Consider the following 106327-nt stretch of genomic DNA (forward strand, 5'->3'; position numbering starts at 1 on the left):
AAAGAATTGGAGAATGTTTTCCCCAGAAAGCAGGATTGCCTTCCCAGATAAATTCTTTGTTTTGATTGTTTTTTAATGAAAACAATTCAGCTCCGGCATGCTTAATAGAAGCCTTTAAAATTGAATTTGATATTATTGTATTCAAAGTTTTACTGTGATAAAGTTAGTTTTAATGTTTTGTAAATATATTTTATATATTTTATTTTTTTAACTATTTGGCTCTAAAATTTTAATTACTAAAATTTTGCTAAAAATGAATATCTGATTCTTTTTTCTATTTAAATAGCTTTTTTTTTCCTTAATTTGCTACATAAACAGCTAAAAAATATGAAAAATCAATCCACAAGAGCCTTATTTTGTATGGCTTTTTTTGTAGGGATTTCTTCTGTTTGGGCTCAACCAAAGCCAACTACAACGACAGAGAACCCGATCAATAATTACAATTACCATGATGCTTTTGCACCTCATTTTTACACAAAGAATGGTACTCCAACCCGTTCTGCAAGTGGTCAGCCGGGAGTAGAATACTGGCAAAACAGGGCTGATTACCAAATAACAGCAAAATTAAACGGAACAACAAATGAAATTGTTGGTACAGACGAAATTACATATACAAACAACAGTCCTGATAAATTATCATTTTTATGGTTGAACCTGGATCAGAATTTATTTAAAGAAGATTCAAGAGGAAATGCAGTTGTGCCTTTGACAGGAAGCCGTAATGGAGCGCAGGGACAGGTTTTTGATGGAGGGAACAAAATAAAATCGGTAAAAGTTATCATTGGAAAGAAGAAAACTGAGATTGAAGCTAAATATATTGTTACAGATACCAGAATGCAGATTTTTCTTCCAGAGGAATTGGCAGCAAAAGGCGCTTCTGTAAAAGTTAAGATTGAATTTTCATTCATTGCACCATTTGAAGGTTCAGACAGAATGGGAGTTTTGGAAACTAAAAACGGAAAAATATTCACTGTAGCGCAATGGTATCCGCGTATGTGCGTCTATGATGATGTAAGAGGATGGAATACAGCTCCTTATTTAGGTGCCTCTGAATTCTATTTAGAATATGGTGACTTTGATGTTAAACTTACCGTTCCGGGAAATCATTATGTTGTGGCTTCAGGAGAATTAGTTAATGGTTCAGAAGTATTGTCTGCAGATCAGTTTAAAAAATACAAAGAAGCTACAGAAAGTGATAAAACAGTTACAATTCGTTCTGTAGAAGAAGTAAATTCAAGTGCCAATGCTAATGCAGGAACAGAGAAAACATGGCATTATAAAATCAAAAATTCACGCGATTTTTCTTGGGCATCCTCTGCGGCTTTTGTCTTAGACGGAGCAAAAATAAATTTACCAAGTGGTAAAAAATCATTGGCTTTGTCTGCTTATCCTGTAGAAAGTGCAGGTAATGCTGCTTATGGCCGTTCTACTGAATATGTAAAAGCATCGATCGAACATTACTCAAAACAATGGTTTGAATATCCTTATCCGGCAGCTACAAATGTTGCAGGAAATGAGGGAGGAATGGAATATCCGGGAATAGTTTTCTGTTCATGGAAATCAAAAGGAGAATCTTTGTGGGGAGTTACAGATCACGAATTTGGACACATCTGGTTTCCTATGATTGTAGGTTCAAACGAACGTTTATTTGCCTGGATGGATGAAGGTTTTAATACTTTTATCAATTCATTAAGTACGGCCGCTTTTAATAATGGCGAATACAAGGAAAAAGCAACAGATCTACACGAAATGGCGAATGCCTTTACAAGACCTGATTTAGAAACAATAATGAGTTCTCCTGATAATATGAAGGAAGCAAATATTGGTATGCTGGCTTATTTTAAACCAAGTGCAGGTTTAATTATATTGAGAGAGCAGGTTCTAGGAAAAGAACGTTTTGATCTTGCTTTTAGAACTTACATTGAGCGTTGGGCTTATAAACACCCTACACCGGATGATTTTTTTAGATCAATGGAAAATGTTGCAGGTGAGGATTTAAGCTGGTTTTGGAGAAGCTGGTACGTAAACAACTGGCGTTTTGATCAGGGAATAAACTCAATTAAATATGTAAAAAATGATCCTGCTAAAGGTGTAATTATTACAGTTGAAAATTTTGATAAAATGCCAATGCCAATCGTCTTAGATGTAAAAACAAAAAGTGGTAAAGTAACAAGAGTAAATTTACCGGTAGAAGTTTGGCAACGTAATAAAGACTGGTCTTTTAAACACAATTCTACTGAAGAAATAGAAAGTATTACCTTAGATCCTGATCATGTATTTCCGGATAATAACGAAAATAATAATGTTTGGAAAGCAGGAAGCGGTAAAGTAGAAAAAGATGTTATTTTAGATGCTTATCTTGGAACGTACTCTACAACAAAAGCAGCTCTTAAAATCGAAATTACGGAAAAGAACAGTGTGTTAAATGTAGATATAACAAACTTCCCAACGTTTTCTGTGCAGGCAGTAACTGGAGAAAAAGACACTTTTGAATCAAAAGGAGCAGGTTTGAAATTCAAATTTAACGAAGCTAAAACAAGTTTTGATATGATTATAGATGGAAGTGGACAAGTAATTCCGTTTACTAAGAATTAAAAATATAAAACATAAAAATTTAAAAACCCGATAGTTATGAGTAACTATCGGGTTTTTTGTGTTTTAAAAACAACATTTAATTAAAAAAATGTTAGAATTTTATTTTTTTGTTTTGTGAATTAAAAAATAGTGTACTTTTGCAACGATGAATAAAATAAGTTTACATATAACTTCTTTGTCACGGACAAGCTCACCCGCTACTTCTCCCGAAGTACGGATACTATCTCTATAGTATTCACAGAGTTTTTCGCCGCGTATTTATTTATATTCATTTTTCATTTTGAAATCATATCATTTGTCCTTTGGACAAACATATCCTAAAAGTATATATTATTTTTTGAATTTTCTTAATCAATTGTTTGATTTTGAGAATGTTACTTCTATTTTGTCTATTTTTATTGGATTGAATTTCAGATTTCAAACTAAACAATACGCTTTAATTTTTAACTCTAACTTCAACTATTGAAATGAAAATCTCTATTGTTGTAACTCAGGAAGAACACTTCAAATTCGCACAGGAAATTTGCGATACGATAGAATCATCTGCCTTATTGAGAGGTACGGGGATTGCTAAAAGAACTCCTGAATACATTCAGAAAAAAATGTCGAACGGTGATGCAATGATTGCTTTGGCAGATGGAAAATTTGCAGGTTTTTGTTATATCGAAAGTTGGGAGCACGGTAAGTTTGTGGCGCATTCCGGTCTAATCGTGCATCCGGATTATAGAAGTTTAGGACTTGCAAAAAAAATCAAATCAAAAGTTTTCGATTATTCTTTAAAAAGATTTCCGGATGCTAAAATATTTGGTATTACAACCGGTTTGGCTGTAATGAAGATAAATTCAGAACTAGGTTATAAACCAGTGCCTTTCTCTGAGCTTACAACCGATCCTAGCTTTTGGGCAGGTTGTAAAACGTGTACGAATTACGAAATTTTAAAAAGTAAAGACAACAAAATGTGCTTATGTACAGGAATGTTACACGATCCAAAAGAAAAACAAAAAGATCCGCCAAGACATCCATTTAACGAAGCGGTTTTAAAAAGACTGAAAAAAATTAAACAAGCATTGTTTTTAAATAAACTAATGTCATTTACTTTTTTGCCTTAAAGAATAACAATTTAAAAAGAAATCTCAAACTTGCTATATACGAAAGTATTAGCCTAAATTATAAAAAATGAAAAAAGTTGTATTAGCCTATAGCGGAGGATTAGACACCTCTTATTGTTTGAAATATTTAAAAAATGAAAAAGGGTATGAAGTTCATACCGTGCTTGTAGATACAGGAGGATTTGATGTTGAAGAATTATCTGCAATAGAAAAAAGAGCTTACGAATTAGGAAGTGCGCAACATGCCAACTTAACGATCGTAGATAAATATTATGATAAAGCTATAAAATATTTGATTTTTGGAAACGTATTAAAAAACAATACCTATCCATTATCAGTAAGTGCAGAACGTGTTTTTCAGGCTATCGAAGCAATTAAATATGCTAAAAAAGTAGGAGCAAGTGCCATTGCACACGGAAGTACAGGTGCAGGAAATGATCAAATTCGTTTTGATTTAATTTTTCAGACCATTGCTCCGGAAATTGAAATTATTACACCAATTAGAGATTTGAAATTATCAAGACAAGAAGAAGTAGATTACTTGTCAAAAAATGGTGTTCATTACTCTTGGGAAAAAGCCCAATACTCGATCAACAAAGGACTTTGGGGAACAAGCGTTGGAGGGAAAGAAACATTGACTTCAAGCCAGCCATTACCAAGTGATGCTTACCCATCGCAATTGCAAAAAGAAGGAGAAGAGAAAGTAAGACTTCATTTTGAAAAAGGAGAATTAGTTGGTCTTAACGGTCAATTTGATAAACCATCAAATAATATTGTTGCTCTGGAAAAATTAGCCAATGCTTTTGCAATTGGTAGAGATATTCACGTTGGTGATACCATTATCGGAATCAAAGGAAGAGTTGGTTTTGAAGCTGCTGCGCCTTTAATTATTATAAAAGCACATCATTTGTTAGAAAAACATACACTTGGTAAATGGCAACAATACTGGAAAGAACAACTAGGAAACTGGTACGGTATGTTGTTTCATGAAGGGCAGTTTTTAGATCCTGTAATGCGTAACATTGAAACATTTTTACAAGATACACAACAAACAGTAAATGGTGTTGTAACTGTTTCTCTTAAGCCATATCATTTTTCGCTTGATGGAATAGAATCTGATAATGATTTAATGAACACAGGTTTTGGACAATATGGAGAAATGAACAATGCCTGGACATCAGACGATGCAAAAGGATTTATTAAGATTTTAGGGAATGCTCAAAACATCTTTTCATCAGTAAACCATTTAGATCATGATTAATGTTGGAATAATTGGTGGTTCAGGCTACACAGCCGGAGAACTTATCAGAATTTTAATGAATCACCCCAATGTAAACATTGATTTTGTTTACAGTACGACAAATTCAGGGAAGCCACTTTCTGTAGCACATCATGATTTGATGGGAGATATAGAAATGAACTTTACAGATGTCGTAAATCCGAATGTAAATGTTGTGTTTCTATGTTTGGGACACGGTAAATCAATTTCTTTTCTAGAAGAGAATAAATTTGCAAGTCATACTAAAATCATTGATTTAGGAAACGATTTCAGATTGAATAAGGATGCTAATTTCGAAGGAAAACAATTTGTTTATGGTTTACCTGAATTGAATAAAGCCGACATTAAAAAAACAAATTTTATTGCTAATCCTGGTTGTTTTGCAACAGCTATTCAATTAGCATTGTTGCCTTTAGCAAAAGGAAATCTTTTAAATAATGATGTTCATATTAATGCTACAACGGGAAGTACCGGAGCAGGAGTTGGACTTGCAGAAACGTCTCATTTTAGCTGGAGAAACAATAATATGTCTCATTATAAAGCTTTCGAGCACCAGCATTTAGGTGAAATAGGAGAAAGTTTGGTACAGCTACAAGAAGATTTTGACAGTGAATTGCTTTTTATTCCAAACAGAGGTGATTTTCCAAGAGGAATTTTTGCGACTTTGTATACGACATCAGATGAAAGTCTTGAACAATTAGTTTCAAGATATGAGGATTTTTATAAAAATGAGCCATTTATAACCGTGACTACGACCAACATCAATATGAAGCAAGTCGTACAAACAAATAAATGCATAATTAGTTTATTGAAAAAAGGAAACCTTATTTTGATTACTTCTATCATAGATAACTTAACCAAAGGTGCTTCCGGACAAGCCATTCAAAACATGAATTTGATGTTTGGACTAGAAGAAACAACTGGTTTAAAATTGAAACCGAGCGGTTTTTAATATGATTTAATGATTTAAGAATTGAATAATTAAAAAATTAATTTCAAAATCTTTAAATTATTCAATCTTAAAATTTTTCAATAATTAAAACAAAAAAAATGAACTTATTCAACGTTTACCCATTATATAACATCACTCCAGTAAAAGCTTTCGATTGTACTATTATCGACGATAAAGGAGTAGAATACTTAGATTTATACAGCGGACATGGTGTGATTTCTATCGGACACACACAGCCGGATTATGTTGCAAAACTAAAAAATCAATTAGATCATTTAGGATTTTATTCGAATGCGATTCAAAATCCTTTGCAGGTTGAACTAGCACAAAAGTTAGGAAAGCTTTCAGGATTAGAAGAGTATGAATTGTTTTTATGCAGTTCCGGAGCTGAAGCAAACGAAAATGCTTTAAAATTAGCCTCTTTCCATAACGGAAAATCAAGAGTAGTAGCTTTTGATAACTCTTTCCACGGAAGAACTTCTGCAGCTGTTGCGGTGACAGATAATAAAAAAATTGTAGCACCAATCAATGCGCAGCAAGTAGTGACTTTCTTGCCTTTAAACCAAATCGAATTGGTTGAAGCTGAATTAGCAAAAGGAGATGTTACAGCTGTAATTATAGAAGGAATTCAGGGAGTAGGAGGTTTAGATCAAGGGACAACGGAATTTTTTCAGGCTTTAGAAAAAGCATGTAAAAAACACGATGTTGTTTTAATTTTAGACGAAGTACAATCAGGTTATGGAAGAAGCGGAAAGTTTTTCGCATTTCAGCATCACGGAATTAATGCAGATATTATTTCAGTAGCAAAAGGAATGGGGAATGGATTTCCGGTTGGAGGTATTTTAATTTCACCAAAATTTGAAGCAAGTTTCGGATTACTAGGAACTACTTTCGGCGGAAGCCATTTATCATGTGCAGCTGGAATTGCAGTTTTGGATGTTATGGAGAAATTGAAATTACAAGATAATGTAAATGAAGTTTCGGCTTATTTCTCGGAACAAATCAAACAAGTTGAAGGAATTAAACAAGTAAAAGGAAAAGGTTTAATGCTTGGAATTGAATTTGATTTTGATGTTGCAGCTTTAAGAAAGAAGCTAATTATCGAGAAACATATTTTTACAGGAAGCGCTAATAACAAAAATCTGCTTAGAATTTTACCACCGTTGACTGTAAAAAAAGCTGACATAGATACCTTTATCGTAGCGCTAAAAGAAAGTTTAGAAGAACTTAAAAACTAGTGATAATCTTACGAAAGACTTTAGGTGTTTTGTTAATCATTGGTGTATTATTTCCAATGTTGCTTTTTTTGAATCCATTTATGTGGGGAATGAGAAGACCTCCTTATTACATTCCTTCAGAAAGACTTGAAAAAGTTTTAAAAGCAATGGAAAAAGAATTAAATGAACAAGAATCAGTAGAAGTTTATACGGAGAATAACGAGGCAAATTTATGGTATTTGAGAGATTGTAATAATCAAACGTTAGATTCACTAAGTAATTTGGAAGTAACATTTACGACAATAAAGAATGATAGTTTTGTTAAAGAAAAGATTGAGAAGTATGCTCCATTAATTGAAGCTGAAATCGAATGCAAATGTTATGACTCTTTAATTTTTGTTTATGATTTGAGAAAAGAAGAAGTACCCTCTAATGCGGAGCAGGATTTAGCTAAAAAATATGGTTTTGAGAAGCAAGAAGAAGAGGATAAGAGAATTTCAATTGGATTGAAAATCAGAAAACGATGAAACAAGGTATCATAACTTCGTACTCTTTTCTAAGACTACAATCAATAGCATTTTTCTTTATAATTGTTTGGGCTTTATTGATTAAAAATTTTCAGATTTTATTTGTTGTCTGGAAGCATATCGAATTAGTAAATAAAATTTTATTTGTCATCTACTTTTTCACCGTTCTAATTTCAGTTGTAGTATTGATAAAGCAGATACGGAGCCTGTATTTTAATGATGATGATGATGATGATCAGAATACTTTAAAAAGAATTTGGGTTGTATTCAATATTATTCTTTATTACGGGGCTTTAACAGCTGATTTGTATCTGGTATCACAATCAAGATTGTAAAATTTTAAAAATGATGTTTAATAAAGACACCGATTATGCAGATTTGCTTCAGCGAAAAAGTAAAAGCCTTGTCTATAAAACACAATATAAAAACATAAAAAACATGAATTATATTTCAATTCAAGACATAAACTCATTATCAAAATGGGTAAAGAGTGCATTAAAAATTAAAAAAAATCCACTAAAAAATCAAGAACTAGGGAAGAATAAAACCTTAGGAATGCTATTTTTTAATCCGAGTTTAAGAACACGTTTGAGTACGCAGAAAGCGGCTATAAACTTAGGAATGAACGTTATGGTAATGAACTTTACTAACGAAGGCTGGACTTTAGAATTTGAAGACGGCGCCATTATGGATTCCGGAGCTTCAGAACATATAAAAGAAGCAGCAGAAGTAGTTTCTCAATATTGCGATATTATAGCCATTCGTGCTTTTGCAGGTTTAGCAGACAAAGAAAAAGATTACGCAGAAACAGTAATTTCAGGATTCTTAAAATACGCAACAGTCCCCATTGTAAACATGGAAAGTGCGGTGCGTCACCCAATGCAATCCCTAGCCGATGCTATTACCATGGAAGAATATAAAACAAAGCACAAACCAAAAGTAGTGCTTTCGTGGGCGCCGCATCCTAAAGCATTACCTCAGGCAGTAGCTAATTCATTTGTCGAAATGATGCAAATGCAAAAAGATATGGATTTTGTTATCACGCATCCCGAAGGGTACGAATTAAGCCCCGAAATAACAAAAGATTGTAAAATAGAATACGATCAGAATAAAGCATTTGAAAATGCAGATTTCGTTTACGTTAAAAACTGGAGTAATTTTAAGGATTACGGAAAAGTAACGAATACAGATCCAAACTGGACAGTAACAGCCGAAAAAATGGCATTAACGAATAACGGAAAATTTATGCACTGCTTGCCAGTGCGTCGTAATGTAATTGTAAGTGATGAAGTTCTTGATGGCGAGAATTCAATAGTAATTCAGCAAGCCAATAACAGAACCTATTCAGCACAATTAGTTTTACAGAAGATTTTGAAAAAGTTATAAATAAGGTCCAAAGATGCAAAGTTACAAAGGCACAAAGGTTTAAAAACCTTAAAAAAAACCTTTGTCCCTTTGCGCCTTTGTTCCTATGAACCTAAAAAAATGGTAACAGTAATAAAAATTGGCGGAAATATAATCGATAACCCAGCAGAATTAGAACAATTTTTAACCGATTTTTCTAAAATTGAGGGACCAAAAGTACTAGTTCACGGTGGTGGAAAATCAGCTACAAAAATGGCTCAAAATATTGGTTTAGAGCCCCAAATGATCGAAGGTCGTCGTATTACAGATGCTCCAATGCTCGATGTTGTAGTTATGATTTACGCAGGACAAATCAATAAAAATATTGTTGCACAATTACAGGCAAAAAATAACAATGCAATTGGTTTTTCAGGAGCCGATGGAAATTTGATTCAATCCGTAAAAAGAAACCATCCAACAATCGATTACGGTTTTGTAGGCGATGTAAAACAAGTTAATACTAATTTGCTGAAAACATTACTAGACAACCATATTGTCCCCGTATTCTGTGCCATTACCCATGATAAAGACGGACAATTATTAAATACAAATGCTGATACAATTGCCAGCGAGTTGTCGATTGCACTTTCTGAAATAGAAGAGGTTACACTAACATATTGTTTTGAAAAACAAGGTGTTTTACAAGATTCAGAAGACGATTCATCCGTAATTACAGCCATAAACGAAGAATTGTATTTAAAACTAAAAGAAGATAAAGTAATTCATTCCGGAATGATTCCAAAATTGGATAATTGCTTTAATAGTTTGTCAAGAGGTGTTCAAAAAATAAAAATTGGACATCATAAAATGCTGCAAAATCCAGATGTTTTGCACACAACAATTACATTATAGTAGAAAAAAGTTGCTAAGTTGGACAGAAACTAAGATTTTTGTGATCTTAGAACTCGAAACCTAGCACCTCAGTACCTAATCAAAATGAAAAATATAGAAACGCTTACCAAAGAGGCCATTGCATTATTGAAAAATCTAATTGAAACACCTTCATTTTCAAGTGAAGAAGATCAAACAGCACTTTTAATAGAAAATTGGTTCAACCAAAACGAAATTCCTTTTAAAAGAGAAAACAATAATGTGTGGGCTTTCAATAAATATTTCGACGAAAATAAACCAATACTTTTACTAAACTCACACCACGATACGGTAAAGCCAAACCAAGCCTATACAAATGATCCGTTTAAAGCCATTGAAAAAGACGGTAAATTATACGGTTTAGGTAGTAATGATGCCGGAGGATGCTTAGTTTCCTTATTAGCAACTTTTGTACATTTTTACGACAATCAAAATTTGCCATACAACATTGTTGTTGTAGCTTCTGCGGAAGAAGAAAGCAGCGGAAAAAATGGATTAAACAGCGTTTTACAGCATTTACCGGAACTGGATTGCGCTATCGTAGGCGAACCAACACTAATGCAATTGGCTGTGGCAGAAAAAGGTTTGTTAGTACTAGATGTAAAAGTAAAAGGAACCGCAAGTCACGCTGCGCATCAAAACGACGATAATTCTATTTATAAATCAATTCCGGTAATGGAATGGTTTAAAAACTATAAATTCGATAAAATTTCAGAAGTTTTAGGTCCCGTAAAAATGACCGTAACTCAGATCAGTGCAGGGAAACAGCACAATGTTGTACCATCAGAATGCGATTTAGTAATCGATATCCGCGTAAACGACTGTTATTCTAATACTGAAATTTTAGAAGTAGTGAAAGCAAATGTAAATGCCGAAGTAACACCAAGATCAATGCATTTAAATGCTTCTTCTATTCCGGTTGCGCACGGTTTAGTACAAGCAGGAATTGCTTTAGGAAGAACAACTTATGGTTCTCCAACACTTTCAGATCAATCCGTATTAAGTTGCCAGTCACTAAAATTAGGACCAGGCGAAACACTGCGGTCACATTCAGCAGATGAATTTATTTATGTAAACGAAATCGTAGAAGGAGTTGAGTTGTATATCAAAATACTAACAGATTTCTTTAAATTATAATATTTTTTAGGAGCTAATCCCGCTATCCGTTACAATCTTTTATTTTTTAAAGAAAAAAACAAAAGGATTTTCACTGCTATCGGGGCTAGAAACACCACCAGTATAAACAATGACATTTAGATATAAATTAGAAATAAGCTGAAAAGAAAAAAACTAAAGTGCAAGAAAGCAAGAGTCTGAGAGATCTGGAATCTAAAAAGTCAAGAATCTAAGAAATCTTAGATTTAAAAAGTCTAGTATCAAAGAAGTCTAGCATCCAAGAAGTCTAAGCAGTCTAGTATCTAAGCAGTCTAAAAATCTAACAATCTAAAAAGTCTAAAAATCTAAGTTATGAAACTTTGGGAAAAAGGAATACCAACAGATAAACAAATAGAACAATTTACAGTTGGCAATGATCGTGAACTAGATTTAGTTCTTGCAAAATACGATGCTTTAGGTTCTATCGCACACGCTAAAATGCTAGGACAAATTGGTTTATTAACTTCAGAAGAAACAACCTCTTTAGTAGACGCTTTAAACGAAATAATTGCCGATGTTGTAATCGGAAATTTCGAAATAGAAGATAGTTTTGAAGATGTGCATTCAAAAATAGAATATTTACTAACTGTAAAATTAGGCGATGCCGGAAAAAAAATCCACACCGCACGTTCCCGTAACGATCAGGTTTTAGTAGATGTTCATTTGTATTTAAAAGACGAATTAAAAGCTATAAAAGAACAGGTAAAAACGCTTTTTGACCTGTTGATGGAATCAGCAGACAAACATCAAAACGTATTATTACCAGGATATACCCATCTGCAAATCGCCATGCCATCATCATTCGGAATGTGGTTTTCTGCCTACGCAGAAAGTCTAATCGACGATGTTACGATGTTAAATGCAGCTTTGAAAATTGTAGATCAAAATCCGCTGGGTTCAGCAGCAGGATACGGAAGTTCATTTCCAATCAACAGAACCTTTACTACAGAAGAACTAGGTTTTGAAACTTTAAAGTTTAATGCCGTGGCAGCACAAATGAGCCGTGGAAAAGCAGAGAAAACCGTTGCATTTGCCATGAGCAGCGTCGCAGCAACATTATCGAAATTCGCAATGGATGTTTGCTTGTATATGAGCCAGAACTTTGATTTTATTAGTTTACCGGCACATCTTACAACAGGATCAAGCATAATGCCACACAAGAAAAATCCAGATGTATTCGAATTAATCAGAGGAAAGTGCAATAAGATTCAGGCGCTTCCGTATGAGATTACATTAATCACAAATAATTTACCAAGCGGTTACCACAGAGATTTACAGCTTTTAAAAGAAGGTTTATTTCCTGCAATTCAAAATCTTAAAGCCTGTTTGGACATCGCTATTTTCTCAGTAAAAGATATCACAGTAAAAGACAATATTTTAAAAGATAAAAAATACGATTATTTGTTTACGGTTGATACTTTAAATGAAATGGTAGTAGCTGGAATGCCTTTCAGAGACGCCTACAAAGCTGTTGCTGAAGAATTGGAAGCGGGAACATACAAATCTCCAAAAGAAACAAAACACACGCATGAAGGAAGTATTAACAATTTGTGTTTAGCTGATATTAAACAGAAAATGGAGAATGCTTTTTAAAGTGATTTATTATTTTTTATTATTATTTATTTTGTTAAAAACAAATTATCTTTTATAGTAAATTATATTAGATTTGCCGAAATTTAAATAAATATAAAATGATTAACATTACCAAAAAAATTACCTTATTATTATTTGTTTGTGGAGCAATATTTACAAGTTGTTCAAGTGATGATGATAAAAAAGAGGAGCAAGTAGTAATTGAAGAACCAGTAGTAGAAGATAAAACGACATTAAAAGTGTTTAGTAATGTGAATTTTTCACTAGATGCTGCAGAAGGTTTTGACTCTGGAAGATATTTTTCAACAGAAACTGGTAAATCATACAAAAAAAGCCAAATTGATAACGCTACGTTACCAAAAATTGACATTGCTTTTTCAGGTTCTAGTTCATCGGTAAATTATTTCATGAGCCCTAATGATAAAGAAGATGGGATTGTAAATGGTAAAACTACAGAATATATAAATTATGTTAAAGACCAATTTACAGTTTCTCAATTTGCTAAATTAGAAAAAGGAGAAGATTTAGATAAATTGACAATTGCTGATGACGAAAATTCATTTCCTGACAGTGCATTACCTTTAGTAGTATTGTTTAAAAATGCAGCAGGTAAAAAAGGAGTTATTTATGTAAAATCAGTACACAGAGTAGGATCAGATCCTAGAATTGTTGCAGATATTAAAATTCAAAAGTAATTAAGGAAGTTAACCTGAATTTTTGATAATAAGAGCGTTATGTATTCATGACGCTCTTTTTTTTGATAATTCCTACTTATTTAGAACGTTATTCATACTGAATACATATATTTGAAACAGATTAACATAAATTTAAATTATGGCAAACCTTGATGAACAAGCTACTCAGAATCTTTTCGATAAAAATCTTATTACTGAAAATCAATATCAGGAAATTAAAGCTTACAGAAGTTTAGGTATATTTTCATTAAATGCAGAACTAAAGCTTTTTCTTTATTTCTCTGCCTTACTGTTTACTTCCGGAATCGGAATTTTAATTTATGATAATATCGACAGTTTTGGTCACATTGTTTTGCTTTCTGTATTACTTATCTTAATTGGAGGCTGTTTTTATTATTGCTTTAAAAATTCAAAAGGTTTTCAGAAGACAGAAACTGTTTTTGAAAGCCCATTTTTAGAATATATAGTTTTAATAGCTAATATTTTAACCTGCATCTTCATAGGGTATTTACAGTTCCAATACGAAGCATTTGGAACACATTATGGTTTGGCAACCTTAATACCAACAATTGTTAGTTTTAGCTGTGCATATTACTTTGATAATAAAAGTGTTTTGACAATTGCAGTAACAGGTTTAGCAGCATATATAGGGCTTTCAGTAACACCTCAGGACATATTCAATAGCAGCAATGATTTTTATGATAATCAAACACTAACGTACTCTGCGATTGCATTGGGTGTTTTACTTATTGTCTGGACAATTTACAGTTCCCGAATTAATTTAAAAACACATTTTACACTAGTTTATCTAACATTTGCCTTGCATCTGATTAGCGTAGCCACCATTTCCAATCTATTTACTGACGATTTGATGTGGCTTTTATTTACAGTAGTTTTAGGTATTTCTTCGTTCTATTTTTACAAAGTAAGTCATGAACAGAAAGCAATTTCGCTCTATATATTTATGATTGTTTATGCGTACATTGGATTTAATCTCTTTTTATTTAGAATTTTAGATTTTATCAGACCAGATGATATTTGGATACTGCTGATATTACTTCTGCCCATCTATTTTATAGTTTCCATTGTAATGTTTATAAAACTGATTAAGAAATTCAATAAAGAAATCGCATAATGATACAAGATAAAAATTTACTGGATAATTTGGTATTAACAGAAGAAGCAGATTTATTGTTAGATGCCGGTTTTATAAACAAAGAGCAAAGAGCAATAATTAGAAAGGAACTACCATCATTTAAAATTCAAAGGAATATTTTAGTACGTTTAGCTTTCTTTTTACTTGGAGCCTTTTTGTACTTGTCTATTTGTGGTGTAATTACATTAATAGGTATTTCGGGTGAGAATACATTTTTTAAAATTTGCTGCTATCTTTTTGCAGGAGTTGGAGTTTTAGGTGCAGAATATTTAATCAGTCAAAAATATTACAGACATGGTCTTGACGATGCATTTATACTCGGAATACTGTTAAACATTGGTTGCGGAATTGTATTTACTACAGATGCTTATGATATCATGTTAATTCCTGCTGTTACTGTGGCAATTGTTTCTTTTTTAACGTATTACAGGTACTTGCATTTGTTGTCAATGTTAGTTTTTTGTATGGCTTGTGCTGCGGTCTTATTTTTTGGAATGATAGAGCTACAATATGGAGAGCAAGTTTTACCATTTGTCACAATGTTAGTTGCTGCAGGATTTTATTTCTTTACCAAAAAAAGAATTAGTAGTCTGACCAAAAAATACTTTTACAACGGGCTTCTTCTGGCAAACAGTTTTTGTCTCATTGTATTTTACCTTTCCTGCAATTATCTCGTTGTCAGAGAACTTTCAATAGAACTTTTAGGATACGAAATGCGAGATAAAGAAATTCCATTGTGGTATTTCTTCTATTTTATGACATTTACAGTGCCGGTTTTCTATTTGTATCAGGCGTTAAAGACAAAAGATCGCATTATGCTTTGGATTAGCTTTTTAGCCATAGCGTTTTCTATTTACACAGTACGCGTTTATCATTCTGTTTTACCAATCGAAGTGGCACTGACTTTGGGCGGATTGGTTCTTTTTGCAATTGCCTGGTTCTCCATTCAAAAGCTAAAAAATAAAGAAACAGGTTTGACTTTTAAACCCGACAGAATAAATAACTCCAATGCATTTTTAAATGCCGAAACTTTAATAGTTGCTTCGTCATTTGGTTTAAAACCAGAAGTAAAAACAGACTCTCCAATGGAATTTGGAGGAGGAGGATTTAGCGGTGGTGGATCAGAAGGGAGTTTTTAGGTTTGTTGTTTTTCTTGTAAAATGTAAGTTGCAAACTTTTGAAATTATCTTCAACAAAGTAGAGTACTACAAACTACGAACGAAAAACAACAAACAATAAACTAAATTTAAATTTTGCTTTTTAGCGCTTCAGCGTCAATGTCGCTGTGTGAAACATCGTATACAGCTTTACCTTCTTTGATTAAAATTAACTGAGGTGATTCGTGATACACATTAAATCGCGAAGCAATTTCGTTCGAAACATCACGATGTGCGATCAAATCTAAAAAGAACGCATCAACAGTTTCATCCAGACTATATTCTCTTTCGAATTGTTTCAAAGCCATTCGGCTAATACTGCATCTTGTGCTGTGTTTAAAAATTACCACAGGTTTAACAGCAGAAACAGCTGCAATATTATCTAACTGTTCTAAATTAGTAAGAGCAATCCAGTTTACGTTACTTTTTGTTGACTCAGAATTATCTGAATTTCCGAATATTGAATTTAAAAAACTCATGTTTTGACTGTTTTTATGACTTTTTGACGCTTTAAAAGAGCTAAATACCAATTTTAAACGTCATTTTGTCTGTATTTGTGATATGGAATGTAATTTGAATATTGCAACAAAGTTATATCATTTAAAGTTAAAAATTGAATGCAATCAATCCTAATTTTAATGGTATCGAGTAGAGAAACTTAAAAGCAAAACTTAATTATAAAAAGATGAACATAAATAAATTTACAACAAAATCGCAGGAAGCTATTCAACTTTCTCAACAATTGGCGCAGCGATATGGCCAGCAGCAAATAGAAAACGAACACATTTTTAAAGCCATTTTTGAAGTTGACGAAAATGTGGCGCCTTTTATTTTGAAAAAATTAAATGTAAACGTGCCTTTGTTTTTACAAATATTGGACTCAACAATTCAAAGCTTTCCAAAAGTTTCTGGAGGAGACATTGTACTTTCCCGAGATGCAAATAAAGCATTGAATGAAGCAGAGATCATTGCTCAGAAAATGAACGATGAATATGTTTCTATAGAACATTTAATTTTAGCAATTTTCGATTCAAAAAGTAAAGTAGCACAGATTTTAAAAGATCAGGGAGTTACCGGAAAAGCCTTAAAAGCAACTATCGAAGAACTTAGAAAAGGAGAACGTGTAACTTCGGCTTCAGCAGAAGAGAATTACAACTCATTAAATAAATATGCAAAGAATTTAAACGAACTGGCGCGAACTGGTAAGCTTGATCCTGTTATTGGTCGTGATGAAGAGATTCGTCGTGTCTTGCAGATTCTCACCCGTAGAACCAAGAATAATCCAATGTTAGTTGGAGAACCGGGAGTTGGTAAAACCGCAATAGCCGAAGGGTTAGCGCACCGAATTGTAGACGGTGATGTACCGGAAAATTTAAAAGATAAAATCGTTTTTTCTCTGGATATGGGAGCATTGATTGCAGGTGCGAAGTACAAAGGAGAATTTGAGGAACGTTTAAAATCAGTAGTAAAAGAAGTTACAGCTGCAGAAGGCGATATCGTATTGTTTATAGACGAGATTCATACATTGGTAGGAGCCGGGGGAGGAGAAGGTGCAATGGACGCAGCCAACATCTTGAAACCAGCACTTGCAAGAGGAGAATTGAGAGCTATTGGAGCAACAACGTTAGACGAATATCAAAAATATTTCGAAAAAGACAAAGCTTTAGAGCGCCGTTTTCAGAAAGTTTTAATTGACGAACCCGATACAGAAAGTGCTATTTCGATCTTACGTGGAATCAAAGAAAAGTATGAAACACATCATAAAGTTCAGATCAAAGATGAGGCAATCATTGCAGCGGTAGAACTTTCACAGCGTTACATTACAAACCGTTTTCTACCGGACAAAGCAATTGATTTAATGGATGAAGCTGCTTCTAAATTACGTATGGAGATCAATTCAAAACCAGAAGAATTAGATGTTTTAGATCGTAAAATCATGCAGTTAGAGATTGAGATCGAAGCTATTAAACGTGAAAAAGAAGAAAGTAAGCTTAAAATCCTCCGTATGGATTTGGCTAACCTGAAAGAAGAGCGTAACGAAATCTATACCAAATGGAAAACAGAAAAAGATGTTGTTGATGGTGTTCAGGCAGTTAAATTAGAAATTGAAGATTTTAAACATGAAGCAGAACGTGCAGAACGTGAAGGAGACTATGGAAAAGTAGCTGAGATTCGTTATGGAAAAATAAAAGAAGCACAAGAACGTCTGGAAGTTTTGCAAAAGCAATTGCAAGAATATCAATCAGGAAACTCATTAATAAAAGAAGAAGTTACCAGAGAAGATATCGCAGAAGTTGTAGCAAAATGGACCGGAATTCCGGTAATGAAAATGCTTCAGACTGAGCGCGAAAAGTTATTGCATCTGGAAGACGAGTTACACAAACGTGTTGTTGGTCAGGAAGAAGCCATTGAGGCCATTAGTGATGCAGTAAGAAGAAGCCGCGCAGGTTTACAGGATATGAAAAAACCTGTTGGAACATTCCTGTTTTTAGGAACAACCGGAGTAGGTAAAACGGAGCTGGCTAAAGCATTGGCGGAATATCTTTTTGATGATGAAAATGCCATGACGCGTATCGATATGAGTGAGTATCAGGAACGTCATAGTGTGAGTCGTTTAGTAGGAGCGCCTCCGGGATATGTTGGATATGATGAAGGAGGTCAGTTGACAGAAGCAGTTCGTAGAAAACCATATTCAGTGGTTTTATTAGACGAGATCGAAAAAGCACATCCTGATACCTTCAATATTTTATTGCAGGTTTTAGACGAAGGACGTTTGACAGATAATAAAGGACGTTTAGCAGATTTTAAAAACACCATTATCATCATGACTTCTAATATGGGAAGCCAAATTATACAGGAGAAATTCGATAATCTAAAAGGCGGAATCGAAGCTGCGACAGAAGCTGCAAAAGTAGAAGTTTTGGGCTTATTGAAACAAACTGTTCGTCCGGAGTTTATCAATCGTATCGATGAAATTGTATTGTTTACACCGTTAACAATTGAGAACATTTCCAGAATTGTAACGTTGCAGCTTAAGAGTGTAACCAAAATGCTGGCACTGCAAGGTATCGCAATGGATGCAACACCGGAAGCAATAAAATACCTGTCAGACAAAGGATATGATACCCAGTTTGGAGCAAGACCCGTAAAACGTGTTATTCAAAAAGAAGTATTAAATCAATTGTCTAAAGAGATTTTGGCGAATCAGATTAAAACAGACAGCATAATTTTGATAGACGCATTTGATGGTAAACTGGTTTTTAGAAATCAGACAGAAACAGTTAAGTAATTTTATTTTAGAATTTAAGTTAGAGAAAACACTGGTCGAGAGACTGGTGTTTTTTTTTACTGTAAATCCTGAAACTTTTTCAGAAATAAATATAAAAAATATTGTTTTTATAATTCCATCTTTACATTGCGAAATACTTCGCAATCAATAAATTATAATTAAAAATAAAACACAATATTATGAACAATATTTTTAGAGGATTGATAGCAGGTTATGGTGCGAAAAAATTAGGCGGAGGTTGCTTTGGAACTATCTTTGTTTTTATAATTATCTGGGTGCTGTTAGGGCAATGCAGCTAATATTAATTTTTATTTTAACATAAAAAGAATTGAATAAAAAGTATTAGATTCGCACAGAAATTAAGAAAACAAAGCTTAAAATAAAAAGGATAATGGCATCAGGTTTTTTCGTATTATTAGATGATATCGCAGCAGTTATGGATGATGTTGCAGTAATGAGTAAAGTTGCAGCAAAAAAAACAGCAGGTATTTTAGGAGATGATTTAGCAGTAAATGCCGAAAAAGCTTCAGGGTTTATCTCGTCAAGAGAATTGCCGGTTTTATGGGCAATTGCAAAAGGATCATTACTAAATAAAGTAATAATTTTGCCAATAGCATTTTTATTGAGTGCTTTTTTCCCGATAGCGATTATCGTTATTTTAGTTTTGGGAGGAATGTTTCTTGCGTATGAAGGAGCAGAAAAAATCTATGAATTCTTTTTTCACCGTGATCACGCGAAATCAGAACGTATTACTGAAGAAACTTTAACAGAAGAAGAAGTTTTAGCAGCCGAGAAAGAAAAAATAAAATCAGCCATTGTTACCGATTTTATTTTATCAGTAGAAATTATAATTATTGCTTTAGGAACCGTTGTAAATACACCAATCTTATCACAAATCATCGTAGTTTCAATAATTGCAATTATTGCAACGGTTGGGGTTTATGGTATCGTGGCGATTATCGTAAGAATGGATGAAGTAGGTTTCAAACTTATTAAAATGAGTAAAAAAGACAATAGTTTATTAAAAACTATCGGAAACATTTTAGTTCAGGCTTTGCCAAAAGTTATTAAAGCGCTAACCGTAATTGGTACCATTGCATTACTTTTAGTTGCGGGTGGAATATTCGTTCACAACAGCGAATATCTACACCATTTACTTCCGCAAGTACCTTCTATCATTAAAGAGTTTGTCATGGGACTTTTAGTAGGATTTATAGTTTTAGCAATTGTAAATGTATTTAAAAAGATAACTACCAAAGAAAAAATAGCGGAATAAGTATTTCGCTTTCCATTAAACATACACCAGTCGAAAGGCTGGTGTTTTTTTTTGGAGCAGAAAAAAACGTTTTTTACAAGAACAGCAGTCCTGCTATCCACTCTATCTTTTATGGTGAACCCCACCATAAAAGGATGCTGTTTCTATCAGGGCTAAGACAGTCATTTTAGTTTTTCCAATAAACAAAGGGCATTTTTGTATTATTCCAAATTTTATTACTTTTGCACTCTAAATTTATGTCATGTCAAAAAGAAAATATAAAATATCAGTTATTCAGCTAAATCTGAATGACGTAGCCGAAAATAACCTTAAAAAATGTATCAGCTGGGTAAGAGACGCTGCAAGTCAAGGAGCAGAAGTTATTTTGCTTCCGGAATTATACAGCAGTCATTATTTTTGCCAAAGCGAAGATGTAGATAATTTTGCATTAGCAGAACCACTTTACAGTACTTCATTTATTGCCTTCAGCGAATTAGCAAAAGAGCTTGGAGTAGTAATCATCGTTCCTTTCTTTGAAAAAAGAATGGCAGGAATTTACCACAACAGTGCTTACATCATCGATACAGACGGAACAGAAGCCGGATTGTACCGTAAAATGCATATTCCGGACGATCCTCACTTTTACGAAAAGTTTTATTTCACGCCAGGAGATTTAGGATTCCAGGCTATCGAAACTAAAAAAGGAACTATCGGAACATTAATCTGCTGGGATCAATGGTATCCGGAAGCAGCACGTATCACAGCTTTAAAAGGAGCAGAAGTATTGTTTTATCCAACAGCAATTGGATGGCATCCAAAAGAAAAAGAACAATACGGAGAAAACCAGCATGGTGCATGGATGAACGTGATGAAAGGTCATGCTGTAGCAAATGGAGTTTTTGTTGCCGCTGCAAACAGAATTGGTTTAGAACAATATATCGACGGAACAGACGGTATTCAATTCTGGGGAGCATCGTTTATTGCAGGTCCTCAAGGAGAAATTCTGGCGCAGGCATCACACGATAAAGAAGAAATTCTAATTGCAGAAGTCGATTTAGATTTACAGGAAAATGTACGTCAAAACTGGCCATTTTTCAGAGACAGAAGAATCGATGCTTTTGGCGATATTACAAAAAGAGCAATCGACAAATAATATTGATTTTTATATAAAACAAAACGGGGACAAAGTTTTACTTTGTCCCCGTTTTTATTGAAGTCTTAGGAAATTATTTCACTTGGAAAGTAACTCTTCTTACGATTTGACGTGCTTCTTTAGAACTTTTGTTAACAGAAGTATCTTCTCCGTTAGCAACAACATTCAATCTAGATGCATCGATTCCTGCATTTGTAGCTATTGTTTTTACAGCTTCAGCTCTTTTTCTTGATAATTCAGTGTTGTAATCAGTATTTCCGATTTCATCTGAATAACCTACTATATCAGCAGATTTAGAAGGATTGTCTCTTAAATACTTAACAATAAAGTTAACACCAGCTAATGAAGCATCTTTTGGTTTAGATGAGTTAAAATCAAAGTAAACATTTACATAACCATCATTAATCAATTGTTCTACATTACTGTTTTTAGGTTCCTGACCTTTTTGTACATAAGTTTTTTCTAAATAGCTTTCTAACTCGTCCGGTACACCGTTTTGGTTAGTGTCAATAGATTGTCCTTTGGTATTTACAGCAACTCCCGAAGCAGTGTTAGGCTCTAAATCGTAAAGATCAGCTACACCATCTTTATCAGTATCAATAAGTCCTGTTTCGATTGTAGTAACTCTGTCTTCTAATTTGTTTAATCTTTCGTTTTCTTCCGAGAACCAGTCAGCATGTTTTTCGTTTTTACCTAAGTAAAACGTTAAACCAACAGAAGCATTTAATAATACACCATCAAATGAACCTGTCGCCGGACGTCCCATTCCGTCAAAGTTATAAGTTTGCTTTCCGTTTACGATTCCAGTTAAATCTCCGGTTAAAGCAATACTATTGCTTAATCTGATTTGACCAGTCAAACCAAGGATTCCATGTCCCATGTAATCTTCACCATCAAAACCATTATCAGAAGTTAATTGAGAAACCCCAAATCCTCCATGTGCTAACAATCCAATTGTATTAGTCCATGTTTCGAAGTTTAAAGCTCTACCAAGATTCACAACTCCTTGTAAACTTGTTCTGATAGATTTGCTCTCGAAAGGAGAACTGTTATCGCTTTCCTGAAATTGATCGTATCCAACATCAAGTTTCACCCCAAATTTAGGATTAAACATATATCTTACTCCTAAATCTGCATGAAAAGGGCTTAACGTAGAAGTAGAATATCCTGGTGTCATAGCTCGGGTAGGTTTATTAATACCACCATTTAATTCGATAGACCATTTGTTGTATGCTGGTTTTTCAAGTGTTGATTGCGATGTAATTACATTTGTTGTTGCCATGTCTTGAGCACTGGCTGCAATAGTTAGAAGTAAAAGTGATACAGTTGCTAATTTCTTTTTCATGATATCTTATAAATTTAATTTGTTTTTTGAGCTGTTTTTTGCTCGTCACAAACATAGAGGATAGATTTAGTTAAGAAGTTCCATCGATTTTACCAGATTTTATATAATTCCCATATTTTAATTTATTTTTGTGAGAATTTGTTAAATAAAACCAAAAAAGTAAGGCTTTTGTAAGTGAAAATATTGCAAGTTGATTTTTTGGTGTGAAAAAATAAAGAAAACTTTGGTGCACTTTTAAAATCCTTTTTGAATGATTACCTTTGGTCTCTTTAAAATTAGAACCTTTTTTATGTCAACAAATAATAGAAGATTTCCAGCAGAATTTGAGAAACAGCAAGGAATTGTGTTGTGTTTTCCACATAATGGTAACGATTGGCCGGGAAAATATGAAGCGGTACAATGGGCTTTTGTAGAATTTATTAAAAAAGTAGCCACTTTTGAAACTGTTTTTTTAGTCGTTGCCGATGAAAAATTAAAAGAAAAAGTAGCAGACATGCTTGAAAGAGCTCGTGTAAATACTGAAAACATCACTTATATTATTCATAAAACCAATAGAAGCTGGATGCGTGATTCAGGGCCAATTATTGTGAAAAATGGTTCTAAAAGAGAAGCACTAAATTTTAATTTTAACGGATGGGCAAAATACAAAAACTATCAATTAGACAAATTTGTTCCGTCTAAGGTTGCAGATTGTATCGATGTGCCATTAACGCAAGTAACATATAAAGGAAAACCTGTAATTGTAGAAGGTGGTGCTATCGATGTAAATGGTAGAGGAACACTTTTAACTTCTGAGGAATGTTTAATGCACCCAACTATTCAGGTTCGAAATAAAAATTTTACCAAAGAAGATTACGAAGCAGTATTCAAAGAATACCTTGGTGTAACCAATGTAATTTGGTTAGGTGACGGAATTGCGGGCGACGATACCCACGGACACATCGACGATTTATGTCGATTTGTAAACGAGGATACAATTGTTACCATTGTTGAAACAGATAAAAATGATGTAAACTACCAACCACTACAAGATAACCTGAAACGTTTGCAAAACGCAAAGTTAGAAGATGGTAAATCACCAACAATTGTAGCCTTGCCAATGCCAAAACGTATCGATTTTGAAGATTTAAGATTACCGGCAAGTTATGCTAACTTTTTAATTCTGAACAATTGCGTTTTAGTTCCTACCTTTAATGATAGCAACGATCGTGTCGCTTTAAATATTTTGGCAGAATGTTTCCCAGACAGAGAAGTAATTGGAATTAGCTGTATTGATTTCATCTGGGGATTTGGAACATTGCACTGTTTAAGTCAGCAAATACCTGCTTAGCTTGTTTTTGTTTTCAAGACAAAAAAAAGACTAAGTTTTTCATATAATGATATAATCTCTCAATGCTGATATTTTCAGGATTGAGAGATTCATTTTTTATTGACATATACTTAACATGCATAGTACGGGGCGTTCCGAACATCCTTCTTATATTCGCGCAGTTAATAAAGCAGAAATGCAGATTCAATTTCTTATGAATAAAATATTTTTTACCCTCTCCTTGCTTTCTGCAGGAGTTCTTTTCTCACAGTCCCATCCACAACAAAAAACCGAACTTACATTTGCTACCTACAATGTAAGTATGGAATCTGAAAATTATTTCCCAAGAGGAACAAAAGGAAATTCTGAACAGGTATTGATCAATCAGCTTGAATCAGGAAATAATCCTCAAATCAAAAATATCGCCCAGATTATCCAGACCGTAAGGCCTGACGTTATTCTGTTAAACGAGTTTGACTATATTAAAAATCCTAAACAAGGTGTAAAGGCATTTGTTAAGAATTATTTGAAAGTAAGTCAAAACGGAGCAAAGACAATTGATTACCCGTACTATTATTACTCAACGGTGAATACCGGTCAGCCAAGTCCTTATGATTTGAACGGTGACGGAAAATCCGATAATTTCGGAAATGATGCCTGGGGTTTTGGTATGTATCCGGGTCAATATGCGATGGTAGTTTTGTCAAAATACCCTATTGATACTAAAGCAGTTCGTACTTTTCAAAATTTCAAATGGAAAGATATGCCGGGAGCATTGCTTATTAAAAAACAAGACGGATCAGATTGGTATAGTAAAGAAGCGTGGGAGCAATTTCCATTATCTTCGAAATCTCACTGGGATATTCCTGTTAAGATTGGCAAGAAAACGGTTCATATTTTAGCCAGTCATCCTACACCACCTTCTTTTGATGGTTCTGAAGATCGTAATGGAAAGAGAAATCATGATGAAATCAGGCTCTGGAAAGATTATATTTCAGACGATTCTGCTTCGTACATTTATGATGATAAAGGCGTAAAAGGCGGATTAGCTCCGAATTCTTCATTTGTTATAATGGGTGATCAGAACGCTTCGCCAGTTGAAGGAAGTGCTATTACAGAAGGAATAAAGTCATTACTGGACCATCCAAAAGTGAATAGCGAACCAACACCTGCGAGTAAAGGTGGTGCAGAATACACTCCCGAAAATCCTTTTGGAGTTAACCATACAGCCTTTTGGAGAATGCGCGCTGATTATGTATTGCCTTCTAAATTTGGTTTTAAGGTTATCAACAGCGGTGTGTTCTGGCCTGCAAAAGGTGAACCAATGTCAGAGTTGGTTGAAAAGCGTGAATCAAGCTCAGATCATCGTTTAGTTTGGGTGAAAGTGGTTTTAGAATAAAAAATCTCGCACAAGTACTTAAGAAACTTAATTGTATAAAAAAACCTTGGTGAAAGCCAAGGTTTTATATTTTTAGATCTCTTCAGATACTTTATCTTCTCTTCATTGTCTCACGAAAGGAGGAAGCAATTGACTTGCTACTTCTCCAAAACCAATACGAACGTCATTGCCTTCGCAGAAACCTCTAATGATTACCGTATCATTATCCTCAATAAATTTACGTTCGCTGCCATCATTTAATTTTAATGGATTTTTTCCTCCCCAAGTTAATTCTAACATAGAACCAAAACTATCAGGAGTTGGACCGGAAATAGTTCCTGAGCCCATCATGTCACCAGAATTTACACGACAACCGTTTGAGGTATGATGCGCTAATTGCTGGCTCATAGTCCAATATAAATATTTAAAGTTTGATCTGGAAACGATTGTTTCTTCCGCATCTTCCGGTTTTATAGAAACCTCTAAATGAATGTCAAACGCTTTCTTTCCTTTTGTTTGTAAGTAAGGAAGTGGGGATGGATCTTGTTTAGGGCCTTTAGTTCTAAAAGGCTCTAAAGCATCCATAGTAACAATCCAAGGAGAAATTGATGTAGCAAAGTTTTTCGCTAAGAATGGTCCAAGAGGCACATATTCCCATTTTTGAATATCGCGTGCACTCCAGTCATTCAATAATACCATTCCAAAAATATAATCTTCGGCTTCGTATGTTGGGATATTTTCACCCATTATATTGGCATCAGTAGTAATGAAAGCAGTTTCTAATTCGAAATCGACTAAACGAGACGGACCAAAAACAGGATATTTTTCACCTGCAGGCAAAGTTTGTCCCATTGGTCTGTGAACCGGAATTCCAGACGGAACGATTGTAGAACTTCTTCCGTGATACCCAACCGGAATGTGTAACCAGTTTGGTAATAAGGCGTTTTCAGGATCACGAAACATTTTACCAACGTTTGTAGCGTGCTCTTTACTAGAGTAAAAATCAGTGTAATCACCAATTAAAACCGGTAATTGCATTTCGACATCATCGATTTTGAAAATAACAATATCGCGGTCTTTTGTTGAATCTCTTAGTTGTGGATTGGTTGCATCAAAGATATCAGCGATGCGATTTCGCACTAAACGCCATGTTTTTTTTCCGTCAGAAATAAAATCATTAAGCGTGTCCTGCATGAACATATCATCTGTTAAATCTATTCCTTCGAAATAGTTTAATTGTTGTAAAGCGCCTAAATCTATAGCGTAATCGCCAATTCGGGTTCCCACTGTAACGACATTTTCTTTGGTAAGAAAAACCCCGAAAGGAATATTTTGAATGGGGAAGTCGCTATTTTGAGGCACTTCTAACCATGATTTTCTTTTAATATCGTTAGCGGTTATTGGCATGTGAATGTTAATTATTTGTTGAAAAATTGTATGTCAAATATATCATAATCTAACAGTTTGACAAACGTTTTTTTGTATTTTTGCAGGAAATTAACGAAAAACGAAAAAATGCAACGCGACGAACAAATTTTTGACCTTATACTAGAGGAACAAGACAGACAGATTCACGGATTAGAACTTATCGCTTCTGAGAATTTTGTAAGTGACGAAGTAATGGAAGCAGCTGGTTCTGTTTTAACAAACAAATATGCCGAAGGATATCCGGGCAAAAGATACTACGGCGGTTGTGAAGTAGTAGACGTTATTGAACAAATTGCAATTGACAGAGCTAAAGAATTATTTGGTGCTGAATATGCAAACGTACAGCCACACTCAGGATCTCAGGCAAATACAGCAGTTTACCATGCATGTTTAAATCCTGGTGATACGATCTTAGGTTTTGATTTATCACACGGTGGTCACTTAACGCACGGATCTCCTGTAAACTTTTCAGGTCGTTTATACCGTCCTGTTTTTTACGGTGTAGATGCTGAAACTGGTCGTTTAGACTATGATAAAATTCAGGAAATTGCAACTAAAGAGCAACCAAAATTAATCATCGCAGGAGCATCAGCTTATTCTCGTGATATGGATTTTGAGCGTTTTAGAGTAATTGCTGACAGTGTAGGAGCTATCTTATTTGCTGATATCTCTCACCCTGCAGGTCTTATTGCAAAAGGATTAATGAATGACCCAATTCCACATTGTCATATTGTTTCTACAACAACACATAAAACATTACGAGGACCACGTGGAGGTTTGATCTTAATGGGGAAAGATTTCGAAAACCCACAAGGATTAAAAACACCAAAAGGAGAAATTAGAATGATGTCTTCATTATTAGACTTAGCTGTTTTCCCTGGAAATCAAGGTGGACCGTTAATGCACATCATTGCTGCAAAAGCTGTTGCTTTTGGAGAAGCGCTTAAAGATGAATTCTTTACGTATGCTATGCAATTGCAAAAAAATGCAAACGCTATGGCAGATGCTTTTGTAAAAAGAGGATACAACATTATTTCTGGAGGAACAGACAATCACATGATGCTTATTGACTTAAGAAACAAAAACGTTTCAGGTAAAGAAGCAGAGAATGCATTAGTAAAAGCAGAAATTACAGTAAATAAAAACATGGTTCCGTTTGATGATAAATCACCATTTATCACATCAGGAATTCGTGTTGGAACAGCTGCAATCACGACTCGTGGTTTAGTTGAAGAAGATATGGAAACTATCGTAGCTTTAATCGATAAAGTTCTTGCAGATCACACTAACGAAGCTGTAATCGAGGAAGTAGCAAACGAAGTAAACGAAATGATGAGCGAAAGACCGATTTTCGTATACTAATAAATAGTCTTAAAGTCATAAAGTCGAAGGTCGAAAGTCCTGAAATAGTAAATGTAAATTTGCTGTTTTAGTTTTGATCTTCGGCTTTTTTGAATATTAAAATTTAATGTTTAGATTTTCAACTTTAAAACTTTTGATTTTCAACTTTATGACTTTATAGACTTTAAAAACTTTAAGACTTAAAAACATGGGCGTACTAAGATTACAATTACCAACAGATCCGAGATGGGTAAATATTGTAGAAAAAAACATTGAAGAAATCCTGACAGATCACGCTTGGTGTGAGCAAAAAGCAGCCACCAATGCGATAACAATAATCACAAATAATTCTGAACATCAGGATTTAGTAAAAGATTTATTGGCTTTAGCCAAAGAAGAAATCGATCATTTTGAGCAGGTTCACAATATAATCATCAAAAGAGGATTAAAATTAGGACGTGAGCGCAAAGACGATTATGTAAACGAATTGTATTTGTACATGAAGAAAAGTGGCGACGGAAGCCGTGTTTCAGGTCTTGTAGAAAGATTATTGTTTTCTGCTATGATCGAAGCCAGAAGCTGCGAACGTTTTAAAGTATTGTCTGAAAATATTCAGGATGAAGAACTTGCCGTTTTTTACAGAGATTTAATGGAAAGCGAAGCAGGGCATTACACAACGTTTATAACCTACGCCAGAAAATATGGTGTTGGAATCGATGTAGAAAAACGCTGGAGAGAATGGCTGGCTTTTGAAGAATCAATTATTACCAATTACGGAAAAGGAGAAACCATTCACGGATAATCTTCTTTAAACAAAAGAATTTAAGAATACAACATGGTTACAATTTTAGAAGCAACACAAAACGATATTACCTTCATTCAGGAAATAGCACACACGACGTGGCCCATTACGTATGGTGAAATTTTATCGAAAGAACAGTTAGATTATATGCTGGATCTAATTTATTCTGAAGAAGCATTATCAGCCCATTTTGATAAAAAAGAGCAACTGTTTTATTTGATTTATGAGAATGTTATCAAACTGGGATTTATATCAGTAGAGCATAATTATAAAGGCGATGCAATAACAAAAATTCATAAAATATACCTTTCTCCGGAAACACAAGGAAGAGGAATTGGTAAAAAAGCAATAGAGGGAATTGCTGAAATGGCTTTAAAAGAAAATGCTAAAACCTTGTCTCTTAATGTAAACCGATTTAATAAAGCATTAGATTTCTACAAAAAAATAGGTTTTGAAATTGCCGATGAAGTAAATATCGATATCGGAAATGGCTATTTGATGGAAGACTACGTAATGGAGAAAAAGTTATAAATCAAAAAAATCAGTGCAAACTGATTTTTTTTTTGACAACAATAACAAACAGTTCACAGTTCACAATTCACAACTCACTAACAATCACATCATGTTTAAATAGCAATCCCTTCACTTCCTTTAAAGCAAAAACCGCTTTTTTTAGTTTTGTTTTAGAAGGATCAATAGTGTAATTGTAACTGGTTTTATAATCAGCTTTGTTGGCGATAGCTTTGTCAAATTCAGAACGGTATAAATCGCAATTGTCAAAATGCACACTCGTTAGATCAGTCGCCATAAAATCTACAGCAATTAAGCTGCAATTGATAAAAGTTGTTCCCTTTAGCTTTAGCGTATAAAATTTAGAAAAATCTAAAATGCAATCGTAAAAATGAACTTCGAAAATAAGTTTATCACACATAGCAAAATTTACTTCTCTGATTTCACAACGATTAAAACTTACCGTTCTAAAAGCAACGTAATTGATTTTAGCTTCATTAAAAATGCAGTCATTAAAAACACAATCAATAAAAGTTACCGCTAAGAAAACACAGTCTGAGAAATTACAACCCGTAAAAGTACAGCATTCGAAATCCTTGAAATTCAGATCATCCTTGCCATAAGTTATGTTTTCGTATTGTTTGTCAGGGAAATATTCAGATTCTTTTTTCAAGACTAGTGTAATGATTTTTAAAGGTGAAAAGGTAATAATTAAAGAGCGTATTTTGCAACCGTTCGTCAAATAAAACAAAGACTTTGTTATTCTCCTGTTCATTAATTAAGTTTAAAATAATTTTAAAGCTTCAAAATTGTTTTCTTCACAATAAAATCATAATAATAAAGTATTGGTTATTTAAATTTAATCTCAATTGCTATTTTTGTTAATTATACTAGCACTACCATGAAACTACTTATAGTCGAAGATGAACCAAATCTTTTATCCATCTTACGGAAAGGATTTGCAGAAAATAATAATGAAGTAAGCGTAGCTATGGACGGTAAAACCGCCCTGGAGATGATTCATAATTATAGCTTTGACGTTGTAATTCTTGACGTTATGCTTCCGGATATAAACGGAATTGAAATCTGCAGAAGATTGCGTGCCAACAAAAATTTTGTACCTGTATTGCTTCTGACGGCATTGGGAACTTCAGAAAATATTGTTACCGGATTAAATGCCGGAGCCGATGATTATTTAGTAAAACCTTTTAAATTTGGTGAGCTCGATGCTAGAGTAAACGCACTGAACCGAAGAGCCAATCAGGACAATGAAAAAATTGATACTATAATAATTGGTGATTTAGAAATAAACGGCAAAGCGAAGACCGTAAAAAGAGACGGAGAAGGCATTATCTTAACGGCTAAAGAATTTAAATTACTCTATTACCTTGCTAAAAACACGGGTAACATTGTATCTCGTGATCAGATTCTGGATAATGTCTGGGATATTAATTTTGATATGAATACCAATGTAGTCGATGTTTACATTACTTACCTACGAAAAAAAATAGACAAACCTTACGCTACAAAACTTATTCATACGATGAAAGGTTTAGGTTATGTTATAAAGTCATAATATGGATATCAGAAAGAAAATAACTTTTACCTACGTAGCTCTGTCTACCTTTAGTACTTTGCTATTGTGTATTATTGTTTTCGTTTTGTTTAGAGAAAATAATCGTTATTATTTCCTTAAACGACTGGATGACAGAGCACAAATTGTAGCTTCTATTCATTTTCAAAACGATCCTGAAAAGATTAAATACTATCGTAATCTTAAAAAAAATGGACTGGAAGAACTAATTGAAGAAGAAGAATATGTTCTTCAGATTCACAGTGCCAATACTTTTGATTACAATACAAATCTAAATCTGCCTAATAAATTTTATACCAATGTTCTAAAAACCGGAAGAGATTATTTCGAGATTAACAACAAGTATTATTTAGGTCAGATTTTCGAAGAGCGGAATCAAAAATACATGGTGATTGTTGCTGCACGAGATAGAAAGGGTGCAACTACAACAGTTTATATTGTAAAAATTATGCTTTTTGGAGGTATCGCCTTTGTATTTTTAGCCTTTTTTCTAGGTCGTTTCCTGGCAAAGAGAGTTATTAATCCTGTAGCACGAATTACAAAAGAAGTAAACCGAATTAGTGCCTCAAACTTACACAACAGATTACCGGAAGTAAAAAATTCAGACGAGATATCAGATCTTACTGAAACTTTTAATGATATGTTAGACAGACTTGAAACCTCATTCGAGATTCAGGCTAATTTTATTAATAATGCTTCTCACGAACTAAAAACTCCCATTACAACCATTATTGCCGAAGCTGAAATTATGCTTATGAAAGAGCGTGCAGTGGAGGAGTATATTGGTTCATTGGAGAATATTTACAGTCAGGCATCAAGATTAGGAAATTTAACAGAAAGCTTGCTGAAATTAACCCAAACAGGTTATGATGGCGAAAAACAAGTGCTGGATATTGCTCGTATCGACGAACTCTTAATGGATGTAAAATCAAACTTAGACAAGATATATCCTGATAATAGAGTAAGCGTCAAACTAAATGTTATACCGCAAGATTGCAGCCTTTTGCTAATTCCATGCAACAGACCATTATTAGAACTCGCGATCAATAATATTATAACAAATGGTGTAAAATATTCTGATAACAACGAGGTCTTTGTTACCCTTTCTGCTAATAACGAAATGATTAAGATTGCGATCAACGATATCGGGATCGGTATTCCGCCGGAAGATATTCCGCATTTGTACGAACCCTTTTTTAGAGGTAAAATTGCTGCCAAATACAATGGTTACGGTTTAGGGCTTCCACTGGCTTCTAAAATTATCCGTATGCATGGTGGCGAGATACAAGTACAATCTGAGCAGGATAAAGGAACAATTGTAACGCTTATTTTTAGAAAAGACATTATCAAAAAAGGCGACATTAAAAAATCTAATGTTAGATCTTAGGAAATTCTAATTTTAGGTTAAGACCCTTCTTATATAGATAAAGTTATTTTGTAAGTATAAACTAAACTAATTATACTTATGAAAAACTTCCTTATACCTACCACACTAAAAGAAGATACCATCAGTGCTGTAAAATCAGCAATTAATCAGGCAAAAGATACCAGCTGCCAGATTGTTTTAATGATGGTTGCCGATGCTCCTGATACCTTTTCATCATCACAATTTTTACGTGAGATGAGAGTGGGATTAACACCAAGTCAAGAAGAAGTATTGGAGATTTGCAGAAGTATTGCAGAACGAAATGCAAACATCAAAATCAAGATTCACAACCAGTTCGGACTTTCGTCTCCCGTTTTTAAAGGTATTATTGATACGTTTGAAGTAAAATTAGTAATCCTGACTAATTCTTATAAACAAGAAACAAAACGTATTCATCAATACTTAGTAAAATTAGCAGGCAATCAAAAATGTCCAATTTTACATTTGGGTGCTGAAAAAAGCAAAGAAGACTTCTACAAAGCGCTTTACATCGAAAGTGAAAAAGCACCAATGCATGTTAAAGATGTGCAGCAATTTTTAAGTGCTAATTTCTCGTATGAGATTGTAAGCCAAACCACTAGTTTTAATGATAATTATGAGCAGTTTGCGCCTTATTTAACAGAAGCGATTTCAAAATACGACATCGATTTGTTAGTAGAAACACGCAAAGGCGAAAAAATTAAATTCAGTAAAACTAAAAAAGAAAATATAAGCGATAAACTGGGACTTCCTGTTTTATCACTTTACGAAACGGCATAAGATTAAAAATCACCGTTCAAAAATAATCAAGTTTAATTTAAACCGAAAAATATGTTATTAAAGAAAAGAATACCAATGAAGTACGTTCTCGGGAAAATTAAAGTAGAGTTAAGTCTTGTGGTAGCTTATACCGTAATATTTGAAATTCTTCATCACTATTTTATCAATGTACCGGTAGATATTCCAATTGCGATACCAACCATGATTGGTACCATTATATCCTTATTATTAGCTTTCAAATCCAATCAGGCGTATGACAGATGGTGGGAAGCAAGAATTGTCTGGGGAGCAATCGTAAACGATTCCCGAACACTGATTCGTCAAGTGCTTACATTTTATAAAGATCCCGATTTTTCTGTTGAAGCGAGCGAATTCAAAGAAAATTTTGCAAAAAGACAAATTGCGTGGTGTTATAGTTTAGGTCAGTCACTACGAAAACTGGACGCCTTAAAACCAATTGAAAATTTGGTTAGTGAAGAAGAATTACGTTTTGTCAAAAATCATCATAATATTCCGAATGCGCTTTTATTATTGCATGGAAAAGATCTTCGAAATGCTAAAAATGAGAAACGTCTGAATATGTATCAGCAAGTCGAAATCGATAATACAATTACGAGATTGTGTGATAATATGGGAAAATGTGAACGAATTAAAAACACAATTTTCCCGACAACCTACAGTATGTACACCAGAATAACATTGTGTTTGTTTATTTTGTTATTGCCATTTTCATTAATCAGTGTCTTGAGCTGGTTTGCAATTCCATTGATTACAGCAGTTGCAGGAGCCTTCTTTTTGATAGAAAGAATGGCAATTCACTTGCAGGATCCGTTTGAAAACAGACCAAGTGATACGCCTGTAACCAGTATTGCCATTACAATTGAAAAAAATATAATGGAAATGCTAAACGAGTATCAAAGCGAATTTGATATCATTAAAGAGTTTCATTTAAAAGAAGACTCTCATAAAGTAAATAACAAACACTATTATGTTTTATAATTAATCTTTAGTTCATTAGTTGTTTAACCAGACAATGCATTTTTTTGTGTTGTCTGGTTTTTTATTTAAGAGGCAAGGAGTTTGCCTAAAGTTTGTATTGATTGTCTCAATTCATTGGTCCAAGGTAAGCCAAAACTCAAGCGCATACAATTTGAAAATTGATCCTGAAGCGAGAATATACGCCCCGGTGCAATGCTAATTTGATGTTTCATAGCCAATTGATAAAAAGCAGCCGTGTCAATTTTTTGATCCAGTTCTACCCAAAGAAAAAAACCGCCCTGAGGCTGACTAACCTTAGTTCCTGCCGGAAAAGATTCTAAAACAGTATTGATGTAATTATTGCAATTATGATTTAAAATCTGTCGGATTTTTCTAAGATGATTCTCATAACGTCCGTTTTTCAGAAAATCGCCCACCACTTCATGTGTAATCGTAGGAGTAGAGAGCGTATGATAAATTTTACTTCGCAGTATTTCTTTCTTGAATTTCCCGGGTGAAACCCAGCCTACACGATATCCCGGTGCAAGCGTTTTAGAAACAGAACTACAACAAAGCACAATCCCGCTTTCGTCATAGGTTTTACAGTTTGTTGGTCGGCTGGAGCCAAAGTACAAATCACCATGAATATCGTCTTCAATTAGCGGAATATTATAGAATTCCATTAATTTCACAACCTCTTTTTTATGCTCCGCAGGCATCATGCTTCCTGAAGGATTGCTAAAATTACTCATCAACAGACAGAGTGCTACTTTTTTAGACGAAAGCGCTTTTTTAAGTGCTTCGAGTTCGATTCCCGTAGTCATGTTAGTGGGCAATTCCATAATATACAATCCCAGCGATTTCGCCAATTGCAAAACGCCAAAATAAGCAGGGCTTTCTGTAATAATAGTATCTCCGGGTTTGGTAAGCGTCATTAAACAATGCGAAATAGCACTTGTACATCCGGGCATCGTAATAATATCCTTTTCAGTTAAAGAACCTCCCCACGTAAAAGACCATTTTGCGATTTCACGGCGAAGGTTAGGATTACCTTGTACTTCTTCATAACTCGTGCCGCTATTTGGTAATTGACGCATTGCCTGAACCATTCCTTTATTTAGTTTGGCGATCGGTAAAAGTTCGTTAGACGGAAAACCCAAAGAAAGCATCGTAATATTTTTATCTGTCATATTACCATATACCTGATCAATCAAATCCTGTCGGTCTATATTTTCACCTCTTAAAACAGGACTGCTTGGTGTAGGTTCTGTAATAATTCTTGCCGATGTATTGCTTACATAATAACCGGATTGCGGTCTTGATTCAATCAAAAATCGGCTTTCTATTTCATAATACGCTTTGCTTACGGTACTCATGCTGTAACCCGTTTTAGCGGCTACTTCTCTGATCGACGGAAGTTTATCACCTACGTTTAAAACACCGGATTTTATTTGCTTCTCAATTCGGTCAGCATATTGCACGTACAAGTAATTGGAATTTTTCATAAAAAAACTGTTATGGTGCAATTTACAAAAACTGTATCTGTATTGTTGTTTTATTTTCAGGAAATTTGTTTTAATAATAAACCACTTAAAAATAAAGAAGAAGTGAAAACAACAAAATATTACATAGCTGCGATAACCGCTTATACCATTTGGGGCTTTTTTAGTTTGGTTTTAAAGCCAATTCACGAGTATCCGTCTTTGGATATATTATTTAATCGTGTTTTTAGCTGTAGTATTCTGATGTTGCTAATTGTGTTTATTTTCAAACGCAATAAAGTCACAGAAGCCATTGAAATTTTCAAAAAAATGGAAGTGGCAGAGAAAAGAAAAACAATCTTAATCAATATTGGAGGAAGCGTTTTTCTAATCGCGAATTGGTTTTCTTTTATTTATGTCATGAACCACGTAAGTGTAAAAGCAACTTCGCTGGCGTATTTGGTTTGCCCAATTTTAACCACTTTGCTTGCGTATTTTATCTTACATGAAAAACTAAGCAAAACACAATGGATTGCGGTAGGACTAAGCATTTCGGGGTGTCTTCTTTTGTCTTATGCAGATTTAATGGATATGTTTTTTAGCGTTTTTATCGGTTTTACCTATGCGAGTTACCTTGTAAGTCAGCGTGTCAACAAAGCTTTTGATAAGTTCATTACACTTACGTTTCATATTACCTTAGCAGCTTTGGTTTTATTGCCTTTTTATCCTGCTTACAGTGGTCCGTTGCCAACAGAATTTAAGTTTTACTTTTGTATCGAAACCATCGCGATTCTGTTTACGATAATACCGTTATTTTTAAATTTATATGCACTTTCCGGCATCAAAGCTTCAACCGTTGGAATGTTGCTGAACATAAACCCCATGATTGCTTTTGCATTGGCTAATTTTGTGTATCATGAACAAATAGGAACACTGCAATATGTTTCTTATGCTATTATTTTACTCGCAGTAATTGTATTTAATTCGCATCATATTTTTGCGTTTAAACAAAAATACAGTCCGGTTTCTAAAAACATTTAATCAATAGCAGGTTGTAAAATTACCAGAATCTTAACAGCATATTTAAACAGGAATGAGTATTTTTCATTTCTGTTTTTTTGTTTAATGGAAAGACAGAAAAAATTAATTTTCCAAACCGATTCAACTATTTTTATGAAAAATACCAAACTCCAAGCCTTCATTCCATTATTTTATTTAGTGTGGTCAGATGATCTTTTGACCCAAAAGGAATTTGCTACAATTCAGAATTTTATCAATATATTAAGCTGGCTTTCGCCCGAAGAAAAACAAGAACTTCTTTCTAAAATAGACATTTCAAATCCGCCTTCGCGAAACGAACTTGCACAATGGAAGCAGGATATAGAAAGTAGTATTCAGGATAAATCTTCAATAAAATCTGTTTTTGATATTGCCGTGGCGCTTTCAGATAAAGATCTGGATATTTCTACTTTAGAAGCTGATTTTAGAAAACTGGAAAATGACCTGGGAGTTTTGGGAGAAGAAGTAATTCAGAATTTTAAAACAAAAGAAGGTTCTTTTACAGCCAATTCTCAAACAACAAGCAATTTTGATGTTCAAAAAATAACAGCACTACTTGATGGTAAAGAAGCTGCTATAATAAAAAAAGTAAAGTCGGTTATTTCAAGACCAGAGTTTGCTTACGAAACGTCAACCGATATAAACGTATTTCGTGAAACAGTATACAAATGGTGCAAAATCTTAGCAGATGAAAATTTGGGAAATATGGCGTATCCAAAGCAATATGGTGGAGGAGAAAATATAGCCGATTATTTTGCTATTATGGAAACGCTGAGTTACCACGATTTAAGTCTGGTTATTAAATTTGGCGTTCAGTTTGGACTTTGGGGAATGAGCGTACAATCGTTAGGAACCGAAAAACATTATGCTAAATATTTAAAAGACATTGGAACATTAAAAATTCCAGGCTGTTTTGCGATGACTGAAACAAATCATGGTTCTAACGTAAAAGGTTTAGAAACTACAGCAACCTACAATCACAACGATCAGACTTTTGTCATTCATACACCACACGAAAAAGCGCAGAAAGAATACATTGGTAACGCAGCTGTACACGGACAAATGGCGACTGTTTTTGCAAAATTAATCATTGATAATCATGATTATGGTGTAAACGCTTTTGTGGTTCCACTACGCGATACAAACGGAAAAACATTAGATGGTATTACCATTGGAGATTGCGGTCACAAAATGGGATTGAATGGTGTAGATAACGGAACAATCAGTTTTAATCAGGTTGTGATTCCAAAAGATAATATGCTGGATCGTTTTGCTTCTGTCAATGAAAAAGGAGAATTTCAGAGTCCAATCCCGAGTGATAACCGACGATTTTTTACCATGTTAGGAACCTTGGTAGGAGGTAGAATTGGAATCCCGCGTTCTGCATTGGCTGCTGCTAAATCAGGGCTTACAATTGCCATTCGTTACAGCGATCAAAGACGACAATTTGGACCGGAAGGCGGACTTGAAGTGCCAATTCTAAATTACAGAATGCACCAGCGACGTTTGTTGCCACATTTAGCAAAAACGTATGCCGTTCATTTTGCCCTGCAGTATCTTACGAATCGATTCTTAAACAAAACCGAATCAGAAATGCAGGAAATAGAAGCATTGGCAGCCGGAATGAAATCCTACTCAACCTGGAGTACGAGAGATATTTTGCAGGAATGCCGCGAAGCATGCGGAGGAAAAGGATACTTGTCTGAAAACCGAATTGATGCACTAAAAAATGACACTGAAATATATACTACGTTCGAAGGTGATAACACTGTTTTGATGCAGTTAGTAGCCAAGAACCGCTTATCCGAATTTAGAAAAGCATTTGGCGAAATGGGTTCTTTAGGCATCATCAATTATGTGTATGAAAATGCAAAAACGGCAATTGCAGAGAAAAACCCAATTGCAACACGTAAAACAGACGACGAACATTTACTAGATGGCGAGTTTCATTTACAGGCTTTCATTCACAGAGAAAAGACTATTTTGGCATCAGCAGCAAGACGTATTAAAAAATTGGTTGATGGTGGCTTAGAGCCTTATGATGCATTCAATGTAGTCCAGCATCAAATGATCGATGTAGCCGAAGCGTACTTAGAAAGAATCGTTTTAGAGCAATTTCAGGAAGCCTTAAAAACAGTTGAAGATGAAAAAACGAAAGAAGTATTAACGAGATTAAATCAGCTGTATGCACTTGCTCAAATAGAAAAAAATAAAGCCTGGTACCTTGAAGATGGTTACATGGAAGCAGTAAAAACAAAAGCAATCCGTAAAATGGTCAATCAGCTTTGCTGGGACATACGACCAGATGCCGTTGCCTTAGTAAACGCATTTGACATTCCGGAAAGTTGCCTTGCGGCACCTATTTTACTTTAGACTTACTTAGACTTGCTTAGATTTTTAGATTTTAGATTTTAGATTTTAGATTTTAGATTTTAGATTTTAGATTTTAGATTTTAGATTTTAGATTTTCCGCTTAGAAAATAGTCTAATCAATATTTTAATTTTTAAATATTTCAATCCTTAAATCTTCTAATCCAAAGATCTAAGCAAGTCTAGAATCTAATCAAGTCTAACAATCTAACAATCTAAGAAATCAAAAAAAAAAGTCTAAGCAAGTCTAAGAAGTCTAACAATCTAAAAATCTAAATTTACCAGCTCCCTTTCAGACCTTCTTTCAACGCATTATTGTATTTCTCTAAATCGAAGCTATACAAATCGGGAGCTTTATGCGCACCACCTTTGCGCGATTCATCTAATTTTACGAGAATATCGTAACGTAATATTTTGCGGTAAAAATTCCCTCTGTTCAGTTTTTTGCCTAATATACCTTCGTATAATTTTTGAAGTTCAGGCATTGTAAATTTCTCAGGCAGAAGACTATATCCAATTGGGTGATTATTTAATTGTTCACGGAGTGTCATTAATGCTTTATCGAAAATAATGCGGTGATCCATCATAAATTCAGGAAGATTATCCAGAGAATGCCATTTAACAGCACTCGAAAATTCATCCATATATAGATTTACATGCGAGTGTTCCGCTAAAGCGTAATAACCTATCGAAATAAAGCGCTGTTTGTGCCATAAAGTATTGTCGAATTCTTCGAACGCATTCTCAGAACGATTCATTTTTCCAAACGTATAGAACTGCTGTAAATAAACATTTTCAGTTCCGGTTCTTTCTTTTAATATGCGTACTGCCGCGTCATCTACATTTTCGATTTTTTTTACATAACCTCCCGGAAGCCCCCATGTATCTAGGTTTTTAAGCTTTAAAGTTAAAACCTGAAGTTCATTATCGTGAAAACTGAAGATCACACAATCGATAGAAAGTGTGGGAATAAAATTCTCCCAAAGGTCAGCAGACCGCTCTTCTAATAGCTTTTTAAATTCCATACGCATATAATTAACTTCAAATTTAGCCTTTTAAACAGGACAAGTCAAATTGATTCAATTTTTTCTGACATGTTTTTTTTCGTAGTAAAAAATAAAGATGAAAAAGTCAAAAGTTGATTTTTTAGTCTTTTTTAGACTGAAAATCATAAAGGTCATCCTGACTTTATCCACTGCTGGCAAGACTTCACGCAAACGAGGTAGTTGTTTTTTATTACTTTTTTGACTTACAATGATATATATCATTTTATTGGTTTTATGAAATTTTTAATCTGCTATTTATAAGATTATGTAAATTTTTCACGGTTTTATTTGTTGATTTCAGAATTTGTAATTAATATTGCTTCATAATGAAGCAATGAAAAAAAACTTAAACTTAAACTAACAAATACCACCAATGAAAAATTTAATGATGTCAGCAATCTGTCTCGCATTTTTTTCAGCTAATGAAGGTTTCGCTCAAGAAGCTCAAAAGCAACAAAAAACTGCAGATTCACTTAAAACAAAAATCAAAGTAGTAGAATCAGATTCTAAAGAGGAAAAAAACAGAAACGTAATGCTTAATGCGGCTAACAATACCGGACCGCGTGATGTAAATATTGGTTTGCCTTCAACAGTTGGAGGAATTACCATTCAGGAAAATGATTTACCGGTAGTATATTATTTCTGGCCGGAATTGCCAAACAGAACCTGGAGACAAAGTAAAAGTTTAGGAAGAACCGGTTTACTGAAAATTGGAGAAGCGGCTATTACAACCGGAGATTTAGGTTTTGCAGTTAACTCTTATACCAAATTAGGAACAGATAAATTAGAAATAAACGGAAATTTTTCAGGATCAAGTTTTGGATGGATGAAAGGCGATCTGAATGTTTCAGGGCCTTTAAGCAAAGGCTGGTCATACACAATGGGTGCTTATGCGAATTTTGATCCCAATTCTTTTGATCTGAAATTTGCGAATTACTCAGACAGAACTCAGATTTACAGAGCAGGTCTTACCAAGAAATTTAATAACGGAAAAGGTCAGGTTAGCTTTTTGTATAAATATGCAAACTCAGCTTCTTTAACCAATTATGCCGTTTTTAGATATAAAGAAGGCGGTAAAGTAGAAGAATACAATGATTTCAGAATCGGACGTGATTCGTATATCGTCAACGACGGAATTATGAAATTTAAAGATATTCTATCCGGTGAAACAAAATTTGCTGATATGGGCGGAAGTGATGCAGCTACAACATCGCATACTTTTGATTTATTAGGGAATTACGACTTAGCTAATGACTGGAAATTCAATTTTTCAACACGTTTGCGTTATTCTAAAGCTTCTCAGTTAATTGCAATTCCATTAAGTATTTTTCAGGCAAGTGCAGCAGATAATTTTACTTACGAAGCTACAGGACAGCCTTATACAGGTAATGTCAATTCGATGTTAGGATTATATACTGACGGCGTACCAACGTCAAGCGTATTGTCTCGATTTGAAATCAAAAAAAATGTAGACAGACACCAATGGAGATTTGGTTTAACAGAGTATTACTATCAAGTTGATGATTTTACGTCTAGCCGTTCTTTCTTCAACCAAACCGTAAGTGCAAATCCAGACAAATTAGTTCGTAATACTCCAGGCGGAACTTCAAACACAGATGCTGACGGATTTTACAATTACAATGTAGGTGGAGAATACCATAATGGTTTCGAAAATAAATTATCTGGTTATTTCTCTGATAACTGGACTGTTACTGATCGTTTAAGCTTGGCTTATGGAGTTAATTTAAGATATCATAAACTAAAAGGGGATTATTACCAAACAGCAAGAACTCCGAATTTAATTTTTGATCCAAGCCAAAAAACGTATTTTGATAACAATTGGTTTCACTTAGGAGGATCGGTAAATGCAGTTTATAAAGTAATTAAAAGTGCCGGGATTCTGGCAGACTTTACCTATACAGAAAAAAATGGTCAGCTGGAAAGTTATTCAGGAGCAGTAGCGCCGAATTTAGCTAAAACAAAAAGCCCTCTAGCTGCTTTCGGATTATACTTTAATCAGGAAAAATTCAGTATCGTTTCTCAGGCAACCTACTTAACAAGAAACAACTATCAGGCAAGGTTAAATTTAGTAAACCCTGCAAATGCAAGCCAGTCAGAAGTAGCAACTGTTTTCTATGACATTCAGACTTTAGGATGGACTACAGATATTGTCGCTACACCATTCAAAGGATTTAATTTGCATTATCTAATAACGTTCCAGGATCCTGTTTATAAAAACTATGATTTTTCGGCTTTTGGAAATAATTACTCGTACAACGATAAAAATGTTTTAGAAGTTTCTAAAGTTTTAATGGAAATCGATCCAAGTTATACGTACAAAAATCTTAAGTTTTGGGCTAGTTTCCGCTATTTCAGTAAACAATATGCCAACTTAACCAATGCCTTATATTTTGCGCCAAGATGGGAAACTTTCGGAGGTATCAACTATAAAATCAACGAACATTTCGACTTTGGGTTAACAGCAGTGAACTTCTTAAATCAAACAGGAGCAAAAGGAACAATTAACGGAGCAGAGCTAATAACAGATGCTTCAGGATATTATGATCAGCTTTTGGTTGGATCATACATCCGTCCGTTTACATTAGAAGCTTCTCTTAATTTCAGATTCTAAATTTCTGATTATGAAAAAAATAATTATAAGTGCGAGTGTTGCTTTTTTGATAGGTATTTCGGCACAGGCACAACAAGAAAATTTTAAGATTGTAAAAAATGATAAAGGAGCTGCTTTAGGGTATGCTCCGGAATCAGGTGTTAAGATCTTAACCGTTAGCGGAAAAAAGTTTAAAGATTTAAATAAAAACGGAAAGCTGGACAAGTACGAAGATTGGCGTTTATCATCAGAAGTACGTGCCAAAGATTTAGCGTCTAAAATGTCTGTAGAACAAATTGCAGGATTAATGCTTTACAGCCGTCACCAAGCGCTTCCGGCTCCGGTTGATGGTTACAGAGCAGGACATTACAATGGAAAATTATATCCGGAAAGTGGTGCTAAACCTTGGCAATTAACAGACGAGCAAAAGGCATTTTTACAAGAAGACAACTTAAGACATGTACTGATTACAAGCGTAGAAACTCCGGAAGTAGCGGCTTTATGGAACAATCAGATGCAGGCTTTTGTAGAAGGAATTGGACTTGGAATTCCGAGTAACACCAGTACAGATCCGCGTCACACGGCAAATGTAACGTCTGAATTTAACGCAGGAGCAGGAGGAACAATTTCGATGTGGCCTGATGGTTTAGGTATGGCTTCTACTTTTGATCCGAAAATTGTAGAACAATTTGGTCAGATTGCTGCAAAAGAATACCGTGCATTAGGAATTGCAACGGCTTTATCACCACAAATCGATTTAGGATCAGAACCAAGATGGTACAGAATTTCTATGACCTTCGGCGAAAGCCCAACTTTAACCAGAGACATGGGACGATCATATATTGATGGTTTTCAAACTTCATACGGAAAAGACGAAATCAAAGATGGCTGGGGATACAAAAGTGTCAACGCAATGGTAAAACACTGGCCAAGCGGTGGAGCAGAAGAAGGTGGACGTGACGGACATTGGGCTTACGGAAAATTTGCGGTATATCCGGGTAATAATTTAGAACAGCATATCGATCCGTTTATCAATGGGGCTTTCAAATTAAAAGGAAAAACTAGTAAAGCTTCGGCTGTAATGCCTTACTACACGATTACTTTTGATCAGGATAAAAAATACAATGAAAATGTAGCCAACGGTTTCAGTAAATACATTATTACTGATTTGTTGCGTGATAAATACGGTTATGATGGTGTAGTTTGCACCGATTGGCTGGTAACGGGTGAGGAAGGTAAAACACCAAATCTTTTTGCAGGAAAACCTTGGGGAGTGGAGAACCTTTCGATTGCAGAACGTCATTACAAAGCCATTGTAGCAGGTGTAGACCAGTTTGGCGGAAACAATGATAAAAAACCGGTTCTGGAAGCGTATCAAATGGGAATCAAAGAATTTGGTGAATCGTTTATGAGAGCTCGTTTTGAAAGATCTGCTGTTCGCTTGCTAAAAAATATTTTTAGAGTTGGATTATTTGAAAATCCGTATCTGAATGTAGCCGAGACCAAAGCAATTGTAGGGAATCCGGAATTTATGAAAGCAGGATATGACGCACAATTAAAATCGGTTGTGTTGTTAAAAAATAAAGGTTCAGTTCTTCCATTAAAAGAAAAGAAAACTGTTTTTATTCCGAAGATTTACACCGCATCTACCAAAGACTGGTGGGGCGTGGCAAGTCAGCCAAAATTAGAATATCCTGTAAATCTGGAATTAGTTAAGAAATATTACAACGTAACCGAAGATGCTTCAAAAGCTGATTTTGCGATTGTTTTTGTAACAAGTCCGCAAAGTTTAGAAGGTGGTTATGATATTAATGACAGAACTAATGGAAGCAATGGTTACGTGCCTATTTCATTACAATACGGCACTTACACAGCTAAAGACGCAAGAACTAAAAGTATTGCCGCAGGAGATCAGGTTATTGATCCTAAAATCACCGACAGAACTTATAAAAATAAAACAGTTACAGCTGCCAATACCATGGATTTGAGAACTATTCTCGATACCAAAGACATGATGAAAGGTAAACCGGTTATTGTTTCGGTTACGGCTACTAAACCAATGATTTTTAATGAATTTGAAAAACAGGTAGACGGAATTGTATTGAATTTCGGAGTTTCATCACAAGCTGTTTTGGACATTATTTCAGGAAAAACAGAACCTTCAGGATTGCTTCCTGTGCAGATGCCGGCCAATATGGAGACAGTTGAAAAACAATTCGAAGATGTTCCTTTCGATATGATTCCACATACAGACAGCGAAGCAAATGTTTATGATTTTGCTTTTGGACTAAATTGGAGCGGTGTAATAAAAGATACTCGTACTGAAATTTATAAGAACTAAAATTTTAATCACGCGAAGTCGCAAAGAGGATGTTTTGAATTAATTAGGATGCTTAAAATTTTAATCACGCGAAGTCGCAAAGTCGTAAAGGAAATATTTAAGGATGATTTAAAAACTTTGCGTCTTAGCGCCTCTGCGTGAGATACTCTTTATAAAATTTTAATCACTCGAAGTCGCAAAGTCGCAAAGGAAATATTTAAGGATGATTTAAAAACTTAGCGTCTTAGCGCCTTTGCGTGAGATACTCTTTATGAAATTTTAATCACGCGAAGTCGCAAAGTCGCAAAGTAAAAAAATAAGAATGACTTAAAAAACTTAGCGCCTCTGCGTGAGATACTCTTTATAGAATTTTAATCACTCAAAGTCGCGAAGTCGCAAAGGGAAAAAAAGAATAACTTAAAAAAACTTTGCGCCTTAGCGCCTTTGCGTGAAGAAATACCTTAGAAATAGCTAAAAAAAAATAAATATGAAAAATAAAATAATCGTGCTATCAGTCTTCCTTACATTATTAGTAAGTGGCGTAAAAGCACAAGAAACAATAAAACTATACGAAGGAAAAGCACCCGGATCTGAAGACTGGACGCAAAAAGAAGCACAAATGTATTCTGATCTCTTTAAAACAGAGGTCGTTTACAATGTTACTGATCCATCTTTATTAGTATATCAAGTACCAAAAGGAGTAAAAAATACAGGGACGGCGATTGTAATTGCTCCCGGAGGAGGTTTTCAAAGTCTTTCGATTAACAGAGAAGGAAAAGAACTTGCTGAAATACTGAGTAAAAAAGGAATTACAGCTTTTGTATTGAAATATCGTTTGAACAAAACCGAGACAAATGATCCGGCGAGAGAAATGATGGACAAATTAAAAGACAGAGCTGCTTTTGAAAAAAACTCTCTGGCAACCATTCAATTGGCTGCTAAAGACGGAAAAAATGCGTTGAATTACGTTCGTAACAATGCTTCTAAATTTGGAATTGACGTTAAAAAAGTGGGAATCATTGGATTCTCTGCGGGGAGTACAGTAGCAATGGAAACGGTTTTGGATAATAAGACAGAGCAGCTTCCTGATTTTGTAGCCAACATTTATGGCGGACCAAGACCAGAACTTTTAAGTGTTCCGGCGCCGGAAAAAAAGATTCCAATGTTTGTTTGCGCCGCTAGTGATGATCAATTAAAACTAGCTCCTAGAAGCATTCAAATGTATACAAAATGGCTGGATGCAGGACAAAGTGTGGAATTACACATGTACTCAAAAGGCGGACATGGTTTTGGAACAGGAAAACAAAATTTGCCCGTTGATTCCTGGGAACTACGATTTGAAGAATGGTTAAAATTACAAGGATTTCTAAACTAATAGAAACTATCTAAATACCTATATATTATGAAACAAACACTTATTAAGACTGCAAGAGTATCACTTTTGACCGCATTAGTGATTTCAAATTTATCATGGAATACAGCTACGGGGGACGAAACGAATCCGCCAAAGCTTACCATCAAAGGATTTACATTTACGGATTATAACAGAAATGGAAAATTAGACCTTTGGGAAGATACTCGTTTAAGCGCTAATGAAAGAATTGAAGCGATCATTAAACAAATGACCAATGCAGAAAAAGCAGAATTATTAATCGGAACCGGAATGCCGGGAATAGAAGTTCTTACAGGTCCTGTGGGAGATTCTAAACAAGGATTAGTTCCAGGAGCAGCTGGAGGAACAGCTTCTTTTGACCGATTTGGTATTCCTGCAACGGTAGTGGCTGATGGTCCTGCTGGTCTGAGAATTGCTCCAACAAGAGAAAATGACACTAAAACCTATTATGCAACAGCATTTCCGGTAGGAACAGCATTGGCTTCGACCTGGAACAAAGCACTTTTAGAAGAGGTTGGAAAAGCAATGGGAAATGAAGTAAAAGAATATGGTGTAGACGTTTTGCTTGCACCGGCTTTGAACATCAATAGAAATCCATTGAACGGAAGAAACTTCGAATATTATTCTGAGGATCCTTTAATTTCAGGAAAAACAGCAGCAGCAATCGTAAACGGAATTCAGTCGCAAGGTGTTGGAACATCAATAAAACACTTTGCTGTAAATAATGAAGAAACGAACCGTTTAACTATTAATGCACACGTTTCTGAAAGAGCAATTAGAGAATTGTATTTAAAAGGTTTTGAAATCACGGTAAAAGAATCTCAACCTTGGACAGTAATGTCATCTTATAATAAACTAAATGGCGTTTATACTTCAGACAGCAAAGATTTATTGACAGAAGTTTTAAGAAAAGAATGGGGCTTTAAAGGAATCGTAATGACAGACTGGTTTGGAGGATTCCCTGGTTTCGAATCGATTCAGAAAGGTTCAAGTTCTGATGTAGTAAAACAAATGAATGCAGGAAACGACCTTTTGATGCCGGGAATTCCAGTGCAAAAGAAAGCGTTGATCGAAGCATTAAACTCAGGTAAATTATCTCAGGAAGTTGCTAATACTAACGTGAGAAGAATTTTAGAATTCGTTTTCCGTACGCCAACATTTGCAAAATACAAATACAGCGACAAACCAGACTTGGTTAAGAATGCTGAAATCACCAGAAAAGCAGCAGCTGAAGGAATGATTTTGCTTAAAAACGAGAAAAATGCTTTACCATTTGCTGACAAGCAAAAAGAAGTTTCTTTATTTGGTGTTACTTCTTATGCCTGGATTACAGGTGGAACAGGAAGTGGAAGTGTAAACAACAAACACACGGTTTCTCTTTTAGAAGGTTTTAGCGCAGCAGGATATAAATTAGACAAAGAACTAGTTGATTTGTATACACCTCACGCTGAAAAAGAAGTGGTTGCAGAGAAAGAAAGAAGAAAAGCAAGAGGAATTCTGGCATTGCCTGAAAGACTTCCTGAAATGAAAATGGATGATGCTTTTATTGCTAAAAAAGCGGCATCTTCAGAAATTGCTTTCGTGACTTTAGGAAGAAATTCCGGAGAAGGCGGAGACAGAGTAGTAGATAATGACTTTAATATGGCAACAGAAGAAATTGAAATGCTAGATAAGATTTCAAAAGCTTTTCATGCTAAAGGTAAAAAAGTAGTAGTTATTTTAAACATTGGTGGTGTTATTGAAACAGCATCATGGAAAGATAAAGTAGATGCTATTTTATTAGCATGGCAGCCAGGTCAGGAAGGCGGACACTCTGTTGCAGATGTTGTGGCAGGAAAAATTAGTCCATCAGGAAAATTAACAATGACTTTTCCGGTAAAATATTCAGATACACCTTCAGCTAAAAACTTCCCTGGAATTCCGGTAGAGAATCCAAAAGAAGTTACGTATCAGGAAGGAATCTATGTAGGATACCGTTATTTTAATACCTTCAATGTAAAACCATCTTATGAGTTTGGTTTTGGAAGTTCTTATACGACTTTTGAATTTTCTGATGTAAAATTAAGTTCACCAACTTTTACAGATAAACTAACGGTTTCAGTTATTGTAAAAAATACAGGAAAAACAGCTGGTAAAGAAGTAGTTCAGTTATATCTTGCTGCACCATCAAAATCTATTGATAAACCAAAAGAAGAATTAAAAGCTTTTGGAAAAACAAAAGAATTAAAACCGGGTGAAAGTGAAACTATAAAATTGACATTAGCTCCAAAAGATTTAGCGTCATTTTTAGAAAACAAAAGCGCGTGGATTGCAGAAGCAGGAACATACAAAGTTTTAGTGGGAGCATCTTCTTTAGATATTAAAAAAGCAGTAGAATTTTCTGTTGCCAAAGAGATTACAGTTGAAAAAGTAAAAAAATCATTTGCTTTAGATACCCAATTTACTGAGCTTAAGCCTTAAGTACAGTAAGAATACAATAAATTTCTGTTGAAATGATTTCACTTGAATATTCAATTTGAATAGGAGAGTGAAATCATTTTTTTTATGGCAAAATTTGTTTGTTATTTTTACAAATTATAGCATTAGAAGCCTTTTTACTTTTTACGATTATCTTTTTACCTTTTTCAGGAATAAAATTAAAACATGATAGCACTATAAATAGTTCATTATTGTATAATCACTTTCTTATATTTGTAAGTCTCATTTAGCTTTTAATTAGTTTGAAAAAATATCTTTTATTTCTTGTTGCTTTTGTATTGTATTATCCCGTTCATGCATCGGATAGTACAGCCGTTATTTTAGAAAAATTAAATGAAGCTTTAAAAAACAAACAACACTACGTTCAGATAAAAGAAGAACGGATTTTAAATTTCAAAAGAATTAAATCAGATGCTTTAACCCAAGAGCAGGAGTACAATTACAATAAAACCCTATTCACAGAATATCAGAAGTTCAATTCAGATTCGGCTATTTTTTATGTCAAAAAGAATCTTAAAATTGCAGAGGAACTTCAAAATCAAACCTTCATTGATATTGCAAACCTGCAATTGGTAACACTTTATTCTTCTTCCGGAAAATACCGTGAGTCGGAGACAATTTTAAAAAGTATCGATAAAAATAAGTTGTCAAAATCTTTACTTCCGATGTATTTTATTGCTTACAGGGAGTTTTATGAACATTATGCTGCCAACAGTTACAATATTAAATATGTTGAGCAGATCGAAAAATACCGCGATTCATTACTAACTGTTTTAGATCCTAAAGGTCTGCAATTTCAAATTACGAAGATTCAGAAAAATATTTACCGCAAAGAATTGGTCACTGCCCAAAAGAAATTGATGGTGCTGCTCCGTGGAATCGACGAAAATCATGCTCAATATGCAATGATAACCTATCTTTTAGGAAGTATCTATGAAGATACACATCAATTAGAATTACAAAAAAAATATTATGCACTTTCCGCGACTGCTGATCTAAAGAATGCCAATAAAGACAATGCTTCATTACAGGAATTGGCTGCCGTTTTTTATGAAATGGGCGATGTAGATATGGCGTATAAATTAACGCAATCTGCAATTGAGGATGCGTTGTATTGCAACGTTCAGTTTCGTACTCTTTTAATGTCTGAGGTGTATTCGATTATCAATACTGTCTATCTGGAAAAAGAAGCCAAGAGAAAAACAGAATTACAATTGTATTTGTTGTGCATAAGTTTGTTATCGGTATTTTTAATCATTGCCGTGATTTATGTGTACAAACAAATGAAAAAAGTATCCAGAATTCGTGGAGAGCTTTATGAAACCAGTCAAAAACTGGCAGAACTAAACAAAGATATTACCGAAACAAACAAACAATTGCAGGAGCGAAACTCTCAATTGTCTGAATCTAATCACGTTAAAGAAGAATATATTGCTCATTTTTTTAATTTGTGTTCGGCTTACATCAATAAGTTAGAAAACTACCGTGTTATCTTAAACAAAAAAGCAACCGCGAAACAATTTGATGAGATTTACAAAATGTTGAAGTCAACTACTTTGGTAGACAAGGAATTAGAAGAACTCTACAAGAATTTTGATATTATCTTTCTGAACCTATATCCAACATTTGTAAAAGACTTTAATGATTTGCTTGTTAAAGAGGAACAAATTGTTGTCAAACAAGGAGAATTGCTAAACACAGAACTTCGAATTTTTGCGCTAATCCGACTTGGAATTACCGATAGTGTGAAAATTGCGGCATTTTTGAGATACTCTTTAAGTACCATTTACAACTACCGAACCAGAGCTCGAAATAAGGCGGCAGTTTCCCGAAATGATTTAGAAGAAATGGTCATGAAAATAGGCTTAATAAGCTTAAAAGTGAAATAATTCATTTTAAAATCACTACTTTTTTTGAGGGTTTTATTTTTTTAAATGTTTGAATTTTAGTATTTTACGTTTTTTATTTACTACTTTTTTTCCTTTAAAAATTCAAAGCACACTATAACGTTTTAGCTTTACATTATCGTTAAGGAGTTATTTTAGTGAGTGCTTCCTTAATTATAAAAATAAACTTTACTAAATATTTCTAATTATGTTTAAAAACGTTAAAACAATTTTTGTTTTAATTTTATTGAGTTCGTTCGGTATGAACGCGCAAAATAAAGTTCCGGTTTATCTTGATGATAAAAAGTCAATTAGTGAACGTGTAGAAGATGCACTTTCAAAAATGACTACAGAAGAAAAAATTGCAATGATTCATGCGCAGTCAAAATTTAGTTCACCAGGAGTACCACGTCTGGGAATTCCTGAAAACTGGATGACGGATGGTCCACACGGAATTCGTACTGAAGTTTTATGGGACGAATGGGAGCAGGCAGGATGGACAAATGATTCTTGTATCGCATTTCCGGCATTAACAGCGCTTTCTGCAACATGGAATAAAGAGTTGTCTTTATTGTATGGAAAATCAATAGGAGAAGAAGCACGTTACCGTAATAAAAACGTATTATTAGGTCCTGGAGTTAATATTTACAGATCACCATTAAACGGACGTAATTTTGAATACATGGGAGAAGATCCTTTTTTGGCTGCAAAAATGGTCGTTCCTTATATTAAAGGTGTACAATCAAATGGTGTTGCTGCCTGTGTAAAACACTTTGCTTTAAACAATCAGGAAACAAACCGTAATTCTGTAAACGTAATTGTTGATGATCGTGCTTTGTACGAAATTTATTTGCCTGCGTTCAAAGCTGCCGTTCAGGAAGGTGATGCATGGTCAATTATGGGGTCTTACAATAAATACAAAGGACAGCAATGTTGTCACAACGAATTCTTATTAAACGATATTCTTCGTAAAGAATGGGGATTTAAAGGTGTTGTAGTTTCAGATTGGGGAGGTGTAAACGATACTAAACAAGCTATTTTTAATGGCTTGGATTTAGAATTTGGTTCTTGGACAAACGGATTGACTTGGGGAACCAGCAATGCGTATGATAACTACTATTTGGCAAAACCATATTCTACTATGATTGCTAAAGGTGAAGTAGGAACTAAAGAATTAGATGAAAAAGTACGCAGAGTATTGCGTTTATCTTTTTTAACTACGATGAACAGAAACAGACCTTTTGGATCTTTTGGAACAAAGGAACATGCTGATGCAGGATTAAAAATTGCTCAGGAAGGAATTGTATTGCTTCAAAATAAAAACAATGTGTTGCCAATTGACCTTGCTAAAACTAAAAAAATAGCGGTTATTGGAGAGAACGCAATTAAAATGATGACTGTTGGTGGAGGAAGTTCTTCATTGAAAGCAAGATACGAAATCACGCCACTTGAAGGGTTAAAGAAAAGAATTGGGAATCAGGCAGAAATAGTATATGCTCGTGGATATGTTGGTGATCCAACAAGTAATTACAATGGTGTTGTAGCTAAAGTAAGTTTAGAAGAAAAGCGTTCGCAAGCGGAATTAACAGCTGAAGCTTTGAAAATTGCTAAAGATGCTGATGTTGTTTTGTTTATCGGTGGATTGAACAAAAGTGAACATCAGGATGACGAAGGATTTGATCGTAAAGAATTAGGCTTGCCTTATGGTCAGGATAAATTGATCACTGATTTAGTGAAAGTAAATAAAAACGTTGTTTTTGTAAATATTTCAGGAAACGCTGTAGCAATGCCGTGGGTAAACGAAGTTCCGGGAATTGTACAAGGATGGTTTTTAGGTACAGAAGCTGGAAATGCTTTGGCTAGTGTATTAGTTGGAGATGTTAATCCATCTGGAAAATTAACATTTACTTTCCCTGTAAAATTAGCTGATAATGGAGCACATGCTCTAGGAGAATTTCCTGGTGGAGATGATGTAAAATACAATGAAAGCATTTTTGTTGGATACCGTTGGGCAGACAAGCAAAAAGCAAAACCACTATTTGCTTTCGGTCATGGTTTAAGCTACACTACTTTCGAATACGGAAAAGTGACAGCAGATAAAAAACAATTAGGTTTAGGAGATCAGATTACATTCTCTGTTACCGTTAAAAACACTGGAAAAAGAGAAGGTTCAGAAATTGTTCAGCTTTACATCAGTGATTTAAAATCATCATTACCACGTCCGATCAAAGAATTAAAAGGATTTGAGAAAGTTTCGCTTCAGGCTGGTGAAGAAAAAACAGTAACTTTTACAGTAGATAAAGCTGCTTTAAGCTTTTTTGATGATAAAAAACACGACTGGGTTGCGGAGCCGGGAGCTTTTGAAGCTATCATAGGAGCATCTGCTACCGATATAAAATCAAAAGTGAGTTTCTCACTTAAATAATTTCATTATTTCTAAAATTGGTTGGTTGTAAAGCTGCAATTGTAAAAAGTTGCAGCTTTACTTTTTTAAAATTTGTCTTTAGAAAATTCACCATTAATATATTAATTAAGCGATATGTTTTACCTTATTTTAAATAGCCTCATTAAGATATTAAAGATTTTAATTTAGCCACAGCTTAATTAATTCTAATAGCTTAGTTTCAAGAAATAAAATAGTTCTTGTTTAAAAACAGTATTATGAAAAAAGTTATACTTGGTGCTATTATTTTATTTTTAGCACAAAACCTTTCGGCGCAAAGCCTAAACAAAATGCAGTGGTTTAATGAACCTGAAAAATGGGAGATTAAAAACAATGCATTAATTATGAATGTTACTGCCAATAGCGATTATTGGCGTATTTCGCACTACGGATTTACTGTAGATGATGCTCCATTTTATTACGCAAATTATGGTGGTGAATTTGAGGCAAAAGTAAAATTGACAGGAAATTATATTGCCCGTTTTGATCAAATGGGATTAATGATTCGTGTAGACGAGAAAAATTACATCAAAACCGGAGTTGAATTTGTAGATGGTAAATTCAATATCAGTACTGTGGTTACACACGACAAAAGCGATTGGAGTGTAACTACCTTAGAAAAAGCACCGCCATTTATCTGGATCAAAGCCGTAAGAAGATTAGATGCTATCGAAGTATTTTATTCTTTTGATGACAAAACGTATATCATGACACGCAATGCACCCTTAGAGGATAACAAACCTGTTATGGTGGGTTTGATGGCAGCATCACCTGACGGAAAAGGTTTTGAAGCTAAATTTGAAAACTTTACCGTTAAGCACCTGCCGGACCAGCGCAGAGCAGAATGGCTTAAAAATCACCAATAAATAAATCTAACATTTAACCAAAAACCAAAACAATGAGTTCAGTCACTACCGACATTAAACCAAAAAAACATTATGAAATTTTAGATGGTTTACGTGGAGTTGCCGCAATTTTAGTTGTTGCCTTCCATGTTTTCGAAACGTTTGCCTTAGGAAACCGTTTTGAGCAAATTATCAATCACGGTTATCTTGCCGTTGATTTCTTTTTTCTTTTATCAGGATTCGTTGTAGCCTATGCTTATGATGATCGCTGGGTAAAGATGACCCAATGGGAATTTTACAAACGACGTTTGATTCGTCTGCAACCCATGGTCATTATGGGAATGATCATTGGAGCCGCCTTGTTTTATTTTCAGGCTTCAGATACTGTGTTTCCTCAAATAGCAGGAACTCCCGTATGGAAAGTTATTTTAGTTATGTTAATTGGTTTTACCTTAATTCCTTTGCCTCCATCAGCAGATATTAGAGGTTGGGGAGAAATGCATTCGCTAAATGGTCCTGCATGGTCTTTATTTTTCGAGTACATCGCTAATATTTTATATGCTGTACTATTTCGCAGATTTTCTAATAAAGTCCTTTCAATTTTTGTGTTGGTATTTGCTGTAATGGTCGTTAACTATACCGTTTTTGGTACAAAAGGAGATGTTATTGGCGGATGGTCATTGAACGCGGAACAGTTAAATGTTGGTTTTACCCGTTTGCTATATCCATTCTTTGCCGGTATTTTACTTTCTCGTTTAGGAAAATTAATTCACATAAAAGGCGCATTCTGGGCTTGTAGTATTTTGATAACAATCGTTTTGGCATTGCCTCGTTTTGGAGACGAAAACACGCTTTGGATGAATGGTTTGTACGAATCATTTTGTATTATCTTGATATTCCCGCTTATCGTTGCCATTGGTGCCGGAGGAGAAATAAAAAATGCATTTTCACTTAAAATTTGTAAAATATTAGGCGACATTTCATATCCAATTTATATTACCCATTATCCACTAATTTATTGGTTCACAGCTTGGGTTATCGATAATAAAATAACTATGGAAGATGGCTACTTAGTGGGAATTGGAGTAGTTGTAACCAGTATTGTGATCGCTTACTTGTGCTTAAAATTATATGATGAACCAGTTAGAAACTGGCTTCAAAATAAGTTTCAGAAGAGAGTGGTTGCTTAGAAAAGGGGCTAAGGTTCTAAGTTGCTGAGGTTATTGCAGAAATCATACAGGCTCTTACACTTTGTAAAAACTTAGAACCTTAGCAACTTAGTATCTCAGTACCTAAAAAAGGGAAAGGTTCAAAAGAACCTTTGTCCCTTTGAACCTTTGCAACTCTGAACCTTTATAAAAATTTATTCTAAAATCAATTCAGCTAAAGCTTCTTTACTGAAACCTTTTAGAGCATCAGTTTTTCCTGCTTTAATTTTTGCAACCCAGTTTGGATCAGACAAAAGAGGTCTTCCAACAGCAACAAGATCAAAATCACCTCTGTCGAAACGTCTGTTTAATTCTTCTAAAGAAGTTGGCTGAGAACTTTCTCCTGCAAAAGCACCAAAGAAATCACCTGAAAGTCCAACAGAACCTACTGTAATAGTTGGAGCTCCTGTTACTTTCTTAGCCCATCCTGCAAAGTTTAAATCAGATTCTTCAAATTCAGGTTCCCAAAATCTGCGTTGTGAACAGTGTAAGATATCAACTCCGGCATCAACAAGAGGCGTAAGCCAGGCTTCTAATTCCTGTGGATTTTTTGCCAGTTTATAATTGTAATCAGAAGGTTTGAATTGAGAAAAACGCATAATTACAGCGAAATCATTACCTACTTGTTTTCTGATTTCCTTAACCACTTCAATAGCAAAACGATTACGTTCCGGAAGTGTTTTACCACCATAAATATCAGTACGTAAGTTTGTTTCAGCTCTAAAGAACTGGTCGATCAAATAACCGTGAGCACCGTGAATTTCGATAGTATCAAAACCTAATCTTTTAGCATCAGCTGCTGCTTTTCCAAAAGCAAGTATAGTGTCTTCAATGTCTTTTTCAGACATCGTATTTCCGTTATTAAAGTCTGGTCGGTTTAATCCTGACGGACCTTCAAAAGGAACAGGAGGAACCCATCCTGAATGATGATTGTCCATAATTCCCATGTGCCAGATTTGTGGTCCCATCTGACCTCCGGCTGTATGTACTTCATCGATCACTTTTTTCCATCCTTTTAACGCTTCGTCTCCATGAAAATGAGGAACGTTAGCGTCATTTGATGATGAAAGTCTGTCGATTACAGTTCCTTCAGATAATATTAGACCAACTTCGCCTTCAGCTCTTTTTTGGTAGTAAGAAGCTACTGCATCAGTTGGAACTCCGTTTGGAGAAAATGAGCGCGTCATAGGCGCCATTACGATTCTATTTTTAAGATTTAACGTTTTTAAGTTAAATGGCGAAAACAGGTTGTTTGTACTCATAGTAATTTACAAATTAGATTGAATTAATTTACTGAGTGCTTCAAAGGCACCTTCGTTGCGTTTATAGTAAGTCCATTGTCCAACGCGTTTGGATTCTACAAATCCGGCACGTTGTAAAAGAGACAGGTATTCAGAAACTGTTGATTGCGTTAGTCCGGCTTTGGCTTGAATTTGTCCCACACAAACACCGTGTTCAAATCCGCCGTACTGAAGTTGATCCGGAAAATTTATTTCGGGTTCTTTTAACCATTCCAACATCTGTAATCGAGACTTGTTGGAGAGTGCTTTAAAAATTTCTACATTTTCCATGGAGCAAAGATATCGACTTTTCCCGATATACCAATTAAGTAATTAAATTTTACCAAAAAATTAAGACTAGGGAAGAGAAAAGTAGCAGGATTGCAGACATATTTTCTAAGAAGTATTTATATTTGCTTTTCATTGAATCAAAAGCTATGAAGTTTTTTTAAGATAAAATTTAAGATAAAATTCAAGATATAAAACCCCCAAATTAATACAATTGATTATGAAAAAAACACTACTTATTTTAGCCTTCTTATGTTGTATAATAACAAGTTCAAATGCTCAGGTTGTGGGTACAGATGTTGGTGATATTGCACCGGAAATTGACCTGCCGGATACCAAAGGAGTAAATCAGGTATTATCTTCTTTGAGAGGAGATTATGTATTGGTTGATTTTTGGGCTTCATGGTGTGGACCTTGCATTAAAGAACAACCGCAATTGATAAAGCTACACAATACGTATGCCGGCAAGTTTTCTATTTTCAGTATTTCTATGGATACTAAAAAGCCACTTTGGTTAGCAGCGATTGCCAAACAAAAACTGCCTTGGATTCAGGTAAGTGACTTAAAATACTGGAAATCTCCGGTTGTTGCAGACTATATGCTGCAATCTGTACCATTGAATTTCTTAATAGACAAAAACGGAATTATAGTAGCAAAAAACATTCACGGAAATGCTTTGGATGAAAAACTTAAAAGCTTGTTGGCGCCACAATAAACAATTTCATTTTAAGCATGAAATAACAGTATAAAAAAAGTCCAATTCATAAGAATTGGACTTTTTTGTTGATCTACTCTCAATCATTTTTGTTTGGGTAAAACTATTTAGCAATAATTAGTTTACTATTTTCTTTACGCCTCCGTAACTCGTTTTCAACATTTCTCTGATCTGAAACTGCGTTTTATTTCTGGTTACATTTTTCCATTCTTTAAAATCATAAAGATGAATTTTATCCGCGTAAGGATTCGTAACAAAGAACAGTCTGGAAATCGAAAACTTATATTGTTTTATTTCATTAGAAATTTGACGATTCGGCACTATAATTAAAATTGTTTCCCACTTCAGAAAATCTTTCGGTACATCATTTCGTTCGGTTAGACCAAGCGACTCAAAAAAAGCAACTATTTTCTGATCATTAAGTTTGTCAATCTGCTGATCAACGCTTTTTAGGGTGCTATGAAGTCTTGTCTCATTTTTGATAACAGTCATGGCACAAAATTGTTTTGATTGATTTACTAGTATAAAATTACATCAAATGATAAAAACTTTCCTGCACTATAGCCATTAGAATGATTCTAAATTTTTAAAACCAAATTTCAGGCTATTCTAATGAAAACAAATACATCATAATTTGATAAAATACTATTATTTTAATCGGTTTAAAAACAATATTTTTATCGCTATTTGCAAACCAAGTTTTATTAACCATATTATTTATGAAAACTATTTCTCCCAAAGGAATCCTTTTTTACGTTATTTTTTTGTTGTCTTGTTCTTTATTCGCTCAAAACAAATTGGAGCGGGAATTGACTTTAATCGATAAAGACTGGCGTTTTTCATTTGGGCATTTGTATGATACTGATAAAGATTTTGGGCATGCAACAGGCTATTTCTCTTATTTGACTAAAACAGGTTTCGGAGACGGACCAGCGGCAGCAGGATTCGATGATCGCGCCTGGAGAAAACTAGATCTACCTCATGATTGGGCAGTGGAGCAATCTTTTAGTGAGAAAGCAAGTTTTAGTCACGGATTTAAAACTGCGGGCAAAAATTATCCGGACAAAAGTATTGGCTGGTACCGAAAAAAAATTAATATTTCGGAGACAGATAAAGGACGTATTATTTCATTAAAATTTGATGGTGTTTTTAGAAATTCGAAAGTGTTTTTTAACGGATTTTTTCTTGGAACAGAAGAAAGTGGTTATAATGGATTTGAATACGATGTTACGGCTTATGTAAATTACGGTGGCGAAAATACCATTGTAGTACGCGCAGATGCTTCTATGGAAGAAGGCTGGTATTATGAAGGAGCTGGAATTTACAGACATGTATATCTGCAAAAAACAAATCCAATTCGAATTGCTGAAAATGGTACGTACGTTACTTCTCTAGTTCAAAATAATCTAGCGGAGGTTACGGCTCAGGTTACTGTTGAAAATAAAGGAAATTACAAAGGTGAGATCGAAATTATTCAAAGTATTCTGCATGCAACAGGAAAACAAATCGAAACGGTTTCTGAAAAGACAGCAGCTCCTGGCTTTTATAAAACAATACAGCATACTACAAAACTAAACGTGAATAAGCCTCAGTTATGGGATCTGGATTCGCCTTATTTATACCGTTTAGTAACGCAAATAAAACAAGACGGAAAAATAATTGACCACTACGAAACGCCATTCGGAATTAGAACCATTCGTTTTGATGCTGAAACTGGTTTTTTCCTTAACGGAAAATCAGTAAAACTAAAAGGGACTAACAATCATCAGGATCATGCAGGTATTGGAACAGCTTTGCCGGATGCCTTACAGTATTTCAGAATTAATAAACTGAAAGAGATGGGTTCTAATGCGTATCGTTGTTCGCATCATCCACCAACTCCGGAATTGCTTAAAGCTTGTGATGAGTTGGGAATGCTAGTCATTGATGAAACCCGATTGATGGGAATTAACGATTATCATTTGAATGATTTAAAGCGAATGATGGAACGCGATCGCAATCATCCGAGTATTTTTTGCTGGTCTGTTGGTAATGAAGAATGGAATATTGAAGGAAATATAACAGGTGAGCGCATTACGAATGTTATGCAGGAATTTGCCAAAAGTATAGACAATACAAGACCTGTAACGGTTGGTATTAGCAGCGGATTTAAAAGCGGAATATCTTCTGTAGTGGAAATAATGGGTTATAATTATTTGGGTAACGGAGATATAGACGCCCACAGAAATGAGTTTAGACAACAACCCGGAATGGGAACAGAAGAAGGTTCTACGTTTGCAACCCGAGGAATTTATTTTACAGACGATGCCAAACATTATCAGAGTGCTTATGATAAAAAACCACGTCCTAGTTTTTACAGTATCGAAGAAGGATGGAAGTTTTATGCAGAACGTCCTTATTTAGCAGGAATGTTTATCTGGACAGGTTTTGATTATCGTGGAGAACCAACGCCTTATGGCTGGCCATCTGTTACGTCGTATTTTGGAATGATGGATGTTTGCGGTTTCCCAAAAGACAATGTATTTTATCTTAAATCATGGTGGGGAACTGAACCTGTTTTACATCTTTTGCCACATTGGAATTGGAACAAAGAAGGTAAAGAAATTGATGTATGGGCTTATTCTAACTGTGATGAAGTAGAGCTTTTTCTAAATAAGAAAAGTTTAGGGAAGCAGAAAATGGAACAAAACGGACATTTAGAATGGAAGGTGCCGTATGCTGAGGGAACCTTAGAAGCTGTTGGTTATAAAAACGGAAAAAAGATACTGACTGACGTAAAAAAAACAACAGGAGCTCAGGAAAATATAAAACTTACGGTAGATAAAGAAAATCAGCCCAATGCTGATGTAAGTGTTATTACGGTTGAAGTTACCGATAAAAAAGGGCAACATGTACCGACAGCGAATAACGAAATTACATTTAGTATTCAGGGTGGAAAAATTCTAGGAGTAGGAAATGGAGATCCTAAATCATTAGAAAAAGATATATTTCTGGATGAAGTAACGGTAATGCCTCTTGCTAATTTTCAGGAACAAAGAAGCAGTGTTGCTACAGAAAATGTAGCTGTAAATGCTGACGAAAACTGGAAAGAAGCGTTTAAAGACAGGGATTATAAAAATCAGGCAGAATCGTATGCATACCGCGGTAATTTTGAGTTAAAGAACAATTTAAGTAGCAATATAGTAAGCTTTTTTTATAAAAAAATTGGTTTAGAGACGGTGATTTTTGTAAACGGAAACAAAGTAGCGGCAAGTGCAGAGGATCCTCAAAAATATGTTCTGAATTCTTCTATTTTAAAACAAGGTAAAAACACCATTCACATTGCGGCTAAACCACTTCAAAAGGTAAAAGACTGGGATGTTATGAATACAGATCCGGGAGTTGTTCAAGTCATAACACCATCAGAACCTTGGAAAAGAAAATTGTTTAATGGTTATGCACAAATAATAGTTCAAAAAGACGGAACTCAGAGTGAGGTTGTTTTATCGGCTACAGCCAAAGGATTAAAAGCAGGAAGTGTTGTGTTGTCTAAAAAGTAATTCCTCTTTGTTTTTGTATGTTTGATTTTCATAACTTTGCATTATGAAAGAGCAGGAATGTAACCAAACAGCAGAAGTTGGAGTAAGCGATTTAAAACTGAAAGGTTTTAAAGTATATGAGATAAATGGTGAGGGAAGTAAAATTCCGACTTACAATCGTCGGGATTTTTATAAAATTTGTATCAATACCAGTAAAAGTCTTGTTCAGTATGCAGATAGAGGAATAGAAATTGACGGAACTGTTTTGTTTTTCGGAAATCCGCATATTCCATATTCGTGGGAAACACTTTCGAAAGAATACGAAGGATATGCTTGTGTTTTTACGGAAGAATTTCTAAAGACAAGTGATCGTTCTGAAAGTCTTGCCGAATCGCCTTTGTTTAAAATTGGTGGAACACCGCTTTTTTCGTTAAGTGCTGAACAAAAAGTATTTATAGATGCTATGTTTCAGAGAATGATCAAAGAACAGGAAACCGATTATGTTTTTAAAGACGATTTGATTCGGAATTATGTAAATTTAATGCTGCATGAAGCAATGAAAATGCAGCCGGCAGAACATTTTTTCAAGCATAAAAATGCTTCTTCCAGAATAACGTCTTTGTTTTTGGAACTTCTGGAAAGACAGTTTCCTATTGAGACAAAGAACGAGCCTTTGGCTTTAAAAACACCTCAGGACTATGCGCAGAGCCTTTCTGTGCACGTAAATCATTTAAATCGTTCGGTTAAAGAAGTTACCGGAAAACCGACAACGGCTCACATTACAGAACGGGTTATCAGCGAAGCAAAAGCTTTGTTGCAGCACACCGATTGGAGTATTGCAGATATCGGGTACTCACTCGGATTTGAATATCCAAGCTATTTTAATAACTATTTTAAGAGACTTACTGGAACGATTCCAAAATCGTTGCGAACCTAAAATGTTTCAAATTCATAATTTTTTGTTTGAATATCATTATTTGTGTTACACATTGTCATAGTAATTTTGCACTACTAATCTGTAAAACGAATCTTATGTCAACATTTAATGCTACTATTATAGAAGAAGGTAAGGTTACCAGTCCATATATGACAGGAGATGTGTCGTATAAAAAACAAACCAGCAATATTCATCCCGAAAATACAGTTATAAAAGAAGTCTCTTTTGAAGCAGGCTCACGATGTAATTGGCACACAAATCCGAGTTTACACTTGCTTATAGCAACAAATGGTATTGGTTACTTTCAGGAAAAGGGAAGCAGCATGCGATTGCTTCATAAAGATGAAGTCGTTACGATTTTACCGGGAGTTGAACATTGGTATGGTGCGACACCTTTTAGTTCATTCTCTTACATTGCTATTATTACTGAAATTGACAAAGGTTCAGGTGTATGGAAAGAAAGTGTGACTGATGAAGAATATTATGCATTCGGGAAATAGATTTTTCTTAAGATTATTAGATTTTTAGATTGTTGGATCTTTAGATTATTAGATTTTTGGATTTTTTGTAATGCCAATCTCTTACTTATAAGTTTAGATAAACCTGAAACCTGAAACAAAAACATTAAACATAAAAACTTAAAAAATATGGAGACAAAAGACGTAAAAGCTTTTGGTACAGAAGCTGCCGAAGCATTATTAAAACCTTTAGATATTAAGCGTAGAGAAGTATTGGCTCATGATGTAGAAATTGAAATTTTATATTGTGGAATTTGCCATTCCGACCTACATTCGGCTAGAAACGAATGGCACGGAACTATGTATCCAATCGTTCCAGGACATGAAATCGTAGGAAGAATTACAAAAGTAGGAGATCATGTTAAGCATTTCAAAGTTGGTGATCTGGCAGGAGTAGGCTGTATGGTAGATTCTTGTAGAGAATGCGAACATTGCAAAGAAGGGTTAGAGCAATTTTGTGAGCCTGGAAATACACTAACATTTAACTCTATCGATGCACACTTAGGTGGACAGACTTTTGGAGGATATTCAGAGAGTATTGTAGTCGATGAAAATTATGTATTGCACATATCAGATAAATTAGATCTTGCCGGAGTTGCACCTTTGCTATGTGCGGGTATTACAACTTATTCTCCATTAAAACACTGGAAAGTAGGTCCTGGACAAAAAGTAGGTATTGTTGGTATTGGTGGTTTAGGACACATGGGAATTAAATTAGCGAAAGCAATGGGAGCACATGTTGTTGTATTTACGACTTCATTGTCTAAAACCGAAGATGCTAAACGTTTAGGAGCTGATGAAGTAGTACTTTCTACAGATGAGGATCAAATGGCGAAGCATGCTAAATCATTGAATTTTATTTTAGACTGTGTATCAGCAGAACATAATATTGATGCTTATCTAAATTTACTTAAAGTAGACGGAACACTAACATTAGTTGGAGCTCCTATGGAACCGCTTCCTGTAACATCGTTTAGTCTTTTAATGGGAAGAAGAAGTTTTGCAGGTTCTAATATTGGAGGAATTGCTGAAACTCAGGAAATGTTAGATTTTTGTGCAGAACACAATATTACAGCAGATATTGAAATTATAGGTGTTAACGATGTAAATGATGCTTACGAACGTTTATTAAAAGGTGATATCAAATACCGATTTGTAATTGATATGGCATCTTTAAAACAATAGCAGGAATTAAAGATCATCTCAAAGTTGATAAAAATATAAAACCCCCTAAGCAATTCAACTCTTAGGGGGTTTCCTCAAAAAAATACCAGTACCAATTTATTTTTTGTCCAGGTTCTGTTTCAACAATTTGGCATGTTCTAAATGTGCGGTCAAACCTGCAATACTATTAGTAGCCCAAAGCTTAATATCTGCATCAGTTGCATCTTCAGCAGCTTTTCTAAGTTTTTCAATTGCTTTTTCATGTCCGCTTACCATCATATCAGCAAATTTTTTGTCAAAATCAGCACCTGATTTTTCATTTAATTTTTTGTATTCTTCCTGTCCTTCTTCTGTTAGAGAAGTTGGTAGCGTAAAGTTTTTGGTTTTAGCCAGAGCACTTACTTCTGAAGCTGCTTTAGTATGCTCATCAACAAGCATTTTACCAAATTTTTTCACTTCAGCGTTTGTACCTTTAGTTTGTGCTAATTTTCCAATTTCTATTTCAGCAAGGTTAATTTCAGCTTGATCTACTAAAAATTCAGAATCATCTTCTTTATCGGCAATAGTATCAAATTTTGCTTCGTTAATATCTTCAGCGACTTCTTTTGGATCTTCTTGTTTTGTTTCATTTTTACAAGAATTCAAAAATATAATAATTAGTCCTGCTCCTAAAATAACTTTACCTGCTAGTAGTAACTTTTTCATGATTTTTTGGTTTAAATGTTATGATGTAAAATTATTCAGAACCTATCAGAATTGGTTTACAGTATTTTTAAATAATGTTACAGGATTCAAATATGTTGCTTTTTTTGCTTTTTGCAAACGCGTACAAATACGGGTTTTGTGAAATCAATTTATAATTGCTTTTTTCCTTGCAGGTTAAATATCACATCCCAAAAATCTTCACCGTTTTTTGTGTCGCCATACTTGGTATACCATTCTTCTTTAAAGACTTCCCATTCAGTTTCAGTATATCCTTTGCTTTTATCAGTTTTAAAACAGGAGCTGTCTTCTTCTTTTGGCGAAATAATAGGTTCCTTAAAAGCAGGTAAAGTATCTAACGAAGAGGAATCGGTATTGCTTTCCTTATCTTCATTAAAATCTTCTTTTTGTCCTTCATTTTTTGCATTTTCGTATGCTGTTTTAGTTTGGCTTGTGCCATAATACAATGCTATCAAGCATAACAATAGAAATATCTTTTTCATTTTTCTTTTTACTTGTTAAAAATATTATCCCAAAAAAAGTTTCTGCCGTTTTTTTGTTCTTCATCTTTTCTATGCCATTCTTCTTCAAAAATCTCCCATTCTTTTTTAGTGTAATGTTTGCCTTTATAACTTTTATAATAAGCGTTGTCTTCTGCTTTCTTTTGTTTTAAAACTTTTAGATATTCATAAATAGGTACTTTAGGTTTCGCGCTTCTGGTAGGATAAGAAGTTATGAATAATGTCTCTCCTGTTATACCGTCTATTAAAAAATATTCCCATTTAGCATCAGGATATTCTTTAGATCGCAGATAAACTTCATAAATAGGTTTGCCTATCTCTTGATCTACATGTCTGCTAACAATACTTTTTTGTGTTCTGTCTTCTAAATCAGCACCATTCTCATTTTTGATTTTTTCAATGAGTTGTGGTAATGTAAAAAGATAAGGTTTGTCATTATTAACTTCATTAATAAGTAGACCGGTTTCATCGTACGTTTTAGTTATTCCTATCGAAAATTGATAAAACTGCGTAAGGAAAATGCGCATAAGGCTTGTTTTTTTATCATAGACAGCTGTTTTTTTATATGTGTTTAGTATTGAGCTTCTTTCTACCTGTATTTTATCGTCATAGTATGATAGACTTAAACGTTCATTATCCTTTTTTAGAAATTTTTCATCTTCAGTTTGTGACCAGGCAGGGTCTGTTTCCCAGTCTTTGTATAGTTCAATGTTGAAATATTGCATTTTGTCTTTTTTGATTTGGTTTGTAGTTTTTTCAGTTACCGTTGTTGTTTGACTAATGCAATTACAGGTAGCCAGAATATAGAACAGCAATAGTGACTTTTTCATTTTATTACGTAATACTAGGATTTACAATTTTCCATTGGTAATACCATAAAGAGTAAGTGCTTTTATTATAAGCCATGATGTTAGTTGTAGCGTGATCTGGATTACCTGTTTGTTGAAAATCAGTCTTAACTCCGCATGGAAATGTATATTTATATCCAGACTCAGTTAGTATTGCATGATCACGATGTGTGTGATAAAGTCCTAAGCCATGCATTGTTTCGTGATTTAAAGTATAATTATCACTTTTTGCTGTGGTAAATAAAACAGCATTGAATATTCCTATTTCTTGAGTTACTCCTTCAAAAGTTGGCTCGTTTGAAGGGATTCCAAATTTAAAAATAGTAAAATGGAAAGAGTAAAGTAGATCATAAGTAGTACCGTTCTGATCTTGTAAATCAAAAAAAAGATCCTTACAATCTGTAAATAGACTTTTTCTCAATAGACCGTTGCTATCCAAAGCTTTGATGAAGTCACCGTCTACATGACAGCCGCCAGGCATAAAATCAGGTTCAGCTGTTAAATCTAATTTTAAGGTTTCAATATTGGGTATACTAAGTGTTTGATAGAGCGTATTATATAGATTTATTTCTTCTAACGTAGTAAATGCCCCCTTATCTACACATCCTGGATTAGCTATCTCTGTCTTGACTTTTATCAAAGCGATATCTAATTCCTGGCGGATGTCATCATTGTTTTTAAGTATTTTTAATCTTCCAGCCAGTTTTTTATCTTGAACATTCGACAGCGTTGCAGCACTTGAAGAACTGGTAATAGGTTTAGGATACGCATATATATCAATATATTCATCTTGATTTAAGTCCTTTAAGCAGGTAACAGTGATGCTAATTTTTTTATCTACTAATCCTTTTGTTTTATTTTTTTCAGACAAAACGTCTGTATCGATCTTTAATAAAGTTTTGTCATATTCAAATTCCAACTTCTCTAAGTCTTCTTCGATATCGATAAGTAATCTTAATGTTGCGTAGTAAGGAGGTTTTACCAAGCGGCCTGGATTTAAAGATTGTACAAATTCCTCAGAAAACAGGGTTAAATACGGTACAAAATATTCTGCAGGCGAAGATGTTGCTCCAGCTACTGGTTTACGTGCAATAGGTATAGTCTCGTATTCTAATTTAAACTTTTCAAAAGCTTCTGCTTGGGTTAGGTCAGCTATGCCGTTTTTATAGCCGCTTTCAATAATGCTTTCATAATCGGATTCCATGCTTAAACCATTGTCTTTTTCGCGAAGCCAGTCAAAACCAAATTCTCCTCTCCAAAATTTATTAGGTCTAAAATGAACAACAGCAAGTTCGATGGCTTGAGTAGGAGCGGCATTTATTGTTGCAGGTGAGTTGGTAAAGCCGTTACCGCTGCCGCTATTTATTTTAGCGGTACCTTTGCTATTGATAATTGCTTCTTCATCGGAGTGAACTACTACCTTTTTTTTACCATGTGTTTTAACAACTTTTGCTTCGATATCAATCGTGTCATTACTATTTATTAAAACTTTACCACTGCATAGATTCATAAAACCCTTTATGACTTGCTTCATTTCTTTGCTGGTAACATAAATTTTATTCAGCGCATTAAGAACATAATCATTAGTGGTTATTTTAGTGCTGTCTGACGCATTAATAATCAGATTTTTAACATCAATATGCAGTGTGTCTGCTCTTAGTGTAATATTATGGTTGCCATCTAATTCGATTTTGTTGTTAGAAGCATCCTGAAGTAATACGCTTCCGGCGCTATCATTCATTGCCAATTGATTACCACTTCGGGTAGCTAGTACTTTCAGATCATTATTAGGTGTGCTGAAACCACTTTTTTGTTTCGTATTGGTCATAATTCCAGCAACAAAAGGAAGTTCCGCATTGTTTCCCTGAAATTCTACCAAAATGGTATCGCCAATTTCCGGTATTAGATGAGAACCTTTACTAGTACCGCCATAATTTTGTAGCAGTGGAATATAAGGTGTTGTTTTGTTTTTAGGTTCCTGCCACGGCATTTGTACCTGCACCGCGCTCAGTCCGTCTGGATCAGCATTAGCTATAACTATTCCGGTCTGACTAATACAATAGGGCAGTAAATCAGGATTGGTTTGCGGGGAAAATACGGAACCATTTAAGTTTACCGCTGTAAAATCATTTTCGTAACAACCTTCGTCTTCGCAGAAATGTTTAACGCTCGTTACGCAATATGAACTTTCGAGTTGTGCATCGACACCAGTTATGCGAACTGTATTGCCCAGTGTAATTCCCGCCACTTCACTTTTTACAGTTACCTGCATTAGTTTACCTAAAACAGATCGCATTTTGTTCTTGGAGTATTCTTCCAAAGCCGTTTTTCCGCTTCCGCCGGCAGAATTCTGATTCCGTTGTTGCTGTGCGGTCTGATTGAAAACAGTATTAGATTTGTTTAAAAAATTCTGCTGAAAACCATCACATTCGTTACGATAGTTTATAGTTTGATCTGTTGAATAATTTCCTGAACGATTGTCGTTTTCTATAACATCGAACTGAGCCGGTAATACTTTCATTTCATAACTAAATTCCTGCATATTGGCGCCGTATACTAATTTAGGTTCTCCTCCCGAAGTTCCCGGAGCGCCAAAAACCATAACACGGCCATTGTCATAAAAATAATGTCCGTATCGTTTCGCAATACGGTTTAAGAAATCAAAAGTACTTTCGTTATATTGGACTGTGTAAGGCAGGATGTTTTTGTAAAACGGAAAAATATTCATATCAATATCATAACCCGCCTTGACTTCGGTTACGATATCGTGTAGCGATTTTTGCGTAAAAGAATTACATTTTTGGCCATCATCTAAAAGAATAGAACGGCTATGCCCGGAAATAAATAATGTTTCTTCAAGATCGTTAAAACGGGATTTTTGTGTTTTGATTTTTGTTACAATGCCTGAAAAGTGCAATACATAATCATTGCGATTAGAGATAATCATCAAATCATCTAATCCCTCAATTGGTTTGATCTCGATTGTTACTTTTTCGCCATACAAGCGCTGCGAGACAGGCATGACGCTTTTAAATTCAGACACAAGTAAATCTTGTCTTATTTCTACCGAGAAGGTATTATGGGAGTGAATTTCCTGATTGATTTTTAAATTGCTGAAATTGTCAATTGTAATATCACCAATTGTAATGGTGGTACTAGTCTGTAATGCCATGTTAAGTAAGTATATTTTTGTGTTCTTCTAATTGTTTTGTAAACAAGATAATTTCTTCTTTTTTCTTGTTTAGAGTGATTCAGGGATAGTTTTTAGACAATATTTTATCTCTTTATATGGAATTTATAATTTAAAATAAGAGATATTTTGCTAAATCTGATAAGCGTATTGGAGATAATTTTTATGATATCTTCATCATATTTTTCTAATATAAATAGTCTTAATGTACTCATATATATAGTATTGTTTAAAGTTTTGTTGCAAACATAATATTCAAACTTTAAGTCAATTGCTGAGTGGTATTCAAAAAGAGAAAAGAAATATTGCTTAATTAATTCTCTAAATTAAGAAAAATATTTGTAGTTTTGGGTATAGATCTTATTATTTAACAAAAAATGTATAGAAATGCTGTGTAGGATATTTTTAGATAAAAACAATGTCTTTTAAGTGGAGAAGAGAAGATTAAAATCAAATGCTTGTCATATAGATAATTATGAAAGCTTCTAAAATAATTATGTAACAGATTTTTTATACGTTTTTTGCAATTTTGAGTAGAACATAAATCACTAATCTTTAAAAAAAATTATTATGCCTGATTCAAGAATTAAAAATGAAGAACAGTATAATGCCCTTATAGAAAAAGGGTACAGTAAAGAAAAATCAGCAAGAATTGCTAACTCACCCGAGGCTGCTGAAAAAGGCGGCAGAGCAAAACCTTATGAAGAGTGGAGCAAAGAGGAACTGTATCAACAGGCCAGAAAAGTAGGCATTCAGGGACGTTCTTATATGTCTAAAAAAGGCCTTATAAAATCACTACGTACTAATTAAAATTAGATTTAGAAAAATAAACTTCTCCACAAAATTATGAATATCAAAACCACCCAGGAAAAACTAATGGAGCAGTTGATACAAACGCCTCAATTAGTTTTAGAAAAATTAGATTTAATTTATGTAAATGATCATAAACTTACGATACACCGACTTCGAGAAGGTGAAAATTTTATCTATAAAAAAAATGGCAGGAGCATTACACGAAAAAGTGAATTAAAACGCTTTAACAGTTTAGTGCTTCCGCCGGCCTGGGAGAACGTTAGAATTACAGATTTAACCAATGGACATCTGCAAGCCATTGGAACTGATGTTAAAAATAGAAAACAGTATCGATACCATCCTAAATGGAATCTGATTCGAAATCAGACTAAGTTTTATAAAATTGCCGAATTTGGTAAATACCTTCCTAAAATTAGAGCACAGGTGGATCATGATTTAGAACAAAAAGAATGGTCTAAAAATAAAGTTATTGCACTTGTTATTAGATTAATGGAAGAAACACATATTCGAATTGGTAATGAAAAATATGCCAAAGACAATAAGTCATACGGACTTTCGACCTTACGAAAACGACACATCAACATCAATAAAAATTCGCTACGTTTTGAATTCGTTGGTAAGAAAGGAAAACAACATACCATAACAACAAGAAACAAACAACTTATAAAACTGGTGAGCCGATGCGAGGAAATTCCGGGTTGGGAAGTTTTTAAATATTATGATGAAAATGGAGAGCGTAGAGTACTTGACAGCAATATGGTGAATGAATATCTTCATGAAATTTCAGGAAAATATTTTAGCGCTAAAGATTTTAGAACCTGGGCAGCTTCTTTAATATTTTTTGAGACCTTAATGTCTATCGGAACCACGACAGAAGAAAAAGAAATTAAAAAAAATATTCTGGATGCTTTCGAGACAACAGCAGAAGCTTTGGGGAACACTAAAAATGTTTGTAAAAATTACTATGTACATCCGATAATTGTAGCTAGTTATGAAGATGGTTCCATCGAAAAACACTTCGAGAGGGCTAAAAAATGTAGAAGTAATCAAAAATACTTTTCGCATTCAGAGATTGCATTTTCAGAACTAATAGGAAATTTTCAGCCTGAATTTGAGATCTAAAACCGATTGAGATAAAATTTAAACCTTTTGAGTTAATGGCTTTTTATCTAAAATAGCAACTTTGAAGTATTGAAAAGGAATTCAAGATTAGGGGAAACTAAACGGCACATTATCGTATGATATATGTGTCGTTTTAATTTTTAAGAAATTATATTATATTTATTATGGGAACAAAAAGTGGTGTTTATCAAGATGTTTATATCAGAAGAGGAGATGAAATGGTAAGCCTGAAAAATGATGTAAAAGACTTTTGTGAAAAATACATCAAACCGGTTCATCCGGAAAATTGGGATTGGTCAGTACGAGATTTTGAAGATTCTGATAATGATCCTACAATAGAGGAGGCAAGAGCTATTGGTGCAGTCGTATACCGAGATTTAAACGAAAATAAAGATACAGATGTCGATCTTTCGACTATGAATAATGTTGAAGCTATTAAGGCTTATTTTAATCCAAATAGTAAAAACGAACGTTTTAATATGGAGGAGTTTGCCTTCGCCTTAAAAGTTGAATTGGAACACGGAAAAGTAAAAGATGTAAATGTAACCAACAATCATCCGTTTTTAACTGCAATGATTGCATTAGCGCACATGACCGAAAGCTTAACGTATTACAAAAGACTTGCTGTCATGGAAGCACAGGGAGAAATTTACGAAATCATGCGTAAAATCGAAAAATCAGATACTGGAAAAGAGGAATTGTATAAAGAATTAGGCAAAGCCGAAAAAGAACTAAACGAAGCCAGAGCAGGACTTGCTGAGCGTTTAGAAAGAATGGATGATATTCCGCCTTTAGAAAAAATTGGAGATTAAATTATCCCGAATTTCTAATAAAAAGAGCCGTTATTTTAGTAAATAACGGCTCTTTTTGTGTATAATAAACTTTATAGTTTTAAAGGATCATTTTCAGGATAATCTTCTCCGGAATCTTCTTCTTCAATTTCATCCTCTTCAAGATCGTCTTCTAAATCATCATCATCTGGATCTAAATCTTGTAAATCCTCGTCAGTTTCGGTAAATTCTTCATTGTCAGACGGATTGTAGATTTCATCGTTTAAATGAGCTTCGTCAGACGGATTATCAAATTCGTCGTTTCTATTGTTTTCATCTTCTTCAAATTCGCCCGGAGCAATAAAATGATGTTCTAAATCATCAAAATCTTCCTCTTTATTAATTCTTTCCTGATCCGGAATTGCTTTGTTAGGATTGTAACCATTTGTAGTTATAAATTTATTTTTGGTTTTCCCCAACGGGCGAAACTTTTGTATTCCTCTTGTTTGAATTGTAGTATACATGATATATAAGTTTTGTGGTTTCTGATACTCAAAGCTAAGCAGGGAACAATCTTTTTTGTTTACATAATTTTTATTGCTAATTCTATGATTAACATGTGCTTATGTTGTAATGAATGCGATAAAACGTATAACATATTCCTTTAGATCAAAAGTAATTTTACAACTATTAACAACAAACAAATTATACATCATGGAAACTAAAAGTAAAAAACAAACCGCGCCAAAAAAAACAGTGGCAAAAAAGACAGAAACAAAACAAACTGCTAAAAAAGGAGTTACAAAAGCAAAATCAAATGCTGCTTCCGGATTAACAGATCTTTTTGAAGATGGATTAAAAGATATTTATTGGGCAGAAAAAGCATTGGTCAAAGCACTTCCGTTAATGGCTAAAAATGCAACATCACCAGAACTTGTAGATGCAATAACGAATCACTTAACAGAAACCGAAGAACACATTACAAGATTAGAACAGGTTTTTGAAAGTATTGGAGTAAAAGCAAGCGCTAAAAAATGTGATGCGATGGAAGGTTTGATTGAAGAAGGTAAAAGCATCCTCGAAGAAACAGAATTGGGTGTTGTTCGTGATGCGGGAATTATTGCTGCAAGTCAAAAAATAGAGCATTACGAAATTGCAACTTACGGTACATTAAGACAATTTGCAGAAACACTTGGTTTTACAGAAGCCGTTGCTTTATTAGAGTTAACGCTTGATGAAGAAAAAGATGCAGATAAAAAACTAACAGACGTTGCTGTTAGTGCAATAAATGTAGAAGCTGCAGAAGAAGATGAAAACTAGTAATCAAAAAATAAACAATAAAAGTGTGGCTTAATAGCGGCACTTTTTTGTTTTTATAAGTAATTAAAAAAAGTTAACTCTAAATAAAAATGCTATGCCAGAAGGTCCTTCAATAGTAATACTTAAAGAAGAAACGCAGCAATTTTCAGGACAAAAAGTAATTGGTGTTTCTGGAAATAGTGCTATCGATATACAAAGAGCGAAGGAGAAAGAGATTAAATCTTTTAAAACCTGGGGCAAGCATTTTTTGATTTGTTTTGATGATTTTACAATCAAAATTCATTTGTTGATGTTTGGAACCTATCGGATTAATGAAAGAAAAGATGGTGAACCCAGATTACGTCTGATTTTTCAAAATGGAGAAATTAATTTTTATACCTGTTCTGTAAAAATTCTGGAAGGTGATATTGATTCGCATTATGACTGGAGAGAAGATGTAATGAATAAAAAATGGGATGCAGAAAAAGCAAAAAAAAGTCTCGAAAAAATTCCAAAGCAAATGATTTGTGATGTTGTATTGGATCAGAATATATTTTCAGGGGTTGGCAATATTATTAAAAATGAAATTTTGTACCGATGTTACGTCCATCCCGAATCACTAGTTGGAAAAATACCACCACTTAAAATAGAAGAAATAATAGATGAATGTTCGATCTACAGCTTTGAATTTCTGAAATGGAAAAAGAAATCGGAATTAAAAAAGCATTGGCTGGCCCACACGAGAAAAATTTGCTTACGATGTGATTTGCCAATTATTAAAAAACAAACAGGCGTAAAAAAGCGCAGAAGTTTTTTCTGTACCAACTGTCAAAATATTTATCAATGAAAAAGAATGTTTTAATAGGGTGTTCCAGTTACAATAATCGTTTTTGGAAAGGTATTTTTTATCCTGAAAATCTACCCGCTTCTAAATGGTTTGATTATTATTGCAAGCACTTCGATACCTACGAAATGAATGGAACATTTTATAAGTTTCCAACGCTAAAAGTGATGCAAAATTGGTATAAAAAAGTTCCGAAAGACTTTATTTTTGCTGTCAAAGCACCTAAAGAAATTACGCATATTAAAAAGTTTATTGATTGTGAAGCATTACTTTCTGATTTTTATCGTGTTTGCAAAGAAGGTTTACAAGAAAAATTAGGCCCGATATTATTTCAATTTCCGCCAAGCTTTGTCTTTACAGAAGAAAGACTTCAAACTATTGTAAAATCTGTAGACATAAGTTTTAATAATGTAATTGAGTTTCGGCATTCCAGTTGGTGGAATCAGGAGATTTGGACAAATTTAAAAGAAAATAACATAACATTTTGCAGCGTTAGTTATCCAGGATTACCGGAAGATATCTTAACAGCGTTTCCTTTGCTTTATATTCGTTTGCATGGAAATAGAAAATTATTTTATTCCCGTTACTCCCCGGAAGAATTAGAAATACTACAAAAGCAAACTTTAAATAAAACAGGATATATTTATTTTAATAATACTGCCAGTGAAGCAGGTATATTAAATGCTTTAGAACTAATGCGCTAACAAATGATTAAGTAAAAAAAGAGCACTTACTTTATGAAGTAAGTGCTCTTTTTTATGATTTGATGAATTTACAGTTGCAGAGAACCTTCAATACCATCATCCATTGTTTTTCCTGTTACGAAAGCTGTTGCCATTTTTGCGATAGCAACCATTTTTCCGTTTTTATTGTTCCAGTAATATCCGTCTTCCGGTACTACTTTTATAATGCTTAAGTTCGGATCATCTTCGCCGCCCGGCATCCATACTTTTATAATTGGATCCCAAAGTTCTTTTATCGTTTCTCTGTCATACGAAATACTTGCTGTACCATGTAAGGTTAAGAATTTATCGTGTGGCTCAGAGAAAAACAATTCTACTTGCGGATTTAGACTAATTTCTGCATTTTGGTTGCTGTTTCTGTCTGATAAAAACCAAAGCTGACCGTGGTCATCGATTTTCTGAACAGACATTGGGCGTGATTGCAATCTGTATTCATTATAAGTACAAAGCATACATGTTTTTATATTCTCTGCAAGATCTTTTATTTTATCTACAGCGAATTCGTTTGTTAGGTCTTTATGATCTCCCATGATGTTTAATTTTTAGTTAGAAATTTTAATTGTAAAGTTGCGTTTTTACTGTAGTTTTTAACTTATAGAATTTAATTTATTAGTTATGATATTTCAATCAAAAAAAAATTAGTCAGAATTTGAAAACAAATAAAAAGATCTATTTTATTTCGCTATCTTTGATCATTAAATGCCCTTTTTTAAATTCAAATATGACAGATTTAACTATATTTTATACAGACGACGATGAAGATGATTTAAGCATTTTTACGGATGCTGTAGAATCATTAACCAGAAAAATAAAACTGGAAACTTATAACGGAGGAGATAAATTATTAAATGCAATTTACAATCCGCCGCCAACACCTAATGTTGTTTTTTTAGATTTGAATATGCCCGGAAAAAATGGATTTGATGTCCTTGCAGAGCTTAAAGACTCTGATAAAAAAAATAACATTCCCATTATAATTTTCTCAACCTCAAACGAGCCTGGAATTATAGAGAAATGCCGTTCCTTAGGTGCTAATTATTTTATTACGAAGCCTATTCTAATGAGAGATATTATACAATCTATAGAACATGCCCTGAATATCGATTGGAGTAAGTTCGATCCCTCGCCTAAAAATTTTGTATACAAAGCATAATTTCATAAAAAATCAAAAAACGCCAAAACTCATTTAGTTTTGGCGTTTTTTTTATTCTGGTATATAGACATCAAAAGTAGCACCTCTTCCTTTTTCGCTATTGGCAAAAATTACTCCTTTATGATTTTCAACAATTTTCTTTACAATTGCCAATCCAATTCCGGTACCGGAGAATTCACTTTCGGTATTTAAGCGCTGAAATACTTCAAAAATTCGTTCTTTGTACGCGTCATCAAATCCAATTCCGTTATCTGCTATTTTTAAGTGATAATAGGTTTTATCGGGATGATCTATTTTAATATCTAATGCTGTGCCTTTAATTCTTCGGGCAGTAATTTCTACATACGGAGCTTCGTCTTTTTTAGCGAATTTTAGCGAATTTCCAATCAGATTATGAAGCAATTGTCTAAACTGAAAGGGCATAACAGTAGCTTCTCCAAGCGGATTAAAATTGATAATAGCATTGGTTTCTTCGATGCGTTCAGAAAAATCACTTTTAATTTCCTCGGCAATTTCATCCAAATTGGTCAAAACAAACACCCGATCAGCAGAATTTGTTCTCGAATAGGTAAGAAGGTCCTGAATAAGCGTTTGCATTCTTCTTGCCGAAACTTCAATGCGGTTTAAGTAGGTTTTGGCTTTCGCCGAAATGTTCTGCTCATCTAAATCTGATAAGCGGCTGGCAAAAGTCTGAATCTTACGCAAAGGCTCCTGCAAATCATGGCTTGAGATATAGGCAAAAGACTGTAATTCAATATTCATATTGATAAGGTCTCTGTTTTTGCTTTCCAGTTCAGCAGTACGCTCTAGTACCTGATTTTCGAGTTTATTGGTAAAGTCCTTCTGATCCTGAATGTCCGTACTTGTACCTACCCACATTTGTATATTCTGGTCTTTATCTCTTTGAGCAATCGCGCGGCTCAGTTGCCATCTGTATTCGCCATCATAACGGCGAAAACGATGTTCCAGTAAAAAATCTTCTCCGGTTCGTACGGCTTTCATCCACGCTTTTATGTTTTCTTCCCGATCATCAGGATGCACGATTTGCAGCCATCCGTTTTCCTCAATTTCGGCTTTAGATAAACCGGAATATGTAAAAACAGATTTGTTGTAATAGTTTAAATTACCAAGCGTATCACTTGTCCAGATATGCTGTGGCATAGAGTCGGCAAGAAGCCTGAATTTTTGCTCACTTTTCATCAAAACCTGTTGACTGTTTTTTTCATCCGTAATATCGATAATAGTACCAATCATTTTGACAGGTTCTTTATTATCATCAAAGAATATTTTTCCGTGCGCTTTGATCCAGCTAACAGAATGATCCGGCAGAATTACTCTAGCCTCATATTTGTAAATGCTGGTTTGCAAGGCTAAACTATACGCTTTTTCCAGTATAGGTTTATCTTCAGGATGTATCTGTGTTAAGATTTCTGATCGCAGTATTTTTCTGTTTTTTGGATGACCAAAGACTTTCGGTAAATTTTCAGAATAGATAAGTTCCTGAGTCGGAATATGTAAATCCCAGGTTACTATTTCGGCAATATCAGCAGCGAGACGCGCTCTTTCTTCTGCATCTTCTACTTTTTTTCTAGCATCTACTTTTGCTGTAACATCATTAACCGTAACCATGACACCGGAAATTTGTCCGGCTTTTTCGAACAATGGCGTGTATTGATAATCGAGGTAGAACTTCTCGAGTTTTCCTTTAACATCAACATAAGCAATAGATTCTATCTCACGAATAATCTTACCGTTAATAAGGACTTCGTTTAATAACTCCGGATATTTTTGTTCCAGTAGTTCCGGAAAAAGTTCCAGAATAGGTTTGCCAATAGTAAGTGTACGTTCTTTTTGCCAGATAAGATCCATCATTGTGGTGTTTGCCATTTCTATGATGAAATCTTTTCCTCTTAGAATTGTCATTGCGATAGGAGAGTCCATTACCAATTTTCGGAACGCTTCCTCACTTTCACTCATCAGATATTTTGTTCGCACCGCTTCAGTAACATCATTAGCAATCGCGACAATCCCTGAAATAGACCCATCAGGTTCTTTTAAGGCTTCATAGACAAAATCAATATAAGTTTCAACAATTTTACCTTTTCGGATTAAGCTAACGGGGCGTTCATAAGCTGTAAAGCGTTCTCCCGTCTGGTATACATGCAGCAGAACTTCTTCTAAACCTTGCCCTTTTACTTCAGGTAAGGCCTCAAAAATCGGTTTGTTAAGCACTTCATGTTCCTGACGTTCCCAAATTTCAAGCATGAGTTCATTTACAATTTCAACTTTATAATCGGTACCTCTAAAAACACACATTGCACTTGGTGTCTGCAAAAGGTTATTGCGATATCTGGCGTTGCTGTCTTCTAGTTTTTGGACTAATTTTATGTTGTCAGTAGTTTCATTACAAATCACCAAAACGCCAGCCGGTTTTCCGGTTTCATCATTTACCGGACTGTAACTAAACGTCCAGTAGACATCTTCTATTTTTCCGTTACGATATATAGGAAGTAGTAAATCTTTATGCCAGGTCGCTTCACCTTCAATTAAAACCTGATCGATAAGGGGTTTTATAAAATCCCAAATTTCCTGCCAGCTGTCTGCGCCTTTCTGACCTAATATAGAAGGATGTTTCCCATCATTACCCAAACTTGGACGATAAGCATCGTTATAAAAACAAACATGTTCCGGTCCCCAAAATAAGAACATAGGGAATTTTGAATTTAATAGAATTCCTAAAGTAGTGCGTAAGCTTTGTGGCCAGGTTTCTACTGCTCCAACGGCAGTTTTTTCCCAATCCATCAAACGGGTCAATGCACCCATTTCGCCTCCTCTCGAAAGGAAGTTATGATTATTATCGATCATGAAATTCGGTTTTGTTTTTCTTAAAACAATGTGTGGTATTATATTGTAAGCAATAAATATAATAATTTATAAGCTGAATATTACAATTGCGAAGATAAGGAAGCAAAAAATATATTACACAGTATAATTTTAATTGAGCTACAATTTGAATCTATAGAGTTAAGGATATCACGATTTAATTATGAAATTTGAAATAACATTAGATTGCAAAAAAAAGACTAACTAAAAATACAACATCATGAAAAACGAATTTTCAAAACATGAGACCGACTATATAAAGAAATATGAAGAAGAAGGATATACAAGCAATTTCTTGTTTAATGATAATTGTTTGATGGACTCTGCTACAAAAAACACATACAACCCTGATGAGGTATTTATTGTAGCGCATCACCGTTACGAAGGGATGAGTGATCCGGATGATATGTCTATTCTATATGTAATCGAAACGAAAGATAAAATTAAGGGAACACATTTAATGGGGTATGGCCCTACGGCGGATCTCGAAGAAGCAGAATTTTTCAAGGATATTCCCGAAGAAAATTATTCAACGAACTCAGATATAAACGAGCTTACTAAATAAGAGTTCTTAAAGTATGAAGTGTTTCAATACACTTATAAAAGGTCTAATTATTTTATTTTGCTGGGAAACAGTTATTTCAGATTCATTTTTGGAGTAGCTGTTTTTTTTTGTTTAAAAGAGTTGCTGTTAAACTAAAAATGGTTCAGGTCATAATTTTGAAATATATCGCGAAAATTGTATAACGAATTGATTAGCAATTAGTGTGAAATTTGAATTATAGAATACAAGAAAAACCAAAAGCAGATATTGTACGTAAATAACTACTTAACTGCTTTATTTTAAAACCAAAACCAAACATGAAAAAACTATACTTAAATACAGGAAAATTTGATACGATCTTTAATGATCTTAAAGATAGCTTTGGCGGTAAGCTTACCACTGAAAGTAACGAATACAATTTGACGATACAATCTAAATGGGCAAAAGGATCTATAAGCGGTATGCGTTTCGAAAAAGAAATGGCGTATATGCATTTTGACCTGACGTTTCATAAAGATGTTACTTTAAGTATGGAATCTTTTCAGACATCGCCTGTATTTTTCGTGTATTGCACACAAGGTGATGTTACACATAGTTTTGGTGCAACTGGCGTGAGAAAAAAAATGAAAAGTCAACAATCAGGAATTTTGGCTAATACATCTTCTATAAATAGTGTTTTATATTTTGAAGGTTTCAAGCGTACGCAATTTACCGTTATCGGAATGCCGACAAATGTCTCTGATAATGTTGTGAATGCTCAATTTATCGCTCAGTTAAAAAACAAATTTGTAAACGAATCGGGTAATTATATTTTCGTAGGACCGCAAAATTCAAAAATTGTTAACAAACTTCACGAGCTTAAAGCAATTTCTCAAAAAGGAACTGTCAAAGATTTATTGCAAAGAAGTATTTTGAATAGCGTTGTGGAAATGGAGATAGCGCAACATAGTAACAGTTTTGGTATGATGATAAATCCAATTTTAGATTTAGCCAACAGACAATTTGATGAAATCAAAAAATTATCGACAATCAATATCTATGATGTCATTAATGCTGCAGGGGTAATAGGCAGAAATTATTTGCCACGTGTTTTTAAAGAAAAATACCATGTATCGTACAAGCCATACAATCAAAAACTAGCTAGCTAATAAGCATTACATATACTAAATTTTGACTAAAAAAAACAGCTTTATAACAGAGCTGTTTTTTTTGTAGCTAATCCTGCTATCCGTTGCAATCATTTTCTCAACCCCTTTTTTTATTGGTCTTTGCAGGAGCTTCCTCCGGTCGCTCTCCAAGAACCATAAAAAATAGGCTTTCTTCAAAAATGATTTTCACTGCTATCAGGGCTATTTTTAACTATTGTAAATTGATCAAATTTGAATATCTCTAAAAGTACCATTTTCATTTACTTTATACATCTTACTGTTTTCTGATTGAATCTTATTATCAATAATTACTTTTGTAGTAACATGTATAATCTCATTTTCATCAATTGAAAAATTAGTTTTCTCAAAATTTCCATAAGTTTCGGGTTCAGACCATTCGCCTTCAACGTATATATTTGAAATAATTTTATTGTCTTTAATCGTTATTAGATAAAATCTATATGGAAAATCACCACAATCCATTGGAATTAATATAAGATCTAGATTATTTATTTTTGGTAATGATATGTATCTCACTAATTGATCTCCACAAGAAAAATCCTCAATACCTTTTATAATGTTTTTATTTACAGTTTCATATTTGACATTGTTAACATCAATTTTTGCATTGTATGGCAATTGAAGATTAGAGTTTCTTAACTGATAGTTTTTCTCTAAAGTAAGAGTGAATAAAAAGTATTCTTTATCATAAAAAAACAAATGGTTATCTATTATGAATAATTCACCAAACGGAAACAAACATCCTTCTTTTGCAAGATCTCCATAAACATTGGATATGACAGAAATATCATTTCCAAATTGCACGTTATACTCATTTTGTAATTTCTGTTTAATTTCATTCGCCGTTTTTTCACTTCTAAAATACTTTTTAAAATTACTTTTCTCTACTACTATTTCTCCTTTACAGATCAATTTATTCTCTTTAGTAATTTTTATTGAATCTTTACTTATCTCAAGAATAAAATCCTCATACGATTTGTTATGATTTAATGAAGAAAAATACCATTTACTAAATACTGCTGATTCTTTTTGTTTTAGACTCTCTGTGATTCGATTGTGATTTTGTAATGCAGAAGAACTGTCATCTTTTTTGCAGCTAATTAATAAACTTGCAATTGCTACTAAAATATAGTTAATATCTAGAATCATAATTTTAAACTTGTTTAATTTAAACTTTCTTCTACTAATACCCCATCTTGATTTATTTTATAAGTTTTAAATAAAGTGCTTTTTTGAGTACCATTTTTCTTTGTATTAACACTAATTAAATAATCTTTTGAAATATTAAATTGCATAATAGATTCTCCATCCATAACCCCTATTTCAAGACTTGAAATGATTTTATTATTCTTAATTATCACTAGATCATAGGATTCAATATCAAAATCAGTATTACATAACAAAACTGGCTGATAATCTTTAACTTTAGGAAGATACATATATTCACTGGGATGAAACTTACCTTGAAAAATTTCAGCAATAGGGTCTCCATCATTATAAACATATTTTGGATAATTTTCATTGCATTTTATACTATCATATGGATGCACACAAGTTTGATAATACTCATCAAAATTCACAGGCAGTATTGAATATTTAATGTTTGTATTGGAGAGAATTATTTTCTTTTCCTTTTTAACTATATCACACAATTTAAAAATGTTATTTTTTTCTAACAATTTTTTATCAAAATCTAATTCAATTGGATTATCCGGATCTGCCGAAGTATTATATAATTTACAATCATAAACATTAAGTTTTAACCAAGCTATAGTACTTTCTACAATTTGCTTTGTTTTAGGATTATCAGATATATTATTTTCAATGTAAACTTGGATAATTATATTATCTTCCTCAATTCTATCTATTTGTGTTAAAAATTCTTTGCGTCCTCTCAATTCTAAATTACTTGATTTAACAATTTGATAAGCGATATCTTCGCATGTGAACTGTTTTTCCTTGAGTACAATATTTTGATGGGGATAATTTACTTTTTGTGAATTAGTATCTTTACAACTAATTTGCACGATTAAAAAAACTAATACTATTACTATTCTTTTCATTTTTAAAACTTATTTGATATTCTTGGTATTGTTGAATTAATATCTCTTATATAATTGTTTTGTACATCCTTATCATATAAAGAATGCCATCTTCCAATATTTCCATTATGTCTTAGAATAAATTCTGCAACATAATGCATTCCAGCATCTACAGAAGGAAACACAATATATTTTTTTTTCCTATCTGTAATTTGAGTGTTTCCTCCCAAACCACTTTTACCTTTATTTTCAAATTCAGACCAAAGCCCAATAGGTGTATACTCAGGATATTTTTCATACAGATCTCCATTCCACCCGTATTCTGGACCTTTTGCCCCCTCCGAAACTTCCATTCCAGGAGAGCCACAACTCTTGTATTGACCAGAATTGAAATGTTCACATTCCCAACGATACATCATCTCAATATTTCTAGCCATTTCTTTTCCATACTTCTTATTTATTTTTTTTAATGAAAGTTCAGCATCTTCAATTGTAAAATGATTTTCTTTATATCTATTAATAATTTTGAATAAATTAAAGGGATTTGAGTTATTAAAATCACATTTGCAAGTATCATTAAAGCCTAGTTGTTTGGCTAATTCAACAATGTTCTTTCCATTAATTTCTTCTATAGTTTTAACAAAAAAAATATTTTCTAAATATTTTGAAGCAAATTCTCTAACATCAATATGTATCCATGTTGTTGCTATAAACTCTTTAGGATAAGACTTTCTTGATGGCTCGACAGAAAACAAATCAATATCTTCCCATCTGATCTGAGCATTAGTGTAAGGCAAAATAATTTTATCTCTAATTTCTTCAATTTGATTCAACTTATATACCTTTTTATCATTTTTGCTAAAATGAATGTCCAACGCCTTGCCCATATGATTTGTTGAACTTCTTCCGTTGAATTTATTATCTTCCCAACATCTATAACCTGAGAAAATACATTTAAGCTCATATCCTAAATCTTTTTCTATTACAGAAGTATAAAACATTATACTTCGAATTAACCAAACTAAAGACCTATGAATACCTGGATATTCGTAATCATGAAATGCCTCTTTTTTTGGTTTATTGCGCTTATAAACTGACTTATATAACTCATTACCAAAACCTTTACATTTTTTACATTTACATTTTATATCATCAAAATGAATAATATATTTTCTTTGAAACTCATCAATAGCATTTAAAACATTTCCGCAAATTCTCCCCGTTTCGGGAACTTTCATATAATCTCTCTGAAATTGCTTAATCATTCTTTCTGTTCTTTCTGTAAATTCATCGGTAGGTACATTGCCTCCGAATCCTGCCAAACGAATATTAATTTCCCTAATTAATTCGTTTTTATCACCCTTCTTGATACAATATTTTCCACCACAATTTTCTTCCTTAAACGGCCACCAAGTTTGCGGAGTCATATCAACCATCATCAAACTATTGATAACTTCCCGAACTGGAAAACCGATCGTTGGGCTTACTACAAGTTTTTTCTCCACATAGTCAGGATTGGCAACATGCGTATCTAAAGTTGCTCTTCGAGATTCTTCTTTTCCTGCAATTTCGGCTGTCACATAATATTCATGAAACTTTCCTTCGTCTGATTCTCCTTTATCAGCTTTACTATTGGCTAAATTCGCATGCATTGGGTCTAAATAAAATTTTATATCTGCGAAACCACGCTTTACGAACTTTTTCTGTGTGTCTATTTTAAGATTCTTTGTGTTCAATTTGTGTTTATCACCATCATTTTCCACTAAAGTTACTACAATAGGGCGCAATTCCATACCTACACAATGTACGCGGGCAATGATCCAGTTCCCGTAAGTAAAGGATTTTTTTGGTGTTTTTTTGTTCTCATCAAGAAGCTCTATAAAAGTAATTTTTGGTTGAGATGTAGGTTGCGGCTTAATGTGAATCATTGTTTCTTTTCCATAAGCTTCAACGATCATCGCTATATCTTTGAATTTCAGACTAATTTCTGAGAATTTATATTCTACGCTTTTCCCCTTTTGTTCTCTCCCCTTTGCTAGTCGCCAAACATTAGCATCTAAAACATAAATAGACCATGTTATTTCAGCATCTGTATACTCAGGAATAAGCGTTAGAGGCTCTGTATCAAAAGCCTCTAAAACCTTTTCTACAGTATATTTCTCAGCAATTCCCACCTCAGGAGTTAGGTTTCCAATTATCTTTATTTCCATTTTTTATAAGTTTAAGACCAAACATTTTCATCTTGCAATTCATCAAATATGAGCGGGCAAATTTGTTGCATTAGTTCCTTATCTTCATTGTCTATTTGTTGCTGACTTATTTCTGCAATTTGTCCGTGTTTTGTAATTTCGATACAATCAGGTCCTCCAAAGGGGCAGGTTGCTTTACTGTCTTCAATAAGCATTTTGCCCTGATTACTCAGCGTTACTTTTTCATAAGAACCAGACCATTGCTGAATCATGGTCTGACAAGGTTTAAAGCTGTTGCCAAGGGGTTGCATTTTACAATTGCCAAAAGTGTTTTTTTCTAAAGTCTGACCAATTTCTTTGGTGGTTGCAATTAATTTTTTATCACCGCCTTTATCATTGGCGTAATGCTTTTGCTGCGATTTTACTTTAAGTGTATCTGTTGCCTGTGGATCTTCACTAAATTGGCATTTCAAGGTTGCGCCTTGAACTACTACATGTTTTTTACTCATAACTCATTAAAAATTAAAATTTCATACTAAAAGTGGTACTCGTGAATTCACTTCTTTTTTGTTCCCATTCCTGACAGTAGCATTAATTTCAATCCATAACCATAAACTCAGCATAAGCTGAATTTTAAGTATGTAATGAATTAGAGTTTAAAAAAAATATGTTGCGAAGTTTCCGGACTAATGCGAAGAAAGCAAAAGCCAGATGGTGCAGTGTAAGTAATAAATGAAATGGTTTGATTAAAGGATAATCAAACTTGAAAGGAAATTTTCAAATCAGCATTTTTGTTACTAAACTCTTTAAAATTATAGCAGTACAGCCAGGCACGAAGCATGCCAAAGAGAAAAGTTGTTTGTAGAAAATTGTTTTAATTTTCGTGCAATTTACATAAATGTATTTAAAAGTGATAGTTTTATGTAGTAATAATTTCCTTATTTCTTGATTTATAAGTAAGATAAAATATATGTTTTTGATTATGAGATAGAAAGGAAAAGTGTGTTTCATCTTTTAATTCTCCTTTTCATAATAAACAATAAAATAAATCATAATCAAATTAAGGCATAGCGAAACACTATTGGTTACAATAATAGGCAAATCATCTTTTAAAACGCCATATACTACCCAAATAGCAATTCCGACAGTTAGCATACTGAAAGTTACTAATGAAATAGCTTTTACCTTTTTCGTTTTCCATACTTTATAAATTTGCGGGATAACAGATACAGTAACACAAATACCTGCTAATAACCCGATGAGGTCTGTTGAGTTCATATTGAGATTGTGTTTTGGATGAGATAATTGACAATATAGGTAAGCTGTTGTGTTTTTACTATAAATGTAAAGCTTACAAGGGCAAAATAGTAGCTTCATAAAATATAAAACTAGCACGATAAAATAAAACTTGAATGAAAAAACTTTCAATATTAATCAATAATACGATTTTATAGTGATCTGATTAAATAGCATAGTCGTATAAATCAAACGTTTGAGTACAAACATGGGAATTATGTAACGAATTAAATTCCTTTTAAAAAGTCACTTTCTGTTTTTTTTATAAATTTGGGGGTTTGTCTGTACTTATTAACAGTAAAAGACATCCCAAAAACGGTTTATCTGGTATAATCATAAAGTTTACCCCCAATAAAATGATATTAATTGTAGATGATATTCGGGCTAATATTATAGCCTTAAAGAAAACATTAGAGATCCATAATATTGAGGTAGACACTGCCGAATCTGGTGAAGAAGCACTGAAGAAAATTTTAAAAACAAACTATTGTCTGATTATCATGGATGTTCAGATGCCGGGCCTTGATGGTTTTGAAGTAGTTAAAATTCTTTCCGGCAACAAACGCACAAAAGATATTCCCGTAATTTTTTTATCAGCAATAAATATTGAAAAAAAATACATTTTTAAAGGTTATGAAACAGGAGCTGTAGATTACATAACAAAACCTGTTGATACTGATTTACTGATATTAAAAGTAAAAACCTTCCTTAAAATCTATGAGCAGCAAAATGAGTTAAAACTCATGAAAGATTTACTTTCAAAAGAAATTAAAATCAGAAAAGAAGCTCAGGATAACCTCGAAATTAAAATTGCCGACAGAACCAAAGAGCTCGTTGCAAAGAACGAAGAACTCGAACTTAAAAATCATGAGCTTCAACAATTTTCATGGGTTGTTTCGCATGACTTAAACGAACCCATCCGCAAGATTCAGATTTTCATTAAAATTATAAAAGAGCTTTATTTAAAAGAAGATGCCAAAGGTGTCGATTATGTCGACAGAACCGTAAAAGCAGCAGAACGAATGCAAACGCTAATTACAGATTTGCTTGCATACTCTAGGCTATCAGCAAAAGTAGTTCCTGAAAAAACTGACCTCAATATTGTATTGCAGGAAGTACTTTCGGATTTTGATTATCTTATAGAACGAAAAGGTGCACTTATAAAAACAGGAGAACTCCCAACTATAGACAGTATTCCGAGCCAATTGCGTCAGGTATTTCAGAACCTGATAGGAAACGCGCTGAAGTTCTCAGGAAATACAACAGTGCCTGTTATTGAAATTACTTCCCAACGAATAAAAACAAAGGATTTTGACAGTGAAACAGATCCGGAAGGAAAATTTTGCAGAATCACAGTATCTGATAATGGTATTGGGTTTGATGAAATTTACCTCGATCGTATTTTTGTTATTTTTCAGAGTTTAAATGACCGTCAGACATATGAAGGTACAGGAATTGGTTTGGCAATTGCAAAAAAAATAATGGAAAAACACAACGGATTAATTACAGCAAAAAGTCAATTAGGCAAAGGAGCAAGTTTTATCATGATCCTGCCACTCAAATACGAAAACTAAAAACAATTGGATTGTACCTATGAAAAACAATTTTAAAAGAAATTTACTGATTAGTTCGATGGTTTCTTTGCTGGTTTTGATGATCAGCTCGACGGCATCTTATTTAAGTATAAAAAAATTATTAGAAAGTAATTTCTGGGTGAACCATACTCAGGATGTTATTTACAATTTAAATCAGGGTTCTGCTGTTATTACAGATGCTCAAACAAGTATGCGTGCTTATCTGATAACGGGCGATGAGCAATTTGTTAAAGATTATAATGCTTACGAAGCAGATTCTAATACGTATTTTGAAAAACTAAATGAACTTACCAGCGATAATCCTGCGCAGCAAAAGCTTTTGGCAGAATTAAAAACAATAAGAGAAGGCTTCTTTAAATACTTAAACAATCAGATCGTTAAAAAACGTTTCGGAAAGCAAAATGTAACCTTTGATCTTTCCGAAGGCAAGAAAATGAACGAGAGGATGAGAAGCTATTTTAAGAGAATTGAAAATAGTGAACAAATTCTGCTAAAAGAACGAAATCAAACTTCAGATCAATTTGGTACCTACAGTTTGTCTTTAATAATTATAGCTTTTATAATTGCATTTATTATTTCAATAGTATTTTTAGTTCGCATTTTGAAAGATTATAACGAACGTACTTTATTGCAGGAAGAACTCGAAAGAAAAGATCAGGAAACGGCAGAAAGAATTATAGCAATTAGTAGTATCGCATCTAATATTTCGAACGGAAATTATGATATTCGTGTAGATGATGTACAGGCAGATGCACTTGGAAGCGTAGGAGAGTCACTTAATAATATGAGCGGCTCCTTGAAAAAATCATTCAATTTATTGACAGAAAAAGAATGGCTTCAAACCGGTATTGCAAAACTGAACAATGTAATGCTGGGTGATAAATCACTCAATCAATTGTCAAAAGATGTTGTTGAATTTTTATGTCAGTATACGAATAGCAGTGCAGGAGTTTTATACGTTTTAGAAGGTGACGAATTGTTTGCTACAGCAGGATACAGTTACATACCAACAAAGAGTCGTGAAAGAATTAAAAAAGGAGAAGGTTTATTAGGACAGGTTATCGTTTCAGGAAAGTTGTTGGAACTAAAAGAACTTCCTCAGGAATTTATTCAAATTAATTATGCTTTAGGCGAAATAAAACCAACACACATTGTAGCCGTTCCGCTTATCGATAATAGAGTAGAAGGAGCCTTAGAGCTGGCAAGTATTTACGGATTTTCAGAATTGCATTTGGAGTTTTTGCGTATCGTAGGAAACAATATCGGAATTGCTTTAAAATCGACTCAAAACCGCAAACGAGTTTTAGAATTACTGGAAGAAACCAAATCGCAGTCAGAAGAATTACGTATTCAGCACAGCGAATTAGAAGCTATTAATGCAGAATTAGAAGCACAAACCGAAAAATTACAAGCTTCAGAAGAAGAACTTCGTGTACAGCAGGAAGAATTGGAACAGACTAACGAAGAGCTTTCTGAACGTAGTGTTTTATTAGAAGAAAAAAACAACGAAATTCAGAAAAAATCAGAAGCTTTAGAGCTTACAACAAGATATAAATCTGAGTTTTTGGCGAATATGTCGCACGAGTTAAGAACACCTTTAAATTCTATTTTGCTGTTGAGCAGATTATTGTCTGAAAACAACAACCAAAGTATGAATACCGAGGAAGTTGAGTTTGCTCAGGTAATTCAGAGTTCAGGAAACAGCTTATTGGCGTTAATCGATGAGATTTTGGATTTATCTAAGATTGAAGCCGGTAAAATGGAATTAGAATTTTTAGATGTGTCGACCAAAGAAATTACTGATACGATTTCGAATCTGTTTTCGCAAGTAGCAAAAGAGAAAAAGATTTCATTCGATATTATTGCAAAAGAAGCCCCAATTGTCATTAAAACAGACAAGATGAGGTTAGAGCAAATTCTGAAAAACTTAATTTCAAATGCCATTAAATTTACAGAAAAAGGATCTGTTAGTTTAGAAATTAAAATCAATGAAGATGATGATAAAGTAATTTGCTTTATCGTAAAAGATACAGGAATCGGAATTCCGCTAGAAAAACAGCCGTTGATTTTTGAAGCATTCCAGCAAGCAGACGGTTCTACCAAACGTAAGTATGGAGGCACAGGGCTAGGATTGTCTATCAGCCGTGAATTAGCCAAATTACTAAGAGGAGAAATTATTCTGCATAGTAAAGAAGGAGAAGGAAGTAGTTTTACCTTATGTCTGCCAATCTACGGACAAATCAATAAAAAAGTAATTGTAGAGAAAACGCCTCCAATTCAAGTTACGGAGGAAGAAGCAGAGGAATTAAAGTCAGTTAAAAATAAATATATTTCTGCTATAATTCCAGCCGAAATCGAAGACGACAGAAATGATATTTTCGAAGGTGATAAAGTTATTTTAATCGTAGAAGACGATATCAATTTTGCTAAATCACTTCTGGCGTTCAGCAGGCAAAATGGTTACAAAGCCATTGTTTCTGTTCGTGGTGATTATGCTTTAAATTTTGCGATTTTGTACAAACCGGTTGGAGTTTTACTGGATATTGAACTTCCGATAAAAAGCGGATGGGAAGTTTTAGAAGAATTAAAAAATAATAGCCAGACGAAACACATTCCGGTGCATATTATGTCATCGCACAAGCTAAAACAGGAAAGTTTGCTAAAAGGAGCAATTGACTTTTTAGATAAACCAGTAGCTTTCGATAAGATTCCTGAAGTATTTGTCCGTATTGAACATATCATCAGCAAGGAGTCTCAAAAAGTTTTGATTATCGAAGATAACACAAAGCATGCTAAGGCATTGGCTTACTTTTTAGAAACGTACAATATAAATTCAGAAATTAAAAGCGAGGTTGCTGACGGCTTAAAAGCATTAAATAAAACAGATGTCGATTGCGTGATTCTGGATATGGGAATTCCGGACAAACAAGCGTACCAGATTTTAGATAGTGTGAAAAAAAATCCGGGACTGGAAAATCTTCCTGTAATTGTGTTTACAGGTAAAAGTTTATCACTAAAAGAAGAGGTTAAAATTAGAAAATATGCTGATACTATTATTGTAAAAACAGCACATTCGTATCAGCGTATGCTCGATGAAGTTTCGTTATTTTTGCATTTAGTCGAAGAAAATAAAGACGCAGATGGTAAAAAAGAAAGCTACAAAAAACTCAACTTACTTAACAATATACTGCACGATAAAAAAGTACTGATCGTAGATGATGATGTCCGAAATATATATTCGTTAACCAAAGCCCTTGAGGTTTTCAAAATGAATGTAATTACAGCATTTGACGGAAATGATGCCATCAAAGTATTGGAAGAACATCCTGATACTGATATTGTTTTGCTGGATATGATGATGCCAAACATGGATGGTTATGAAGCAGCAGAAAAAATACGAACAATTCCTAAATTCTTAACCTTGCCATTAATTGCAGTAACAGCAAAAGCAATGACAGGAGACAGAGAAAAATGTATAAAAGCAGGAGCATCAGATTATATTACAAAACCTGTAGATATAGATCAGTTGCTGTCGTTGCTGCGTGTGTGGTTATATGATAAAATTTAATGTAATGGATGAAATTACGATGAAAAAACGACTTTTGATTATTGATGACGATTCCAGAAATATCTTTGCTTTGGTTAATACCTTGCGATCCAGATCATTTGATTGTTTGTCTTGTTTAAGTGCTGAAGAAGCATTAAAATTGCTGGAAACAGATGAAAAAATTGATGCGATCCTAATAGATATGATGATGCCGGAAATGGATGGTTATGATGCTATTCCGTTGATAAAGAAGATTCCTTCAAGAGCCCATACGCTAATTGTTGCCGTTACCGCTCAGGCGATGACAGGTGACAAAGAGAAATGTCTGGAGGCAGGCGCTGATGATTATGTATCAAAACCTATTGATGTAGATAAATTGCTGGCTGCATTATCTCAAATTTAAATGTATTATGATTGAAGACATTGAGTTAGAAACCCTTATTAATGATATTTACGAATATTACGGGTTTGACTTTGGAAGTTATTCCAGGGCTTCTTTAAAAAGACGTGTAAACAGATTATATCAATTAGACGGTTTTACCAATTTTTATGAGTTTTTATCTAAAGTCAGATACGACTCTGATTATTATAAACGAATGATCGACGAGATTACGGTAAATGTTACCGAAATGTTTCGCGATCCGCATTTCTATAAAATAGTCCGAACAGAAATTTTGCCTTTATTGGCAACAAAACCTTTTATTCGTCTTTGGCATGCTGGCTGTTCTACCGGCGAAGAAGTGTATTCAATGGCGATATTACTAAAGGAAGCCAATCTTTTGCACAAATCGTTAATTTACGCTACCGATATTAATTCTAAAGTTCTGGAAACCGCAAAAAAAGGAATTTTTCCGTTGCGAATGATGAAGGAATACTCAGAAAATTACAGAGAATCAGGAGGGCAGGAAGATTTTTCGAGTTATTATATAGCCAATTACGGCATTGCAAAATTCGATGATGAATTAGCCTCGAAAATGGTTTTCTCACAACATAATCTGGTTTCGGACAATTCCTTTAATGAGTTTGATTTTATTTTGTGTCGAAATGTGCTGATATACTTTGATAACGATTTGCAAAAAAGAGTTATTAATTTATTTGATGAAAGCTTGGCTACCTTAGGTTTTTTAGCTTTAGGAACAAAAGAAACTATAAAATATTCCATATCTACTACGAAATACAAACAGTTAGAGAAAGAAAAAGTATGGAGGAAAGTAAGGTAATAAATAAGTATAAATTGGTTATTGTGGGAGGATCAGCAGGGAGTTTAAATGCGTTAATGCAAATCCTGCCGAGTTTAAACGCTTTAAATGCTTTTGCGCTCGTTATTGTACTACACAGGAGAAGTACAGATGATATGACGCTGGAGGAATTAGTTAAAATAAAAACCATAACTCCGGTAAAACTGGTAGAAGACAAAGTAAAACTGGAACCAGGTTTTATATATGTAGCACCCGCAAATTACCATTTACTATTTGAAGCAGATGATAGATTAGCGCTTGATATTTCTGAAAAAGTAAATTACAGCAGACCGAGTATCGATGTATCGTTTGAATCAGCAGCACAAGTTTACGGTTCACAATTAGTAGGGATATTATTATCCGGTTCTAATGCTGATGGAACAGAAGGACTAAAATACATTCAGAAATTAGGAGGAACAATTATTGTGCAGGATCCAAAGTCTGCAGATATGCCTTTTATGCCCAATAATGCCATTGCAAACATGACTCCAGATCGTATATTAGATATAGAAGGAATACTCGACTACATTACAAACATCAATACCTAAGTTGTCTCTCAAAGATTATCATTCGGTAACAATACCGTAAAACAGGTTTGAGTTTTAATCGATAAAATTGCAAAGTGTTTTTATAGAAAAATAAAAGCATCAATTGAACTCTTTCATTTGCAATACGATTACCTATGAATTTCAAAATTATCCGCATTTCTAACTTTTGTTTTCCTTTATTTTTATCCTTTTTGTTTTGTATTTCAGTTGATGAAATGAATGCGCAAAAACAGTCAAAATTAAATGGAGTTCAGGTAGCATTTTTATCAGATGTTCATTTGCAGGATTTATTTGGAAAATTTTCAGATAATGAATTTCAGGGAGTATTAAATCTAAAGACAGGAAAGCACACTTTATTGCGAACCATGTCGTCTCAATTGCATTCTACCCGAATTTTTAATGAAAACTATTTTGCCTTTATCGCAGCCTTAGAAGATATCGCAAAGCGAAAGATCAAATACGTAGCACTTCCCGGAGATTATACAGATGACGGACAGCCCATTCACGTAAGTGGACTAAAAACTATTCTCGATCAATATCAAAAAAAATATGGTATCGAATTTTTTATTACCACAGGAAATCATGATCCTGTTGGTCCTTTTGCACAAGAATCAGGCAAAGAAGATTTTTTAGGCAACGAAGGAAAAAGTCAACCCATTTATAGCAAAGAAGGTTTGTATAAGCCAAATTTAGAATTAGAACAGCCAGTAGTTGTAACTGCCGACATTGCTAAAATGGGTTATTTAGAAATTACGGATAAATTGAAACAATTTGGTTTCTATCCGGGTAAGCAAAACAAATTCTGGTCGACACCTTTTGCATCCTATACCAGCGAAAATTATAGTTTTGACAAAGCCGTTGAAACTTCAAAATTATCAAATAGAGTGTACAATGTAGCGCCAGGTTATGAAGTTCCGGATGTAAGTTATGTTGTCGAACCTATTGAAGGACTTTGGTTAATGGCAATAGACGGAAATGTTTACATTCCGAAGAAAAGCGGAAGCGGTGATCCAAAAGATTCTAAGAGTTACTCAGAAGCAAGTACTGGTTACAACAATGTACTTTCGAATAAAAGACATCTTATTAAATGGGTTGAAGAAACTTCGGCGCAAGCCAAAAAACAAAGCAAAATACTAATTGCGTTCAGTCATTTCCCAATGATTGATTTTAATGATGATGCTTCTGCAGAAATAAAAGAATTATTGGGAGATAACAAATGGCAGCTCAACAGAGTTCCGGTAGAAGAAGTAGCGCAGTCATTTGCAGATGCAGGATTGAAGATTCACTTTGGCGGACACATGCATATCAACGATACAGGAACGCGCACTACGGCAAAAGGTAATACATTGGTCAATATTCAAACGCCGTCTTTAGCAGCGTACATTCCGGCATATAAATTATTAACGATCAAAAAGGATAATCTGGTAGACATTCAAACTATTACAATTGACAATGTTCCGGGTTACGATGAATTGTTTGATTTGTATAAAATGGAATATCAGTTTTTAGAAAGTCAAAAAGCAAAAGATATCTGGAATATCGATATCCTCAAAACTAAAAATTACCACGATTTCACCGATTTTCATCTAAAAGAACTCGTTCGTTTGCGTTTTTTGGCTGCAGATTGGCCAAAAGCATTTAAAGATTTTATACTAAATGTTTCCGGAGAAGATTTGTTGCTTTTAGCGGCTATTCAGTCGAATCAGGATTTTGATGTATTACTCAAAGACAAACAAGCGGATAGCGAGGAATGGAAATTGGCAGAAAATAAAGTAAGAAGCTTTTTAGCAGAAAATAAACTAAAAAAAGAAGATTTTAAAAACTGGACAGGTTACGATTTACTGGTCGATTTTTATCGTTTTAGAAGTGCTGATGAATTGGCTTTAGCCGATGTTGGAACAGCAAGAGCCAAACAGTATAAAATCTTGTCTAAGTTGTTTTTAGAGAATCATCCTGAGCTTAATAAAGACGATGTCTCAAAAGAAAAGTTATTGCAAAATCAAATGCGATTGTTCCTGATAATCTTCAATAAATTCATGCACGAAGTTCCGGCAGATCATTTTAGTGTTGATTTAAAATCAGGCGCGATTAAGAGTTTAAAATAAAGTTGTTTAGTGTTAGTTTTTTTTAAAAAAAGACTGTCCGAAAAGTGATTTTCAGGCAGTCTTTATGTTTTTATAAATTAAAACTTTTAAAAACTAAGTTTAAAGTTTGCTTTTTTTATTTCTTCAGGTTTACCAGAAGTAAACTTAACATTTTTTAATCTATTAACACTTTCTGAAATTGTGATTTTGGCATTAATAGTAGCGGTAGTGTTTTTTTTTGCTTTCATAATTATTTTCTTTTAAAGAGAAATCCGTTAAAATCTTTTTTGTAATCAAAAGGTACATTTGTAATTAGATTATCATCATCTACCAATGCTCCAAAGCATATCAAAAGTTTTTGAGAGTTCCTCATAATTTAACTTAATGGCTCTCTTATAAGTATTCGTTCTTCTTTTATCACTACCTGCTATAAATATTTTTAAATGTGGATGTGTTGAAGAAAAATGATAAGCGGTTAATGCTACCGTTGCCAAAATTTCTCTAATATCTCCATTGTTGTCTACTTTTTCATCATCTATAATGTAAGTTTTACTAGCATCGTCGTAAATCAAATTTCCAAAACATAAGTTATAAATATCGGCTTGCATAGTAACATCAAATATTACAGCTTTGTTTATATTCCCATTTTTTCCTGTACTTGTAAATTCATATTCTTTGGCATCGGTACTTGTGAGAACGTCGTATTTAGGGTAATTCATGAACGTAATATAAATTTTGAGCCCGCAAATTTAGTGCTTACTTTATAAGAACTAGCAAGAATAAGACAAAGTAGGTTTTAATTTTATTTTTAAAGTTTTAAAAGAAAACCTGCTTCACTTAAATGAAACAGGTTTTAAAGATGAATTAATCTTCCCAACCACATAAAGTAAGTCCTAGACCTTTTGCCTGCGAAAGTGTAACTTCGTTTACACCATGATTGCAGGATTTGAGCCCGCGGCAAGTTTCTTTGAAATGGTATTTTTTTGCTCCTCCGGATCCGCAGATGTAGACCTTAGTTTCTATCGGGGTAAAAGAAGTAAAAAGTATTAAAAGTAATAGTGTTGCATATTTCATTTTTGTAGATTAAAAGCTTACGCTTATTTTACGATTAAATCGTATTGATTTCCTTTTTTGTCTGTTGCTTTAAGTTTGCCGTAATCAATCCATTCGGCATTGATGTCGATTTCTCTGGTATCGATTTTCAGCATTCCGGCGCCATGTTTTCCTTCAATATTAATATTTCCAAAAACAGAATCACCTTTTACGTCAATTCCTTTTACATCGTAATTGTATTCGTAACGACCAGAATATCCTGTTCTGTATTCGTATAAAAACTCTTTATCGACATGATAGGTTTTAGCTTCCTCAGGTGTAATGGTTTTTCGATCATCAGGAGTAATAACGGCCTGATAAAAAGAATTAATTTGATGTTGAGGTTCCGGAGGCAATTCTTTGGCACATCCCCAAATAGAGAATGCAGCGTTTAAGATGATGATTTTGTGTTGGTGTGGCATTTTAGTGTAAAAATAAATAGAACTAATTGGATGTAACAGCGTACTTATACGTGATTATGTGCTTTAGTTTTTTGCAATAAAATCTTCAATGATTTTATGCATATTCGAAGGCAGGTCTGCATTTTTAATTTCAAAATGCTGTACGTTCATTTCAGTTAACCATTTCGTCCAATAAGCTTTGATTACTTTTTCTTCGTAGGGATTATTGTGATCCGGATTTATACCGAGAACCAGAACTTCAAGTTTTGATAAGTCGACATCGGGCTTTATAAATCCAAAATCATTATCCTTCATTTTTTTCTGCCAGTCCCCGGTATTCAAACCATTTTCGCGAATTAACTTTGAAGTGATGTAAGTTGATCTTTTCCCTTCTTTAATTGCGGTACCTTCATAAAATACATAGCCATCTGTTAGTATGATTAGTATATTTCGGCTATCATTTTCAATACAATTGTCCTTTACTTTTGTATCAAAAAAATTCCAAATATCCGATCCTATAAAATTGTTGTCTTTTATGGCAGATTCGTAAATTTTTTGTGTCTGAGCAGCATAATTGGCACTAATTGAATTTAATAGCTCTTTTGAAGCATTATTTTTATCGACTGCAATTCTTAGATTTTTAGAAATAGAATCGATTTGACGATCTTGAGGCTCCGGATTAAAGAAGATTTGCATCTTATCATTAATTTGTTTGAGCTTTTTTGATTTTAAATGATCCGTAAAAGCTTCTGAAACAGATTTAATATATCCCAAATCGCGTTGGTAAAATGCCATCGTAGGATTCGGATTTTTTTCAAGACTAATTCTGTCTGATAAATCAATGAGTATGCTAATGTTGTAATTATCACCTTTGAAGCTAGTAGCTTTAGGTTTGTTTTCAGGTTTATCGGTTTTTCCACAAGAAAAAACTGAAATGGCAAGTAAAGTTAAAACTAGAATTTTTATAGTTTTTTTCATGATAGTTAATTTTTTGAATATACTAAATGTTGAAAATCAGGATCGACTAGGTTTAATCTCGTAAGATGCTCTTCGGCGGAGAATTCGCAATTCTCTAACAATTCTGTTTTTTCGGTATGAGGCAAAGCAATTTCGGTATTAATTGCCTGAAACCATCCTTCTTTGTATTGATGATGATAATGCAAATATTCTTTTACCGGAAACACAAAACCATCTATTTTAGATTGTAATTCTGCTATTTTTCCGCTAATAGCAATGACTTGTTGTTTAAAATCGTTGATTTTAGTATTGTATTCTGTTTTTAGCTTTTCCAAATCAAGAAGGTTTTCTTTTTTACCTCGTATGAAGGATTTTATCTTATCAATGTTTTCAAATTCTTTCATTACAAAATCAAAAACAAGTCCCCAAATAATGTAGACAACAAAGCCTGCAAATATGATCATCCAGAATTCAGCTTCGCCAAGTGCAATATTTAAGTTATAAGGAGCGGATTCTGTAGTTTTATTAAACTCATATATTTTTTTCTCAATTTGATAGGCAAGGAGAGCATCAAACAAAAATGTAGTAATGAATAATGCGATCATTCTCATAATGTTTTTAATTCCTTTTCCTTGCTGCACCATATGAATTACATATCCTAAACCCATAAATACAAACGGAATTGTAGTAACCAAAATGCCTTCTAACCAACTTGCTTTAAAAGAATTGTTTAATGCATCAGCATCAAAAATAGCAGCAGTTAAACTATCATCTGCAAATTCTTTGAAAAATGCAGAGTAAGAAGCTGATATGTAAAACACAAATACATAAAGCGTGATAGGCAACAGTAAAAACAAACCAATATAAAATTGTGCTTTTAAGTTTTTTCCATCTTCAATTCCAAATTTATCAGGATTACGTTTTACTTCACTGATCTCACTTTTTATCAGATCAATATTTATATTGATATCCTGTTCTTTCTTTTCATAGATACCAATAGCAGCATCACATTTTTTGAGTTCAGTTCTGTTTTTTTCCTGCTCTTCTTTGTAAGGTTGTTTTAGCTGATCTTGTTCCAGTTTTTGTTTTCTGCATTGATCTTCAAAACTCATATATAAATTTTGAAGACAAGCTTTTAAAACTATTGGTTTTCCGGTTGCTTTTATTGATGCAGCAAAACCGCTTTGATAGTAGGTGATTCGAATTTGTTCTCTATCATTTTCATTTGTATCAGAATTATTTTGGAAAATATCTTCTGTTTTTTTTAGACTAAATAATTGCGAAAGTGGTTTCATAATTTAAGAATTTAATTGACTAATAATTTCTTCTTTTGAGATGTTTTTCTGAACACAGTCAATGAGGTAGGATGAAAGTTCATTAATGTTTTCATCCAGAAAATTAAATTTCCTGCAATACTTCTTAAGCATGTTCAGTTCATCTTCGGTAATTTTTTCGTCTGCCCAAATGATTCTTGTAAAATCATATAAGTACTCTATTCGGGTATTTAAATCTTCCGGAATAAGGAGTTCGGTACTGATTGGATTTAGAAAAAGTTTGTCGAGTTCTTCTTTTGGAATCCCACGTTCATCTGCAAAGTGATAAAGCATTTGTAGTTCTAATACATCAAAACAATCATCTGCCATTGCCATTTGATACAATCTTAAAAAATGGCTCTTTAATTCTAGTGTTATCATTATATATTTATTTTTTTTGTAAATTTTCACAGGCAATCCCATCACCATCAGAATCTAAATTTTTGTAGCAGCTTCTATCGCTGTCGTAAGTAGATTGAGCTTGTGCTTGAGTACTAAAGGAGCCGCATGTTTTCGTTGGGCAATCTGATGATTCAGAACAGGAAATTGCTAATCCAAATGTCAATGCCATTACGATTACAAGCATGCATCCTTGGTTTTTACCTGAGTAAGATTTAGATCTGGTTTTGGTAAAATGTCCCTGAACAAACGTTCCGTTTTTTTTAAAATATGGTTTTCTGTAAGCCATGATTGTTAGTGTTATATAATATAAATTAGAAATGTTATTAGTCCTATAAATGCAAATACTACTATGCATCCGTTGTTTTGATATCTTAGTCCGGATATACCCGTCTTAGTCGAATAACCGCCTTTACTAAATGTTCCTACTTTAGTTCTTAAACTCGGAGAAATTCCGGATCGACTAATATTTAAGCCAAGACCGCCCCCAAGTTTTACTCTTTTCTGAAATCGAAATCCCATTTTTAGTTGTTTTAGTCGGTTAGTTATTAGTTTAATACCGTTCCTACTTCGACTTCATAAGTTTCACAGTTTTGAATATCAAGCCCCATTACATCAACTGTTTTTTCTGCACCTGCAGCAAAATTTGCGGCATTTCCCATTCCTGTCCCTACGATATTCCCATCTTTATCATAGAAAGTTGCTTTTAGATCTAAATAATTTATTAGTTCATCTGAATTATTTTTTATTCGACAATGAATTTTATAAGAATTAAATGTTGATTCGTACTTGGCGGAATGCTTTAAAATTTCTACTTCTGGTTTTGAATATTCTACAGTTTCTGCTCCGCGAGAGTATTTTTTGGAATTACTTTTTTTACTATCATCGCTTCCAAATGCTATGAATATAAATCCGGCAAGAGCAAGTACAGAAAATAGATGTTGAACTGTTTTTTTCATGATTGTTATAAATTAATGGTTATTGATTTTTTATATATTACAAAAGGGAGCAGCATTCCTAGGATATAGAGAAGTAAATCTATGATATCAAAAGTGCCGGGGATTATATTGAAGAGTTGACCTAATTCTGAAATAATAGCGATCAAGGGAATGATAAAAATCCAGAATAAGTTTTCATATCTGACTTCATTTTTCCATAGATAAAGAACAAGACTGATATACGAAAACATCCATAAACCATCCGGTAAGGAGTATAAAATGAAATCGGGCAAATTTCCATTGATAACAGAAGTATAATTTCTTATTCTTTGAAAAAAAGTATCCAGATGCAATATGTTGAACCAGGTAAACATTTTTAAAGAAGAAGATCTAAACAAAATGTATATTAAACTACCACAAAATAATGTAGAAAAATGACCGATATATATTTGTTTTATGTCCATGAGATAATTGATTTTTCTTAGAATATTCAAACTTAAACCTATTAATAGTCAGTATTTTACGGAAAACCATAATCCGATTTTTTTATTTTTTAGGCATAAAAAAAAGCTCCCGAAGGAGCTTAGAAAAATGTTTATTTAGCTAGTGATAAGAATCTTAGATGATTCCCATATCTTTTGTAATAGAAACCAAATGTGTTGTATTATTGGCTTTGAAAAAGTCTTTGAGTTTGGCAATTCTTTTCTCGATCGTACTTTTACTGTTGGGTTTTATACCGAGTTCTTTAAAAGTTTCGGTTATGTCATCCTGCGCAATACCCATTGAGAGTTGTTTTATGATTTGAATGTCTAAATCGTCGATTTCGAAATTGTTTTTTTCCTGCAAAGCCGAAGCAATCTCAGGTGAGATAAATTTTTGATCAGAAGAAAAAACCATGGTAATGGCTTTTTTTAATTCTTCGATGCTGTTTCTGCCTTTCAAAACAAAACCATTAATACCGAAATTATCAAAAAGAGATTTTATTCTGTATCCTTTATCTTCAACAGAGTAGGCTATGATTCTAATGTTGGGCTGAACTTCACGAACTTGCTGTATCAATTCATCGCCATTGGCAATAGCAGGAATACGATGATCCGACTTAAATGATAAATCACTTATTAAAAGATCGTAAGGTTCATTTTTTTGAATAGCAGCGCGTACTTTCAAGAAAGCTTCGTCGCAATATTTTGAGTGGTGAAAATCTTCGATTCCTAAGTCTTTCAGGGTCTGTTCTATTCCTAAATTGATACTATCAAAATCTTCAGCAACTAATACTTTTTTAAACATAAGCTTTTTATTTAGGCAGTGTTATTTTTACTTTAAATCCTTTGTTTGGTTCGGTGTCAAAAATAACCGTTCCTCTTATAGCTAGAATACGGTTTTCCATATTTTGCAAACCATTTTTATTAATTTTTTTAGGGTTACATCCAACACCGTTATCTGCATAATCAATAACAATATATTTTGTGCTGTTATCAAACTTCAGAACTACCAATGCAGCCTGACTGTGTTTCTTCATGTTTACCATTAATTCCTGCAGAAGTCTGTGAATAGCAACTTTTTTTAATTCGTCTGTACTGTCCCAATTTACCTTTTCAATTCCATTAATAATGACGTTCGTATTTTTAGTATTGTACGTCGAAAGCATCTCTCTTAAGTTTCGGGCATAGTTTGTTCCCGTATCGACAGTATTATTCTCTCGGGAAATACCACGAACTCTGGAGTAAATATTATCAAGTTTCTGAATCAGGTTTTCTTTGATATTATCTCTTGCTAAAGATTGGGTTTGTGTATACGTAATCGCATGAAAAACATCATTGGCCAGCTCGTCATGAATATCCTTGGCAATACGGATTTCGGTGTTGTATGCTACTTTTATTTCCTGAATACGGCTTCTGTTTCTGTAATATCGAATAAGGATTACGATTACAATAACCAGAAAAACAATTCCTAATAAGCTTACTATCTTTTGGTATTTGGCTTCTTGTAAGGACAATTGGTTTTCTACTCTTTCTAAGCGAAGTTTTTGATTCTCGTCTTTTTCCTTTTTAGAATCGTATTTAATCTTGGCAAACTTATTTTTGAAGTTATTTCTAATATTGATAATACTGTCGTTAATCAAAATGTATTTTTGTGCATACGAAGGATTTTTTGTTGGTGCGACATTTGAAATTAAAAAGGATAGCGCTTCTAATCGTTCGTCGACACTATTTAGCTTCGTTGCCGTTTTATAGGCATTGGTCGCAAATTCGTTAGACTTTTCCAAATCAAATTTTGAGTAATAATCAGCCAAATGCAGGTAACTTTCGATACTTCCATAGCGATCGTCGAGTTCCAGGCGCAAGGCAAGCGCATCATTCAGCAATTGAAGTCCTTTTTCGTACTGCCTGTTTTTAAAATAAGCAAACCCTAAATTATCCATTACTCTGGCTTTGCTCTTAAGATATGGTGTATCGTAGGCTAATTTTTTATTTAAAATACCTTTAAGAATGGCAATCGCTTTATTGTATTTTTTTTGTTTAATGTATACAGCGGCAATATTGTTTAGCGGAGATTGTTTTGATAAAGGATCTTTGGCGTCTTTTACAGCCTGATCATAATACAGAATAGCATCTTCATAAAGAGAAAGTTCTTTGTCAGCAATTCCGAATAAATTATTTATAGCAACCCCATAATTATCATTCCCTTTAATAAAAGGCAATGCTTCGGTTAACGTTTCTTTACTGCCATAGTAATCACCATTTATTTGCTGAATTTGGCCCATTTGAATGCAGCTGAAAGTAATGTTGGCGCTATCTTTTAGAGATTCAAACAGTATTTTTGATTTATTGAAGTAATAAAAAGCGCTATTGTATTTTTTATCCTGAAAGGCAACTAATGCTTTATCTCGCAATTCAGTGGCTTCTTCTTTGAGTTTGTTTGGCTTAATGATGTCTGTTTTTTCCTCTTTACAAGAAAAGAAGAAAAGAAAACTTAATAAAAATAAAAACGGGGAACGTAGCATAATTGTTACTTTCCCCGAAATTAATAATTTATATTAAAAAATAAGTATAATTCTTATTTTTTTGGTGGAAAAACCACAACTGGGTCGTCACCAGGTCCAGGAATTGGCACATCAGCTTGTGGAGCAGTTGCCGGAATCGGATTTTCTTTTATCTCGGTTCTTTTATTTGTACCATTAGCTGTTTCAAGTTCGTCAGCTGTACAAGAAAATAAAGTTGTGCTCAATAGAGTAAATGCGATAATTGTATATAATGTCTTCATCTTTTTTATGATTTAAAAGGTTAAAAATTGGGCATAGGTATGGCCGTCCGGATTCTGTCCAGATCTTGTTTTTTAGTCAATACCTACAGTTTTGTTGGGAAGTGAATTGTGTTGAACAATAAGGTTTTATCTATACTTCCCGGATAGATTCCGCCTTACGGTTTTCCACAATTTTTAAATAAACTAGTTTTGTATTTTTGTTTTATTTCGATATCGAAAACAATTGCAATACTAATTTGTTATGCAAAGATGTGACGCTTGTAAATGTTTATCTATACGGAATTCCGGGAGCTCCCGATAAGTCTTTTAAAATCTTTATAAGTCATGAGAAATCTTAAGAAATCTTGTGAAATCCTAGAAAAAAACAACTAAAAAAATAAGCCTATGCCTAACAATACTCGAGAAGATTATAAAGAAGCAATTAGAATTAAATTTGAAAAAGAAAGAGATAAGATAAATTCGGTTTATCTTAATCCTCCTTCGCAAGCGAATTTGAGGGATCTTTGCTGGAAAATTTTAAAATCAAATCCAAGTTCTGATGATTTGAATACATATTCTGATTTTTTTAATTTTCAATTTGATTCTAATATTGAAAATATTGATATTGTCTATACAAATAAGTTTAAAAAAGTTGGTAGGTTTTTAAGACGGATAATAGAACCAGCAAGATTTGAGACAGTGGAACTTGCTGCAATTTTGGTTAATTTTGAATTAAGACCATATGAAAAATTCTATTATAATAGAGGTAATGATGAGGAACAACCAGATGTTATTGTAGATACATTTGTTACCGATGATCCAGAAAAGGATGTTGTGGAAGAAAATCTAGAAACATCATCTACAGAAAGAGAAAATGAAGAAGAAGATGAAAACGAAGAGGAAGGTGTTGAAAGTACCATAATAGAAGATACGCCTGTAAAAATTAGTTTCTCGGAACAACTAAAACACATTTTCACTAATAACCCAACTAGAAGATTAAAGAAAACACTTTTAGGAGTAGTTGTAATCTTCGGATTAATTGCCAGTGTAATCTATTTTGCATTCTTCAAAATGCATTGTATGCAATGGTCTGAGGATCATTATGAAATAGTAGATTGCACACCTGAGTTAGGTGCTAATGGAAATCTCATCATTCCTTTAGATGAAAGGCTTTTAGATTTTAAAAAAGTTACCGTTTGCGATACTACAAGCTGTTTTAGACCAGATGGACAAGCTATTGTATGGTATGCAAAGAATAAGGATAAAGCTGAATTTTTTAATTCAAACGGAATTGGTCGGCATCCTGAGACAGAAAGGGCTTTGCGACCTGTTACAGAATATATTAAGGGTAAATACAAAACGCCATGTGAATCGAAACATAAATAAAAACAAAAAAAGGTGGATAAACTCTCATGAGGATATCCACCTTTTTTTAGGACGATAACATATTTTAAGCTACAATTTCGCCACCATTAATATGTATAAATTGACCTGTAATGTAACTGCTGTCTTCGCAAGCAAGGAAAACATACGCAGGAGCCACTTCAGAGGGTTGTCCGGCACGTTTCATTGGATTGTCTTTTCCGAAATCGGCTATTTTGTCGAAACTGGCCACAATAAGCGGTGTCCAGATCGGACCCGGAGCCACACCATTGACGCGGATTTTCTTTTCGGCCAACATCGTAGACAATGATCTGGTAAAACTCACAATCGCCCCTTTTGTGCTGGCGTAATCAATTAAGTGTTCGCTGCCACGATATGCCGTAACAGAACTGGTATTGATAATAGTATCGCCTTCCTTTAAAAGTGGTAATGCCGCTTTTGTGATATAGAAATAGGGGTAAATATTCGTTTCAAATGTTTTTTGGAGTTGTGCTGTTGTAACCTTTTCAAAATCGGTTGTAGAGAATTGTACCGCAGCATTATTGACTACAATGTTTATTTTGCCAAAACTGGTATGGCATTTTTTGATCGCGGCTTTACAAAATTTCTCGTCTTTTAGATCACCGCTCAGAAGCAAACATTCTCTTCCTTCTTTTTTGATTAGTTCTCTGGTTTCAATCGCATCTTTATCTTCTTTTAAGTAAACAATAGCAATATTAGCGCCTTCTCGGGCAAAATGTACAGCAACACTTCGTCCGATACCGCTGTCTCCACCAGTGATAAACGCAACTTTTCCTAAAAGCTTTCCGCTTCCAACATAATTTTCTCTAATGATTTCAGGCTGTGGTTTCATTTGAAATTCATTACCAGGAAGATCTTGTTTTTGCTCGGGGAATTTTTTCGGTTTTTCCATGATATATAAATTGTATGAGATTAATTTTCTAAAGTAGTCTGATTTGAAATAAAATCTTGACCGCAAAAAATCAAAAACTATCCTGAAAAAATCTTTTAAATTGCTGGTTAATAGGGATTTTGTAATGTTTGATGGAAGATGTTGTAATAAAATAAGGAGATATGTGAATTATTTTTGATAAGCTTTTAGTAAAAAAGTTCAGAATAAAACTTTTACCTAATAGGAAAACGAAACAATTTTAATTAAAGATATAATGATACATCAAATTGACACCACAGACAATATTGTTGCTTTTAGAGCATTGGCAGAAGTAACTAAAGAAGATTTTTTAAGAGTTGTTGTTCCCGCAGTGGAACACTTAGTGAAACAAATCAACGAAATCAATTTTCTATTGGTTTTAGATACGGATATCAAAAATTTCACCGCAGGAGCCTGGCTTCAGGATGCGTTGCTGGGACTTAAACATTTAGGAAAATGGAATAGGGCAGCAATCGTTACCGATTCAGAAGAGATTATTACGTTTACAAACGGATTCAGTTATGTTGTTCCGGGAGAGTTTCGTGGATTTAAAAAAGAGAATTTTAATAAAGCATTAAATTGGGTTGAAGGAAATATTTCGTGATCTAGCTTTTTAGATCTTTAGATAGTTAGATCTTTAGATAGTTAGATAGTTAGATAGTTAGATAGTTAGATAATTAGATAGTTAGATAGT

General features: G+C 33.8%; 95 protein-coding genes (1 of these 95 running past the window's edge). 58 read left to right on the forward strand and 37 right to left on the reverse strand.

Annotation, left to right across the window (positions count from 1 at the left end; all coding sequences use genetic code 11):
- Positions 1-145, reverse strand: partial view of an aldose 1-epimerase family protein gene (locus B0A66_RS11415; protein WP_089049968.1) — the beginning only. 707 nt of this gene lie to the left of the window's left edge; the window shows 145 of its 852 coding nt (coding positions 1-145); it begins with the start codon at positions 143-145; the stop codon falls past the left edge of the window.
- A gap of 182 nt (positions 146-327) precedes the next feature.
- On the opposite strand from B0A66_RS11415, the gene B0A66_RS11420 reads away from it, so the two are divergent.
- From B0A66_RS11420 to B0A66_RS11485, 14 genes are all read left to right on the forward strand, one after another.
- On the forward strand, positions 328-2595 hold the full coding sequence (locus B0A66_RS11420; RefSeq protein ID WP_089049969.1) for a M1 family metallopeptidase: 2268 nt from the start codon (positions 328-330) through the stop codon (positions 2593-2595).
- Between the two features lie 467 nt (positions 2596-3062).
- On the forward strand, positions 3063-3704 hold the full coding sequence (locus B0A66_RS11425) for a GNAT family N-acetyltransferase (protein ID WP_089049970.1): 642 nt from the start codon (positions 3063-3065) through the stop codon (positions 3702-3704).
- A gap of 67 nt (positions 3705-3771) precedes the next feature.
- On the forward strand, positions 3772-4965 hold the full coding sequence (locus tag B0A66_RS11430; protein WP_089049971.1) for an argininosuccinate synthase: 1194 nt from the start codon (positions 3772-3774) through the stop codon (positions 4963-4965).
- Complete coding sequence (gene argC / locus B0A66_RS11435) at positions 4958-5935, forward strand: N-acetyl-gamma-glutamyl-phosphate reductase (RefSeq protein WP_089049972.1); 978 nt, start codon at positions 4958-4960, stop codon at positions 5933-5935. The genes B0A66_RS11430 and argC overlap by 8 nt, the downstream gene beginning before the upstream one ends.
- 98 nt (positions 5936-6033) lie before the next feature.
- Complete coding sequence (locus B0A66_RS11440; protein ID WP_089049973.1) at positions 6034-7173, forward strand: aspartate aminotransferase family protein; 1140 nt, start codon at positions 6034-6036, stop codon at positions 7171-7173.
- Entirely contained in the window at positions 7173-7679 is a 507-nt protein-coding gene (locus tag B0A66_RS11445; protein WP_123868234.1) for a hypothetical protein, read from the forward strand. The genes B0A66_RS11440 and B0A66_RS11445 overlap by 1 nt, the downstream gene beginning before the upstream one ends.
- Complete coding sequence (locus B0A66_RS11450) at positions 7676-8014, forward strand: hypothetical protein (RefSeq protein WP_089049975.1); 339 nt, start codon at positions 7676-7678, stop codon at positions 8012-8014. The genes B0A66_RS11445 and B0A66_RS11450 overlap by 4 nt, the downstream gene beginning before the upstream one ends.
- Positions 8015-8117: 103 nt before the next feature.
- Positions 8118-9065 carry an N-acetylornithine carbamoyltransferase gene (locus B0A66_RS11455; protein WP_089050056.1) on the forward strand — a complete coding sequence of 316 codons (948 nt, stop codon included), beginning with the start codon at positions 8118-8120 and terminating at the stop codon, positions 9063-9065.
- 99 nt (positions 9066-9164) lie between these two features.
- A complete protein-coding gene (argB, locus tag B0A66_RS11460; protein WP_089049976.1) occupies positions 9165-9935 on the forward strand; it encodes an acetylglutamate kinase in 771 nt (256 codons plus the stop codon).
- A gap of 84 nt (positions 9936-10019) precedes the next feature.
- Positions 10020-11090 carry a M20 family metallo-hydrolase gene (locus B0A66_RS11465; RefSeq protein ID WP_089049977.1) on the forward strand — a complete coding sequence of 357 codons (1071 nt, stop codon included), beginning with the start codon at positions 10020-10022 and terminating at the stop codon, positions 11088-11090.
- Positions 11091-11420: 330 nt separating this feature from the next.
- On the forward strand, positions 11421-12701 hold the full coding sequence (argH, locus tag B0A66_RS11470; RefSeq protein WP_089049978.1) for an argininosuccinate lyase: 1281 nt from the start codon (positions 11421-11423) through the stop codon (positions 12699-12701).
- A gap of 98 nt (positions 12702-12799) precedes the next feature.
- Positions 12800-13396: a hypothetical protein gene (locus B0A66_RS11475; protein ID WP_089049979.1), complete on the forward strand. Its 597-nt coding sequence runs from the start codon at positions 12800-12802 to the stop codon at positions 13394-13396.
- Between the two features lie 139 nt (positions 13397-13535).
- On the forward strand, positions 13536-14531 hold the full coding sequence (locus B0A66_RS11480; protein WP_089049980.1) for a DUF2157 domain-containing protein: 996 nt from the start codon (positions 13536-13538) through the stop codon (positions 14529-14531).
- A complete protein-coding gene (locus tag B0A66_RS11485; protein WP_089049981.1) occupies positions 14531-15691 on the forward strand; it encodes a hypothetical protein in 1161 nt (386 codons plus the stop codon). Before B0A66_RS11480 ends, B0A66_RS11485 begins: the two co-directional genes overlap by 1 nt.
- Positions 15692-15798: 107 nt before the next feature.
- On the opposite strand, the gene ytxJ is transcribed toward B0A66_RS11485, so the two are convergent.
- Entirely contained in the window at positions 15799-16188 is a 390-nt protein-coding gene (ytxJ, locus tag B0A66_RS11490; protein WP_089049982.1) for a bacillithiol system redox-active protein YtxJ, read from the reverse strand.
- A 206-nt stretch (positions 16189-16394) separates the two neighbouring features.
- Between ytxJ and clpB the strand changes: the two genes are divergently transcribed.
- From clpB to B0A66_RS11510, 3 genes are all read left to right on the forward strand, one after another.
- Complete coding sequence (gene clpB, locus B0A66_RS11495; RefSeq protein ID WP_089049983.1) at positions 16395-18998, forward strand: ATP-dependent chaperone ClpB; 2604 nt, start codon at positions 16395-16397, stop codon at positions 18996-18998.
- A gap of 391 nt (positions 18999-19389) precedes the next feature.
- Complete coding sequence (locus tag B0A66_RS11505; protein ID WP_089049985.1) at positions 19390-20274, forward strand: DUF808 domain-containing protein; 885 nt, start codon at positions 19390-19392, stop codon at positions 20272-20274.
- 241 nt (positions 20275-20515) lie between these two features.
- Positions 20516-21406 carry a carbon-nitrogen hydrolase gene (locus tag B0A66_RS11510; protein ID WP_089049986.1) on the forward strand — a complete coding sequence of 297 codons (891 nt, stop codon included), beginning with the start codon at positions 20516-20518 and terminating at the stop codon, positions 21404-21406.
- 73 nt (positions 21407-21479) lie between these two features.
- Here B0A66_RS11510 and B0A66_RS11515 read toward each other — a convergent pair whose 3' ends face one another.
- Positions 21480-22751: an OmpA family protein gene (locus B0A66_RS11515; protein WP_089049987.1), complete on the reverse strand. Its 1272-nt coding sequence runs from the start codon at positions 22749-22751 to the stop codon at positions 21480-21482.
- A 289-nt stretch (positions 22752-23040) separates the two neighbouring features.
- Here B0A66_RS11515 and B0A66_RS11520 point away from each other — a divergent pair, with 289 nt between their 5' ends.
- Both B0A66_RS11520 and B0A66_RS11525 read left to right on the forward strand, forming a co-directional pair.
- Positions 23041-24081 (forward strand): agmatine deiminase family protein, encoded by a 1041-nt coding sequence (locus B0A66_RS11520; RefSeq protein ID WP_089049988.1) that lies wholly within the window; start codon positions 23041-23043, stop codon positions 24079-24081.
- A gap of 193 nt (positions 24082-24274) precedes the next feature.
- The gene (locus B0A66_RS11525) at positions 24275-25459 is read left to right on the forward strand and encodes an endonuclease/exonuclease/phosphatase family protein (RefSeq protein ID WP_089050057.1); all 1185 of its coding nucleotides are present in this window, start codon (positions 24275-24277) and stop codon (positions 25457-25459) included.
- Between the two features lie 102 nt (positions 25460-25561).
- Here the strand turns inward: B0A66_RS11525 and fahA are convergent, their stop codons facing one another.
- Positions 25562-26845 carry a fumarylacetoacetase gene (fahA, locus tag B0A66_RS11530; RefSeq protein ID WP_089049989.1) on the reverse strand — a complete coding sequence of 428 codons (1284 nt, stop codon included), beginning with the start codon at positions 26843-26845 and terminating at the stop codon, positions 25562-25564.
- A 108-nt stretch (positions 26846-26953) separates the two neighbouring features.
- On the opposite strand from fahA, the gene glyA reads away from it, so the two are divergent.
- The 3 genes from glyA to B0A66_RS11545 all read left to right on the forward strand — a co-directional run bounded on the left by glyA (position 26954) and on the right by B0A66_RS11545 (position 29540).
- Positions 26954-28228: a serine hydroxymethyltransferase gene (gene glyA / locus B0A66_RS11535; RefSeq protein ID WP_089049990.1), complete on the forward strand. Its 1275-nt coding sequence runs from the start codon at positions 26954-26956 to the stop codon at positions 28226-28228.
- A gap of 187 nt (positions 28229-28415) precedes the next feature.
- Entirely contained in the window at positions 28416-29009 is a 594-nt protein-coding gene (gene miaE, locus B0A66_RS11540) for a tRNA-(ms[2]io[6]A)-hydroxylase (RefSeq protein WP_059117297.1), read from the forward strand.
- A gap of 33 nt (positions 29010-29042) precedes the next feature.
- On the forward strand, positions 29043-29540 hold the full coding sequence (locus tag B0A66_RS11545; RefSeq protein WP_089049991.1) for a GNAT family N-acetyltransferase: 498 nt from the start codon (positions 29043-29045) through the stop codon (positions 29538-29540).
- Between the two features lie 67 nt (positions 29541-29607).
- On the opposite strand, the gene B0A66_RS11550 is transcribed toward B0A66_RS11545, so the two are convergent.
- Positions 29608-30192 (reverse strand): pentapeptide repeat-containing protein, encoded by a 585-nt coding sequence (locus tag B0A66_RS11550; protein WP_089050058.1) that lies wholly within the window; start codon positions 30190-30192, stop codon positions 29608-29610.
- Positions 30193-30420: 228 nt separating this feature from the next.
- Between B0A66_RS11550 and B0A66_RS11555 the strand changes: the two genes are divergently transcribed.
- The 4 genes from B0A66_RS11555 to B0A66_RS11570 all read left to right on the forward strand — a co-directional run bounded on the left by B0A66_RS11555 (position 30421) and on the right by B0A66_RS11570 (position 34297).
- Positions 30421-31095: a response regulator transcription factor gene (locus B0A66_RS11555; protein ID WP_089049992.1), complete on the forward strand. Its 675-nt coding sequence runs from the start codon at positions 30421-30423 to the stop codon at positions 31093-31095.
- A 1-nt stretch (position 31096) separates the two neighbouring features.
- Positions 31097-32500, forward strand: a complete 1404-nt coding sequence (locus B0A66_RS11560) for a sensor histidine kinase (RefSeq protein WP_089049993.1) — start codon at positions 31097-31099, stop codon at positions 32498-32500.
- A 78-nt stretch (positions 32501-32578) separates the two neighbouring features.
- Positions 32579-33298: an adenine nucleotide alpha hydrolase family protein gene (locus B0A66_RS11565; RefSeq protein ID WP_089049994.1), complete on the forward strand. Its 720-nt coding sequence runs from the start codon at positions 32579-32581 to the stop codon at positions 33296-33298.
- 75 nt (positions 33299-33373) lie between these two features.
- Positions 33374-34297 carry a bestrophin family protein gene (locus tag B0A66_RS11570; RefSeq protein WP_244283439.1) on the forward strand — a complete coding sequence of 308 codons (924 nt, stop codon included), beginning with the start codon at positions 33374-33376 and terminating at the stop codon, positions 34295-34297.
- 65 nt (positions 34298-34362) lie between these two features.
- Here B0A66_RS11570 and B0A66_RS11575 read toward each other — a convergent pair whose 3' ends face one another.
- A complete protein-coding gene (locus B0A66_RS11575; RefSeq protein WP_089049996.1) occupies positions 34363-35781 on the reverse strand; it encodes an aminotransferase-like domain-containing protein in 1419 nt (472 codons plus the stop codon).
- A 12-nt stretch (positions 35782-35793) separates the two neighbouring features.
- Between B0A66_RS11575 and B0A66_RS11580 the strand changes: the two genes are divergently transcribed.
- Together B0A66_RS11580 and B0A66_RS11585 are read left to right on the forward strand one after the other, a co-directional pair.
- Positions 35794-36798 (forward strand): EamA family transporter, encoded by a 1005-nt coding sequence (locus B0A66_RS11580; protein ID WP_317044361.1) that lies wholly within the window; start codon positions 35794-35796, stop codon positions 36796-36798.
- A 132-nt stretch (positions 36799-36930) separates the two neighbouring features.
- The gene (locus B0A66_RS11585) at positions 36931-39189 is read left to right on the forward strand and encodes an acyl-CoA dehydrogenase family protein (RefSeq protein WP_089050060.1); all 2259 of its coding nucleotides are present in this window, start codon (positions 36931-36933) and stop codon (positions 39187-39189) included.
- Between the two features lie 275 nt (positions 39190-39464).
- Here B0A66_RS11585 and B0A66_RS11590 read toward each other — a convergent pair whose 3' ends face one another.
- Positions 39465-40211: an NUDIX hydrolase gene (locus B0A66_RS11590; RefSeq protein ID WP_089049997.1), complete on the reverse strand. Its 747-nt coding sequence runs from the start codon at positions 40209-40211 to the stop codon at positions 39465-39467.
- A gap of 394 nt (positions 40212-40605) precedes the next feature.
- Here B0A66_RS11590 and B0A66_RS11595 point away from each other — a divergent pair, with 394 nt between their 5' ends.
- The 8 genes from B0A66_RS11595 to B0A66_RS11630 all read left to right on the forward strand — a co-directional run bounded on the left by B0A66_RS11595 (position 40606) and on the right by B0A66_RS11630 (position 55398).
- Complete coding sequence (locus tag B0A66_RS11595) at positions 40606-42864, forward strand: TonB-dependent receptor (protein WP_244283441.1); 2259 nt, start codon at positions 40606-40608, stop codon at positions 42862-42864.
- Between the two features lie 10 nt (positions 42865-42874).
- On the forward strand, positions 42875-45184 hold the full coding sequence (locus B0A66_RS11600) for a glycoside hydrolase family 3 protein (protein ID WP_089049999.1): 2310 nt from the start codon (positions 42875-42877) through the stop codon (positions 45182-45184).
- Between the two features lie 466 nt (positions 45185-45650).
- Positions 45651-46538, forward strand: coding sequence for an alpha/beta hydrolase (locus B0A66_RS11605; protein WP_089050000.1), 888 nt, complete (start codon positions 45651-45653; stop codon positions 46536-46538).
- 27 nt (positions 46539-46565) lie between these two features.
- Positions 46566-49016 (forward strand): glycoside hydrolase family 3 N-terminal domain-containing protein, encoded by a 2451-nt coding sequence (locus tag B0A66_RS11610; protein ID WP_089050001.1) that lies wholly within the window; start codon positions 46566-46568, stop codon positions 49014-49016.
- Between the two features lie 260 nt (positions 49017-49276).
- Positions 49277-50923, forward strand: coding sequence for a DUF6377 domain-containing protein (locus tag B0A66_RS11615; protein WP_089050002.1), 1647 nt, complete (start codon positions 49277-49279; stop codon positions 50921-50923).
- Positions 50924-51128: 205 nt separating this feature from the next.
- The gene (locus tag B0A66_RS11620) at positions 51129-53345 is read left to right on the forward strand and encodes a glycoside hydrolase family 3 C-terminal domain-containing protein (protein WP_089050003.1); all 2217 of its coding nucleotides are present in this window, start codon (positions 51129-51131) and stop codon (positions 53343-53345) included.
- A gap of 236 nt (positions 53346-53581) precedes the next feature.
- A complete protein-coding gene (locus B0A66_RS11625) occupies positions 53582-54229 on the forward strand; it encodes a DUF1349 domain-containing protein (protein ID WP_089050004.1) in 648 nt (215 codons plus the stop codon).
- A gap of 32 nt (positions 54230-54261) precedes the next feature.
- Positions 54262-55398 carry an acyltransferase family protein gene (locus tag B0A66_RS11630; protein WP_089050005.1) on the forward strand — a complete coding sequence of 379 codons (1137 nt, stop codon included), beginning with the start codon at positions 54262-54264 and terminating at the stop codon, positions 55396-55398.
- Positions 55399-55571: 173 nt separating this feature from the next.
- Here the strand turns inward: B0A66_RS11630 and B0A66_RS11635 are convergent, their stop codons facing one another.
- Together B0A66_RS11635 and B0A66_RS11640 are read right to left on the reverse strand one after the other, a co-directional pair.
- Positions 55572-56678, reverse strand: a complete 1107-nt coding sequence (locus tag B0A66_RS11635) for an NADH:flavin oxidoreductase (RefSeq protein ID WP_089050006.1) — start codon at positions 56676-56678, stop codon at positions 55572-55574.
- Between the two features lie 6 nt (positions 56679-56684).
- Entirely contained in the window at positions 56685-56987 is a 303-nt protein-coding gene (locus tag B0A66_RS11640) for an ArsR/SmtB family transcription factor (RefSeq protein ID WP_089050007.1), read from the reverse strand.
- A gap of 217 nt (positions 56988-57204) precedes the next feature.
- Between B0A66_RS11640 and B0A66_RS11645 the strand changes: the two genes are divergently transcribed.
- A complete protein-coding gene (locus B0A66_RS11645; RefSeq protein ID WP_089050008.1) occupies positions 57205-57699 on the forward strand; it encodes a TlpA family protein disulfide reductase in 495 nt (164 codons plus the stop codon).
- A gap of 117 nt (positions 57700-57816) precedes the next feature.
- Here B0A66_RS11645 and B0A66_RS11650 read toward each other — a convergent pair whose 3' ends face one another.
- Positions 57817-58191 (reverse strand): hypothetical protein, encoded by a 375-nt coding sequence (locus tag B0A66_RS11650; protein ID WP_089050009.1) that lies wholly within the window; start codon positions 58189-58191, stop codon positions 57817-57819.
- 227 nt (positions 58192-58418) lie between these two features.
- On the opposite strand from B0A66_RS11650, the gene galA reads away from it, so the two are divergent.
- From galA to B0A66_RS11670, 4 genes are all read left to right on the forward strand, one after another.
- The gene (gene galA, locus B0A66_RS11655; protein WP_089050010.1) at positions 58419-61238 is read left to right on the forward strand and encodes a beta-galactosidase GalA; all 2820 of its coding nucleotides are present in this window, start codon (positions 58419-58421) and stop codon (positions 61236-61238) included.
- Between the two features lie 43 nt (positions 61239-61281).
- Positions 61282-62154, forward strand: a complete 873-nt coding sequence (locus B0A66_RS11660; RefSeq protein WP_089050011.1) for a helix-turn-helix domain-containing protein — start codon at positions 61282-61284, stop codon at positions 62152-62154.
- Between the two features lie 95 nt (positions 62155-62249).
- Positions 62250-62654: a cupin domain-containing protein gene (locus B0A66_RS11665; protein ID WP_089050012.1), complete on the forward strand. Its 405-nt coding sequence runs from the start codon at positions 62250-62252 to the stop codon at positions 62652-62654.
- A gap of 147 nt (positions 62655-62801) precedes the next feature.
- Entirely contained in the window at positions 62802-63857 is a 1056-nt protein-coding gene (locus B0A66_RS11670) for an NAD(P)-dependent alcohol dehydrogenase (protein WP_089050013.1), read from the forward strand.
- Between the two features lie 96 nt (positions 63858-63953).
- Here the strand turns inward: B0A66_RS11670 and B0A66_RS11675 are convergent, their stop codons facing one another.
- The 4 genes from B0A66_RS11675 to B0A66_RS11690 form a co-directional block, all read right to left on the reverse strand.
- Positions 63954-64541 (reverse strand): DUF4142 domain-containing protein, encoded by a 588-nt coding sequence (locus tag B0A66_RS11675; RefSeq protein ID WP_089050014.1) that lies wholly within the window; start codon positions 64539-64541, stop codon positions 63954-63956.
- A 149-nt stretch (positions 64542-64690) separates the two neighbouring features.
- On the reverse strand, positions 64691-65041 hold the full coding sequence (locus B0A66_RS11680; RefSeq protein WP_089050015.1) for a hypothetical protein: 351 nt from the start codon (positions 65039-65041) through the stop codon (positions 64691-64693).
- Between the two features lie 8 nt (positions 65042-65049).
- The gene (locus tag B0A66_RS11685; RefSeq protein WP_089050016.1) at positions 65050-65889 is read right to left on the reverse strand and encodes a hypothetical protein; all 840 of its coding nucleotides are present in this window, start codon (positions 65887-65889) and stop codon (positions 65050-65052) included.
- Positions 65890-65893: 4 nt separating this feature from the next.
- Positions 65894-69079, reverse strand: coding sequence for a contractile injection system protein, VgrG/Pvc8 family (locus tag B0A66_RS11690; protein ID WP_089050017.1), 3186 nt, complete (start codon positions 69077-69079; stop codon positions 65894-65896).
- Positions 69080-69667: 588 nt separating this feature from the next.
- Here B0A66_RS11690 and B0A66_RS11695 point away from each other — a divergent pair.
- The 3 genes from B0A66_RS11695 (at position 69668) to B0A66_RS11705 (ending at position 71844) form a co-directional block, all read left to right on the forward strand.
- Positions 69668-69907 carry a DUF7218 family protein gene (locus B0A66_RS11695; protein ID WP_089050018.1) on the forward strand — a complete coding sequence of 80 codons (240 nt, stop codon included), beginning with the start codon at positions 69668-69670 and terminating at the stop codon, positions 69905-69907.
- Between the two features lie 36 nt (positions 69908-69943).
- A complete protein-coding gene (locus B0A66_RS11700; protein ID WP_089050019.1) occupies positions 69944-71032 on the forward strand; it encodes a DNA topoisomerase IB in 1089 nt (362 codons plus the stop codon).
- Positions 71033-71196: 164 nt separating this feature from the next.
- The gene (locus B0A66_RS11705) at positions 71197-71844 is read left to right on the forward strand and encodes a DUF5661 family protein (protein ID WP_089050020.1); all 648 of its coding nucleotides are present in this window, start codon (positions 71197-71199) and stop codon (positions 71842-71844) included.
- Between the two features lie 71 nt (positions 71845-71915).
- Here B0A66_RS11705 and B0A66_RS11710 read toward each other — a convergent pair whose 3' ends face one another.
- Complete coding sequence (locus B0A66_RS11710) at positions 71916-72326, reverse strand: hypothetical protein (RefSeq protein WP_089050021.1); 411 nt, start codon at positions 72324-72326, stop codon at positions 71916-71918.
- Between the two features lie 190 nt (positions 72327-72516).
- On the opposite strand from B0A66_RS11710, the gene B0A66_RS11715 reads away from it, so the two are divergent.
- The 3 genes from B0A66_RS11715 to B0A66_RS11725 all read left to right on the forward strand — a co-directional run bounded on the left by B0A66_RS11715 (position 72517) and on the right by B0A66_RS11725 (position 74649).
- Positions 72517-73122: a YciE/YciF ferroxidase family protein gene (locus B0A66_RS11715; RefSeq protein WP_089050022.1), complete on the forward strand. Its 606-nt coding sequence runs from the start codon at positions 72517-72519 to the stop codon at positions 73120-73122.
- A 94-nt stretch (positions 73123-73216) separates the two neighbouring features.
- Positions 73217-73948 (forward strand): DNA-formamidopyrimidine glycosylase family protein, encoded by a 732-nt coding sequence (locus B0A66_RS11720; RefSeq protein WP_089050023.1) that lies wholly within the window; start codon positions 73217-73219, stop codon positions 73946-73948.
- The gene (locus B0A66_RS11725) at positions 73945-74649 is read left to right on the forward strand and encodes a DUF72 domain-containing protein (RefSeq protein WP_089050024.1); all 705 of its coding nucleotides are present in this window, start codon (positions 73945-73947) and stop codon (positions 74647-74649) included. The genes B0A66_RS11720 and B0A66_RS11725 overlap by 4 nt, the downstream gene beginning before the upstream one ends.
- Positions 74650-74717: 68 nt before the next feature.
- Here B0A66_RS11725 and B0A66_RS11730 read toward each other — a convergent pair whose 3' ends face one another.
- Complete coding sequence (locus B0A66_RS11730) at positions 74718-75218, reverse strand: pyridoxamine 5'-phosphate oxidase family protein (RefSeq protein WP_089050025.1); 501 nt, start codon at positions 75216-75218, stop codon at positions 74718-74720.
- 191 nt (positions 75219-75409) lie between these two features.
- Between B0A66_RS11730 and B0A66_RS11735 the strand changes: the two genes are divergently transcribed.
- Positions 75410-75841: a response regulator gene (locus B0A66_RS11735; RefSeq protein WP_089050026.1), complete on the forward strand. Its 432-nt coding sequence runs from the start codon at positions 75410-75412 to the stop codon at positions 75839-75841.
- 51 nt (positions 75842-75892) lie between these two features.
- Here B0A66_RS11735 and B0A66_RS11740 read toward each other — a convergent pair whose 3' ends face one another.
- Entirely contained in the window at positions 75893-78706 is a 2814-nt protein-coding gene (locus B0A66_RS11740) for a PAS domain S-box protein (protein WP_089050027.1), read from the reverse strand.
- 238 nt (positions 78707-78944) lie between these two features.
- On the opposite strand from B0A66_RS11740, the gene B0A66_RS11745 reads away from it, so the two are divergent.
- Both B0A66_RS11745 and B0A66_RS11750 read left to right on the forward strand, forming a co-directional pair.
- Entirely contained in the window at positions 78945-79289 is a 345-nt protein-coding gene (locus tag B0A66_RS11745) for a hypothetical protein (RefSeq protein ID WP_089050028.1), read from the forward strand.
- A 296-nt stretch (positions 79290-79585) separates the two neighbouring features.
- Positions 79586-80416 carry a hypothetical protein gene (locus B0A66_RS11750; protein WP_089050029.1) on the forward strand — a complete coding sequence of 277 codons (831 nt, stop codon included), beginning with the start codon at positions 79586-79588 and terminating at the stop codon, positions 80414-80416.
- A 225-nt stretch (positions 80417-80641) separates the two neighbouring features.
- On the opposite strand, the gene B0A66_RS11755 is transcribed toward B0A66_RS11750, so the two are convergent.
- The 5 genes from B0A66_RS11755 to B0A66_RS11775 form a co-directional block, all read right to left on the reverse strand.
- A complete protein-coding gene (locus B0A66_RS11755) occupies positions 80642-81586 on the reverse strand; it encodes a hypothetical protein (RefSeq protein ID WP_089050030.1) in 945 nt (314 codons plus the stop codon).
- A gap of 14 nt (positions 81587-81600) precedes the next feature.
- Positions 81601-82500 (reverse strand): hypothetical protein, encoded by a 900-nt coding sequence (locus tag B0A66_RS11760; protein ID WP_089050031.1) that lies wholly within the window; start codon positions 82498-82500, stop codon positions 81601-81603.
- Between the two features lie 2 nt (positions 82501-82502).
- Positions 82503-84689 (reverse strand): peptidoglycan-binding domain-containing protein, encoded by a 2187-nt coding sequence (locus B0A66_RS11765; RefSeq protein WP_089050032.1) that lies wholly within the window; start codon positions 84687-84689, stop codon positions 82503-82505.
- A gap of 11 nt (positions 84690-84700) precedes the next feature.
- Positions 84701-85177 (reverse strand): DUF4280 domain-containing protein, encoded by a 477-nt coding sequence (locus B0A66_RS11770; protein ID WP_089050033.1) that lies wholly within the window; start codon positions 85175-85177, stop codon positions 84701-84703.
- 505 nt (positions 85178-85682) lie between these two features.
- The gene (locus tag B0A66_RS11775) at positions 85683-85946 is read right to left on the reverse strand and encodes a SemiSWEET family sugar transporter (RefSeq protein WP_089050034.1); all 264 of its coding nucleotides are present in this window, start codon (positions 85944-85946) and stop codon (positions 85683-85685) included.
- A 374-nt stretch (positions 85947-86320) separates the two neighbouring features.
- Between B0A66_RS11775 and B0A66_RS11780 the strand changes: the two genes are divergently transcribed.
- The 6 genes from B0A66_RS11780 (at position 86321) to B0A66_RS11805 (ending at position 94997) form a co-directional block, all read left to right on the forward strand.
- A complete protein-coding gene (locus tag B0A66_RS11780; protein WP_089050035.1) occupies positions 86321-87538 on the forward strand; it encodes a hybrid sensor histidine kinase/response regulator in 1218 nt (405 codons plus the stop codon).
- A gap of 19 nt (positions 87539-87557) precedes the next feature.
- Positions 87558-91127, forward strand: coding sequence for a response regulator (locus tag B0A66_RS11785; protein ID WP_089050036.1), 3570 nt, complete (start codon positions 87558-87560; stop codon positions 91125-91127).
- Positions 91128-91131: 4 nt separating this feature from the next.
- Positions 91132-91509 carry a response regulator gene (locus B0A66_RS11790; protein WP_244283443.1) on the forward strand — a complete coding sequence of 126 codons (378 nt, stop codon included), beginning with the start codon at positions 91132-91134 and terminating at the stop codon, positions 91507-91509.
- A gap of 7 nt (positions 91510-91516) precedes the next feature.
- Entirely contained in the window at positions 91517-92326 is an 810-nt protein-coding gene (locus B0A66_RS11795; RefSeq protein WP_089050037.1) for a CheR family methyltransferase, read from the forward strand.
- Positions 92308-92892 (forward strand): chemotaxis protein CheB, encoded by a 585-nt coding sequence (locus tag B0A66_RS11800; RefSeq protein WP_089050038.1) that lies wholly within the window; start codon positions 92308-92310, stop codon positions 92890-92892. Before B0A66_RS11795 ends, B0A66_RS11800 begins: the two co-directional genes overlap by 19 nt.
- 134 nt (positions 92893-93026) lie before the next feature.
- On the forward strand, positions 93027-94997 hold the full coding sequence (locus B0A66_RS11805; protein WP_244283444.1) for a metallophosphoesterase family protein: 1971 nt from the start codon (positions 93027-93029) through the stop codon (positions 94995-94997).
- An 86-nt stretch (positions 94998-95083) separates the two neighbouring features.
- On the opposite strand, the gene B0A66_RS22850 is transcribed toward B0A66_RS11805, so the two are convergent.
- The 14 genes from B0A66_RS22850 to B0A66_RS11865 all read right to left on the reverse strand — a co-directional run bounded on the left by B0A66_RS22850 (position 95084) and on the right by B0A66_RS11865 (position 103340).
- Positions 95084-95224 carry a hypothetical protein gene (locus B0A66_RS22850; RefSeq protein ID WP_165766608.1) on the reverse strand — a complete coding sequence of 47 codons (141 nt, stop codon included), beginning with the start codon at positions 95222-95224 and terminating at the stop codon, positions 95084-95086.
- Between the two features lie 75 nt (positions 95225-95299).
- Positions 95300-95695, reverse strand: a complete 396-nt coding sequence (locus B0A66_RS11810) for a DUF6934 family protein (RefSeq protein ID WP_089050039.1) — start codon at positions 95693-95695, stop codon at positions 95300-95302.
- 145 nt (positions 95696-95840) lie between these two features.
- Positions 95841-96050 (reverse strand): hypothetical protein, encoded by a 210-nt coding sequence (locus tag B0A66_RS11815; protein WP_089050040.1) that lies wholly within the window; start codon positions 96048-96050, stop codon positions 95841-95843.
- A 23-nt stretch (positions 96051-96073) separates the two neighbouring features.
- On the reverse strand, positions 96074-96490 hold the full coding sequence (locus tag B0A66_RS11820) for a hypothetical protein (RefSeq protein ID WP_244283446.1): 417 nt from the start codon (positions 96488-96490) through the stop codon (positions 96074-96076).
- A 63-nt stretch (positions 96491-96553) separates the two neighbouring features.
- Positions 96554-97447, reverse strand: coding sequence for a hypothetical protein (locus tag B0A66_RS11825; RefSeq protein ID WP_089050041.1), 894 nt, complete (start codon positions 97445-97447; stop codon positions 96554-96556).
- A 5-nt stretch (positions 97448-97452) separates the two neighbouring features.
- Positions 97453-98721 (reverse strand): ABC transporter permease, encoded by a 1269-nt coding sequence (locus tag B0A66_RS11830; protein WP_089050042.1) that lies wholly within the window; start codon positions 98719-98721, stop codon positions 97453-97455.
- Positions 98722-98724: 3 nt separating this feature from the next.
- Positions 98725-99120, reverse strand: a complete 396-nt coding sequence (locus B0A66_RS11835) for a hypothetical protein (RefSeq protein ID WP_089050064.1) — start codon at positions 99118-99120, stop codon at positions 98725-98727.
- A gap of 7 nt (positions 99121-99127) precedes the next feature.
- Entirely contained in the window at positions 99128-99427 is a 300-nt protein-coding gene (locus tag B0A66_RS23075; RefSeq protein ID WP_244283447.1) for an excalibur calcium-binding domain-containing protein, read from the reverse strand.
- A gap of 11 nt (positions 99428-99438) precedes the next feature.
- Positions 99439-99660 (reverse strand): DUF4236 domain-containing protein, encoded by a 222-nt coding sequence (locus B0A66_RS22730; RefSeq protein WP_123868236.1) that lies wholly within the window; start codon positions 99658-99660, stop codon positions 99439-99441.
- 26 nt (positions 99661-99686) lie between these two features.
- A complete protein-coding gene (locus tag B0A66_RS11845) occupies positions 99687-100097 on the reverse strand; it encodes an FxLYD domain-containing protein (protein WP_089050043.1) in 411 nt (136 codons plus the stop codon).
- Positions 100098-100102: 5 nt separating this feature from the next.
- Positions 100103-100450: a hypothetical protein gene (locus B0A66_RS11850; protein ID WP_244283448.1), complete on the reverse strand. Its 348-nt coding sequence runs from the start codon at positions 100448-100450 to the stop codon at positions 100103-100105.
- A 244-nt stretch (positions 100451-100694) separates the two neighbouring features.
- The gene (locus B0A66_RS11855) at positions 100695-101363 is read right to left on the reverse strand and encodes a helix-turn-helix domain-containing protein (RefSeq protein ID WP_089050045.1); all 669 of its coding nucleotides are present in this window, start codon (positions 101361-101363) and stop codon (positions 100695-100697) included.
- 7 nt (positions 101364-101370) lie between these two features.
- Complete coding sequence (locus tag B0A66_RS11860) at positions 101371-103080, reverse strand: tetratricopeptide repeat-containing sensor histidine kinase (RefSeq protein WP_089050046.1); 1710 nt, start codon at positions 103078-103080, stop codon at positions 101371-101373.
- Positions 103081-103133: 53 nt separating this feature from the next.
- Positions 103134-103340 (reverse strand): hypothetical protein, encoded by a 207-nt coding sequence (locus tag B0A66_RS11865; protein ID WP_089050047.1) that lies wholly within the window; start codon positions 103338-103340, stop codon positions 103134-103136.
- Positions 103341-103724: 384 nt separating this feature from the next.
- Between B0A66_RS11865 and B0A66_RS11870 the strand changes: the two genes are divergently transcribed.
- Positions 103725-104705, forward strand: a complete 981-nt coding sequence (locus tag B0A66_RS11870; protein ID WP_089050048.1) for a hypothetical protein — start codon at positions 103725-103727, stop codon at positions 104703-104705.
- A gap of 64 nt (positions 104706-104769) precedes the next feature.
- Here the strand turns inward: B0A66_RS11870 and B0A66_RS11875 are convergent, their stop codons facing one another.
- Positions 104770-105615 (reverse strand): SDR family oxidoreductase, encoded by an 846-nt coding sequence (locus tag B0A66_RS11875; RefSeq protein WP_089050049.1) that lies wholly within the window; start codon positions 105613-105615, stop codon positions 104770-104772.
- A 253-nt stretch (positions 105616-105868) separates the two neighbouring features.
- On the opposite strand from B0A66_RS11875, the gene B0A66_RS11880 reads away from it, so the two are divergent.
- Positions 105869-106237, forward strand: a complete 369-nt coding sequence (locus tag B0A66_RS11880) for a SpoIIAA family protein (protein ID WP_089050050.1) — start codon at positions 105869-105871, stop codon at positions 106235-106237.
- The last annotated feature ends 90 nt before the right edge of the window (positions 106238-106327 follow it).

The sequence above is a fragment of the Flavobacterium hercynium genome (assembly GCF_002217285.1).
GTDB lineage: Bacteria > Bacteroidota > Bacteroidia > Flavobacteriales > Flavobacteriaceae > Flavobacterium > Flavobacterium hercynium.

Excerpts from the sequence above, each read along its gene's own strand:
- B0A66_RS11420 (WP_089049969.1), top strand. The coding sequence starts at position 328 with ATGAAAAATCAATCCACAAGAGCCTTATTTTGTATGGCTTTTTTTGTA.
- B0A66_RS11425 (WP_089049970.1), top strand. The coding sequence starts at position 3,063 with ATGAAAATCTCTATTGTTGTAACTCAGGAAGAACACTTCAAATTCGCA.
- B0A66_RS11430 (WP_089049971.1), top strand. The coding sequence starts at position 3,772 with ATGAAAAAAGTTGTATTAGCCTATAGCGGAGGATTAGACACCTCTTAT.
- argC (WP_089049972.1), top strand. The coding sequence starts at position 4,958 with ATGATTAATGTTGGAATAATTGGTGGTTCAGGCTACACAGCCGGAGAA.
- B0A66_RS11440 (WP_089049973.1), top strand. The coding sequence starts at position 6,034 with ATGAACTTATTCAACGTTTACCCATTATATAACATCACTCCAGTAAAA.
- B0A66_RS11450 (WP_089049975.1), top strand. The coding sequence starts at position 7,676 with ATGAAACAAGGTATCATAACTTCGTACTCTTTTCTAAGACTACAATCA.
- B0A66_RS11455 (WP_089050056.1), top strand. The coding sequence starts at position 8,118 with ATGAATTATATTTCAATTCAAGACATAAACTCATTATCAAAATGGGTA.
- argB (WP_089049976.1), top strand. The coding sequence starts at position 9,165 with ATGGTAACAGTAATAAAAATTGGCGGAAATATAATCGATAACCCAGCA.
- B0A66_RS11465 (WP_089049977.1), top strand. The coding sequence starts at position 10,020 with ATGAAAAATATAGAAACGCTTACCAAAGAGGCCATTGCATTATTGAAA.
- argH (WP_089049978.1), top strand. The coding sequence starts at position 11,421 with ATGAAACTTTGGGAAAAAGGAATACCAACAGATAAACAAATAGAACAA.
- B0A66_RS11475 (WP_089049979.1), top strand. The coding sequence starts at position 12,800 with ATGATTAACATTACCAAAAAAATTACCTTATTATTATTTGTTTGTGGA.
- B0A66_RS11480 (WP_089049980.1), top strand. The coding sequence starts at position 13,536 with ATGGCAAACCTTGATGAACAAGCTACTCAGAATCTTTTCGATAAAAAT.
- B0A66_RS11485 (WP_089049981.1), top strand. The coding sequence starts at position 14,531 with ATGATACAAGATAAAAATTTACTGGATAATTTGGTATTAACAGAAGAA.
- ytxJ (WP_089049982.1), bottom strand. The coding sequence starts at position 16,188 with ATGAGTTTTTTAAATTCAATATTCGGAAATTCAGATAATTCTGAGTCA.
- clpB (WP_089049983.1), top strand. The coding sequence starts at position 16,395 with ATGAACATAAATAAATTTACAACAAAATCGCAGGAAGCTATTCAACTT.
- B0A66_RS11505 (WP_089049985.1), top strand. The coding sequence starts at position 19,390 with ATGGCATCAGGTTTTTTCGTATTATTAGATGATATCGCAGCAGTTATG.
- B0A66_RS11510 (WP_089049986.1), top strand. The coding sequence starts at position 20,516 with ATGTCAAAAAGAAAATATAAAATATCAGTTATTCAGCTAAATCTGAAT.
- B0A66_RS11515 (WP_089049987.1), bottom strand. The coding sequence starts at position 22,751 with ATGAAAAAGAAATTAGCAACTGTATCACTTTTACTTCTAACTATTGCA.
- B0A66_RS11520 (WP_089049988.1), top strand. The coding sequence starts at position 23,041 with ATGTCAACAAATAATAGAAGATTTCCAGCAGAATTTGAGAAACAGCAA.
- B0A66_RS11525 (WP_089050057.1), top strand. The coding sequence starts at position 24,275 with ATGAATAAAATATTTTTTACCCTCTCCTTGCTTTCTGCAGGAGTTCTT.
- fahA (WP_089049989.1), bottom strand. The coding sequence starts at position 26,845 with ATGCCAATAACCGCTAACGATATTAAAAGAAAATCATGGTTAGAAGTG.
- glyA (WP_089049990.1), top strand. The coding sequence starts at position 26,954 with ATGCAACGCGACGAACAAATTTTTGACCTTATACTAGAGGAACAAGAC.
- miaE (WP_059117297.1), top strand. The coding sequence starts at position 28,416 with ATGGGCGTACTAAGATTACAATTACCAACAGATCCGAGATGGGTAAAT.
- B0A66_RS11545 (WP_089049991.1), top strand. The coding sequence starts at position 29,043 with ATGGTTACAATTTTAGAAGCAACACAAAACGATATTACCTTCATTCAG.
- B0A66_RS11555 (WP_089049992.1), top strand. The coding sequence starts at position 30,421 with ATGAAACTACTTATAGTCGAAGATGAACCAAATCTTTTATCCATCTTA.
- B0A66_RS11560 (WP_089049993.1), top strand. The coding sequence starts at position 31,097 with ATGGATATCAGAAAGAAAATAACTTTTACCTACGTAGCTCTGTCTACC.
- B0A66_RS11565 (WP_089049994.1), top strand. The coding sequence starts at position 32,579 with ATGAAAAACTTCCTTATACCTACCACACTAAAAGAAGATACCATCAGT.
- B0A66_RS11570 (WP_244283439.1), top strand. The coding sequence starts at position 33,374 with ATGAAGTACGTTCTCGGGAAAATTAAAGTAGAGTTAAGTCTTGTGGTA.
- B0A66_RS11575 (WP_089049996.1), bottom strand. The coding sequence starts at position 35,781 with ATGAAAAATTCCAATTACTTGTACGTGCAATATGCTGACCGAATTGAG.
- B0A66_RS11580 (WP_317044361.1), top strand. The coding sequence starts at position 35,794 with ATGGTGCAATTTACAAAAACTGTATCTGTATTGTTGTTTTATTTTCAG.
- B0A66_RS11585 (WP_089050060.1), top strand. The coding sequence starts at position 36,931 with ATGAAAAATACCAAACTCCAAGCCTTCATTCCATTATTTTATTTAGTG.
- B0A66_RS11590 (WP_089049997.1), bottom strand. The coding sequence starts at position 40,211 with ATGGAATTTAAAAAGCTATTAGAAGAGCGGTCTGCTGACCTTTGGGAG.
- B0A66_RS11595 (WP_244283441.1), top strand. The coding sequence starts at position 40,606 with ATGAAAAATTTAATGATGTCAGCAATCTGTCTCGCATTTTTTTCAGCT.
- B0A66_RS11600 (WP_089049999.1), top strand. The coding sequence starts at position 42,875 with ATGAAAAAAATAATTATAAGTGCGAGTGTTGCTTTTTTGATAGGTATT.
- B0A66_RS11605 (WP_089050000.1), top strand. The coding sequence starts at position 45,651 with ATGAAAAATAAAATAATCGTGCTATCAGTCTTCCTTACATTATTAGTA.
- B0A66_RS11610 (WP_089050001.1), top strand. The coding sequence starts at position 46,566 with ATGAAACAAACACTTATTAAGACTGCAAGAGTATCACTTTTGACCGCA.
- B0A66_RS11620 (WP_089050003.1), top strand. The coding sequence starts at position 51,129 with ATGTTTAAAAACGTTAAAACAATTTTTGTTTTAATTTTATTGAGTTCG.
- B0A66_RS11625 (WP_089050004.1), top strand. The coding sequence starts at position 53,582 with ATGAAAAAAGTTATACTTGGTGCTATTATTTTATTTTTAGCACAAAAC.
- B0A66_RS11630 (WP_089050005.1), top strand. The coding sequence starts at position 54,262 with ATGAGTTCAGTCACTACCGACATTAAACCAAAAAAACATTATGAAATT.
- B0A66_RS11635 (WP_089050006.1), bottom strand. The coding sequence starts at position 56,678 with ATGAGTACAAACAACCTGTTTTCGCCATTTAACTTAAAAACGTTAAAT.
- B0A66_RS11640 (WP_089050007.1), bottom strand. The coding sequence starts at position 56,987 with ATGGAAAATGTAGAAATTTTTAAAGCACTCTCCAACAAGTCTCGATTA.
- B0A66_RS11645 (WP_089050008.1), top strand. The coding sequence starts at position 57,205 with ATGAAAAAAACACTACTTATTTTAGCCTTCTTATGTTGTATAATAACA.
- B0A66_RS11650 (WP_089050009.1), bottom strand. The coding sequence starts at position 58,191 with ATGACTGTTATCAAAAATGAGACAAGACTTCATAGCACCCTAAAAAGC.
- galA (WP_089050010.1), top strand. The coding sequence starts at position 58,419 with ATGAAAACTATTTCTCCCAAAGGAATCCTTTTTTACGTTATTTTTTTG.
- B0A66_RS11660 (WP_089050011.1), top strand. The coding sequence starts at position 61,282 with ATGAAAGAGCAGGAATGTAACCAAACAGCAGAAGTTGGAGTAAGCGAT.
- B0A66_RS11665 (WP_089050012.1), top strand. The coding sequence starts at position 62,250 with ATGTCAACATTTAATGCTACTATTATAGAAGAAGGTAAGGTTACCAGT.
- B0A66_RS11670 (WP_089050013.1), top strand. The coding sequence starts at position 62,802 with ATGGAGACAAAAGACGTAAAAGCTTTTGGTACAGAAGCTGCCGAAGCA.
- B0A66_RS11675 (WP_089050014.1), bottom strand. The coding sequence starts at position 64,541 with ATGAAAAAGTTACTACTAGCAGGTAAAGTTATTTTAGGAGCAGGACTA.
- B0A66_RS11680 (WP_089050015.1), bottom strand. The coding sequence starts at position 65,041 with ATGAAAAAGATATTTCTATTGTTATGCTTGATAGCATTGTATTATGGC.
- B0A66_RS11685 (WP_089050016.1), bottom strand. The coding sequence starts at position 65,889 with ATGAAAAAGTCACTATTGCTGTTCTATATTCTGGCTACCTGTAATTGC.
- B0A66_RS11690 (WP_089050017.1), bottom strand. The coding sequence starts at position 69,079 with ATGGCATTACAGACTAGTACCACCATTACAATTGGTGATATTACAATT.
- B0A66_RS11695 (WP_089050018.1), top strand. The coding sequence starts at position 69,668 with ATGCCTGATTCAAGAATTAAAAATGAAGAACAGTATAATGCCCTTATA.
- B0A66_RS11700 (WP_089050019.1), top strand. The coding sequence starts at position 69,944 with ATGAATATCAAAACCACCCAGGAAAAACTAATGGAGCAGTTGATACAA.
- B0A66_RS11705 (WP_089050020.1), top strand. The coding sequence starts at position 71,197 with ATGGGAACAAAAAGTGGTGTTTATCAAGATGTTTATATCAGAAGAGGA.
- B0A66_RS11710 (WP_089050021.1), bottom strand. The coding sequence starts at position 72,326 with ATGTATACTACAATTCAAACAAGAGGAATACAAAAGTTTCGCCCGTTG.
- B0A66_RS11715 (WP_089050022.1), top strand. The coding sequence starts at position 72,517 with ATGGAAACTAAAAGTAAAAAACAAACCGCGCCAAAAAAAACAGTGGCA.
- B0A66_RS11720 (WP_089050023.1), top strand. The coding sequence starts at position 73,217 with ATGCCAGAAGGTCCTTCAATAGTAATACTTAAAGAAGAAACGCAGCAA.
- B0A66_RS11725 (WP_089050024.1), top strand. The coding sequence starts at position 73,945 with ATGAAAAAGAATGTTTTAATAGGGTGTTCCAGTTACAATAATCGTTTT.
- B0A66_RS11730 (WP_089050025.1), bottom strand. The coding sequence starts at position 75,218 with ATGGGAGATCATAAAGACCTAACAAACGAATTCGCTGTAGATAAAATA.
- B0A66_RS11735 (WP_089050026.1), top strand. The coding sequence starts at position 75,410 with ATGACAGATTTAACTATATTTTATACAGACGACGATGAAGATGATTTA.
- B0A66_RS11740 (WP_089050027.1), bottom strand. The coding sequence starts at position 78,706 with ATGATCGATAATAATCATAACTTCCTTTCGAGAGGAGGCGAAATGGGT.
- B0A66_RS11745 (WP_089050028.1), top strand. The coding sequence starts at position 78,945 with ATGAAAAACGAATTTTCAAAACATGAGACCGACTATATAAAGAAATAT.
- B0A66_RS11750 (WP_089050029.1), top strand. The coding sequence starts at position 79,586 with ATGAAAAAACTATACTTAAATACAGGAAAATTTGATACGATCTTTAAT.
- B0A66_RS11755 (WP_089050030.1), bottom strand. The coding sequence starts at position 81,586 with ATGATTCTAGATATTAACTATATTTTAGTAGCAATTGCAAGTTTATTA.
- B0A66_RS11760 (WP_089050031.1), bottom strand. The coding sequence starts at position 82,500 with ATGAAAAGAATAGTAATAGTATTAGTTTTTTTAATCGTGCAAATTAGT.
- B0A66_RS11765 (WP_089050032.1), bottom strand. The coding sequence starts at position 84,689 with ATGGAAATAAAGATAATTGGAAACCTAACTCCTGAGGTGGGAATTGCT.
- B0A66_RS11770 (WP_089050033.1), bottom strand. The coding sequence starts at position 85,177 with ATGAGTAAAAAACATGTAGTAGTTCAAGGCGCAACCTTGAAATGCCAA.
- B0A66_RS11775 (WP_089050034.1), bottom strand. The coding sequence starts at position 85,946 with ATGAACTCAACAGACCTCATCGGGTTATTAGCAGGTATTTGTGTTACT.
- B0A66_RS11780 (WP_089050035.1), top strand. The coding sequence starts at position 86,321 with ATGATATTAATTGTAGATGATATTCGGGCTAATATTATAGCCTTAAAG.
- B0A66_RS11785 (WP_089050036.1), top strand. The coding sequence starts at position 87,558 with ATGAAAAACAATTTTAAAAGAAATTTACTGATTAGTTCGATGGTTTCT.
- B0A66_RS11790 (WP_244283443.1), top strand. The coding sequence starts at position 91,132 with ATGGATGAAATTACGATGAAAAAACGACTTTTGATTATTGATGACGAT.
- B0A66_RS11795 (WP_089050037.1), top strand. The coding sequence starts at position 91,517 with ATGATTGAAGACATTGAGTTAGAAACCCTTATTAATGATATTTACGAA.
- B0A66_RS11800 (WP_089050038.1), top strand. The coding sequence starts at position 92,308 with ATGGAGGAAAGTAAGGTAATAAATAAGTATAAATTGGTTATTGTGGGA.
- B0A66_RS11805 (WP_244283444.1), top strand. The coding sequence starts at position 93,027 with ATGAATTTCAAAATTATCCGCATTTCTAACTTTTGTTTTCCTTTATTT.
- B0A66_RS22850 (WP_165766608.1), bottom strand. The coding sequence starts at position 95,224 with ATGAAAGCAAAAAAAAACACTACCGCTACTATTAATGCCAAAATCACA.
- B0A66_RS11810 (WP_089050039.1), bottom strand. The coding sequence starts at position 95,695 with ATGAATTACCCTAAATACGACGTTCTCACAAGTACCGATGCCAAAGAA.
- B0A66_RS11815 (WP_089050040.1), bottom strand. The coding sequence starts at position 96,050 with ATGAAATATGCAACACTATTACTTTTAATACTTTTTACTTCTTTTACC.
- B0A66_RS11820 (WP_244283446.1), bottom strand. The coding sequence starts at position 96,490 with ATGCCACACCAACACAAAATCATCATCTTAAACGCTGCATTCTCTATT.
- B0A66_RS11825 (WP_089050041.1), bottom strand. The coding sequence starts at position 97,447 with ATGAAAAAAACTATAAAAATTCTAGTTTTAACTTTACTTGCCATTTCA.
- B0A66_RS11830 (WP_089050042.1), bottom strand. The coding sequence starts at position 98,721 with ATGAAACCACTTTCGCAATTATTTAGTCTAAAAAAAACAGAAGATATT.
- B0A66_RS11835 (WP_089050064.1), bottom strand. The coding sequence starts at position 99,120 with ATGATAACACTAGAATTAAAGAGCCATTTTTTAAGATTGTATCAAATG.
- B0A66_RS23075 (WP_244283447.1), bottom strand. The coding sequence starts at position 99,427 with ATGGCTTACAGAAAACCATATTTTAAAAAAAACGGAACGTTTGTTCAG.
- B0A66_RS22730 (WP_123868236.1), bottom strand. The coding sequence starts at position 99,660 with ATGGGATTTCGATTTCAGAAAAGAGTAAAACTTGGGGGCGGTCTTGGC.
- B0A66_RS11845 (WP_089050043.1), bottom strand. The coding sequence starts at position 100,097 with ATGAAAAAAACAGTTCAACATCTATTTTCTGTACTTGCTCTTGCCGGA.
- B0A66_RS11850 (WP_244283448.1), bottom strand. The coding sequence starts at position 100,450 with ATGTTTACCTGGTTCAACATATTGCATCTGGATACTTTTTTTCAAAGA.
- B0A66_RS11855 (WP_089050045.1), bottom strand. The coding sequence starts at position 101,363 with ATGTTTAAAAAAGTATTAGTTGCTGAAGATTTTGATAGTATCAATTTA.
- B0A66_RS11860 (WP_089050046.1), bottom strand. The coding sequence starts at position 103,080 with ATGCTACGTTCCCCGTTTTTATTTTTATTAAGTTTTCTTTTCTTCTTT.
- B0A66_RS11865 (WP_089050047.1), bottom strand. The coding sequence starts at position 103,340 with ATGAAGACATTATATACAATTATCGCATTTACTCTATTGAGCACAACT.
- B0A66_RS11870 (WP_089050048.1), top strand. The coding sequence starts at position 103,725 with ATGCCTAACAATACTCGAGAAGATTATAAAGAAGCAATTAGAATTAAA.
- B0A66_RS11875 (WP_089050049.1), bottom strand. The coding sequence starts at position 105,615 with ATGGAAAAACCGAAAAAATTCCCCGAGCAAAAACAAGATCTTCCTGGT.
- B0A66_RS11880 (WP_089050050.1), top strand. The coding sequence starts at position 105,869 with ATGATACATCAAATTGACACCACAGACAATATTGTTGCTTTTAGAGCA.